The 115,343-nt window shown below is 44.2% G+C and carries 91 protein-coding genes and 2 pseudogenes (2 of these 93 cut by a window edge); 22 read left to right on the top strand and 71 right to left on the bottom strand.

Features of this window, described 5'->3' with window-relative positions; translation table 11 throughout:
- Together NST58_RS08370 and NST58_RS08365 are read right to left on the bottom strand one after the other, a co-directional pair.
- Window positions 1–264 carry the 5' portion of a serine hydrolase domain-containing protein gene (locus tag NST58_RS08370; protein ID WP_076193439.1) on the bottom strand. Its footprint begins 804 nt before the window's first position, so 264 of the gene's 1,068 nt are visible here — the first part of the coding sequence; the start codon lies at window positions 262–264; its stop codon lies beyond the left edge, outside the window.
- 180 nt (window positions 265–444) lie between these two features.
- Window positions 445–1,278, bottom strand: a complete 834-nt coding sequence (locus NST58_RS08365) for a metallophosphoesterase (RefSeq protein ID WP_076279580.1) — start codon at window positions 1,276–1,278, stop codon at window positions 445–447.
- Window positions 1,279–1,501: 223 nt separating this feature from the next.
- On the opposite strand from NST58_RS08365, the gene NST58_RS08360 reads away from it, so the two are divergent.
- The 4 genes from NST58_RS08360 (at window position 1,502) to NST58_RS08345 (ending at window position 6,289) form a co-directional block, all read left to right on the top strand.
- Window positions 1,502–3,154: an AraC family transcriptional regulator gene (locus NST58_RS08360; protein WP_339247266.1), complete on the top strand. Its 1,653-nt coding sequence runs from the start codon at window positions 1,502–1,504 to the stop codon at window positions 3,152–3,154.
- Window positions 3,155–3,324: 170 nt separating this feature from the next.
- Window positions 3,325–4,272: an iron-hydroxamate ABC transporter substrate-binding protein gene (locus NST58_RS08355; RefSeq protein ID WP_076279578.1), complete on the top strand. Its 948-nt coding sequence runs from the start codon at window positions 3,325–3,327 to the stop codon at window positions 4,270–4,272.
- A 5-nt stretch (window positions 4,273–4,277) separates the two neighbouring features.
- Window positions 4,278–5,285 (top strand): iron ABC transporter permease, encoded by a 1,008-nt coding sequence (locus tag NST58_RS08350; protein WP_076185325.1) that lies wholly within the window; start codon window positions 4,278–4,280, stop codon window positions 5,283–5,285.
- On the top strand, window positions 5,282–6,289 hold the full coding sequence (locus NST58_RS08345; protein ID WP_339247262.1) for an iron ABC transporter permease: 1,008 nt from the start codon (window positions 5,282–5,284) through the stop codon (window positions 6,287–6,289). Before NST58_RS08350 ends, NST58_RS08345 begins: the two co-directional genes overlap by 4 nt.
- Before the next feature lie 85 nt (window positions 6,290–6,374).
- Here the strand turns inward: NST58_RS08345 and NST58_RS08340 are convergent, their stop codons facing one another.
- From NST58_RS08340 to NST58_RS08330, 3 genes and pseudogenes are all read right to left on the bottom strand, one after another.
- On the bottom strand, window positions 6,375–7,073 hold the full coding sequence (locus tag NST58_RS08340; RefSeq protein ID WP_339247259.1) for an SDR family oxidoreductase: 699 nt from the start codon (window positions 7,071–7,073) through the stop codon (window positions 6,375–6,377).
- Window positions 7,073–7,549: pseudogene (locus NST58_RS08335) on the bottom strand (VOC family protein). Before NST58_RS08335 ends, NST58_RS08340 begins: the two are co-directional and overlap by 1 nt.
- A 57-nt stretch (window positions 7,550–7,606) precedes the next feature.
- A complete protein-coding gene (locus NST58_RS08330; protein WP_339247257.1) occupies window positions 7,607–7,942 on the bottom strand; it encodes a hypothetical protein in 336 nt (111 codons plus the stop codon).
- Between the two features lie 125 nt (window positions 7,943–8,067).
- Between NST58_RS08330 and NST58_RS08325 the strand changes: the two genes are divergently transcribed.
- Genes NST58_RS08325 through NST58_RS08315 form a run of 3 tightly spaced genes read left to right on the top strand, consistent with a single transcriptional unit; the run spans window position 8,068 to window position 11,092 of the window.
- Window positions 8,068–8,949, top strand: coding sequence for a sugar ABC transporter permease (locus NST58_RS08325; protein WP_076125253.1), 882 nt, complete (start codon window positions 8,068–8,070; stop codon window positions 8,947–8,949).
- Entirely contained in the window at window positions 8,949–9,788 is an 840-nt protein-coding gene (locus NST58_RS08320) for a carbohydrate ABC transporter permease (protein WP_076141188.1), read from the top strand. The genes NST58_RS08325 and NST58_RS08320 overlap by 1 nt, the downstream gene beginning before the upstream one ends.
- Window positions 9,789–9,826: 38 nt before the next feature.
- Window positions 9,827–11,092 carry an ABC transporter substrate-binding protein gene (locus tag NST58_RS08315; RefSeq protein WP_076193454.1) on the top strand — a complete coding sequence of 422 codons (1,266 nt, stop codon included), beginning with the start codon at window positions 9,827–9,829 and terminating at the stop codon, window positions 11,090–11,092.
- A 98-nt stretch (window positions 11,093–11,190) separates the two neighbouring features.
- Here the strand turns inward: NST58_RS08315 and NST58_RS08310 are convergent, their stop codons facing one another.
- Window positions 11,191–11,772: a TetR/AcrR family transcriptional regulator C-terminal domain-containing protein gene (locus NST58_RS08310; RefSeq protein WP_312148694.1), complete on the bottom strand. Its 582-nt coding sequence runs from the start codon at window positions 11,770–11,772 to the stop codon at window positions 11,191–11,193.
- Window positions 11,773–12,066: 294 nt separating this feature from the next.
- Between NST58_RS08310 and NST58_RS08305 the strand changes: the two genes are divergently transcribed.
- Complete coding sequence (locus NST58_RS08305; RefSeq protein WP_254847740.1) at window positions 12,067–13,509, top strand: DHA2 family efflux MFS transporter permease subunit; 1,443 nt, start codon at window positions 12,067–12,069, stop codon at window positions 13,507–13,509.
- A 91-nt stretch (window positions 13,510–13,600) separates the two neighbouring features.
- On the opposite strand, the gene NST58_RS08300 is transcribed toward NST58_RS08305, so the two are convergent.
- The 3 genes from NST58_RS08300 to NST58_RS08290 all read right to left on the bottom strand — a co-directional run bounded on the left by NST58_RS08300 (window position 13,601) and on the right by NST58_RS08290 (window position 20,917).
- Window positions 13,601–14,614: a stalk domain-containing protein gene (locus NST58_RS08300; RefSeq protein WP_339247250.1), complete on the bottom strand. Its 1,014-nt coding sequence runs from the start codon at window positions 14,612–14,614 to the stop codon at window positions 13,601–13,603.
- A gap of 434 nt (window positions 14,615–15,048) precedes the next feature.
- The gene (locus tag NST58_RS08295) at window positions 15,049–19,623 is read right to left on the bottom strand and encodes an endo-1,4-beta-xylanase (protein ID WP_339247247.1); all 4,575 of its coding nucleotides are present in this window, start codon (window positions 19,621–19,623) and stop codon (window positions 15,049–15,051) included.
- A 406-nt stretch (window positions 19,624–20,029) separates the two neighbouring features.
- A complete protein-coding gene (locus NST58_RS08290; RefSeq protein WP_248547733.1) occupies window positions 20,030–20,917 on the bottom strand; it encodes a LysR family transcriptional regulator in 888 nt (295 codons plus the stop codon).
- A 111-nt stretch (window positions 20,918–21,028) separates the two neighbouring features.
- On the opposite strand from NST58_RS08290, the gene NST58_RS08285 reads away from it, so the two are divergent.
- A complete protein-coding gene (locus NST58_RS08285) occupies window positions 21,029–22,435 on the top strand; it encodes an MFS transporter (protein WP_076185330.1) in 1,407 nt (468 codons plus the stop codon).
- A 344-nt stretch (window positions 22,436–22,779) separates the two neighbouring features.
- A complete protein-coding gene (locus NST58_RS08280) occupies window positions 22,780–25,452 on the top strand; it encodes a cation-translocating P-type ATPase (RefSeq protein ID WP_339247244.1) in 2,673 nt (890 codons plus the stop codon).
- 104 nt (window positions 25,453–25,556) lie between these two features.
- Here the strand turns inward: NST58_RS08280 and NST58_RS08275 are convergent, their stop codons facing one another.
- The 8 genes from NST58_RS08275 to NST58_RS08240 form a co-directional block, all read right to left on the bottom strand.
- Entirely contained in the window at window positions 25,557–25,766 is a 210-nt protein-coding gene (locus NST58_RS08275) for a helix-turn-helix transcriptional regulator (RefSeq protein ID WP_076125269.1), read from the bottom strand.
- 1 nt (window position 25,767) lies between these two features.
- A complete protein-coding gene (locus NST58_RS08270; protein ID WP_076185332.1) occupies window positions 25,768–26,094 on the bottom strand; it encodes a DUF6442 family protein in 327 nt (108 codons plus the stop codon).
- Between the two features lie 130 nt (window positions 26,095–26,224).
- Window positions 26,225–27,313, bottom strand: coding sequence for a nucleotidyltransferase domain-containing protein (locus tag NST58_RS08265; RefSeq protein ID WP_339247241.1), 1,089 nt, complete (start codon window positions 27,311–27,313; stop codon window positions 26,225–26,227).
- A 168-nt stretch (window positions 27,314–27,481) separates the two neighbouring features.
- Complete coding sequence (locus NST58_RS08260) at window positions 27,482–28,354, bottom strand: YitT family protein (protein WP_036675789.1); 873 nt, start codon at window positions 28,352–28,354, stop codon at window positions 27,482–27,484.
- Window positions 28,355–28,382: 28 nt separating this feature from the next.
- Window positions 28,383–29,687, bottom strand: coding sequence for an ectonucleotide pyrophosphatase/phosphodiesterase (locus NST58_RS08255; protein WP_076219425.1), 1,305 nt, complete (start codon window positions 29,685–29,687; stop codon window positions 28,383–28,385).
- Window positions 29,684–30,943, bottom strand: a complete 1,260-nt coding sequence (locus tag NST58_RS08250; RefSeq protein ID WP_076098890.1) for an MFS transporter — start codon at window positions 30,941–30,943, stop codon at window positions 29,684–29,686. The genes NST58_RS08255 and NST58_RS08250 overlap by 4 nt, the downstream gene beginning before the upstream one ends.
- A gap of 148 nt (window positions 30,944–31,091) precedes the next feature.
- A complete protein-coding gene (locus tag NST58_RS08245; protein ID WP_076185335.1) occupies window positions 31,092–31,538 on the bottom strand; it encodes a V4R domain-containing protein in 447 nt (148 codons plus the stop codon).
- 182 nt (window positions 31,539–31,720) lie between these two features.
- A complete protein-coding gene (locus NST58_RS08240; RefSeq protein ID WP_076125275.1) occupies window positions 31,721–32,902 on the bottom strand; it encodes an ATP-binding protein in 1,182 nt (393 codons plus the stop codon).
- A 291-nt stretch (window positions 32,903–33,193) separates the two neighbouring features.
- Between NST58_RS08240 and NST58_RS08235 the strand changes: the two genes are divergently transcribed.
- Complete coding sequence (locus NST58_RS08235) at window positions 33,194–35,125, top strand: ATP-dependent DNA helicase (RefSeq protein WP_339247237.1); 1,932 nt, start codon at window positions 33,194–33,196, stop codon at window positions 35,123–35,125.
- A gap of 65 nt (window positions 35,126–35,190) precedes the next feature.
- Here NST58_RS08235 and NST58_RS08230 read toward each other — a convergent pair whose 3' ends face one another.
- The 18 genes from NST58_RS08230 to NST58_RS08145 form a co-directional block, all read right to left on the bottom strand.
- Entirely contained in the window at window positions 35,191–35,961 is a 771-nt protein-coding gene (locus NST58_RS08230) for an ABC transporter permease (protein WP_076276575.1), read from the bottom strand.
- The gene (locus NST58_RS08225) at window positions 35,962–36,720 is read right to left on the bottom strand and encodes an ATP-binding cassette domain-containing protein (protein ID WP_076185338.1); all 759 of its coding nucleotides are present in this window, start codon (window positions 36,718–36,720) and stop codon (window positions 35,962–35,964) included.
- Window positions 36,721–36,796: 76 nt separating this feature from the next.
- Entirely contained in the window at window positions 36,797–37,663 is an 867-nt protein-coding gene (locus tag NST58_RS08220) for a pentapeptide repeat-containing protein (protein ID WP_076125280.1), read from the bottom strand.
- 14 nt (window positions 37,664–37,677) lie between these two features.
- Entirely contained in the window at window positions 37,678–38,007 is a 330-nt protein-coding gene (locus NST58_RS08215; protein ID WP_036675798.1) for a PadR family transcriptional regulator, read from the bottom strand.
- Between the two features lie 166 nt (window positions 38,008–38,173).
- Complete coding sequence (locus tag NST58_RS08210) at window positions 38,174–39,457, bottom strand: DUF1963 domain-containing protein (protein ID WP_076308016.1); 1,284 nt, start codon at window positions 39,455–39,457, stop codon at window positions 38,174–38,176.
- Between the two features lie 266 nt (window positions 39,458–39,723).
- Window positions 39,724–41,457 (bottom strand): family 10 glycosylhydrolase, encoded by a 1,734-nt coding sequence (locus NST58_RS08205; protein ID WP_076305021.1) that lies wholly within the window; start codon window positions 41,455–41,457, stop codon window positions 39,724–39,726.
- A 38-nt stretch (window positions 41,458–41,495) separates the two neighbouring features.
- Window positions 41,496–43,142: an extracellular solute-binding protein gene (locus NST58_RS08200; protein ID WP_339247232.1), complete on the bottom strand. Its 1,647-nt coding sequence runs from the start codon at window positions 43,140–43,142 to the stop codon at window positions 41,496–41,498.
- A 33-nt stretch (window positions 43,143–43,175) separates the two neighbouring features.
- Window positions 43,176–44,066 (bottom strand): carbohydrate ABC transporter permease, encoded by an 891-nt coding sequence (locus NST58_RS08195; protein ID WP_076185342.1) that lies wholly within the window; start codon window positions 44,064–44,066, stop codon window positions 43,176–43,178.
- A gap of 59 nt (window positions 44,067–44,125) precedes the next feature.
- The gene (locus tag NST58_RS08190) at window positions 44,126–45,052 is read right to left on the bottom strand and encodes an ABC transporter permease subunit (RefSeq protein ID WP_076307093.1); all 927 of its coding nucleotides are present in this window, start codon (window positions 45,050–45,052) and stop codon (window positions 44,126–44,128) included.
- Between the two features lie 24 nt (window positions 45,053–45,076).
- The gene (locus tag NST58_RS08185) at window positions 45,077–46,375 is read right to left on the bottom strand and encodes a 6-phospho-beta-glucosidase (protein ID WP_339247228.1); all 1,299 of its coding nucleotides are present in this window, start codon (window positions 46,373–46,375) and stop codon (window positions 45,077–45,079) included.
- A gap of 43 nt (window positions 46,376–46,418) precedes the next feature.
- On the bottom strand, window positions 46,419–47,399 hold the full coding sequence (locus tag NST58_RS08180) for a BadF/BadG/BcrA/BcrD ATPase family protein (protein WP_076125294.1): 981 nt from the start codon (window positions 47,397–47,399) through the stop codon (window positions 46,419–46,421).
- 21 nt (window positions 47,400–47,420) lie between these two features.
- Window positions 47,421–48,422 carry a LacI family DNA-binding transcriptional regulator gene (locus NST58_RS08175; RefSeq protein ID WP_339247226.1) on the bottom strand — a complete coding sequence of 334 codons (1,002 nt, stop codon included), beginning with the start codon at window positions 48,420–48,422 and terminating at the stop codon, window positions 47,421–47,423.
- 297 nt (window positions 48,423–48,719) lie between these two features.
- Window positions 48,720–52,523 (bottom strand): GH32 C-terminal domain-containing protein, encoded by a 3,804-nt coding sequence (locus tag NST58_RS08170; RefSeq protein WP_339247224.1) that lies wholly within the window; start codon window positions 52,521–52,523, stop codon window positions 48,720–48,722.
- A 94-nt stretch (window positions 52,524–52,617) separates the two neighbouring features.
- Window positions 52,618–53,511, bottom strand: coding sequence for an ROK family protein (locus tag NST58_RS08165; RefSeq protein WP_339247222.1), 894 nt, complete (start codon window positions 53,509–53,511; stop codon window positions 52,618–52,620).
- A gap of 21 nt (window positions 53,512–53,532) precedes the next feature.
- The gene (locus NST58_RS08160; RefSeq protein WP_339247220.1) at window positions 53,533–55,014 is read right to left on the bottom strand and encodes a glycoside hydrolase family 32 protein; all 1,482 of its coding nucleotides are present in this window, start codon (window positions 55,012–55,014) and stop codon (window positions 53,533–53,535) included.
- 57 nt (window positions 55,015–55,071) lie between these two features.
- A complete protein-coding gene (locus NST58_RS08155) occupies window positions 55,072–56,685 on the bottom strand; it encodes an ABC transporter substrate-binding protein (protein ID WP_339247217.1) in 1,614 nt (537 codons plus the stop codon).
- A 61-nt stretch (window positions 56,686–56,746) separates the two neighbouring features.
- Window positions 56,747–57,628 carry a carbohydrate ABC transporter permease gene (locus tag NST58_RS08150; RefSeq protein ID WP_036675818.1) on the bottom strand — a complete coding sequence of 294 codons (882 nt, stop codon included), beginning with the start codon at window positions 57,626–57,628 and terminating at the stop codon, window positions 56,747–56,749.
- A gap of 17 nt (window positions 57,629–57,645) precedes the next feature.
- Window positions 57,646–58,566: an ABC transporter permease subunit gene (locus NST58_RS08145; protein WP_076220051.1), complete on the bottom strand. Its 921-nt coding sequence runs from the start codon at window positions 58,564–58,566 to the stop codon at window positions 57,646–57,648.
- A 465-nt stretch (window positions 58,567–59,031) separates the two neighbouring features.
- On the opposite strand from NST58_RS08145, the gene NST58_RS08140 reads away from it, so the two are divergent.
- A complete protein-coding gene (locus tag NST58_RS08140; RefSeq protein ID WP_339247214.1) occupies window positions 59,032–60,069 on the top strand; it encodes a LacI family DNA-binding transcriptional regulator in 1,038 nt (345 codons plus the stop codon).
- Window positions 60,070–60,171: 102 nt separating this feature from the next.
- On the opposite strand, the gene NST58_RS08135 is transcribed toward NST58_RS08140, so the two are convergent.
- The 4 genes from NST58_RS08135 to NST58_RS08120 form a co-directional block, all read right to left on the bottom strand.
- Window positions 60,172–60,978 (bottom strand): ATP-binding protein, encoded by an 807-nt coding sequence (locus NST58_RS08135; protein ID WP_179088749.1) that lies wholly within the window; start codon window positions 60,976–60,978, stop codon window positions 60,172–60,174.
- 321 nt (window positions 60,979–61,299) lie between these two features.
- Window positions 61,300–62,697: an MATE family efflux transporter gene (locus NST58_RS08130; protein WP_076302143.1), complete on the bottom strand. Its 1,398-nt coding sequence runs from the start codon at window positions 62,695–62,697 to the stop codon at window positions 61,300–61,302.
- 396 nt (window positions 62,698–63,093) lie between these two features.
- The gene (locus NST58_RS08125; RefSeq protein ID WP_076307099.1) at window positions 63,094–64,245 is read right to left on the bottom strand and encodes a DUF4163 domain-containing protein; all 1,152 of its coding nucleotides are present in this window, start codon (window positions 64,243–64,245) and stop codon (window positions 63,094–63,096) included.
- A 115-nt stretch (window positions 64,246–64,360) separates the two neighbouring features.
- On the bottom strand, window positions 64,361–65,098 hold the full coding sequence (locus tag NST58_RS08120) for a CPBP family intramembrane glutamic endopeptidase (protein ID WP_076193517.1): 738 nt from the start codon (window positions 65,096–65,098) through the stop codon (window positions 64,361–64,363).
- Window positions 65,099–65,439: 341 nt separating this feature from the next.
- On the opposite strand from NST58_RS08120, the gene NST58_RS08115 reads away from it, so the two are divergent.
- Window positions 65,440–65,871: a hypothetical protein gene (locus NST58_RS08115; protein ID WP_076125314.1), complete on the top strand. Its 432-nt coding sequence runs from the start codon at window positions 65,440–65,442 to the stop codon at window positions 65,869–65,871.
- Window positions 65,872–66,196: 325 nt separating this feature from the next.
- Here NST58_RS08115 and NST58_RS08110 read toward each other — a convergent pair whose 3' ends face one another.
- Genes NST58_RS08110 through NST58_RS08045 form a run of 14 tightly spaced genes read right to left on the bottom strand, consistent with a single transcriptional unit; the run spans window position 66,197 to window position 82,520 of the window.
- Window positions 66,197–68,503: a thiamine pyrophosphate-dependent enzyme gene (locus NST58_RS08110; protein WP_076125316.1), complete on the bottom strand. Its 2,307-nt coding sequence runs from the start codon at window positions 68,501–68,503 to the stop codon at window positions 66,197–66,199.
- A gap of 26 nt (window positions 68,504–68,529) precedes the next feature.
- Window positions 68,530–69,540 carry a 2-oxoacid:acceptor oxidoreductase family protein gene (locus NST58_RS08105; protein WP_076125317.1) on the bottom strand — a complete coding sequence of 337 codons (1,011 nt, stop codon included), beginning with the start codon at window positions 69,538–69,540 and terminating at the stop codon, window positions 68,530–68,532.
- Window positions 69,541–69,585: 45 nt separating this feature from the next.
- A complete protein-coding gene (locus NST58_RS08100; protein WP_076125319.1) occupies window positions 69,586–70,551 on the bottom strand; it encodes a flavodoxin family protein in 966 nt (321 codons plus the stop codon).
- Between the two features lie 10 nt (window positions 70,552–70,561).
- Window positions 70,562–71,530: a 2-keto-3-deoxygluconate permease gene (locus tag NST58_RS08095; protein ID WP_076125321.1), complete on the bottom strand. Its 969-nt coding sequence runs from the start codon at window positions 71,528–71,530 to the stop codon at window positions 70,562–70,564.
- A 40-nt stretch (window positions 71,531–71,570) separates the two neighbouring features.
- Entirely contained in the window at window positions 71,571–72,014 is a 444-nt protein-coding gene (locus NST58_RS08090) for a hypothetical protein (RefSeq protein ID WP_076125323.1), read from the bottom strand.
- A gap of 50 nt (window positions 72,015–72,064) precedes the next feature.
- Window positions 72,065–73,426 carry an NADH-ubiquinone oxidoreductase-F iron-sulfur binding region domain-containing protein gene (locus NST58_RS08085; protein ID WP_076125325.1) on the bottom strand — a complete coding sequence of 454 codons (1,362 nt, stop codon included), beginning with the start codon at window positions 73,424–73,426 and terminating at the stop codon, window positions 72,065–72,067.
- 2 nt (window positions 73,427–73,428) lie between these two features.
- Window positions 73,429–75,567: an FAD-dependent oxidoreductase gene (locus NST58_RS08080; protein ID WP_081393540.1), complete on the bottom strand. Its 2,139-nt coding sequence runs from the start codon at window positions 75,565–75,567 to the stop codon at window positions 73,429–73,431.
- 3 nt (window positions 75,568–75,570) lie between these two features.
- Window positions 75,571–77,085 (bottom strand): FAD-dependent oxidoreductase, encoded by a 1,515-nt coding sequence (locus NST58_RS08075; protein WP_339247206.1) that lies wholly within the window; start codon window positions 77,083–77,085, stop codon window positions 75,571–75,573.
- Complete coding sequence (locus NST58_RS08070; protein WP_076125327.1) at window positions 77,049–77,972, bottom strand: alpha/beta hydrolase; 924 nt, start codon at window positions 77,970–77,972, stop codon at window positions 77,049–77,051. Before NST58_RS08070 ends, NST58_RS08075 begins: the two co-directional genes overlap by 37 nt.
- Window positions 77,965–79,098 (bottom strand): butyrate kinase, encoded by a 1,134-nt coding sequence (buk, locus tag NST58_RS08065; RefSeq protein ID WP_339247202.1) that lies wholly within the window; start codon window positions 79,096–79,098, stop codon window positions 77,965–77,967. The genes NST58_RS08070 and buk overlap by 8 nt, the downstream gene beginning before the upstream one ends.
- 4 nt (window positions 79,099–79,102) lie before the next feature.
- Window positions 79,103–80,107 carry a phosphate acyltransferase gene (locus NST58_RS08060; RefSeq protein ID WP_339247200.1) on the bottom strand — a complete coding sequence of 335 codons (1,005 nt, stop codon included), beginning with the start codon at window positions 80,105–80,107 and terminating at the stop codon, window positions 79,103–79,105.
- The gene (locus NST58_RS08055; protein ID WP_076125332.1) at window positions 80,108–80,491 is read right to left on the bottom strand and encodes a holo-ACP synthase; all 384 of its coding nucleotides are present in this window, start codon (window positions 80,489–80,491) and stop codon (window positions 80,108–80,110) included.
- A 17-nt stretch (window positions 80,492–80,508) separates the two neighbouring features.
- Entirely contained in the window at window positions 80,509–82,257 is a 1,749-nt protein-coding gene (locus NST58_RS08050; RefSeq protein WP_076193524.1) for a CocE/NonD family hydrolase, read from the bottom strand.
- Window positions 82,258–82,268: 11 nt separating this feature from the next.
- On the bottom strand, window positions 82,269–82,520 hold the full coding sequence (locus NST58_RS08045) for a hypothetical protein (RefSeq protein WP_081386479.1): 252 nt from the start codon (window positions 82,518–82,520) through the stop codon (window positions 82,269–82,271).
- A gap of 195 nt (window positions 82,521–82,715) precedes the next feature.
- Here NST58_RS08045 and NST58_RS08040 point away from each other — a divergent pair, with 195 nt between their 5' ends.
- Window positions 82,716–84,245, top strand: a complete 1,530-nt coding sequence (locus NST58_RS08040) for a helix-turn-helix domain-containing protein (protein WP_339247198.1) — start codon at window positions 82,716–82,718, stop codon at window positions 84,243–84,245.
- A gap of 214 nt (window positions 84,246–84,459) precedes the next feature.
- Here the strand turns inward: NST58_RS08040 and NST58_RS08035 are convergent, their stop codons facing one another.
- The 4 genes from NST58_RS08035 to NST58_RS08020 all read right to left on the bottom strand — a co-directional run bounded on the left by NST58_RS08035 (window position 84,460) and on the right by NST58_RS08020 (window position 89,348).
- A complete protein-coding gene (locus NST58_RS08035; RefSeq protein WP_076125340.1) occupies window positions 84,460–85,329 on the bottom strand; it encodes a carbohydrate ABC transporter permease in 870 nt (289 codons plus the stop codon).
- Window positions 85,326–86,243 (bottom strand): sugar ABC transporter permease, encoded by a 918-nt coding sequence (locus NST58_RS08030; protein WP_254847734.1) that lies wholly within the window; start codon window positions 86,241–86,243, stop codon window positions 85,326–85,328. The genes NST58_RS08035 and NST58_RS08030 overlap by 4 nt, the downstream gene beginning before the upstream one ends.
- Window positions 86,244–86,328: 85 nt before the next feature.
- Window positions 86,329–87,729, bottom strand: coding sequence for a sugar ABC transporter substrate-binding protein (locus tag NST58_RS08025; RefSeq protein ID WP_076282274.1), 1,401 nt, complete (start codon window positions 87,727–87,729; stop codon window positions 86,329–86,331).
- Window positions 87,730–88,298: 569 nt separating this feature from the next.
- Window positions 88,299–89,348 carry an NAD(P)-dependent alcohol dehydrogenase gene (locus NST58_RS08020; RefSeq protein ID WP_076125346.1) on the bottom strand — a complete coding sequence of 350 codons (1,050 nt, stop codon included), beginning with the start codon at window positions 89,346–89,348 and terminating at the stop codon, window positions 88,299–88,301.
- A 120-nt stretch (window positions 89,349–89,468) separates the two neighbouring features.
- On the opposite strand from NST58_RS08020, the gene NST58_RS08015 reads away from it, so the two are divergent.
- Complete coding sequence (locus NST58_RS08015; RefSeq protein WP_312148712.1) at window positions 89,469–89,885, top strand: MerR family transcriptional regulator; 417 nt, start codon at window positions 89,469–89,471, stop codon at window positions 89,883–89,885.
- A 55-nt stretch (window positions 89,886–89,940) separates the two neighbouring features.
- On the opposite strand, the gene NST58_RS08010 is transcribed toward NST58_RS08015, so the two are convergent.
- The 12 genes and pseudogenes from NST58_RS08010 to NST58_RS07955 form a co-directional block, all read right to left on the bottom strand.
- On the bottom strand, window positions 89,941–90,600 hold the full coding sequence (locus NST58_RS08010) for a hypothetical protein (RefSeq protein WP_248547753.1): 660 nt from the start codon (window positions 90,598–90,600) through the stop codon (window positions 89,941–89,943).
- Between the two features lie 279 nt (window positions 90,601–90,879).
- A complete protein-coding gene (locus NST58_RS08005; protein ID WP_076141168.1) occupies window positions 90,880–91,356 on the bottom strand; it encodes a hypothetical protein in 477 nt (158 codons plus the stop codon).
- Between the two features lie 438 nt (window positions 91,357–91,794).
- Window positions 91,795–92,445: an ATP-binding cassette domain-containing protein gene (locus tag NST58_RS08000; protein ID WP_339247194.1), complete on the bottom strand. Its 651-nt coding sequence runs from the start codon at window positions 92,443–92,445 to the stop codon at window positions 91,795–91,797.
- 11 nt (window positions 92,446–92,456) lie between these two features.
- Window positions 92,457–93,434: a hypothetical protein gene (locus NST58_RS07995; RefSeq protein ID WP_076137953.1), complete on the bottom strand. Its 978-nt coding sequence runs from the start codon at window positions 93,432–93,434 to the stop codon at window positions 92,457–92,459.
- The gene (locus NST58_RS07990) at window positions 93,409–94,002 is read right to left on the bottom strand and encodes an RNA polymerase sigma factor (protein WP_339247192.1); all 594 of its coding nucleotides are present in this window, start codon (window positions 94,000–94,002) and stop codon (window positions 93,409–93,411) included. The genes NST58_RS07995 and NST58_RS07990 overlap by 26 nt, the downstream gene beginning before the upstream one ends.
- A 26-nt stretch (window positions 94,003–94,028) precedes the next feature.
- The gene (locus NST58_RS07985; RefSeq protein WP_339247190.1) at window positions 94,029–94,721 is read right to left on the bottom strand and encodes a hypothetical protein; all 693 of its coding nucleotides are present in this window, start codon (window positions 94,719–94,721) and stop codon (window positions 94,029–94,031) included.
- Window positions 94,718–97,177 (bottom strand): hypothetical protein, encoded by a 2,460-nt coding sequence (locus NST58_RS07980; protein WP_339247188.1) that lies wholly within the window; start codon window positions 97,175–97,177, stop codon window positions 94,718–94,720. Before NST58_RS07980 ends, NST58_RS07985 begins: the two co-directional genes overlap by 4 nt.
- On the bottom strand, window positions 97,174–98,052 hold the full coding sequence (locus NST58_RS07975; protein WP_249267678.1) for an ABC transporter ATP-binding protein: 879 nt from the start codon (window positions 98,050–98,052) through the stop codon (window positions 97,174–97,176). Before NST58_RS07975 ends, NST58_RS07980 begins: the two co-directional genes overlap by 4 nt.
- Window positions 98,053–98,276: 224 nt before the next feature.
- A complete protein-coding gene (locus NST58_RS07970) occupies window positions 98,277–98,909 on the bottom strand; it encodes a carbohydrate-binding family 9-like protein (RefSeq protein ID WP_076098916.1) in 633 nt (210 codons plus the stop codon).
- A 491-nt stretch (window positions 98,910–99,400) separates the two neighbouring features.
- Window positions 99,401–100,015, bottom strand: coding sequence for a Gfo/Idh/MocA family oxidoreductase (locus NST58_RS07965; protein WP_339248755.1), 615 nt, complete (start codon window positions 100,013–100,015; stop codon window positions 99,401–99,403).
- Window positions 100,016–100,271: 256 nt separating this feature from the next.
- Window positions 100,272–100,430, bottom strand: coding sequence for a hypothetical protein (locus tag NST58_RS07960; RefSeq protein WP_248547758.1), 159 nt, complete (start codon window positions 100,428–100,430; stop codon window positions 100,272–100,274).
- A gap of 504 nt (window positions 100,431–100,934) precedes the next feature.
- Window positions 100,935–101,218 (bottom strand): annotated as a pseudogene (locus tag NST58_RS07955) (sigma factor); the annotation flags it as partial.
- Window positions 101,219–101,495: 277 nt separating this feature from the next.
- Here NST58_RS07955 and NST58_RS07950 point away from each other — a divergent pair.
- Window positions 101,496–102,461: a nitronate monooxygenase gene (locus tag NST58_RS07950; RefSeq protein WP_036675848.1), complete on the top strand. Its 966-nt coding sequence runs from the start codon at window positions 101,496–101,498 to the stop codon at window positions 102,459–102,461.
- A gap of 412 nt (window positions 102,462–102,873) precedes the next feature.
- On the opposite strand, the gene sigK is transcribed toward NST58_RS07950, so the two are convergent.
- Window positions 102,874–103,416, bottom strand: a complete 543-nt coding sequence (gene sigK, locus NST58_RS07945) for an RNA polymerase sporulation sigma factor SigK (RefSeq protein ID WP_339247184.1) — start codon at window positions 103,414–103,416, stop codon at window positions 102,874–102,876.
- Between the two features lie 853 nt (window positions 103,417–104,269).
- On the opposite strand from sigK, the gene NST58_RS07940 reads away from it, so the two are divergent.
- A complete protein-coding gene (locus NST58_RS07940; RefSeq protein WP_339247182.1) occupies window positions 104,270–107,428 on the top strand; it encodes an amidase family protein in 3,159 nt (1,052 codons plus the stop codon).
- A gap of 790 nt (window positions 107,429–108,218) precedes the next feature.
- On the opposite strand, the gene NST58_RS07935 is transcribed toward NST58_RS07940, so the two are convergent.
- Window positions 108,219–109,283 carry a GntR family transcriptional regulator gene (locus NST58_RS07935; protein ID WP_076219034.1) on the bottom strand — a complete coding sequence of 355 codons (1,065 nt, stop codon included), beginning with the start codon at window positions 109,281–109,283 and terminating at the stop codon, window positions 108,219–108,221.
- 263 nt (window positions 109,284–109,546) lie between these two features.
- On the opposite strand from NST58_RS07935, the gene NST58_RS07930 reads away from it, so the two are divergent.
- The 5 genes from NST58_RS07930 to NST58_RS07910 all read left to right on the top strand — a co-directional run.
- Entirely contained in the window at window positions 109,547–110,884 is a 1,338-nt protein-coding gene (locus NST58_RS07930) for an extracellular solute-binding protein (RefSeq protein WP_042185834.1), read from the top strand.
- Window positions 110,885–110,969: 85 nt separating this feature from the next.
- Complete coding sequence (locus NST58_RS07925; protein WP_042185833.1) at window positions 110,970–111,866, top strand: sugar ABC transporter permease; 897 nt, start codon at window positions 110,970–110,972, stop codon at window positions 111,864–111,866.
- A gap of 16 nt (window positions 111,867–111,882) precedes the next feature.
- On the top strand, window positions 111,883–112,716 hold the full coding sequence (locus NST58_RS07920; protein ID WP_076125501.1) for a carbohydrate ABC transporter permease: 834 nt from the start codon (window positions 111,883–111,885) through the stop codon (window positions 112,714–112,716).
- Window positions 112,717–112,745: 29 nt separating this feature from the next.
- Window positions 112,746–113,735 carry a family 43 glycosylhydrolase gene (locus tag NST58_RS07915; RefSeq protein WP_076276597.1) on the top strand — a complete coding sequence of 330 codons (990 nt, stop codon included), beginning with the start codon at window positions 112,746–112,748 and terminating at the stop codon, window positions 113,733–113,735.
- 409 nt (window positions 113,736–114,144) lie between these two features.
- Window positions 114,145–115,343: the 5' portion of a histidine kinase N-terminal 7TM domain-containing protein gene (locus tag NST58_RS07910; protein ID WP_076276598.1), read on the top strand. 367 nt of this gene lie beyond the right edge of the window; the window shows 1,199 of its 1,566 coding nt (coding positions 1–1,199); the start codon lies at window positions 114,145–114,147; its stop codon lies off the right edge, out of view.

Here is a 115,343-nt window from a genome sequence, read left to right as displayed (position 1 = left end):
CATCATAATAGCGGTTGCAGTAAATAGTTTTGTGATGGAACAGAGTGGAAATATAGCATCCGCTGTTAAATCTGCTGCGTCTGCTTCAGGTCCGAATTTTCCATTCGCTTGATGGACCAGCAGCGTCCCCTTTCTCGCAGCAACAATAACTTGCGCAGGTGTGATATTGTCTTCAACCATTTGTGCGGCGGCTGTACGAATACGCTCCACACCAAAAGCCGAGACACCCGCCTGTTCTAAAGAATTAAATACTAACCCTCTCATCGGTAGCCCCCCAATATGATTCATTTAATACATATATAAACTATTATACAAATATATTAAATAATCCTGCTAGCTTACTATTATCCTGTGACTGAATTGTTGAGTTTCTATTAACTATTTGCTAAAAAAACTAAAGCTGAACCCGGTTTTTCCCGAAAATCAGCTTCAGCTTAGTTTTTGCTAAGTTACCGCTACCTTAAAAGCATCTACATTAATTGTTGTCCCGTTGATGGATAATGTGGCATTGTAATAACCCCGATCACCATTTGTTTTACATTTATATTCCCCAGAACATCCGCATACGAAAAATTTAGTTTTGTTGTAACCGGGATATATATTACTAAGCTTTCGGTAAAACAGATGTCCATGATGCGTAAAAATAGCTAACACCTTATCTCTCACTTTTGTAGGAATGGATGAAAAAAACTTATTCGTCTCCGATGCGCTTAATACATGGGTTGGGTCCACCGTAATCCCACTTACTTTGAGGGGCCAATGAAAATCTATAATATAATAAAAACTATCATCTAAATTTCTCAACAAATTTATACTACCCGGAGTAAACCGTCCAAGCGCACAATTAAGCCATACATACTTGACCTTCCCCTGCGTACCCGGAAAATTCATTTGACCTTCAACAGCACCTAAATATTGTGTGAATAAGGACTGTGTGCTTGCCTCCCAATTTCCTATAGATGCTTTATAAGGAATACTCCCAAGCGTGCTTGTTACCGTATCCTTGAAGTCCTTGTAGTAAGCATTCGCATTATTTCCATGATTAGCTCCCGCTTGCGTATTATCTCCTCCAAAAATAACAAATCTCTTATTCCCGTTATTCACAGCTTTAGGCAAAAGATTACTAAAAATGCTTGAGCTGTTTCCATACCCCACATGACTATCACCAATAACCGCAAAGTTAATGATTTGCGCTTTTGCTTTAAGAATTAAACTACGTTTAGGCTGCAGTCTGGAGGCAGGTCTTCTTTTCCTACTAGGTTTCACCTGTCTTTTCATCTTAGATTCACCTCTTTTAAAATGGATGAAGGATCATAGTAGTATTTATATTCGCTTGACCTTAGGGACTCTTGGACCAATGGATTCATCTAGGAGATTAGTTTCTCTTCTACTTTGTGGTCATTTATGCGGCTTGTCCCAAACGAGAGATGTTATAATTAGTCCCATAGAAGTGAAGAATATAATACCATTCATAGAATTATAGGTAACGGAGGCTTAAGATTTGAATAACGTAGTCCCAGAATGGGCGGAGTCCCATTTCCCTTTATATACCGCTGATAGTATTCAGTCGATGTATGGAACCTCAAATCTGCCAAGACTTCAGATTCATGAGCATTCAACCGTCCTACTAGCTATTGCTGCTGGTAAGGGTATGCTTGAGGTCAATCATCAGACTTATGAGCTAATGGAAGGCATTGTCGTCCTTCTCCCCGAGAATACTTACGCCTCTCTAATTACAAATCGCCAGCAGCCGCTACATGCTTATAAGCTTTCAATCCGGATTCAAGAACAGACACGAGCACTGCCCTCCAGTGCTATGACGCGGACAAGCCAACTGACATCCAATTCAAATATGCTGTTGTTTCCTCATGAACCAGCCATTGTATCTAATATGAAGGAATTGTATCTTCACCGGTTGCCAGATCGTGAAATACGTCATGTGCAGAACCAGATCCTGTTCCATCAGATCCTTCTTCAATTGCTGGAGCAGCAGGAAACAAGATTTGAAGTGAGTGAGCAGCCCTCAATGGAACGCAGTATCACATACTTAGAGAATCACTTCAGTGAAAAAATATCACGTGAGCAATTAGCTGCAATTGCGGGTGTGAGCGGTTCACATTATTCAACGCTATTTAAACAATTTACGGGCTTTACCCCTAATGAATATCTGTCCAGGTTAAGAGTTCACAGAGCGAAGGAACTACTGCTTAATAGTTCAAGCACACTAAGAGAAATTGCTTTAAAGGTGGGCTACAAGGATGAGTTCTATCTTAGTCGGCGCTTTAAGCAGCAGACCGGCGCATCTCCTTCAGGCTATAATCTTATCCCTTTCCAACGTGTAGCGGTGATGCTCACTCCCTATGCCAGTCATTTGCTGCTGCTTGGCCTGGAACCTGCAGTTACCATTTCAGAGAGCAGCGAGTATTTAAATCTTTCTGACCAGGAACCACCACAGTCTATGAAATTCATCCATACGAACAGCTCGGCTGAGCAGATAAAAGCGTTATTACTGGAAGCAAACATTGAATTGCTTATTGCAGCCACACAACATCTGGAAGAATTCGGCTTGAACGCTGAGCAGCTGCGGGCGGTCGCTCCTATTGTTGAAATCTCTTGGCAGGAACTAGGATGGAAAGACCACTTGCGCTTGATCGGCCGTGCCATTCACCGTAGCGAACGTGCTGAGCAGTGGCTGGACGATTTTGAACAAGAGGAGCTGGAAGCTCGGGCCGTGGTGCAGCAAAGCGCGGTGGCTAACGAGATTGTAACCCTTCTGGTCATTAAACCAGATGGACTATTCGTATACGGGGCAAGAAATGTTGGGTATGTGATCTATCAATCGCTAGGTCTCAAGGCTCCTGCCTTGATTGAGGATCAAATAAATAAACTCGGCGACCAGTTTCATTCCCTTGTGATTGACGTCTCTGAGCTGGAGGCTTATGCCGGTGACCGATTGTTAGTCACTGTATTTCCAGACGCAAAAGGCTCCACTGCACACAGTGAAGAAATCTTCCACTCCTCTTATTGGAACCAGCTTTCTGCTGTACAGAACAAGAAGATCCATCTGCTTAATCTGGATGAATGGGTGCCTTATAATCCAGTTTCCATTCGTTTGCAGCTTGGACGTGCGGTTGCATTATTCGAAGGCCAATAATAGTCCAAGTCTTTTTTCCAACAAAAAGGCATGGTTAGGCACATAAGTGATCCCTATAATGATTACAAATGCGAATGATTCTCATAATCAATCTATGGCGCAGCCTGGGATTCATTAAATAATGGAATTATTCACGGAAACATAGTCATTAAAAGGGGAGAATTATTTAAATGAGAAAGATATTTATTCCGTTTGTACTTATTTTAGGGCTTACCCTTAGTGCTTGTGGGGGAAATCAGGCGAAGAATGAGGTTAGTCCTACAAACAGCCCATCCTCGGCTCCTGCTGCGGAGTCAGAAAGTGCGACTTTTACTTATGAATCGGAAAATGGACCTGTTGAAGTTCCGACACATCCTCAGCGTGTCGTTGTCCTCACTCGATTTTTAACAGGTAATGTTATGGCTCTAGGTGTACCTGTTGTAGGCGTAGATGAAATGTCCAAAACCAATCCTCGCTTTGAAGAGCAATTGAAAGATGTAGAAGCTGTAAGTGATGAAAGTCTGGAGAAGATCATTGAGCTGCAGCCGGATCTGATTATCGGTCTCTCCGATATTAAGAACATCGATAAATTCAAGCAAATCGCACCAACGGTTACTTATACTTATAATAAAGTTGATTACTTAACCCAACAGCTGGAAGTCGGCAAATTGGTGAACAAAGAAAAAGAAGCCCAAGCTTGGGTAGATGACTTTAGTGCCCGCACCAAAAAAGCGGGTGAGGAAATCAGAGCGAAGATCGGCGAGGATGCAACTGTCTCTGTCATTGAAACCTTCAATAAGCAATTGTATGTATACGGGTATAACTTTGGCCGCGGAACTGAACTCCTCTATGGGGACTTCAAGCTCGGTATGCCGGAGACAGTAAAGGAAGGCACCAAAACAGATGGTTACGTGGCCCTCTCAACAGAAGTGCTGAAGGATTATCTAGGCGATTACGTTATTTTTAGTAAAAATGCGGATGAAGATAATTCCTTCCAGGATACAGAAATCTACAAAAGCATCCCTGCTGTCAAAAATAATCATGTTTACGAAGCTGATGCCAAAGCATTCTATTTTAACGATCCGCTTAGCTTAGAATATCAACTGGAATTCTTTGAAAAAAGCTTTCTAGGAAAATAATAAAGATGACTACGAAGCAAACTTCCATTCCATTCTTTTATAAGCTGCTTGGTAGCGTGCTGGTAATGGTTATTTGCCTCGTGATCGCGATGTTATTCGGGGCTAAAGAAACCACCCTCCATGATCTGTGGCTTGCCATCACTTCAAGTTCAACGGCAGACAATGTCCTCATTCTTCGTGAGATCAGGCTGCCGCGTGAACTGGCCGCCATGCTGATCGGCGCCGCCTTTGCCGTATCCGGGGCTATTATGCAAGGCGTTACGCGCAATCCGTTAGCCGATCCCGGCCTGCTGGGGTTAACTTCAGGAGCTAATATGGCACTGGCGCTTACCTTCGTATTTATGCCGGGGCTGAACTATTTTGGCACCATGATTGCTTGCTTCTTCGGCGCTGCTCTGGGAGCCGTTCTGGTTCTTATTCTCGGCTCCGTGCGCCAAGGTGGCTTGTCTCCGATCCGTATCGTACTCGCTGGTGCTGCGGTATCTGCATTCCTATATGCTATCGCAAGTGGTGTCAGCATTGCCTTCAAGATATCCAAAGATGTATCCATGTGGACTGCCGGTGGGCTTATCGGCACAACTTGGGGCCAGCTTCAGGCCATTGCACCTGTGATCCTCATCGGGATCGTGGTGGCATTAATATTTTCTAACCAGCTGACTATTCTTAGTTTGAGTGACGAGGTAGCGATCGGATTAGGACAAAACCTTGTTTTGGTTAAAGGGATTCTGTTCACGCTCATTATTCTGCTGACTGGCGCATCAGTCGCTCTAATTGGGGACATGGCTTTTGTAGGGCTAATGATTCCGCATATTGTCCGCAAAATAGTCGGCACCGACTACCGCTATATTCTGCCGATTTCAGTATTCACTGGGGCATCCTTCATGCTACTTGCGGATACCATTGGACGTACAATCCATGCCCCTTATGAAACGCCGATAGTTGCTGTCGTGGCTATGCTAGGACTGCCTTTCTTTTTGTTCGTTGTTCGTAAAGGAGGACAAACACTCTCATGATTTCCTCTGCTCAAGTACGAAAACAACGTCTTATCCTGTGGGTATGCACCGGACTGATCCTGCTTACGGCTATTGCCAGTATGGGAATTGGCTACTCTTCCCTGTCTTTTGACAGGCTGCTTCCCGTTCTCTTCGGTCATGGAACCTTTAAAGAGGACTTTGTATTATTTTCTGTGAGACTGCCACGTATTCTAATTACGCTACTGGCAGGAATGGCCTTGGCCTTATCTGGGTCGATTCTGCAAAGTGTTACCCGAAACGATCTAGCAGACCCCGGTATTATTGGGATTAACTCCGGGGCAGGTGTAGCTGTCGCTGTATTTTTTCTCTATTTCCCGGTTAGCGTTGGAACCTTCATTTATGCGTTGCCGCTGGTTGCTTTTATAGGGGCTATAATTACGGCAGCATTAATTTATCTTTTTTCATATAGTCGGACTAGAGGGCTTGATCCTATTCGGCTAGTTTTGGTCGGGGTTGGATTTTCCCTAGCGCTGTCGGGAGTTATGATCGTAATCATTTCATCCGCAGATCGTGCCAAAGTTGATTTTATCGCAAAATGGATTGCCGGGAATATTTGGGGTACAGATTGGCCCTTCATCTGGGCTTTACTGCCTTGGTTATTGCTGCTAGTTCCCTTTACCCTGTACAAATCGCTGCGACTCAATCTGCTCAGTCTAAGTGAGGTATCAGCCATTGGTGTCGGTCTGAATCTGGAGCGCGAACGTATTGTCCTGATTCTTGTCGCCGTCGCAGCTGCCGCCTCCGCGGTATCCGTAACAGGTGGAATCGCTTTTATCGGATTGATGGCACCACATATTGCGAAATCGTTGGTCGGTCCGCGCAATCAGAAGTTTATTCCCGTCGCAGTATTGCTGGGTGGCTGGTTGCTTCTGATCGCGGACACCGTTGGCCGCAATCTAGTCTCCCCTGATGGCATCCCGGCTGGGATCATGGTAGCGTTGATCGGCGTACCTTATTTCGCTTATTTATTGATTAAGAAATAAATAAGCATATAGAAAAATCAAAAAGAGGTAACTCAGAAGCCATGAATGGCTATTGAGTTACCTCTTTTAGTTAGAACACTCATTATTAAATCTTCATATCCTTACCCGTATAGTCTACAAACATGAATTGACCTTCCGGTATAGTCCGCTTCTCGATCAAGTCCATGATGCCCTCAGCACTTTGGGTTGGATTCGTTGGCGCCTCTGCCCCGCCCATATCCGTATGCATCCAGCCGGGATGTACGCCGAGTACTTGTACCCCGCGTTCTTTTAAATATACATGCAGCTGCTGTGAGAACATATTAAGTGCCGTTTTGGAGATGGAATAAGGATAGTCTCCGGAATAAGCATTAGAAATGCTGCCTGCTTCCGACGATATGTTGATGATCGAAAGCTCGGGTTCAGTGAGTAGCGGCAAGAAATGCTTAACCACTCGCATCGGTCCATAAAGATTAATATCCATCGTGGTAAGCATATCTTGGAAATCCAGCTCTTCAATCTGTGTGTCCCTTGCAGTCAGTACTGCCGCATTATTGATAATGGCACCAAGCGTCCGGCCTTGTCCTTGCAGATTTGCAGCAAGTGCCGCGATTCCTTCTTCATCCGTCACGTCCAGCTGGGCCACAGTCAGCTTCTCCCCGTAGGTCGCAGCGAGCTGAGATAGTGCTGTTTGTTCCTGATCGGGACGGCGAACCCCGGCAATGACTCCATGCCCCCGCTTCAATGCCTCAGCCGCCAGCTCATAACCTAGTCCACGTCCGGCACCAGTAATTAGAATATTCACTATACATCCTCTCCTTTATCTTTATCTTTATCGTTCTCCAGCAGCTCCACAATCACCTTTAACTCCTTGAACGTGTCCATATAAGCATAACGCCCCCCGGTATACTCGCCCTTTTACTGGAGTGGGAACCCTTTGCCTTCGAGCAGCATAATCTTCTCCTTCATTCCTTCAACCACAAAAGCAATATGATGAGGTCCCTCACCATGTTCATTCAAATAATCACGCCATGTACTGGGCTGCTGGTCTGGCTCAATCAGTTCAAGCTGCAGGGAGCCCATATCAAAAAAAGCCAACTTCCCCCGCGCCACCGTCGCCTCGCCATTATACCGAGTCTGCGCCTGATCTTCTGTATCTGTAACGATAATTTCCGGCTTTTCCAGTCCAAAAAACTCCGCATAAGCCGTGCTTACCTTTTCAACATCATTCACCAAAATTCCAATCTGCGTAACAAAATGATTCCCCAGCCATCCTGACATGTACCCTACCTCCCATTTGTCTGACAAGTCCACCATACCGATTCTTTGAAAAGGCTGTCAAGCCCGAAAAGAAATCGCTCCGGGCCAATGAAAATTATCCAGAGAAAGCTCAGCCGACTTCCGCGCTATCAAAGGCATTTTTGCCTCTCTTTTCTCCAAACCGCACACTTTCGGCGCTATCAAAGGCATTTTTACCTCTCTTTTCTCCAAATCGCACACTTTCGGCGCTATCAAAGGCATTTTTATCTCTCTTTTCTCCAAATCGCACACTTTCGGCGCTATCAAAGGCATTTTTGCCTCTCTTTCCTCCAAATCGCACACTTTCGGCGCTATCAAGGGCATTTTTGCCTCTCTTTTCTCCAAACCGCACACTTTCGGCGCTATCAAAGGCATTTTTGCCTCTCCCGATGCCGCAACTGGTTAAGAATACTCGGTTAGTAATATTACTTTTTGTTTCGGTTAATCACCAATTCGGTTATAGAATGAAAAGTTTAAATTAACAAAAGGGGTGAGGAACGATGGACCATAGAAAAAGATCACGCCTGATGCAGCAGTTTATTTTTGTCGGGCCAACTTCCTTGTTTTTCTTTATTATTGTGCTGATTCCTTTCTTTTTGGGACTCTATTATTCATTTACCAGCTGGAACGGAATCTCGCGGCATGTCGAGTGGACCGGACTACGGAACTATCTACATATTTTCACCAAGGATCCTTCCTTTCTTAATTCATTCTGGTTCACGGCGAAGTTCACTTTCTTCGGTCTAGTGCTGACCAATCTGCTTGGCTTCGCACTCGCTTATGTGCTGACGCGCAAACTGTTCACACGTAATGTCCTGAGAACTGTATTTTTTGTACCGCATGTCATTGGCGGACTTTTGCTCGGGTTTATTTGGCAGTTTATTTTTGTCAGAGGATTCTCCTCTATCGGGCAGGCCACCGGCTGGTCCTTCTTTAATCTTCCCTGGCTAGGCACCGGAGGGACAGCATTCTGGGCGATTGTTATCGTATTTGTCTGGCAAAATGCGGGATATCTGATGGTGATTTACATCTCTGCTATCAACAATGTTCCCCAAAGCCTAATTGAAGCGTCCAAAGTGGATGGAGCCGGACGTTTTCAGGCCTTGCGCCATGTCACTCTTCCACTGGTCATGCCTGCTGTAACTGTCTGTCTATTTCTATCTATCTCCTGGTCCTTTAAGCTGTTTGACCTCAACCTGTCGCTGACCAAAGGTGGACCCTTTAAAGCTACCGAATCTGTAGCCTTGAATATTTACAATGAAGCCTATACCATCAGCAGGTTCGGAATGGGCTCGGCTAAAGCGATGGTTTTCTTCGTCATCGTGGCCGTGATCTCCCTACTACAGGTTAGAGCAACCAAGAAAAGAGAGGTGGAGCTGTAATGGAGACTACCGCCAAGAAATTTAATGTCCCCCTGCTTCTCATCGAAGTGATTGTAATCCTGCTGGGACTTCTATTTTTAGTGCCCTTTTACTTTTTACTGGCTAACTCAGTGAAAAGCTATAGTGAAATACTTTCTGACTCTGCTGCGCTGCCTTCAGCACTCCAGTGGAGCAACTACGCGGAAGCTTGGAAAGCTACCAATTTCCCTCGCGCCTTCCTGAACTCTTTTATCATCACGGTGATTAGTAATGTTCTGCTAGCGTTCCTCTGCTCTATGTGCGCTTACAAAATGGTCCGCAACAACAGCTTGTATAACCGTGTGCTCTATATTGCATTAGTAGCCGCCATGGTTATTCCATTTCAATCTATTATGATTCCGCTGGTACAGGTCGTCAGCGGTTTGGGCGTCATGGATTCAACCGCCGGTTTGATTTTAGCATATCTTGGGTTTGGGGCCCCGATGACTGTTTTTCTATTCCACGGCTTCGTCAAATCGGTACCTCTCGATATCGAGGAGGCTTCAAGAGTGGATGGCAGCAGTCCTTATGGTACCTTTTTCCGGATTGTTCTTCCGCTTATGCAGCCGATTATCGTCACCGTCATCATACTGAACACCCTGTGGATCTGGAATGATTACTTGATGCCATCGCTTATTCTGCAGGATCCGGTGCTTCGCACCATTCCTATCGCCACTTATAGCTTTTTCGGACAATATACGAAGCAGTGGGATTTGGCGCTTCCAGGACTTGTACTCGGGATTACGCCGGTGGTCATCTTTTTCCTAGTGATGCAAAAATATATTATTGAAGGCATTGCCCAGGGCTCCGTGAAGGGCTAATGATACACGTGACTTTCAGCCAGAGAGGATGAATGAATATGAGAACAAAACGTGGAATTCTCCTCGCATGCTCCCTGCTGCTGGCTGCCCTGACAGCCGGTTGCGGACGCAGCAGCGACAATGCAGATGGAGTCAAAACCGTACACATCTACCAGTTCAAGGTTGAAATATCTGAAGCGCTGGCTTCGCTCAAGACCGAATTCGAGAAAGAACATCCCGATATTAAGCTTGAGGTGCAAAGCGTGGGTGGCGGGACCGATTATGGCGCCTCGCTGCGTGCCAAATTCTCTTCCGGAGATGAACCGGATATCTTTACCATCGGCGGCAACAATGAACGTGATATGTGGCTGGAATATCTGGAGGATCTGAGCGGCGAAGCTTGGGCCAAGGATGTAAAGCCACTCGCAGCAGAACAAATGACTATAGATGGCAAGCTGTATGGGATGCCGATGAATCTGGAAGGATACGGCTTTATCTATAATAAGGATCTATTTAAAAAAGCCGGAATCACTGAGAAGCCATTGACGCTAACCGCTCTACGCGAAGCCTCCGAGAAGTTAAAAGCGGCAGGCATCACACCTTTTGCGAATGGATACCAAGAATGGTTCGTGCTTGGCAATCATAATGTAAACGTGCCTTTCGCCCAGCAGCCTGATCCAGAGGCATTCATCGCCGGACTTACAGACGGTTCCAAAACCTTCGCCGGAGACCCTATTTTCTCCAAGTGGATCGATCTACTTGACCTTACTGTTGAGTACGGCAATAAGAACCCGCTCTCAACCGACTATAATACACAAGTCACTATGCTAGCGAGCGGCGAAGCTGCGATGATGCAGCAGGGTAACTGGACACAAGGGCAGATCGACGGCATCGATCCCAATCTAAACCTTGGCATCCTGCCCATGCCCATTGACGACACTCCCGAAGACAACGACAAGCTTTATGTAGGCGTACCCAGCAATTGGGTTATCAATAAAAACTCTCCCGTTAAGGAGGAGGCCAAGGTCTTCCTGAATTGGCTCGTCACCTCCGAGACCGGAAAAAAATATATCACTAAGGAATTCCAATTCATCCCTGCGCTCGACAACATTAAGGGAACCGAACAAGATCTTGGAGCACTAGGTGCTGAGGTGCTGGCTTATACCGATAAAGATCAAGCGCTGACTTGGAACTGGACCCGCCTGCCGAACGGGATGCCACAGGAATTATCCAGCAGCATTCAAGGGTATCTCGGCGGCAAGCTGACCAAAGAAAGGATGTTGAAGGAATTCCAAATCAACTGGGATAATCTCAGTGTGCAGTGATTTACCTGCTCTAGATACGACAAACAGCCGCGCAACGATGCGTGGCTGTTTGCGCGTGTTCATTTAATTCCTCTCCGTTCATGAGTCGGAACCCGTTGCTAGTTCGCACGCAGCATGCTAATTTGTCTGGCAAGATACACAGGCGTATAGGGCATGTCATCTCGGAGCCAAGAAATAACCGTGCCAATTAGAGCTGCTGAACCGTACCAAACGGCAATGTCCTTTTGTATCGGTACCTTTGAATGATCAACGGCCCCCTCCTTTTTCTTCTGGTGTGCAGAAATGATTTCCGCCATCAAATTAAACAGGCGATCTGTAAAAATCGGGCTTCGTTTCGATGTGAGTATGACTTTGTAGAATTTTGCATTTTCCGCAATATGCTTAAGCAGACTCTCTAATATTCTCAGATTCTCTTCATCAACCGATTCATCATGGTTGCCATCGTTGTTCACCACTTGTAGAATGTCCTCCACCATCTCATCCGCCATCTTTTCTAACATATCCGGGAGATCCCGATAGTGCAGATAAAAAGTAACACGATTGATTTTAGCCCGCTCTGCAATACGGTTTACGGATATTTTCTCAATATCCATTTCCTCAAGCAATTCAATTACAGCATCTCTAAGCAATTGACGTGTCCGAAGTACCCGGGGATCTGTACGTTGCGTTGCGTTATTCATCTTCTACTCTCCAATCTTTTACTTTCATATTGTAAGCTACATATTTTAGATAATTGTTGTTTTTTAAAAAGAAAAAACTACATTTTCACAAAGAATGTAAACTACTTTACATTTTTTCGCAAATTGTTGCTTGATTACATGAAAATTTCATTTATAATCTAATTCATGCATTGTAAACTATACAACACACTGTAAATTTAGTCCATGATCGACGAGTTGAAAGGATGGAGTGGAGTGAGTACAAAGAGAGAAGTAACAAGCAGTTCCGTGAAAAAGGGCCCCATCTTATTCATTATGATTTTGGGCGCCTTTCTTGCAACACTGAATCAAACGGTAATGAGCGTTGCCGTTCCGGAGTTAATGCATGATTTTAATATCTCAGCGGCTACAGCTCAGTGGCTGACAACGGGGTATATGCTGGTTAATGGTGTTCTAATTCCGATTACAGCTTATCTAATGCAACGATTTACGACGCGAGAGCTTTTTCAAGCTTCTATGTTTATATTTTTGGCTGGAACGATCGTATCGGCCGTCGCGACAAACTTCCCTGTTCTGTTGACCGGGCGTATGATTCAGGCAGCTGGTGCCGGGATTATCATGCCACTGCTCACGAATGTCATCTTGACCCTGTTCCCTCCTGAAAAGAGAGGGGCTGCTATGGGGATGGTAGGGTTGGCCATTATTTTCGCACCTGCGATTGGACCTACTCTGGCTGGATATATTTTGGAACATTATTCTTGGGAGATTATGTTTTATGGCATGATTCCTTTGACCGTCATTGTAATCATATGCGGATTTATTTATTTAAAAAATGTATCGGAACGCATCTTTCCCAAGTTGGACATTGTTAGCGTAACTCTTTCTACCATCGGTTTTGGAACCTTGCTGTATGGCTTCAGCCGCGCTGCCAGTGCGGGTTGGTCGAGCGCAGAAGTGTTATTGTCTTTAGCAGCAGGTGTGCTTTCCCTTGGCTTGTTTACTTGGAGACAGTTGGCTTCCCAAAATCCACTGCTTGATCTCCGGGCCTTTAAATACAATATGTTCTCCTTAACAACTGTCATCAGTATCGCAGTTACAATCGTGATGTATGCGGATATGATGCTGCTACCTTTGTACCTGCAGAATGCCCGCGGTTTTACAGCGATGGAGTCCGGCTTGTTGCTACTTCCTGGTGCACTCGTAATGGGATTGTTGATGCCGGTAACCGGCAAGCTGTTCGACCGGTTCGGGGCAAAATGGCTCGCTATTATCGGTCTTCTGATTACAATTGCAACGACTCTAAGCTTTGTAAATTTAACAGACTCAACCAGCTACATGTATCTGGTATACATGTCAACAGGCCGCCGGATCGGTATGGCTTTGCTCCTCATGCCTATACAAACTCTGGGTCTAAATCAACTCCCCGCCAAGCTTAGTGCGCATGGTACAGCGATTTCGAATACCATTCGACAAGTAGCTGGCGCCGTTGGGACTTCCCTGCTCGTCACCGTAATGACAAGCCGTACTACAACGCATATGAAGGATATGCTGGCCTCTGGCAGTACACAGAACGGAACACAGGAACATATGATTATGGAAGCATCCATTCAAGGGATCAATGATTCCTATCTAGTGATTGTGGGAATTGGTATCCTCGGTCTGCTGCTATCTTTCTTTATTAAACGTGTTGGGCAAGCGCCTGACCCTGAGCAAGAACCCAAGGTGAAGCTCAAAAAAATCATTGCCAAAGAAGCTTGATATAAAAGTTATCAGCACTGTGTAAGCCTCATAAAAAAAGAGATCAACGATGAATAACATCGTTGATCTCTTTTTCTGCTAACTTGCATAACTATTTCAGTTTGAAATAGATGGACGTTTTGTCGGACTCAAGCTTACTATCGTTTCTACGAAGAACAAGGCTGTTCTCCTTGCCTTTGATTATTGGCAGAATAACTTTACCCGAAGCTTCAAAAGAACCCGGTTTACTTGGGGTGACTTCAGGAAAATCAGCCAACAGCTTTTCGATATTTTCTCCGAGAGATCCCTCAAAATAATCACTAGAGCCACCAATATAGTATTGTCCACTGGAAGTTTCTGCTCCCCAAATGGTAGGTGTAAAACTTGAAAGGAACTTCCACCCTTGGCCCTGACTACCTTTTACAAGACTGGCGTTCTTCACCTTAAGCGTTACATCAAGCAGGACATAATCTACAGCTACATCGGGATCAGTGACATGTTCTTCAAACCCAAGAGCTTTTAATTGTCCGAGAGTAGTCGACGTAACCTTATTGATAGTGAAAGTATATTGAGCAGATGTTGAATCACCCTTAGGGCTATAATAGTTATCAAGGTCCGTATAAGTAAAAGAAGTACCCAACTTCACTGCATCTGCAAACGAAGCGCCGCTGTTACTGGAAGTTGAAGCGGAAGATGATGCAGCAGGCTTTGGTGTTGCTTGCGGAGTGGACTCAGTTGCAGGTGGAGTAGATACGGTTGCAGGCTTCGCAGTAGCTTGTGCAACAGTATTGTCCTTATCCGGGACAACGGATGTTGATGTTCCGCCGTTCGCCGATGTGATCACAACAGCTTGACGACTGTTATCCCATTTCACGGTTGCCCCCAGTGCTTCAGATACAGCCTTGGCGGATACATAGCTATGTCCCTCATAGATAATTGGGTACATTGTTCCTTCACTACTTGACAGGTTCACTTTCTGATTATCCACTTCAATGCTGATGGCCGCGTTCTGATATGCGGAAATCTTCTTCAATGTCGTGTCTGCGTAAGCGACTGCACCCACAACCAACAGCATTGAACTAACTGTAATAATTGACATGACTTTTTTGCTTGTTACCTTTAGCATCTTACACTCTTCTTTCATGTTTATGTATATGAATCTCGAAAATTATATCACTTTATATCGAATTTTGTAAATATTGGTATGATAGGATATTCGTTCTTTATTTGTGAATACTTAAAAAAGACACATTTCCATTCTCCAACGCCAAATTCCCCCTCAAAATGGTCGATATTCTGGTAAGCCTTAATAACTATGACCTTGTTGCTAGAGTCTGATAATATTTGAAAAAAGATAGACTTTCTTTTCGTGACATTTTTTTTCCTTTTCAGCTCCAACTCAACGGAACATACACAAAAAAATCGCTGCCCCTCTCCGCAAGGAGGTGAGCAGCGATGCTTAATACAGAAGAATGCAAGGGATGGTTGCACACGTATTTCCACTCTTCAGACTAAATATGACCTTGAGACAATTCAGACTTTTTTTCTGTGATGCCGGGACTACAGCTTCCAGATACGATACAGAATGACTGCCGCTTCTGCACGGGTAAGGTTATCGTTCGGTGCAATTCTATTGTTCTTTCCGTTTACGACTCCGGATTGGATCAACAATGATGCACTGTCTTTTGCGTAGCTAGAAAGGCTTGCTTCATCTAGATAAGCAGCAGCTACAACGCCGCTCGCCTTAACTTGCTTACCGGCTGCCGCCAGCGCGCGTGCTGTCAGCACCATCATATCTTGTCTGGAGATATTGCTATTGGGTCTGAACGTATCATCTTTAAAACCTGTAGCAATTCCCAATTCCTTCGCGATGACCAGTTCATCATAATAGTAGTCTGTCTTTTGGACATCGTTGAACATTATTGCACTTTTGCCCGTTCCCTTCAGTTCAAGCGCTCTTACGATGAGAGTAATGAAATCCGCTCGTTTGATTGAATCTGCAGGTGAAAAGCTGTTCGTGGACGTTCCTTTGATGATATCGCGAGCCGCCATAACGTCTATAGCTAGTTTGGCCCAAGAAAGATTCTGCAGATCTCCGAAGTTTTTCTTTACGAAGGTTACTGCATAAGTGCTGAAGTGGGTTGTTTGAAAGACCACCGTTTGGGTTGCAGCATCATATCGACTGCTCGGAACCGGCAGTACGTTGCCTTTGCCATCGATGTACCAAACGACTATAAGCTCTGGATGGCTTAGCTCCTCCGCTGTCGGCACGTAAGGAATGGCTACCGTTACAGGTGCTTTAGGGTTATTCCAAGGAATAACTTTGTCACCTGCTACTACGCTTAGACCGATAATTGGACGGTTGCCAATCATATTGCGGGTAGCTGCTTCCAAGCTGTCCGTGGTGACTTTACTTATTCGTATAGATACTTGCTCAGCATTGTCTGTTACGTTAGACAGCATATTGCTTGGAATTTGAATTGTGGCATTTTCCGTCTTAAGCCATAGTTCAAAGTTTTCTTTCCCCGTTAGGCTTTGGGTCGGTAATTGTATATCATACCCTTTCGCGTCCGTTTGCTTTGGCACTTCAATGATAATTTGTTTCTTGCCGTTTGCCGCTACAGTAGCCTGCTCAAGCGCTTTTTTCATGTTGTCGCTGGAGATGGTACCTATAGCACGCCCGTTGTCGGACTTTACCTCCAGTTTAATCGTAACAACACCATCTTTGTTTGTAATGGCTCCAGGCTGTGGAGTTGATACTACATTACCCGAGTTACTGCTACCCGTTGGCGCATTTGTTGGTGCTGGCGTCGCTGTTGGAACAGGTGTCGGGGTTGCCGATGGTTCCGTTGGGTTTGTTGGATCGGTTGGATCGGTTGGATCGGTTGGATCGGTTGGGCTCGTTGGTGTCGGTGTCGGTGCTGTTGTCGGCGTTGGAGTGGGTTCCGGACCCGTAGATTTACCCTTTAGAGTAAGCACACCATAAACGGATGTGTCCATATACCCAGTTCCACTCGTATCATTCCAAGCCGCGACACTTTGACGTGAGCCCTCTTTAGCATCGTTGATCTGTACATCAAAACCAAGCTTTTTATCGTTGTCCGGAGTGATCCCTTGAAGTGGAATCTTCACTTCAACCGTATAGTTGGTTCCGGAAATCTGGGTTGCCGATTCAAAACCGGCTGCGATACTTAAAGGATTAAATGAAGTCTCGTTGTCAAAATTGATTCTGTACTGGCCGTCATCATCTTGATAGAACGTCGTTTTCCCATTATTTTGGTCCACGAAGATTTCGACCGAATCCTGTTCATGTGCATTCACACTGCTCTTATCAAGCTGTGTATCACTCACCTGGATCAGGACATATAAATTGTGATCATCCCAGAGTGCTGTTGCCACTCCACTCGCTCCTTGCCAAGCGGTTTGATACCGATTGACCGGAATCTCAGCGGTCTGGCTCCAGATCTCGTCAACTGTTCCGTCTATAACAGGTGCAGCAAATTTAGCAGTAGATTGATTAGCTTCTACTGATTCAGGCTCATGCTCTTCAATGAAGGTATCAGGATCGATAACGCCATAGTAAGCTGGCTTGGCTTGCAGATTTTTATCGAATAACAACGGATTGGATGAAGCTCTCCAGCTTGTGTTATCATCCATTCCCCAGAAGGTAACACGTTTGATAGAATCAGCGTGATCCCTGAAGATATTTAACAACTGCGCATATAGATAACCCTGCGCATTAGCAAGCTTTTCAGAGAGCTGATAGTTGGTTCCGGCCTGAATGTCCAGCTCAGTTATGCTTACTTCGACACCCAAGGAAATGAACTTTTCCAAGGAAAGCTTCACATTCTCTGGGTTCGTATTAATGCTGTAGTGCCCCTGCATGCCAACACCGTCGATAAGCAATTTGTCAGGGTGAGTCAGCGCGTACCTATCATTGATTTCTTTGACCATACTGTAGATGGCTTGCGCTTTATTCTGATTATCTTCGTTATAATCGTTGTAATAGAGCTTAATATCCCAATCTGGATGCGCGTCCAATACTTCTCTTGCCGCCAGGTAGGCTTGCTCTACGTAATCTGCTCCAATGGCACTTTTCCATGGGGCGGATCGCAGCGCTGTTTTCCAATCTGTTGGGTTGGATGGATTATCGCTCATCGCCTCGTTTACAACATCCCAAGAGATCACCTTGTCACCAAAATGCTCCATAACGGTTTGGATATGGGTCTGCAAATTCACAAGAGCTTCATCCCGTCCCAAGGGGATTGTGTTGTTAGCTGCGTCTGTTGTTGTATTCAGCCATGCAGGCGATTGTTGATGCCATACCAACACATGTCCATGCATCTGCATGCCCTCAGCCAGTACTTTATCTACAATTGTATCTGCCGCGGTAAACGTGAAGTTGTCCTTTGTAGGCTGCAACGCGTCCGGCTTCATGGCATTACCTGCCGTAGCAACATTATGATGCATTTTCAAAAGCTCAAGTCTGACACCTTCCAGATCCTCAGCGGTTATCGCATTTCCGATCAGAAAATCATTCTGATAAGCATCCTTAATCGGTATAAGATCTTTTTCGATATCTACCGGGCCAGAGCCTACCTTTTCAAAATTAATATCATCAATATAAAAGGAGGCCGTGCTATTACTGGAGCTTTCCACATAAATGGTCAAATACTCACTGCTTACATTGTTATAACGGTAGGATCCCTCAAACTGAATCCAGCCATCGCTTGCACTGATGGTTTTAGGTGCGAGCTGCACATAATTGGCGCTGCTGCCATTGCCAACCTGCGTGGACAGCTGGAGCTGCGAGCTTGCAGGCTGGATCAGCTTGACCCATAACGAAATTTTATATTCGTAGCCTTTGTCCACATACTTCTCCACACGTAATGTCGGCCCATGCCATGTACTGGTTCTTCCCTCAACCTTCAAAGCGTATGAACCATCATCCGTATGATTCGCTTCATTAGTAACCGTAAGCGTTTCTGTACCTGCCCTGCCTTCAAAACCACCTGCCGTTTGATCCTCAAAAGTAACAGTGGTAAAAGGTAAAGCTGGGTCTCTAGGTGTTTCTGGTGTTGGAGTTGGCTCTACTGTAGCCACCTTTTCTGTGACCAATACATCCCCAATGTAGAACGGAACCGTTTTCCCGTCATCATTGGATTGAACGCGCAGTGTCGTATCTTTGTCCGTATCCACGGTAAATTCTTTCGTCAATATGACCGCTTGGCCTGCTTCATAATTCGCATTTGCCAAAAGAGCATAGCTGCCTATCGCTTGAAGATAAGCTTGGGCACCGCTGGGTACAATCACATCAGTGTCTACATACACGGATGCAGTTACCGTGTAGGTTTTGCCGTTCTCTAGGCCCATGTCGCTGAATTTAAAATCAGCCGCGTCCCAGTTATTCGCTCTATTGCTTACATATAAAGCTGCCCCGTCAGCATTGCCCGCAAAAACCTTTCCGGTGACAGGGGTTAGGTTAGCGCTGCCTGATTGTGAGGCTAAACCTTTGCCACTCACAAAAGTTTCGTGATAGATTTCTTTATCCGTTTCCGTCACTGCTTTTTTTGCTGTAATGAGAAGCTCCCCAATGTAGAACGGAACCGTTTTCCCGTCATCGTTGGATTGAACGCGCAGTGTCGTATCTTTGTCCGTATCCACGGTAAATTCTTTCGTCAAGGTGATTGCTTTGCCTGCTTCATAATTCACATTTGCCAAAAGGGCGTAGCTGCCTATCGCTTGAAGATAAGCTTGGGCACCGCTAGGTATAGCCACATTAGCATCCACATAAACGGTTGTAGTCACCGTGTAGGTTTTGCCGTTCTCTAGGCCCATATCGCTGAATTTAAAATCAGCCGCGTCCCAGTTATTCGCTCTGTTGCTTACATATAAAGCTGCGCCGTCAGTATTGCCGGTAAAAACTTTATCATTCACAGGTGTAAGGCTAGCACTGCCTGCTTGAGCTGCAATCCCCTTGCCACTCGCAAAAGTTTCATGATATACCGTTACCCTATCTGATGATACTGTCGTATCCTGCGCCGCAGCTTCAGTAACCGGAGCGATCCAGCTTGTCGGAATAAGCAAGGCAGCTGCGAGTAAGATCGAGATTACTTGTTTAAGCATTCTACTCATTTAATGCAATCCTCCTCTAGTGATTTTCATAAAAATCAGTTAATGACCTACCTTATTAGCACCAGCCCTATATTCCCACGCTAATTTCCTTACCTGCTAAATCCTTAATTTCAACAGTGGTACAATCATCCCGAAGAGCAGTAGAACATCATCACAAATGAATCTTTTTACTTACAGATCCCCTCCTTTTATGTAAACGCTTTCATGTCTACTCACACTATTTTACAGCCTCGCTACTACGCACTACTACGCTAATATTAAAGGTGTTACCCCCCATAATTATAGGAAAACATAGGTATGATTAAAGATTCTACAAATTTAACCCAAAAAGAAAACCCCACTTACGGACCATTGAACGTAACGGAAGGTAACGGGGAATTGGTTTGTTAGTTGTTCTGCCGCATAATTAAATGGTCTGTTTGGATAACGCTCCAAAATATTCTACAACTACCTCCCGAAATTCCAAAGCGGCCTGCGAAATGTACCGGCTCCTGTGCCACAATAAAGCTATCTCCCTTTCCAATTCGTGATTCTCTACTTGGAGGTATTGGATATCTTCCCGTGAATTCCGTGCCGTGCTTGGTATGAAAGCTAAGCCAATTTCAGCTTCCACAAGAGTGCTAAGCCTTGCAGGTTCATCCCCCTCATACACATATTTAGGTACAAATCCAACTGATTTGCATACAGAGTCTATTAAATCGCGAGTACCATAGCCACTCTTTACACCAACAAACCACTCATCCCTTAGCTCTATCAAGGATACGCTGCTTCGATTGGCCAGCCGATGCCCCTTTGGAACAGCCACAAGAATTGGATCGATAAAGACGATTTGACATTCGATGTCATCCCCTTTTATTGGAGGTGAGGATAAGCAATAATCAACCTCTCCTCTATTAAGAAGTGTAACCATTTCCTGCGTGGTCAGCATTTGCACATGGTATTGAATATCAGGCCGCTTTTTCCGAAACTCTCGCAGGATATTGGGTAATGTGCTTGCGGTCGTCACCGCTAATTCGAGTGTGCCATGTTCAGGACTGGATAAATCGCTAAGCTCCTGTTTTCCCTGCTCCAATTCAAACAATGCCCTTTCAGCTCGGCGAAGGAACCGGCTTCCGGACTCATTCAGTCGCAGCTTTCTTCCTACCCGATCGAATAAAGGTACCCCCAGATCCTCCTCCAAACGCTGAATCGTTTTGCTTAGTGAAGATTGAGTAACGTGTAGATTTCGTGCAGCTTCAGTCATATGTTCCAATCGAGCTACCGCGAGAAAATATTGCAGTTGCAAAAGTTCCAATTCGCACCTCCGTTCATTCCCTCAAGTCAATGAGATCATAACATAAAATGCGTTGGAATGAATAATCGATTTCAAGTACGATGACATTAATAAGCTTTAGGGGGATTTAAAATGAGTGTTCGCAACAGGTGGTTAATGATTTCAGTAGGTCTGGGGATTTTATTGAACCCTTTAAATTCTTCGATGGTATCTGTGGCTATTCCAAGGCTGCAAAATGTATTCCAGCTTGACTATACAGGTGTTTCCTGGATTATTTTTTCTTTTTACATTGCAAGTAGCATCGCTCAACCTGTCATGGGAAAGGCCAGCGATTTATTCGGCCGGAGGAAAATATTTCTTACCGGGCTTGTCGTATCCTTCATTGCAGGTTTATTAGCTCCTTTCTCCCCAAACTTTGGCTGTCTCATCGTGTTCCGTATTGTGCAAGCCATTGGAACTAGCATGATGGTTGCCGTTGGAATGGCCATTGTGCGGATTCATATTACGGAGAAACAAGCGACCGCACTATCTGTTTTATCCATCTTCCTATCCGGCGCGGCAGCAATTGGTCCCTTTATTGGAGGGGTTATTATTCACTGGTGGGACTGGCCAGCTATCTTTTTCGTCAATATTCCATTCGTGGTCGCTAGCTTTTTATTATCTTGGAAGCATATCCCCAAGGACGAACCGTCAACAACCGTTACCCGGGGAATGTCCCTGCGCAAATGGTTTGATTTGATTGATGCGTCAGGAATCCTGCTCTTCACTGTGGGGCTGATTGCCGTGCTCCTTGGATTGCTTTCAGCAAAATCATCCGGACATATCTCATTAATACATGTCATTACCTTGCTAACAGGACTCGTTCTGCTAGGAGTATTCGTCAGGCATGAGCTAACAGCGGCATCACCCTTTATTCCTTTACGTACATTTGCCAAATACCCGGCAATGACTTGGGTTAATGTTGAATTCATGCTCGTTAATGTACTTTTTTACTCACTCTTTTTCGGGATCCCATCCTACTTGCAAATGGTACGTCATGTCAGTGAATTCCAAACAGGAATTCTCATGCTAACGCTGGGATTATGCTCACTGATTACTGCTCCAATAGCAGGACGCTGGATCGATAGATCAGGACCCCGGCCAGCATTGCTAGTGTCCGGGGTCCTGATGACATTGGGATCAGTGTGGCTTGTGACCTTAAATCAGACTTCACCAGTTATCAGTGTATGTGTGGCTTTAGCTGCATTCGGTATTAGCAACGGATTGAACAATGTCGGCCTGCAAGCAGCCTTGTTCCAAAGTTCTCCAAAAGAAATAATCGGTGTAGCCTCCGGATTATTTAATACATCGAGATACCTGGGAACCATTCTCTCTTCATTGTTAATAGGTATCATAATGGGAGGTAAGTTTAGCTTCGAGGGATTTCAAGTCCTTGGGGTTATCCTCACGGTAATTGCATTGTCTTTGGTATTCATGAGTCGGAAGCACCGTGAGTCAGGGCAATTGCAGAAATCGGCTAATTCGGGCGCTAAAAAATAGGAAAGTGCAGACAAATAAGACCTGTCATCAGACGGGTCTTGTTTTGTTATTTTAATGCGTAGCCTCAGCTCTTTATGAGTTTTATTTAACTCTTCAAGGTGGGGATAAACTCGATTCATAAATAGGATAATAAATAAAGCGCCCATAGTAAACTTGTGCTCGGTGAGCCAAAAACATAATGAAGAAACCAGATTTACATATATTTTTCCGTCCAATTTCAAGCTCAAAAGACACATTTATAATGTAAAAACAGTTTCGGCAGCTCGATATTTTGAAACTTGTCCCGGCTTGAACCGTAATTTTTAAGAACAAAGACACAGCACAGCAGAGAGGAGCTATCATTAGTGGAATATTACCGCAACAATGTAGCCGACAGTTTACAGGATGTTCAGAGTTCAGCTAACGGGCTTACTTCGGCAGAAGTCGACAAACGTCTGAAAGATTATGGTTTTAACGAATTAAAAGGAAAGAAAAAAGATCCTGTTTGGAAGCTTTTTCTTGAAAACTTCAAAGACCCTATGGTAGTCGTACTGCTTATAGCCGCCATTGTCCAGATTGTTATGGGACAAGTTATGGAGTCGCTTATTATTTTCCTCGTGTTGATTCTCAATGCAGTTATAAGTGTCATCCAGACCCGTAAAGCGGAGAGTTCACTTGATGCCTTGCAGCAGATGTCAGCACCCGAGGCCAAAGTGCTGCGTGATGGAGAATTAAAAACCGTCCCGGCAAGGGAACTTGTTCGCGGTGATATCGTATGGCTGGAAGCCGGCGATTTCGTACCCGCCGATGGCCGGATTATAGAATCGGAAAGCTTAAAAATAAATGAGGGTATGCTAACCGGAGAATCCGAAGCTGTGGAAAAGCATACGAATATCATCGCGAAAGAATCTCCGCTTGGAGACCGGCGTAATATGGCGTTCAGCGGCTCACTAGTTGTATATGGCCGCGGAAGTCTGGTAGTAACGGGAACTGCACTCACTACCGAAATCGGTAAAATTGCTGAACTCATTGAAAGCGCCGAAGCCAAGCAAACGCCGCTGCAGCGCAAGCTCGAAACATTCAGCAAGCAGCTGGGGGTAGCAATTATACTCCTGTCCATTGTAATCTTTGCCATCCAGGCCGGACGTGTTTGGTTGTCGAATGATACTGTGGATACAACAGAAGCTATCCTGAATGCGTTAATGTTTGCAGTCGCTGTGGCAGTTGCTGCGATTCCCGAAGCTCTTTCCTCAATAGTAACCATTGTCCTATCCGTAGGTACTAATAAGATGGCTAAGCAACATGCGATTATTCGTAAGCTGCCCGCTGTCGAAGCCCTTGGGTCAACCAGTGTCATCTGTACAGATAAAACCGGTACCCTCACCCAGAATAAAATGACTGTTGTAGATTACTTTTTGCCAGAAGGGGACCGTGATCAATTCAATCAAGCGCCTGAAGAATGGTCTGAAGAAGCCCGGCGGCTCCTGCATATTGCTGTGCTCTGCAACGACTCTAACATTAATGAGGATGGTAAAGAGCTGGGTGATCCTACAGAGGTAGCGCTTATTGCCTTCAGCAACAGCAAGAATAAAGATTATAAGGAAATACGCGATAATTTCCCGCGCGAAGCCGAGCTACCTTTTGACTCGGATCGCAAGCTAATGACGACCTTGCATACTTTTAACGGGCAAAAAGCAATGATTACTAAAGGCGGGCCCGATGTGCTCTTTGGTCTATGCTCGCATGTACTGTTAAGTGGAAAAGAAGTGCCGATGACACCAGAAGTTCTTGAACGCTTCTTCGAAGCCAATGAGGAGTTCTCCAGCAGAGCACTACGTGTACTTGCCTATGCCTACAAAACCGTACCAAATACGGTTACTGAAGTCGGATTAGAGGATGAACAAAATCTGGTGCTCGTAGGTTTGACAGCTATGATTGATCCACCTCGGGAAGCTGTCTACGGCGCGATCGCAGAGTCTCAGAAGGCTGGCATCCGAACCATCATGATTACCGGTGATCATAAGACAACCGCACAAGCGATCGGCCGCGATATCGGTCTGATGACTGAGAATGAAATTGCCGTAACCGGCCAAGAACTCGATGCCATGTCTGACAAGGAACTTGATCAAAAACTCGAACAGATCGGTGTGTACGCCCGTGTCTCCCCGGAGAACAAGATCAGAATTGTCCGCGCGTGGCAGCGGAAAGGCAAAATAACAGCCATGACCGGTGATGGTGTAAATGACGCGCCTGCTTTGAAACAAGCAGATATCGGAGTTGCCATGGGCAGTGGAACCGATGTTGCCAAAGATGCGGCTGCCATGATTTTGACCGATGATAATTTTGTATCTATTGTCAATGCTGTATCTGTGGGCAGAACGGTATTTGACAATATCAAAAAAGCGATCGCCTATTTGTTCTCAGGTAACCTGGGTGCAATTATCGCCATCCTCTTTGCCCTTATTTTCAACTGGATTAATCCTTTCACAGCGATTCAGCTTCTATTCATCAATCTGGCGAATGATTCTCTGCCCGCCATTGCTCTTGGGATGGAAAAACCTGAACCTAATGTGATGAACAGAAAACCAAGAGAGCTCAAGGAAGGAATATTCGCAGGAGGAATGATGCAGGCCATTGTCACTCGTGGTCTACTCATAGGTATAGCTGTAATCATATCCCTGTATATCGGACTTCAGGATTCGCCTGATATGGGCGTAGCTATGGCATTCACAACCCTGATCTTGTCTCGTACGTTGCAGACCTTTGCCGCCCGTTCGAACAGTCAAACTGCTATTGAAGCTGGGCTTTTCAGCAACAAATACGTCATCGGAGCCGTTCTGGTCTGCTTTGCCTTTTACGGCATTGCAGTTCTGCCAGGGGTTAGAGAAATCTTCTCGATTCCGGCTTCATTTGGAATGTCAGAGTGGCTGGTTGCAGCAGGCTTAGCCCTCGGCTCCCTCATCCTAATGGAAATAACGAAGGTTGTTCGAAGAGCTTTTACACCCAAGTCTGTTGAACAGAATCCTGTAAATTCCTGAGTAAGCTATAATCGACCGAAAAGACAAAACAGCGATTCTCCAATGATGGAGTATCGCTGTTTTTCTGACATCTAGAGTTAAACCTAGAAAAGCTTCTATTGATTTTAATCAAAATAAAATAATTCTTCGAATTTTTTATCCAACGCAATACATAAAATCAAAGCCAATTTTGCAGTAGGGTTAAACTGTCCGGTTTCAATCGAGCTTATAGTATTTCTTGAGACACCCACCATTTCTGCCAATTGTGCTTGCGATAATTTTTGTTCTGTTCTTGCTTCGCGCAGTTTATTTTTTAAAACCAAATGTTCACTCATACTAATCACTCATTCCATAAAAGTAAATAAACAAAAAATAAACACTTATAATTAATCCTAAAATGAATTTGAGTAAATCCATCTTCTTCTTAGTTACAGAATACATTCCAAGTCCTTCAAAGCCCAAATATCCAAAAAACATAGCTATCATAGCTTTTAATGCAAAATTTGTTTCCTGACTATGATTATATAAATTGAAGACACTCAGAATGCAAAATACAATCAACATTCCAATGAATCCGCTTTTTCTGCCTTTAGCAAAAACAAATTCTTTTCCTTCGTCTCCTTTTTCATTTCGGCTTTTTTCTAATATTTCTTCCTTTTTCATAAAAATTTCTCCTTTCAGATTGAAAAGATGATGACAAGAAAACTTGTCATCATTATTATAATACGCCAAGTTTTCTTGTCAAACAAAAAAATAGCCCACTCCAATCCAAAGATTGGTAGTGAGCTATTTTCTATACCTTCATATATTCGTTATATAATTGCTCGAAAGTATTATATCGTTCGACTTTCCTGCCTACCTTGTTGTATTCCTCCAGATATTCATCCATGACCTTCAGAAACTCATTCTTAAAGACTTGAAGATGGTCAGAATCAAAATACTGCATGATATCAAACTTTTTGGTTCCCTTCCATTCTGTCATTTCATCAAGAAAACCTTGTATGCCCATTGCTGCTAGATACGCATACGATCTATCACCCGATTCTACACTTGCTATAATCTTATTGCGGTAGTTGCACCATAATTCCTCATAAGTTCCGCCAAGATTATCATAGCTTGGGACTGGCTGCACTACAAAATCCTTATACATTTTATTATATAGATCGTTGATGTTTCTAAGGGACTTATATGCTGCACTTCTGATTTCATCGATAGTCTTCGCCTCTATCACAGCCATATATGTCTTTTCAAAATCATCAGGAACATAACGGTACGTAGCTATTTCCTCCAAATATCTTTTCATTCCCCGTTTGAAATAAGTATTGTTCAAATGAGTTAGCGCATTTAACAAATTGTATAAAACTTCGCTTGAAGCATATCTTACTGCTCCTATATCTTCAGAAAGTAATGTATTCGCATATTCCTGTTTTGCTATGTCTATACACTTTTTCGCTCTACTGATACATTCTCTCCCTATAGGCATTGCCAGAGCATCGAGTGCTCTCTGTTTATATAAATTTAGCTTTTCCAAATATTCGGGTTTTGCACAGTATAACACCTGTAAATCAACCAGACATGAAATCATTGGACTCTCGAGTTTGGCTTGATCTTCTATCCTTGTTTCCCATGGCGTACAATATAGATCGTATCCAATATCATCCAAAATAAAACATGAAGATATTCCCCAGCCTTGCTCTGTGTTATTAATTATGATTAGATCAAGATCGCTTTTTTCATGAAAATCCCCAGTACTAAAAGAACCTGTAAGCCCAATAATTGCAATATCATCAGAAAAATCTCTCTTAGCCCGTTCAATGACCATGCTAATAAGCTTTTCATTTTTGATTAAGATCTTTTCTTTAAGAACAGCATCCATATCCATGTCCCCTCTCCAACCTTATTAATTCTATTGTATAAGCATGTTGTTAGAGTAGGTATTCCAACTTTAATTATATTAAATCTATACCAAGCCTTTCCTCTCCTTCAAAGAAAACAAAAAAACGCGCTGGCAAGAGCATAATTAGCTTCTCTCCAACACGTTTTATAGTCGTTAGTGAATATTTTTCTTTTTGAAACTGCCACCTTTAACTTCTGCAACATCGTAGACTACTACAAAGGCATTCGGGTCAATTTCACGAATAATATCTTTTATTTTACTTTCTTCCAGACGGTTAATGACACAAGTGATTTCTTTGAATTGTTCATTGGAGTAGCCGCCATAAGCATCTGTATAAGTTGCTCCACGACCCAATCGGTCACGAATAGTCTCGACCATGATTTCCGGTTGAATGGTGATGATTTTAAACGTTTTAGAGCCACTCAAACCTTCTTCAATAATATGAATGACCTTAGAAGCAATAAAATAAGCAAGCGCTGATAGAATAGCCCCTTGTAGGCCAAATACTGTTGAAACAACAATAAAGACAAACATGTTTAGAAATAAGATTAAATCACTGGTCCCAAAAGGTAATTTTCGTGAAAGTAAGACAGCTAACATATCTATCCCATCTAATGCTCCACCATTACGTAAGGCTAAACCCATACCAAAACCGATAATAATCCCGCCAACAACGGTAATTAATAAGGTATCACCTTCTATAATCGTCGGTACATGATGCATAAGACTAGTGCCAATAGCCAGTGAAGCAATACCGATAACGGAGTAAAGAGCAAAGCTTTTACCAATTTGCTTATATCCTAGCCATACAAAAGGGATATTAATTATGCCAATTAGCAGCCCTAGCGGTAAGCCAAACAGTTCAGAGCCAACGATGCTTAGACCTGTGACACCTCCATCTGAGACGTTGTTGGGTATCAATACGGATTCTAGACCATAGGCAGCTATTAGCGCCCCAATAATAATCATGAATACTTTTGAGAATATCTTGAGTTTATTTGATTTCTGTTTTCGCGTTTCAATCATTGAATTTCTCCGTTTCACATTGCTTAATTTAGTCCATAAAAATTTCCTCTAAAGGTCTTCCGTCACCTGGATTAAAATCAATCCCTAAAATCTTTGCCATCGTGGGGGCTATATCTACCATTTCGATGTCCCCTATATGATGCCCATTTCTAATCTTTTCCCCGGAGACAACCAAGTTGCATCTATAGCCGTCTTTATCAGGAGAATAGCCATGCGTGGCAAATTTAACGCCTTGTTTGTCCAAATCAACAATCGTTGGTTCATCCATACTTTCGTCGAAACAATAACCTCTCTTAGCCTCAAGCATATACTTTGTGGTTTGGCCCACATGAAAATAATCCAGTTCATCTCTAGCATACAATTTCTCTATACCTGAGGATTCATCTCTCATATTATCTCCAATAACAGCTAATGCTATTTGCTCAGCTTCTTCATCGCCCTGCCGGATATGCAAGTAAGCCGCTCCACCCCCACACTGAAAGTAAGCTCTCCACTTCATTTCGCCGTTCTCTTCATAGATCAGGCCCTTTTCCTGCAAAAGGTTGTTTAAATGCACCTTGTACCTAACATTAAACTGGCCATGGTCCCCCAAAATTAAAAAAATCGTATCATCCTTTATCCCCGCTTCATCCACTGCCTGCATAATATCGCCTACCCTTTTATCCATACGTGTGATTACCTGCTTCACTTCGTCACTGTCAGTTCCATAAGCATGTTTGGCATCATCCAGATCGATCAGATGCATCATTAGAAGATTAGGTTTTTTGCGCTTAATCGTGTCTATAGCACATTTGGTCGTGAAGTCATCCAGATAGGGCTGCTCAATCCCTTTGCGGATCCGGCCATATTTCAGCTCCATATCCACGCAGTATAAGGGGCTTCCGCTTTTTAATATCTTCAGTGCCTGATTTTCGTTTTTGATGGCTCTGATTTCAGGTATATTGTATTGGATGGAGGATTTACCCGATACTGGCCATAGGATTCCGGCGGTGCTCATCTTATGCTCGCGCGCAACATCGTAAATCGTTGGCACCTTGATCGCATTTCTAAACCAGAACCAATTCTGCTCCTCTTCCTTAATAAAGGGCTGAAACGGATTGTTGTGATGGATGCCATGCTTATCCGGATATACACCGGTTGCTATGGTGGTGTGCACTACATATGTGAGCGTGGGATACACACTTTTCAATTTATGGCTATGGGCTCCGTTTTTAATTAATTCCGCTAAGTTTGGAAGCCGGCTGGCCAATGCCCAGTGGTCTTCTGAAAAGGCATCGTAAGAGATGACGATCAAATGCTTGGCCATAGCCGTTTGTGCTTTAATTGACTTCATAGAATAAGCCCCTTAGGTTCGTCATGTTCAGGCTGCTCTTTAGGTAAAGTTATAAATACGAATAATCCAATAATAAAAAGGGGGATAATCGCTAAAATACTAAATTTAGCATTACCTGTTAAGGTTGTTGTTAAAGACATTACAGCAGGACCAACAATGGCCGCGAACTTGCCAAAAATATTGTAAAAACCAAAGAATTCATTGGAATTCTCCTTTGGAATGATCTTCGCATAATAAGACCTGCTGAGCGCCTGAATGCCTCCCTGAGCGGAACCAATTAGCGCACCTAGAATAAATATATGCCACACTGAAGTGATAAAAAAAGCTGCGATGCAGGAAATGATATATGTAACAATCCCCACGATGATCAAAGTCCTGGCGGAGTATTTTTTGGCGAGATTACCATACAGGATTGCACAAGGAAAAGCGATGATCTGGATAACTAATAATATCCCCAGTAAGGTAAAGGTGTCAAAAGCATCCGCACCCAGAACCGATGTGGCATAGGGCACCACCATTTTAATAATCGTATCTACCCCATCAATATAAAGAAAGTACGCAATTAAGAAAACAAATACAACTTTATGCTGTCTAACATTCCTAAAGGTGTCTCCCAGTCTTTTAAAACTGTTGATTACAGGTCTTGGTTCAGGCTCAATATAATATCTCTGCTTCACATCTCTGATCATGGGTATGGTCAACAGCCCCCACCAAAGGGCAGTAATGATAAACCCAATCTGATAACCGATCGACTTATCCATCCCCATAAACAGAATCAATAGCAGGCTGATGCCAAATGGAATGACGCTGGCTATATATCCATAAGCAAAACCTTTTGTGGATACCTTATCCATCCTTTCATCAGTGGTTATATCCACAAGAAAAGAGTCATAAAAAATATTGGCTCCGGCAAAACCTATGACGGACAGGATGTAAAACACAATCAATAACTGCCACTGCCCGCTCGCAGGTGCAACGAATGCCAAGGAAGCCGTAGCCAGCACACCGATCAAAGAGAAAAATAAGAAAAAGCGCTTTTTCTTATCTTTGTAATCTGCGATCGTGCCTAAAATCGGACTAAGGATAGCCACAAGAATACTAGCAATGGAGTTAAAGTACCCTAAATCCATGCTGCTGTTAACATTTGAAAACATGCCAAATACAATAGGCAATAATGCAGTTGTAACCGCCATCGAATAGGCTGAATTCCCGCAGTCATATAAAATCCATGATTTTTCCTCTTTGCTAAGTTTCATCTAACAGCCACCTTTTCACCTATTTGTAACTGTTATATCATTTCAGCATAAGGACCATGTTAAATGAATGTTAATTCCATCACAACTTATTCATAAAAAAACGACCTTTTAAAATCGAAAGGCCGCTTACTCGCTTTTATATATGAATTTAATATTTGACGATATATTCGCAATATTCATCCCCATTAACATTACATTTTATTTCCCGGACGGAAACCCGCTTTCCACGAATTTTAGTAAGTGCTCCTTCGATAATGGCTCCCTCCAGGTCACAAACCATTTTCCCTTCCATAATAGGTAACCCTTCGCAGAAACAATCGTGTACTGCTATCGTCATCCCCTTGTCATCTTCATGGGTTATTATAGGAATCCCTATCTTCAATTGTTCGAATAACTCGAATAGTTCATTAACCGAGGTAACACCAAACTCTTCCCCAATTTTTCTTCCTATAGTCAACGTTGTACCCTTACCATTCATGGGTAACGCTTGATATAAACCAATAAGTCTAATCGTTCTGAAAAGCTCTAAAGGTACGACATTACCTAAATTTTTTCTCTTTATTTTTTTCATATCTGTAAAAGTAAATTGATCCATGCCAGTAGCCTCCAATTGCTTATGTAATATATATTTCAAATTTAATTGATATATTGAGTATAAACGTATCCAATAATTGCTTTGTGATCTTACGCACATCCTGATTTTTTGTAGAACCATAACAAAAAAAGCAACTTCCCTGTTGGCAAGTCGCTCCTTCATTCATTAGCTGCAGCTGCATCTCAAATATGATAATCATAAACCCAAGGCAAAATAACCCTCACGCTAGTTCCAACCTGAACCTCTGAATCTACCTTAATATGCCCCCCATACATTTCAATTAATTGTTTACAAATCGATAATCCAATCCCTGTCCCTTTTTGCTTGGTAGTAAAGAAAGGGTCAAATATCCGTTTTAATTTATCCTGTGGAATTCCTTCTCCGTTGTCTTTAAAGAGTAGAATAATTTCGTTTGTCTCAGCAGCTGTGGTAACAGAAATATCTATTCTGCCTCTAAAAGCTGTGAAGGAATCGATACTATTTTTCAAAATATTAAGAATTACCTGCTCTAGCTGAGAGGCGCTTCCAAACGTTAGTACTTTTTCTAAAGAGCACTCTACTGAAAGTATAATATCATCACTAAGTATGAGTTGATTCACAATGTTATTAACTCTATGTATAACCTCCATAACGTTAAATACTACGCCGTTATTTTTCGTACTGTCACCTTTTCGAGCCAGTATTAGAAAGTCCGTTACTAATCCATTCAGAGCATCAATCTCTTTGATGGTGATATCCAGATATGCACGCAATTCATCCGCTTTGATCTCCGGCTCATTTAGCCTGATATTTACAAGCTGAGCAAAACCTTTAATCGAAGCTAGCGGATTTCTTATTTCATGCGCCATTCCTGCTGCCATTTGTCCCATAACAGCAATTTTTTGTTCATGTAAATTGTCAATCTGTTGATTTTTATTAGACAAATAACCTTGTGCAAAGCCAGTAAAACGGGTCCAGTTGCATTCCATTAAACGATTATAAAAAAACAATCGGATCGCGGAATCATCTACAAACTCTTCAATGATCTTAAACATAATATTCTGAGCGGTTAAATTTAAATCCTTGCTCATATCAAGTAAAATATCAAAATGATCACCGAATATTTCTGCAGTATAAACCCCTTGCTCAGCCCCCTCTTTTTCTAGCAGGTTTAAGTATTGATCGTAACCAAAAGAATCAAAAAACAAGGCTTCTACCATACTCATTAATATCGTACTGAATGATGAATCTAACAATTCCTTATGCGTCTCTACAAACCAGGAGAATTCGATGTTTTTCATAGTCATGGAATGATAATGCCTGTTTAAAATGATTGGAACTGCTAAGATTAATGACGAACGCAATTCATTTTCTTTGTATGACATTGTCATCCTCCTTCTTTGTAGTTTGTATTCAAGATATGTGTATATTTTCCTGCTTCAAAAACACAGTAATTCACTTTGTTTTAATCATCATATTATATTCTGGACTTGACTGTTAGAGTGGCATCGAAGATAATTACAACCTCACCAAAAAACCAAAAAAACTATAATTAGGAAGATCATTGATTTTGAAAAGGGGCGGTCGTCATTAGCTGGTTAAGTGATCTCTACAAATTACAGAAGCAGGAGCTAAAGAAGGACATCGAGCCCTCTTTAGTCAATGCTATCTTTCGCATGTATGATAAATTTCCCAGGATTGGACTTAAAGAGCGGATCGGCCAGCAGGATATGTCTCTAGATATCGCTGATGCCTATATTAATGGTCGTAACGCGATGATTGAAGCTGGAGTCGGCATCGGCAAGTCCTTTGCCTACCTCATTCCCAGCCTGCTTATTAACCAAATCTCAAGGCAACCGGTTATTATTGCGACATCCTCCATACAACTTTCAGAACAAATACATAAAGATCTGAGATTCATCGGAAGTCGGCTCGGATTTACAAGGGTACGTTCGGTAGTTGGAAAAGGCATGGGGCAGTATGCTTGCCGGTATAGGGCAGCAGATCTGTTCCAAGCGGATGATTCAAACACCCCTCTGTCTGCGCTTGCTCAACAGATTGTGAATTATGAAATTGATGAGCGGGCGGATATTAAGGGCGGGGTTAGTGATGCAGTATGGTCTAACGTTTGTGTGAATGATTGCAAATTTGAACGTTGCCATTATAAAAGTACATGTACGTTTTATGAGATGAGAGCTAAAATTAATGCCAACGCGAGCGACATGGATTTTATTATCGTAAACCAGGATCTGCTCATCCGTGATTTAATTAAGAAAAAGGAAGGAACGAAGGGGTTAATCACTGAACGGCCGGCTCTGATCGTAATTGATGAAGCTCATAATCTGGAAGCGAAGGTTAGAGATGCAAGAACGCTCGAATTTACAAACCGGGGAACCTGCCGTATTCTGGATGACGCCTTACAGATTCTCTTCAAACAATCTGCCGATACGGAGCTTATGCCGCAATTTAAATTTATAAAAAGATGCGTTGGCCATATTTTCAAACAAGTTGAGGCAGACTTACTGCAAACAGCCAAGCAGGACAATGACCGTATAAAAATATCGCAGATCACAGGAATCCCCTTAAAACGAGCAGCACAGGTTTTAAAAGATTTTAATCTCAGCCTTTCCGTCTTAACTTCACGGCATGAGCGGGAGATTGACAATATTTTCGAAGCCATGAACGGACTTATCGACCTCTTTGATGTACTCGACGGAGTAGAGGATAACTATCTGATCTGGGCAAGCAATACCCAGCGGGAGAGTACCCTTAGTATCTGCCCTAAAGGGATAAGCCAGTTTCTGAAATATACCTTATTTAACGGGAAAACCTCTGTTATTTTAACGTCAGCAACGATGTGTCAAAGCGGAGAAACGCTGGAGGAACAATACGCTTATCTCACTGAGTCCCTCGGTTACAGGGGAGATTATATGGAGCGCCAAGCTTCACCGTTTGATTATGACAACCACACCATGCTGTATATTGCCAAGGACATCCCCTACTATAACCATCAGCGGCGGGAAGATTATCTTGAAGCGGCATACAAGGAAATGATGAGGCTCTGTAATTTAACAGACGGGCGGACATTGGTTCTTTTTTCAGCTAAAGAGGATATGAAGTATATTCATAAGAAATTAAACTCTGAGAAGCTGGCATGGGCATTACATGTTCAAAGGGAAGGTTCGTCCCAGGACGGGGTGATCGCTGACTTTCGGGGCAGTAAAGGCGTTCTACTTAGTACCGGTGTATTCTGGGAAGGTGTGAATATCGAAGGTTCCGATTTGTCGCAGTTAATCATTTTCCGTCTGCCTTTCCCTGTTCCTGCCGATCCTGTCTATGAATATAAGACTTCGATGGCAAAGAATCCCTTGAAAGAGGTTTTTGTACCGGACATGCTGCTTCGGTTAAGACAAGGAACCGGGCGCCTGATCCGCAGTGAAACTGATCTGGGTGTACTCAGCATACTCGATTCCCGCCTGTCCATTGCCGCCAAAAAGGATTACCGGGATCAGGTACTGGAAGCCTTACCTTTTAAAAAGGTTACTGAGGATTTCAAGGTTCTGGAGAAGTTTGTGAAAGAAAAAGGGATACAGCTTAGTGATACGTAAAGAGATGAAAAAAAGCAACCCATCCGCAGACAAGTCGCTTCTAAACCCTATAACGTTATCTGCAATTAAACTACTTTATGTTTGTATACCCGCATCGCTATTAAATAAGCAACTACTAGAATGGCTATGCACCATATGATGGCTCCCCAAATATCATTGCCGACAGGCTGCCCCATCAGGAGGGAGCGAACCGCCTCTACTATAGATGTAACGGGTTGATTTTCAGCAAAGGCGCGAACGACTGGCGGCATCGATTCGGTAGGCACAAAGGCCGAGCTGATGAAAGGAAGGAAAATAATCGGGTAGGAAAAAGCAGTCGCGCCGTCCACCGATTTTGCGGATAGTCCAGCAATTGCTGCGACCCAAGTTAGAGCCAGCGTAAACAATATCAGGATGCCGGCAACCGCCAGCCATGATAGCACTCCTGCCGATGAACGAAACCCCATAATCAATGCAACAAGAATGATGACGCTAACTGAAATCGCATTGGAAATCAGGGAGGTCAGCACATGTCCCCACAGCAGGGTAGAACGTGCAATCGGCATAGAATGGAATCTCTGAAAAATCCCTTTTTGCACATCATTAAACAGGCGGTAAGCCGTATAAGTTACACCACTTGCAATAGCGATCAGTATGATCCCGGGCAATAAATAATTCACATAGTTATCCGTACCCGCCTGGATGGCCCCACCGAACACGTAAACAAACAACAGCATAAATGCAATTGGCATGATAGTTACCGTGATGATGGTATCCATACTGCGGAGAATATGGCGCATAGAGCGTCCGAGCATTACACTCATGTCACTGAAAAAGTGCTTCTTAATCATTTCCATTTACTTTCCCTCCTTTTTGCCGATGATTGCGAGGAATATTTCCTCCAGCGTCGGCTGCTTTTCAATGTACTCAACTTTTGCGGGCGGAAAACGCTTTTTTAGTTCTTCGAGTGTACCGCTCGCAATAATTTTACCTTCATGCAGAATGGCGATTTGATCAGCAAGCTGCTCTGCCTCTTCCAAATACTGCGTCGTCAAAAAGACAGTCGTACCGCCGTCGGCAAGCTCCTTAACCATCTTCCATACATCCATCCTTGCCTCAGGATCAAGTCCAGTGGTTGGTTCGTCGAGGAAAATAATCTGCGGTTTTCCAACAAGACTCATCGCGAGATCTAATCTCCGGCGCATCCCGCCTGAATAAGTGGATACCTTGCGATCCGCGGCAGCGGTCAAAGTGAAGCGTTCCAGCAGATCGTCCGCAACTTGACGCGGATGCTTCTCATGGCGGAGCCTCGCAATCATGATCAGATTTTCCCGGCCGGTCAGAATCTCATCCACGGCAGCAAATTGACCCGTCAGGCTGATGGACTGGCGTACATAATCAGGCTTTGTGGCGACATCAAATCCGTTCACTGCAGCAGTCCCGCCATCTTGATTCAGCAAAGTGGTGAGGATTTTGACAATGGTGGTCTTGCCTGCACCATTGGAGCCCAGCAGAGCAAAAACGCTGCCCTGCTCCACTTCAAAATCCACCCCCTTTAAAACTTGAAGCTGTCTGTAGGACTTTTCCAACCCAACCACTTTAATGGACTTGTTCATTGCATTCCCTCCTCAAGGTTTTGTTAGCATATCTTTATGGAATTCTCCCCGCAAAACTCACTTCGGAAGCTCAGGCTTATAGAACTGTAACCTTTGTCAAATCAGCTTCCATGCCTTTGAGCGCAGCAAAGGTCAACTTATCCATCATTGCACCATCAAAGTTGATCGTTTTGATTGCACGATAAAACTTCTTGGATAACGAAAACCCGGAGAGGAATGACACATTTTTTAACGTCGCACCTCTAAACGAAATATCGTTCAGCGCCGACTTTTCAAACTTAACCCCGATAAAGGTCTGGCCGTCAAAACATAATCCCCGCAGATCAGAGGTTTTAAATTCCACACCGTCAAAGATACAGTTCTCAAAGATTGTTTTCGTGAGATCAGTCGTACACAGCTTGACGTCGGTCAGTCTTGCACTGATAAATTTCGCCCCTGTAAGTCCTGATGAGCTAAAGTTGGTGCGAACAAGAATAGATTTGTGAAAGCTCGCATTTGCGAGTTCAATGCCGGACAGATTGCAGTCGGTCAGATTAGCGCTGTCGAACTTGGCCTCGCCTACGTCACTGCCCGCGAAAGAACTGCCAGTCAAGTCAGCGCCTGTAAAATCTGAGCCCCGCAACGCGCTCACTTTAAAATCCCCTTTATGGGCGGTAACGCCTGCAAAATCGCTCTTCGATAAGTTGCTCGCCCTAAAGCTCGTCACCACCTGCCGCTCAAGTGAACGGGAGAGATTGGCAACCTCCTGCACCGTCTGTTCAATGTCGCCGATGCTGTCTATCGTCATCTTAAACGCCGTTTCATCATCCTTGCCTTCAGCCTTGAGTTCACTGAACCGCTCCTGCAAATCGGAAAGGAGGTCACTCTTTAATTCAGCAACGCTTTTTATCCCGTCATAGGGTGCGAATACGCCATTTAAATACATGTTTAATTTCTCATTCATATTATCAAGTCTCCTTATAATAAGTTTTCAAGCACACGCTTTGCGTACTCCCAATTAGTCTTGTTATTGGCGTAAACAGCTTTCCCCTTCTCGGTAATCCGAAAATACTTCCGTCGTCCCCCCTGAGACTCATCCCCCCAATACCATTCAATGTCACCGTCTGCCTCAAGCCGCCGGACGCTGGAGTACATCGTAGCTTCTTTTAATTCATACTCGCCTCCGGAACGCTCAGCAATCAATTTGACGATTTCATATCCATAACGATCGGCTTCGGACAAGAGCCGTAATACCATCGTATCGGTATGCCCTCGCAGCAGATCGGATGTGATTTTGTTCTCACTCATTTCATCACCTCATAATCGCATTGTATATCATACTACTGTGACAGTCAAGGTACTTTGATCATCATGTTTATACAAAATAAAAAAATGCCGTCCTTAGTTGTCTAAGACAGCATTTTTCTCTTTTAAGTCTGAAGTTCCAATTTACGCTAACCAGAAATAAGTTAATTTATGTCTGCTGGTAATTCACAGCTACCTGCCGGCAACCCTCACACAAAAATGCATAATAAATCCCCTCGCTGTCCTCGGCCTGTTCCATGTCCATTTGGGCAATAAACTTCATCGTCGTCGAACAGCAAGGGCACACAGGATATTCCGCATCCTGAATCCAAGCCGGATGTCCTCCAATCTGCGACGCAGGCGCCTCAAGCATCCAATACGAATTTTCATAGGTTCCCATCTGCCGTTCCGATAGCTGCATGGCATGCCATGCTATTTCTTCCCTGTCTTCATTTGCAGGCAAAAAATCAGGAACGGTATTATATTCACTCCACGAATATTGGCCATCCAGCTCCGCTTTCATAAACACGGTGCCATAACAATTACAATGCATGCAAGCTGCAACCCTTAACCGCTGGCCGGAAAGCTTCATAAATTGAACCAGTGGATTCTGCAAATCGTAATCAAACAGCACTGTCAATTTACCGCCACACCAAGGGCAGGAATGCTCACCCTCCTGCAGCGCCGCTACCGCCGTATGATCCCGATCCAGCTCATTTTTTCCGTCCCTGTTTACTTCAAAATGATAACTCTCGGGGTAAAAGAGCAGCCTTTTCCCACCGTCGGGATCTAATTCCCATCCTGCTTCGTGAGCATAGGTTTCCGGAGCCACATTTAACTCCGATGTCCATCGAGGCGGATGCTGCCGCCATGTCTCGAACTGCCGTACAACCTCTTTATCGCCAATCCAGGCCAATGCAAGCAGCAAATGATTACGGTTTTCCGAGTCATGCTCTAACTGATGAATGATCATATCGCGGATCTCCTGACCCGCTTCTTTATAGAGAATACCGGGATAATACTTCCCTTTGTGAAAAAAAACCTCCAGCCCCCGTTCAATGAACGCACTTGAAAAACATATAAGCGACAGTAAAATAGCCTCAGCCTGGTCAAAATCATCTTCTTCCATCAATTCAATGGCGTAGGATTCCAATCGCTCCCTTTCGCTTTCAGTCAGTTGACGATACAACTCTTGCGCGGTTTTGTGATAGGAGATTTCGTGTTCAAGCGGGCTCCATCTCCGCGGTTTGTGCATGATTTTAAGAATTTCAACCGGATCATTCACACCTGCGTACAAATCAATGTCTTTTCGATTTTGTTCAATATAAGCCTTTTGCTCCAGCGCAAGCTTCCTTTGATGACAGGGCATGCAGATTCCCCCCGTCTTTAAAGCAGTTGCAGGAAGTATGCTTCCCTTGCAGCCTGAGGTTTGGCAGGGTATACGCTCGCTCATCGTATCTCTCCTATTCTGTATAAGTTATTCTCAAAGACTATTATTAATAAGCTAAACTGCATTATAGAATTAGCTATATTATAGAATTAGCTGCATTAAATATATCACCGGATTTAGCAGCTTTAAATTCATTTCAGATTTCAATTGGATATATCCCCCACCATCACCTTAAACGGAAACAAAAAAAGGTCAACCAAATATTTCTGGTTAACCTGATAAACGAAAACTCCCCCGGATAAAGAAGAACCGGTGCCCTTGTATTAGGCTTAATCCGTAATCTTCACATTTCCAAACACAGCCTTATTCCTCGAGTCATCCCCGGGATTGCTAAGTGCTATGCCAATATACACCTTGCGGTTCATCGGAATCTGAACAGTTCCGACCGTTTGCCAGTTATTCCCGTTCGTCGAAATAGCCCCTTTGAAGGTATTTCCACTTCGGGTCAGCTTTAGCCATCTTGGAGCCGAGGCAGCCGCAGTCTGATCAACCATATTGCCCGCAGTCTCTGCACGATACTGGAAGGTGGCCCCATTCTCGGGGGTAAGCATCATATCTGCGTGCTTCGAATTATGACCCAGCGACTCCCGAATCATAATGCCGGCCTTGGCCCAGCCGTCCAATCGGCTAGTGGACTGCACTTTAACAATAATCTCCGCATCGCCCCGCACGGATTGGTATATATAATTCAGTTGATCTCCATTTCCCCAGATATCCGTAGAGCTGCTGCTGAGTGTAAATTGCTCATTGGAAGAATTGTAGGTAACATTCCCCGGCATGGAACCAATATTTCGCGCCTTCCACCCTGCTGGTAATTGAGCCGGATAATCTTGTTCTACCGGAGGCGTCCAGCCTGGCGTAGGCCAGGTTTCACGTTCTTTGATATTGGCTAGCTCATCTTCTGGCCAGGCCCCGTAAGCAAAGAACGACAGACGCTTCACACCTGGATAATTCTCGCGGATTCCCTTGTAAATCTCCTGATATTGATCATCTGTCCAGTCATTATCCAGCGTCGCAACAATTTCCACGTCACTGCCGCTAATCCGGTCGCTCGTATCCTTCAGGATTCCGTAGGAAGTGCTGTATACCCAATCACTGTTGAACTCCCAGTCATCAAAGTACGCCATTGGTGCAACAAAGTCGATATCATCCTTGAATTTGGCTACATTCTGCCCAACTTCAATGAATTCTGGCGGCAAAATATACACGCCGAGCTGCACATCCGGCTTCGAGGACTGGGTGATATCCTGACGGATATCGCCCACATACTGTCCGATTTGTTCGGTTCTCCATTCATTCCACTGCTCACGCTGAGGCGAATCTGTCTCGAAGTCAATGCTGAGCGGTGAATACCCGAACTGCGCCTGATACTTCAGGGCCGTGTAATCACTGACGTCCATGTTGTAATTGTCGAAGCGGATCCAATCCAGCACAACGCCATCCACATCATAATTCTCGATTACTTCCTGAATAATGGAACGCTCATACTCCTGCACTTCATGGTGAATCGGATTGACGAAGTATTCGTTGCCGTTAGAACCTGTAAACGGTGTCTGAACCCCGTCAACCAGCGCCTGCATCTGCCATTCATCGTGCTCCAGGAAAGCCTGCTGATCATGGAACTGCGGAATCCAGGCATGAACCTTGATTCCTGCAGCATGGGCTGCCGTTATGACAGCCTGCAGGGCATCGAAATTCTGGTAGCCTTGGGCAATTGGTGCGATATCACTCTGATAAAATACACTTCCAGACGGAACCTCATCATCTTCATCCTGCTTCACGTTCATGCTAATAACATCGACGCCATAGCTTGTAGACAGCGCGATGAAATTCTGGACATCCGTCATGTTCTTAAACTGGTTTACGGTCCGTACAATAACTTCCGTTTCGAAAGGGGGGTTACTCTCCTCTTCGGCCATAACAGGAACGGAACCACCGGCTATCGAAGAAACCAACACGATGCTTAACAGTGCTATGAACCTCGATCTCAACGCAAATGCCATAATCTCGCCTCCACAATTATAAGATTTTATAAATAGTCTTATTTCGTCGCGTTGATTTTCTTAACATTTTCCTGCCATTTTTCGGTTCTGAATTCAAGCAGCTTAGCAAGCCCCGCTTTTTCGGTGTTCTTTTTAGCTGTCTTTAGCGCCGACAACACCGCTTCATCCGACTTCGCCTGAACCATCTGGGCGTAAGCAAGGGTATAAATATCCCCGATATTCTGTGCGATGATGCCGATCTCCGTATCCGGAATAGGATCGGTATTTACAAACTCCGTGATATCCAACGCGGTTTTCCAGGTCACCGTGGACTGCGCCACGGTCTCCCAGGATTTCTGGTTCGCGGAAAGCAGCGCCTCGAGGCTCATTTTCGCCGTATCAATAAAGGTCGTATTTCCCGCCCAGTTAAAGTCCTCGAATTTCCGCATCGTTTCCGTACGCTCGTTAGCAGGAGTCGTCTTGTATTTCTCGTTCGGGATTGGAGCTCCGTCCGCATCCTCTTTATCCCAGTACAAGCCTTTAGGACCGAAGAAAAGCACCTTCTGCCCCTCCGGACCCGTAATCCAGTCAAAATAAGCGAAGATGGCCTCCGGATCCTTGGCCTTTTTCGTAATGACATTAACGTTCCAACCCAGCGTCTCAAAGCCGCTTACAAACACTCGTGTTTTGTCTAGTCCGGATTTATGAATCGGCCATATAATCTCATAACCGCTGTCCGGATTATTCGCTGTCAGTGCCCGGTGTCCCTCTGCTCCATACGTAGTGATATTGGATTCGACCATGACTGCTACCCGGTTGGTATTGACCTTTTCTTTGACCGCATCCTGGGTTTGCTGCAGTGCATCCTGCGTAATCAGCCGTTCACGATACAGCTTATTAATATACAGCACCATCTCTTCGTAAGCAGGATCATCCAAGATAGATGACAGCTTGTCGCCATCCGGATATCCCATGAGTGAAATAAACTTACTGGTGGAGTTCTCCTTAAAACCACCATACATAATTTCCAGACCTGCCCCCTTCTCCCCAACCTCCAGAGGTACTACATCCGGATACTTTTCTTGCACCTTAAGCAAATATTGATACAAATCATCAAAGGTCTCCAGCGCCGGTCTGCCGAGTTCGTTATAAATATCTTTATTCACCATCCATCCGCCGTTGCCGAATTGCCCGGATGTATACCAGTTCGGGATTTGATAGATTTTCCCGTCTTCTGAACGGAGCAAATTCAGGGTGGATTCCTTCACATATTTCTTGAAGTTCGGATACTTCTCATAGTAATCATCCAGCGCAACGAGTTGTCCTGCCTGCACCAGCCGCTCCACTGAGGATCCCCGGTCAGTAAAAATGACATCCGGTAAATCACCGCCGACGATCATCGTGTTGAGCTTTTCTCCGGCCGCTCCTCCGGATTGTATGGGTTCAACAGTAACCTTACGGTTCTCCTGAATCCATTTTGTCGCCTCATTATCCCCCCAGGGTGATGTCGTAAGCCAGTCATAGTTTCCATAGAAGCTGAAGGTGACGGGCTTGATCCCGCTGCCGTCATCTGTGGCGGCCTCAGTATTCAGATTTTTCTCGCTTGTGTTTGGTGAAGTGTTAGAATTTCCTCCTCCGCTACAGGCAGCGAGAAGAAGCACCAGTGAAGTCAGCAAAAGAGATACCCATTTCATACGATTGCGCATCTTTTCCCTTCTTTCTACATAATATGGAGACTGCTATTCTTTCATCGAACCAATCATTACGCCCTTAACAAAGTACTTTTGGAGAAAAGGATACGTCAGGATAATTGGAATGGTAGCGATCATCATCGTAGCCATAGTCAGTGACTTCGTGGTAATCGTCCGATTCCGGTTCATATGATCCAGCGCGATAGCATTCGATGAGCCAATTTGGGTCATGATGTTGGAGTTCATAATCTGGCGCAGCAGGGTCTGTATAGGGAGCAAGTGATCCTTTGTAATATAGATCGCTCCCGTAAACCAGTCATTCCAATAACCTACTGCGGTGAATAAGGCAATCGTGGCCAGCACCGGGCCGGAGACGGGAATGACGATTCGGAAAAAAATGCCGTAGTTGCTGCTTCCGTCGATTTTGGCAGATTCCTCCAAACCCTCCGGCAGAGCATGGAAGAAGGTGCGGATGACAATCATGTTCCAGACACTGATGATGCCGGGGATAATCAGCACCCAAAAGGTGTCCAGCATACCCAAAGAGCGAACTAGTAAATAACTAGGGATGAGCCCTCCACTGAAGAACATCGTAATCATGAAGAACACCATATATTGTTTTCGAAAAAGCAATGTCTTCTTGGACATTCCGTAGGCTAACAGTGCCGTGAAAAAGACAGACAATGCCGTGCCGCTTAACGTTCTAAGAATGGTGATCAGAAAAGAATTCAGCAGGCGTTGATCCTGAAACACAATATAATAATTTTCCAGGGTAAAAGCTCTCGGTAACAAGGTTACACCGCCGAGCGCCGTATCGCTCCCTAGATTAAAGGAAATGACCAACGCATTCCAAAACGGGTATAGCATGAGTAACGCCAGCAGCGTCAAAAGGGTATAAATACTCCGCTGCATGATTTTGTCGCCTAGGCTTAGTCTCATTGTTCACTCCTCCTAAAAGGTTTATGGAGCATCGGAAGCATTCGCTATGAGTAGTAGTACTACCAGAGACTAACATCTGCCCGGCGAGCGATTTTGTTGGCCGTCACTAGCAGAATGACACTGATCACCGCCTTGAATAGCCCTACAGCTGTCGCATAAGAGAATCTGGCATTTAAAATCCCAACACGGTACACATAGGTGTCGATAACATCGGAGTAGGGTCGCAGAATTGGATTGGTTGCCAGCAGCAAAATGTCCTCGAAGCCCGCACTGAGCAGACTGCCGATGGCAAGAATCATAAAGATAATGATAATGGGGGTAATGCTGGGGAGTGTAATCAAGTGAATTTGCTTAAACCGGCTTGCTCCATCTATAGAAGCGGCCTCATATAGGGTTGGATCAATGCCTGCAATCGCGGCCAGGTAGACAATGCTCCCGAATCCGACCTCTTTCCACACATTTACGCTTACTAGAATCGACCAAAAGTATTTGGGTAACGCCAGGAAGTTAACTGGCTCCCCTACCAAATTGAATCGCTCCAGCAAATAGTTCACCGTTCCGTTATCAACGGATAACAGCGAAAATACAAAACCGGATACAATAACCCAGGACAGGAAATAAGGTAAATAGCTGACGGTCTGGATAATCCGTTTAAAGCCCATATTCCCGATTTCATTCAGCATCAGTGCAAGAAGAATCGGGGCAGGAAAAGAGATAATCAATTTAAGCAAGCTAATCACAAGGGTATTTCGCATCACATTCCAGAACTCCGGCGCCTCGAAGAACATTCTGAAATGCATAAATCCAACCCAGGGGCTCTTCATAATGCCGCCAAAAATATCGTATTGCTGGAATGCCATAACCACGCCATACATCGGAATGTAGCTAAAAATGAATACAAAGATAATTCCCGGCCAAACCATGGACTGCAAATCCAATTGACTGACAAATTTCTTCCATCTACGCGGTTTCCCGGCCGTGTTCATCCGCTTTTCCTCCTCTGGACGATTCTAGTGAAACAACGGCAACAACGATTTGTTCTTCTCCAGCATTTCATCCAGCAGTTGTTCAGCTACGGTGACCGAAGGCACGAGCGGATGATGAACCATAGCCTGTAGGGCTATATCCCGGTCTCCGTGCACAGCCGCCTCGATGGTGAGGCTCTCGTATTGCTTGACCGCGGCCAGCAAGCCTTTGATGGGCTGAGGAATTATACGCAGCGGAATCGGCAGCGGGCCTTGCTTGGTTACCATACAGTTCACCTCAATAGAGGCATCGTCCGGCAAGAAGTCAATCATTCCGTTATTCCTTACATTCAACGTCTGGATATCGCGGGAATCATTATAAATGGAGCGCATCAGCAGCACTGCTGCCTCCGAGTAGTAGGCTCCGCCGCGCTGTTCCAACTGCTTGGGCTTTTCCTTCAGCTCTACGTTCCGGTACAGTTCAAACAGCTCTTCCTCCACCTTCTTCACTACCTCAGCGCGCGATCCAGTCGTTGCTGCTGCTTCCTTCTGTTCCGCAAGCATCGCGCCCGTCATATAGTAATAGCTCAGGTAATAAGAGGGAATCGCTTTCAAAGCATTCAGAAACCGGTAGTCCCAGGAATCAAACGGCACATTGCTCGCCTTGTAACTCTGCGGGTAATCAATGAGCTCCTGCAGCTTGCTTTTACCGTCAATCACGATATCGGATACCCAGTGCAGATGGTTGATGCCGACAAACTCCGCGTAGATCTTCTCCATAGGAAGTCCGAAGAATTCGGAGAGCCACTTTTGAAAACCAATCGGCGAGTTGCACAAGCCTACGCTTTTTACCGATGAGTATTTGTGAACAGCTTCAGTCACCATACCGGCCGGATTCGTAAAATTCAGCAACCAGGCATCCGGAGCCAGCTCCTCAATGTCTTTGCAAATATCCAGAATGACCGGGATGGTCCGTAGACCTTTCATCATCCCTCCGGGACCTGTCGTCTCCTGGCCGATGACATTGTATTGAAGCGGAATTAATTCATCCCATTTGCGCGCTTCCAGCATGCCTACCCGGATTTGCGTACATACAAAGTCCGCTCCGGCAATGGCTTCCCTGCGCTCAAGCGTCTGGACCACGGTAATCGGCAGTCCGGACTCAGCAATCATGCGTTTGCTCAGTTCTGCAATCGTATGCAGCTTCTCCCTTCCCTCCTCAATATCCACCAGCCATACTTCGCGAATGGGAAGCTCTTGGTGATGCAGGATGATGCCTTCAATAAGCTCAGGCGTATACGATGATCCCGCTCCGATGACAACCAGCTTCAATGTTTCCTCCATGATAGACCCTTCCTTCATCTTTTTCATTTTGGTCTTATAAAAACTAGCCTATTGTGTTCAGTACTTTCCCCTGTGATAGATTATCTAGAACCTTCTGATCTACACGCATACCGCTGCTTTCCATAGCCAGAACGACCGATCCTACAACCGGCTCCCGGGTCAAAATCCTTAAAGTGCCATTCGGAGCCGACAACTTCACTCTTCTCTCAATGGCCCGCCGGATGATGCCTGAGCGGTCTCCCTTTGTCAGCAGGCTGCCTGCAAGTACGATGTCGAAGAAGTCCTCCTCCATGCCCAAGCGATGGATGGCCGATGCCGCGGCCAAACCCAGCTCATCCCCTTGCTTGACCAGCAGCTCGGTGGCAACCTGGTCCCCTTCCTCTGCCGCTTGAAACAATAGTTCAGCAATATGGGGAGGCAGGTCTCTGAAATGATCCAGGTAATCCTCTCTTAGCTCCGAAACATTGGAATAGCCCAACAATTCCGTTAAGCGTTCGGTTAGGACCGTCTCCTTCTCTCTTCCCTCATCCGCCCGAAGGACGCTACGGAATACCTCAATACTTAAATCATAGCCACCGCCATAATCCCCGAACCGGTAGCCGAATCCACCACATTGGTATGTAGCACCCAACGGATTTTTACCACTACAGTTCACGCCTGATCCGCAAATCAGCACGATCCCATAGTTCTTCTCTGTACCTGACCGCAAGGCAATCCAGGTGTCGCAGGAAATCTCAGTTTGGGGAAGATCAAAGCTGCTGATGATCGGTCGCAAAATCCGGAAATCAGCCTCTCTGTCCGCTCCCGCTAAGCCGAACCAGGAGTAATCCAGCTGATCCTTGGTCAGCCCTGACGCCATAATTGCTTCCGATATGGCCTGCTGCAAACTGTTCACCGCCTGCTCACGGTTTATTTGATGATTTCCGATCCCACCCTTGCCAACTCCGATGACCTTCCCTTGTTCATCTGCAATCATTGCGTGGGTTTTACTGCCTCCTGCATCAACTCCCAAAAAATACTTCACGGATGATTTCACTCCTAAAATTCAAGGTAATCTAACAGATGCGGTGGATTCACGAATGAGTAGCTGCGGAGCAAGCTTCGTTACAGCGGGCGGCATCACCTCCCCGTTGATCATTTTTAGTAGTAAATCAACGCCTATATTGCCCATTTGTGCCTCAGGTTGTCTGACCGTCGTTAACCGCGGGTAAAATTCACCTACGAACTGCTGATCATCAAATCCAACAATTGAGATATCGTGGGGTACTCGAATTCCCTCTTCCCGGAGAGCCTGAACCATTCCAAGAGCAATAAAATCGTCCCCGGAAAAAAAAGCTGTCGGCAGCTTATCTTCGCGGATCCATCTCTTGGCCACCTCATAGCCGCCGCTTACTGTAAAACTGCAGTATTCCGTTCCGAATGGCGTTAACCCGGCATCCTCGAGCGCTTGGACATAACCGCGCTTACGCTCCGCTACACTTAGAAATATCGAAGGGCCGCCAATATAGGCGATTTGAGTGTGCCCAAGATCGAGCAAGTGCTTTGTAGCCTCATACCCGCCTTGATAGTTATCGACCACGACGCTAGGCACATCCTCATGCTGAAACTGGTTATCCAGCAATACAAACGGAATATTTTTTCTTTTCAGTTCCTCTACATATGCCTTTTCTTCAAGTGGGGACAACAGGATAATTCCATCAACGCGATCCTTCTGAAACAGGAAATTATCGCCCTCATCCTCATTCTCGGCGATCGATAGGGCTAAAAAATACCCTTGCGCCGCCAGCTTCCGGTTTACCACGCGAATAACCCGGTCATAGAAAGAGTCGTTAAAGTTGGTAATCGACATCCCGATGACTCCCGTTTTGCCTCTCACAAGACTCCGCGCTGCTGAATTGGGCTGATAATTTAATTCCTCCATAGCTTTCAGTACTTTCTGTCTATTAGCTTCCCGTACAGAGGGTAAATTGTTAAGCACCCTGGATACGGTCACTACAGAGAGTCCCGACTTTTTGGCTACATCATGTATATTCATCTTAGCTTCCATACCTCCGTCACCCAAAAGTTTAAACGATTAAACTTTTTAGGTAAATAAAAAAACCTTACCTTTCGTGATATTTCTATGTTCTGATTGAAAATTGCACACTGAATGTCAGCTTTGCCTTTATCAAGAACACCAAAATTCTTTACAAAAGTTTTAAGGTTTTAACTAATTTACATTCTACTTACATTTCCAATATCCGTCAATACATAAAATGCAGCCAAAACAAAAAGCAACTCATCCGCAGACAAGTTGCTTTTTAGACACGCTATTCCCCCTTCCATTGCTTCTATCATCCTCAGGTTAATTGGTAATTACCCATTGTTGTCGATCAAGAGTAGGATCAAGCTCGCTAAGGGACAGTGTCGACCCATCCGCTGATACTTCCAGCGCTTTCTTATGATGAGCAGAAATAATACTTACGGTACCATCATCATTTTTGTGAAAAATCCAACGCTGATTGTTATATCCGAGATAAGGGTATAACTGGATTTTATTTTGCCCTGTGTCTAGATCAAGCGCCTGACCGGCTGTTGTACGAATAGAATAGGAACCTGCATCGTCCCCCGTCGGCACGAATACCCACTTCTGATCCGTAAAATCATTTGCAACCTTCAGTGTAACAGCTTCACCATTTGCGAGATTTGCTGTATAAAGGGATTTCTGTAGTTCTGCATTTACTAGACTGGAAGTGGTCAAATTAGCCGGTGTTGCTCCGCTCACGTTAACGTTTTGATATGAAACATTTCCGCCAAATACATTTAGTCCAAAGCGGCCTTCTGCAAATGTGCCGTCCTGCAGGTCGATCACTTTCTGCCCATCCACATAAACCACGATATGCGGGCCCTTCGCTTCGATTTTCACTTTGTAGGTTTGACCCGGCTGAATGAACGTCGGAACTTTTGCTAGAATCTGACGCTCTTCAAAACGGCCGTCGATTTTATAAAACAGACGGATGGACTTCATATTCGGATCCAGATTTAAGTAGTATCCGCTGCGTCCATCTTCGCTGGCACGGAACAACATAGAGCCTGCTCCTCCGGATTTCCCTAACATCATCTCTGCTTCATAAGTAAAATCTCCTGCCTGCTTCTCTGCGATATAATTCGCGTCACTCCAGTAATTTCCACGAATCCCATTTTCACCAATGACCCAGGAGGCTGCAGATAGATCTTTAGTCCACCCACTTAAGTTCGTATGAAATTCACCCCCAGATACCTTAACTAATAAGCTAGCGGATGTCTTCCCATTTGGAGTAGAGACGGTAATGATAGACTCGCCTTCTTTTTTAGCTACAAGGGTTGCCTGGGATTTATCCACCACGTTTAGTTCAACAACATCCTTGTTACTGGAATTCCATTTAAGCGGCTGTGCCCCATTACCGGTACCATTCTCTACCATCGCCAAAAGTATGTCGCTTTGCCCCTTGCTCAGTTCGCGATCACTTGTATCCATCATTATCTTGGTAGCTGAGCCCGTCTCCTGATTCCATACAGAGCCTAACTGATTCACCTTCAGAGATACGACTTTTACGTTGCCTCCTTTGGTGTAAAAACTCAAAGCTCTGCTGGCTGGATCCGGAAAAATGACGTCAGAGAAAACAACTTTACCGTTGTTGCCAAAAACCTCAATAAAAGACTCATCTACAAGGATACGCATCTTAACTCGCTTGTTCTCCGTTTGCATTGCCGCTTCATGTCTTGTACTAAATAGACTCGAAAAATCCGTCAAACCAGATGCAGACCGATCCACGAAAATCCGACCCTCACCAGGTTTATATCCAACAACCGTTTTTTGACTTCCCCCTACACGAACGTTAAAGCCAAATTCACTAACCTGACTACCTGCTGGAATTTCTACTTCAGCTTCAATCTCGTATGCACCAGAGGTAACCCCTTTCAATAGATTCTGAGAAGAAGGACTCACCTCTTTGTTAGCAGTAGAATACAGCTGACTACGCAGCGATTCCAACTCCTTAATCGGACTTTGAGCGAGCTGAATCCCATTTTTTGTCGTTACTAATGAGACTTCTCTTGGGATTGACAGTACGCCTTTCCAATGGCTTGTTGGAAAAGCAAACGGATAGTCCCAGTTTGTCATCCATGCCATCATTACGCTGCGATGATCTGGCATGTTCGAAAAAGACATTGAAGCGTAGAATTCTTTTCCAAAATCTGTTCGCAAAACTTTCCCTGCCGGATTATCATTAACGAATTTACCTTCCGCTGTTAAATGACCCACAAAATATTCAGCATCTGATCCGCCTGTTTTTGAATTCGCTCCTGTACTAATCATCAGAACCCATTTCTTCTGTGATGTTCCGTCTACCGAAAGCTGAAGCAGATCCGGACATTCCCATACACCGCCGCGAACATAGTCCCCGTATCCCCAACTATCTGTCAGGTTCCAATCAAGTAGATTCGTTGAAGCAAAGAAACGAATATGGTCTCCACCGGATACAACCATTACCCACCTGTTATTGTCATTATCACGAATCACTTTCGGATCACGGAAATCCCAGCCTCCCGGCTCCCCTCCATTATCGCCTGGATTTCCGATAACCATTGGACGCGTCTTGGAATATTCCCAAGTACGACCTTGGTCCTTGCTGTATGCAAGACCGATACGCTGATTCCCATTCGGGCCATCGGGATTATAGGAAGTGTAGTAGGCAATTAGACCTTTACCTCCTGAATCCCCGAACAAACCTGATGCATTCGTCAAATCTGCCACAGCTGATCCAGACCAGACATGCCCATGATCATTCCACGGCAGCGCAATCGGAAGCCGCTTCCAGTTCAGCATATCTTTACTGACAGAATGTGCCCAAGTGCCTCCGTCCTGATGGAATAGATGATATTCACCTTCGAAGTAGACAAGTCCGTTCGGATCACTGGCAGAACCACGAATTGGCGTATAGTGGTATTGAGGACGATATTTTTCACTATAATAATTGCTGGCATCCGTCACATAGGTATCCTGGAAGTAAGCTGTTCCCTGTTTAACAACGATTCCTGCATATCCATCGGTATAGGTTTTATCTGTTAGATCGATTGCGGCCGGGGTGTATCCGTCTAGAAAGACCTGAATTCTGTTTCCCTTCGCCTTTATCTCTACATGATGTTTTGCTCCGGCCTGACTTGGATAGGTATGCTGTGAACTTGCAATCGTTGTTCCGTTAGCTTTCGTCAGACTTACACGAACCTGATTTCCTTCCTTTGTCAGGGCTGCTTCATATCCCTTTGTTCCATCAGCCGATGAACGAAAGGCGAGCGCTGCAACAGAATCAGGACGAAGAGATAGATTTCCTTCATATACAAAATCAGCAGCTTGTTTATTATAAATTTGCTGTGACTTCATCTGGTTTACTGCCATTCCTTTTTTGCCGTTGATATTAGGCTGCCATTGTCCTTTATTTGTAACCACAGCACCCAAATTCCCTTTCAGGTCGCTTACGATAATATTTTGGAACAAAACAGAACCATTCCATACATTGAGTCCCAGCTTACCAGTACGATACGCATCATCCTGAACCTCAATCACAGGTTTATATTCATTGTCCCAATATACTTTCAGTGATGAACCCTCTGCTTTCACCTTGAGATGATAGATCTCTCCTGCCTTAACAGTAACCTTCCGCTCCTCTTTTAATTTCCCTTCACCATCACTTGCGTCTCGTAAGCGGATCATACCTGCATTCGGAACAATTTGGAGCATGTAGGAACCCCAGCCATCTTCATTAGAACGGAACAATAAGGTCGCGTCCGCTTGCATATCCTTGATCATGACATCAGCTTCATAGATAAAATCCTCTGACACCGTTTCGGAGATTGCCATTACATTTTCTTGTGGATCAGAAGTCAGTAAAATCCCTTCCACAGTATCCGCCAACTTACCTTTTCCTTTTATTTGCCAACCTGTCAAGTTTGTGTTTGTTTTGGTTACGCTTTCAAAAATAGAAAGCCCCTCCTTAGCTTGTTTACTTACCTCCTGATCAGCGGGCGCAGCCCAACCCGTACCGGGATTGGCTACATAAATGCCTGCTGAAGTCATAACAAATCCTGTTGCCATGAGAAAGCATAAAACTACTTTTCCCTTATTAACCATCCTCTTCACCCTCTTTTTCTATCATCAATCATTTCTTTTATAGTAAAATAAGAAGGAGGCCAATTCATTGCACTGACCTCCTCTCTATATTCTTTTACAATTGAGCAGAACTCTGACTTTCCAGTGCTGTGAGTCCAAGAGCGAGAGCACCACATAATCCCGCCTGTTGGCCTAGTCCTGGTGGAACGATATACTCATCTATGTGTTCCAAAATAGTACTTGAGCTGACATAACCGTTCAGGTTCTGTAGCACGGCCTGCCGAATAAGTGGAAACAATTGTGACTGCTGCATAACACCACCACCCAGAATGATTTTCTGAGGAGAGTTAAGCAATATAGCACCCGTAATCGACTGCGCAATATAAAATGCTTCCATTTCCCATGCAAGGTGATCTATAGGAAGTTCATATCCCTTCTTCCCCCACCTTGCTTCAATAGCAGGACCTGCCGCCATCCCTTCTAGGCAGTCCCCATGATAGGGACATCCCCCTGGGAATTCATCTTCAGGATGGCGTCTTGTAAGAACATGACCCCCTTCAGGATGCACAAGACCATGAATAAGTTTGCCTTCTGAATACACTCCCACACCAACACCCGTGCCAACTGTATAGTACAAACAGCTGGATAACCCTTGGGCTGCGCCCCATTTGGCTTCACCAAATGCCGCTGCATTGACGTCCGTGTCCCAGCCAAAGGGAACCGAAAAGTTTCTTTTCAAAGTGCCCAGCATATCGTAATTTCCCCAACCTGGTTTTGGTGTTGTTGTAACGTAACCATACGTCGGACTATCTGGGCTTATATCGATTGGACCAAACGATCCAATTCCGATAGCTTCTACTGGTTTGTCTTGAAAATATTGAATAACTTTGGGCAACGTCAACTCAGGATGTTCTGTCGGGAAACTGATCTGATCTTCAATGATCCCATTTTCATTCCCGATGCCACATATAAACTTCGTTCCGCCAGCTTCAATCGCTCCTATACGCATATACAAGACTCCTCTCGGTGACTAATTCTTGTCTTGCTCAGCAGAGAGAGTAAGCTCATAGATATCCAGGGAAATCAGCAAGTCATTCTCATTTTCTGCAAACACAGCAATACCTTTAGATTCTAGTCCAGGGAATATAAGATCCGTAATCACTGCCTGACCTCCATTACTAAACGCCTCAACGGAAGAGCGATCCACATAAATACGGAGATCATTTGACTCATCAAGCGCTGCGAGTTTGGCTGAATGATGTCCTACGAAATGTTCATGGAAATCATGCTGGCCCGAAGCCTTCCGGTCTACATAAAGTTCCTCTGTCTCACCGTTGATACCGATCACTGTTTGTTCATCCGCACCAATTCTTACCTTGAAACCTACAGATTTATCCCGAGCGAACTCAGCTATAATCTCATAAGATTCCAAGTGAATCTCTTTAAGAAGAGTATTGATTTCTTGCACCGTTGCATTTTTTATAGAAAGGACTTGTACACGAGCTGATTCCAACTCTTGGACCGGCTTCTGCACAAGAAAGGTTCCCCCTTGTCTTGATTCGAGCTGAAGTTCTCTTGCAATTGTCATCGCGCCACGGAATTCTTCTGCTGGCGTCTTGTTAGCATACATCCAGTTGCTCATCCAGCCGATAAATAGCCTTCTTCCATCTTCCGCCGGTATATCGGACCAACTTACACCTGCATAGTTATCTCTTCCATAATCAAGCCAGCGAACTTTTATCGAATCTTCATCTGGCGTGAACACTTCTCCATCAAAATCCCCTGTAAAATACTGTGTTCTTGATCCTTCCACAAAAGCGGGATCCGCACCGATGCTCACTAGCATCACCCATTTCGTGTTCGAAGGATCGCCATCAATGGCCAGCGGGAACAAGTCCGGGCATTCCCATACCCCGTCATGAGAACCGATTCCTTCTCCGAATTCACTGGCAAATGTCCAGTTCATCAGATCAGGAGAATGATATAGACACACCGTTTGACCACAAGCTACAATCATCACCCATTGATTAGTATCTTTATTCCAAAATACTTTCGGGTCACGGAAATCAATGAATGTATCATGTTCAAGCACCGGGTTTCCATCATATTTCGTCCAGGTTCTTCCGTTATCCTTACTATAAGCCAAGCTTTGACGCTGAATGGCTGGCTTGCCTTCCGGCATATCCAAATGGTGTGTAAAAATCGCTACTAGACCTGGTTTATCTTCAAAAAATCCAGTCGTATTATTCCAGTCAACTACGGCACTGCCGGAAAAAATCATACCTAATTCATCTGGAGCAAGAGCGATAGGCAGCTCCTCCCATGTAACCAGATCCTTGCTGACCGCATGGCCCCAGTGCATAGCGCCCATAGTCATTCCACCTGGATGGTGCTGAAAAAACAAATGATATTCATCCTCAAAATAAACCATTCCGTTTGGATCATTCATCCACTTTTCCTTAGGGGAAAAATGATACACTCCGCGGTAATTTTGTTTCGCAATCGTAGACATTATTGTTTTCTCCTTTACTCCCGAACACGGTCTTTACCGTATATTATTTATAGTTTATTATTTGCTTGCTCTGTCATAGCCGCCTTGTTTAATTTCAAGCCATTCTTGCAAGCCCAGACGGTCCAATTCTTTCAAATATTCATCCCACTGCGCTTCGACTTTACCATTTTGGTACCATTCAGTACGCATTCTAAGCACGTAGGCAAAAAGATCCGTCTCAATTGTCGTAAGGCGATCAAGCTCTTGAATGGAATGGAATACACTCGGCATTACGTTTTCTGCTTTCATTTTTGGCGCCATGATGTTCTTGATAATATCCATTCTGCCTTTGGCATCATCCGGCATGGTTGTGTATTTGCCATAATAGGAATCAAGGATAGCTAAGGGTCCACCGACACTTGTTTTCTCACGTAGTTCTACAGGAGCTGCACCCTCCAGCGGCAAATGCTTCAGCATTTCTTTTTCTTTATCAAATTCGAAGATATTTTGCTGTTTATCGTCTCCATACGTTCCCCAGTTGTTCTGTACAGATTGAATCGGATCGTAGAGTTGATCAACCCATTTCGCTGTCGTTTCTAAGTTCTTATTGGCGCTAGTAACAACCATCTTACCTCTGCCCAAACCAAGCGCGTTCGTTCTTGTTACGTTAACTTCACCATCTGGTCCAGCAAGTGGAGGCATAACCTCGTAAATGTCATTTGCTCCAGTGATGTTAGCTTTATCCCATGAGAAGTAAAGTCCGTATCTCTGATCCTTTCCTTTTGCAAGGTAAGTACTCCAGTCCTGAGTATAGGCTTCAATATCAATGAGTCCTTCTTTATACAGCTCGTTAATAAAAGAAACGGCTTCTTTGTAGTCATCTTGTGACGCCGTAAATATTACCTTTCCATCATTGCTTACAACCGCGTGGTCGGGGTTCTCCCCCAATCCGAATGAAGCAAATAGGAAAACCAGATCTTCTGCTCCAGGCTTGTTAATAAAGGACAAAGGAATTTCGTCAGCCTTACCATTGCCATTTGGATCTTTTGTCTTGAAGGCAATTAATACTTCTTTTAATTCTTCTGTTGTTGTAGGCATATCAAGGCCCAGCTTCTCAAGCCATTCCACATTGATCCAAGGCATACTGTCTACCGCCTGGATTCTTTCTTTGCCATTGCCCAGCTCTTCGATCCACGGAAAGGCATAAATATTACCGTCTGGTGCCGTAATCATACTCTTGTATTCCGGTGCTTCTTCCAGCACCTTTTTGAAGTTGGGCATATTGTTCTCGATAAGCTCATTCAGCGGAATAATGGCACCATCTTTAGCAAGCTTGAGCAGCTCATAGTCGCTATAGTCCGCATTAAAAATTGCATCAGGAAGATCGCCGCTTGCCACAGCCAAGTTTCTTTTTTCAACAAATACGTCTTTCGTGAAATTCTTCCAATTAATATGAACATTCGTCTTTTCTTCAAGACGCTTATTAATCAGTTTTTCATTTGGATCAACGGGTGCAAGTGGAGAGCTTTGCGTAATAAAGTTCAAAGTTACTTTACCGCTGGCGTCCTGTTCTTTACTAGCTGCACTTCCCCCTCCTCCTCCGCCACCGCATGCAGTAAGGAACATAAACGAAGCAAGTACAGATGCAGAAGCTACTTTCGTTGATACTCTTGATTTCTTAATTCTTTTCATAGGGTATGACCTCCAAATTAGATATGAATGAATTAATCTTTATCTATGTGCAGCCTGTTTCCTACTTAAGGGAACCGACCATAACACCTTTTTCAAAGTACTTCTGGAAGAACGGATACATAACAATAAGTGGCAAACTGGAAACAACAATGGCAGCGTACTTGATGATTTCAGACAATCGTTTCATTTCCGCCATGGCGAGTTGATCGCTGATCATGCCCGGATCTACCTGATTCTGGATCAAGATGGACCGCAACACGAGCTGCAGTGGATGAAGATTCGGATTATCTAAATAGATCATGGCGTCAAAGTAGGAATTCCACTGGCCCACAAAAGCATAAAGAGCGAGCACGAAAACAATCGGTTTGGAGAGCGGTAATACGACACTGAAGAAAATCCGCATCTCCGAAGCTCCGTCGACATTAGCGGCTTCCTTCATTTCATTCGGTACTCCTTTGAAGAAAGTTCTAGAGAGAATGATGTTCCATACATTGACTGCTCCTGGAATGATCACCGCCCATACTGTATCAAGCAGACCAAGATTCTTAACGAGCAGGTATGTAGGTATAAGCCCACCCCCAAAGAACATGGTGATAATAAACAAGGTCATGAAGAATCCTTTTCCTTTGAGCCTGTCATCAGACAGTGCGTACCCTGCACAGATTGAGACGAGAACGGTAAGCATAGCAAATGAAACAGAGTATAAAACAGAGTTTCCAAAACCTCGGATCATGGCCGGATTAGAAAGAATTTTTATATACCCTTCTAATGACCAGTCCGAAAGGTTGAATGATAATCCTTTACTGAGCAGAACTGATGGATCCATAAAAGATGCAATCACTACATAAATCAAAGGAAGTACAATGATAAGTACGGCCAGTGTCAGGAAGATCGCGTTCAGCACGACGATAAAGCGATCTAATCCGGAATGTTTAATGGGCATAGCTTGTTGCTCCTTTCTTAGTAAAGACCTTCGCCCTCATTCAGTTTCTTCACGGTGAAGTTAACGGTGACGAGCAAGACGATGTTGATGATAGAGTTAAACAACCCTACTGCGGCTGAATAAGCATAATCGCCCGACTGCAAACCAATTTTATAAACGTAAGTCGGAATGATTTCTGAGGTTGGCAAGTTCATCGCCGTTTGCATGAGATAGGCTTTTTCGAAACCAATGGACATAATCCCACCAGCTGCAAGGATAAATACGATAGCCATAATTGGACGAATGGTTGGCAAATCGATATGGCGTATTCTTTGTAGAAGATTAGCGCCGTCAAGATTGGCTGCATTATGTAACTCAGGATCGACATTAGCAAGTGCTGCTACATAAATAATGGATGCCCAACCGGCTCCGGTCCAAATATCGGACAGAATGTAGATCGAACGGAAGTACTCCGGACGAGACATGAACATGATTGGTTCACCTGTAAGCCACGTGAAAAACTGGTTAATCGGTCCCGTTGGGGACAAGAAGATAAACAACATCCCGACCACAACGACAACAGAAATAAAGTTAGGTGCATACAAGAACAACTGAATGTTCTTTTTGACGCCTGCACGGCGAATTTGATTTAACATCAACGCAAGCAGGATTGGAATTGGAAAACTCAGAATTAATCCGAAAAAACTTAATTTAAGCGTATTCATAAAGATAACTTCGAAGTTGGGGGATGACAGGAATTTCTCGAAGTTGTACAAGCCTACCCATTCACTCCCCATAATCCCTTTGATTGGGCTGAAATCTTTAAAGGCGATAATCGCACCATACATAGGACCGTATTTAAAAATCAGGGTCAGGATCACAGCTGGTGCGAGCAAAATATAAAGAAAGTAGTATTTCTTTAGATAGTCTAGTAAGGAGCTCTTATGTTTGGACACCATTGTTCTGTGTTCAGCTTCTATTAGGTTTTGCAATGCCTTTACCTCCGTTCTTATCAATGTTTATATCTTGATGCAGTAAGGGCTTTCAATTGGCTTATGTCCTGCTGCTTTTACAATTTACCAAACACTTAATCGTTCGTCAATACATTTTGTAAAAATATTTATGTGCATATGACAAAATATTTTGTTCATAAATGACGCTTTAAATTTTACAAAATTACAAATACAGCCAATTTAAATAGGATTGTATACTTTAAAGTCAACATATTCTCATTAAAACGAAAACAAAACTACCTTTTTTGCACACTTACCCACTGGTAAAATGTAAACTAAATTGTGCATTTGTAAATATTATATTGCTATTTTGAGTAAACTAATATACATTAAAGAGAGTTGGAATCATGACAAATAGTACACTATTTGTGGCGAAGGTTAAGAACAAGAATATAGAGGTGAATTACATAGATGGCCAGGGAAAAAGTAACCATACAAGACATCGCGGATGCTTTAGGAATCTCCAGAAATACAGCTTCCAAAGCCTTAAATGGAACGAATGGTATACCTGATGAAACCAGAAACAAGGTTATAAAGAAAGCGATAGAGTTAAAATATAAACAATTTGCTTTTATGGACACCGAGAGTGTTCAACCAAGAAACTCTGGAAACATCGCTTTATTAACAGAAAACTTACCTAACACTTCCCACTTTGGATCGAAACTGATCAGTGGCATGGAGAAACGAATCAGTGCAGAAGGATATAATTTATCCATGCACATTATAAGAGACATTGATCAAGAGTCCCTGTCTCTTCCAAATAATTTTGATGTCGCCAATGTAGACGGAATTATTTGTATTGAGTTGTTCAATTCGGAATATAGTAAGCTGATTACAAGTCTAGGCATTCCAACTATTTTCATCGACTGCTCTGCCGATATCTGCTACCCTGAATTCCAAGCAGATGTACTTCTCATGGAAAATGAACACAGCACATATCAACTTACAAAAAAGTTAATTGATGGCGGTTACACATCACTGGGATTCATCGGAGACTATAATCACTGTAGGAGTTTTAATGAAAGATGGGTGGGCTTTAATCGCGCATTGATAGAATCTGGGATTCAGCTTGATCTCTCACAATGTATTCTCGATGACGATCGACTATTTTTTTCGAGTCCGGAGTGGGCAGATGCTAAGCTAAGCCAAATCAATCAGCTTCCTTCTGCTTTCGTGTGTGCTAACGATTATATTGCGGTTACCTTTATGAAGTCACTCAAAAATATGCTTTCCATTCCTAATGACCTCGTGATTTGTGGTTTTGATAATGGTCCTGAATCAAGCATTGTAGAACCCCATCTCACTACTGTTCATATTTATAGTAATCAGATGGGTGTCAAAGCAGCTGAAATGCTACTTTCCCGAATTCATGATCCGAAGCAACCCTATCAGGTTTCTCATATTTATACCAAACTCATCCTAAGAGACTCTACACCTAATATCAGTTGATGAATTTAAAAGAACCCAAGCGATTAAAAATTCCGTCGCTGGGGTTCTTTTTTTCGTTGAATTGCTCCAATTACAATATCCTGTATTTATACTCGCCCACAATTAGTTTATGGAAGGATTGTATTCTTCATAGGATAGAACAATATGCTCTCGTTTTAGCAGACAATGCTCTATGATCGCCTTACGTTTCGCTTTCAGGACAATTTGTTCAATATCAGCAAAACTGCAACCGGAAAGACGTTCACATGCCTCGTCCATCAACCCAGCTTCACTTTCAAAGTCATTAATTAACAGTTCGACATATTGACGCCTACTTGATTCATCCGGGTTAGCATAAATCATTTTTGTATCAAACCTTCGCCAAATAGCTCTATCCAGTTCATTTTCTAGATTCGTCGCTGCTACAAAAATGCTATTGTCACCAAAATCATCGAGACATTGCAGCAGTGTATTCACCGCACGAGCCATTTCTTTAACCTCGTCATTACTCTCCCGTGTTCTTGCAATGGCATCAAACTCATCCAGGAAAAGAACACAAGGAGATGCTTTGGCATACTCAAATATTTTACGGATATTACTTCCAGTCTCGCCCAAATGACTGTGAATAATTGCATCAAGTCGAACCAGGATAAGTGGAAGCTCCAGCATTTGAGCCATATAAAATGCCGTCAGTGTTTTCCCTGTGCCCGGTGGACCATACATAACCACTTTATTGGGAATGGGAACTCGATGCTCTTCAAATCTTTCCCTCATACCTAAGATTGTGATGAATTCTTCGACAATCTTTCGATTCATATCGGGTAGGATCAGATGTCTAACCTTTTTGGCACATTCTTTGGGTGTATAATAGGTACCCATATCAATCCCTTTTGCTCTGGGTAGACGTTGATTGGTGCTGCTTTTATTCATTATTTATTGAAGCTCCTTTAAAATGGTTATTTTCAAGAAATCCAAAAGATCCTTTCTGAATCCAGTTCAACCTGCTCTAATTGCCGCTCGAAGTTCTCGTGAGGAACGATAGAGTCCGCTTGTGACCATTCATTATCCACAAATCAATTCAAATACACATTTTTTTATTCGTAATTATTACGATTTAAAATATCATACTTTCTTTTTGTTTATAATGTCAACCAGTAGCACAAAAAAGAGCCTTTATAATTCCAAGGCTCTTTTAGGGTATATCTATTAAATCGGCCATCCAGGCAAAGCAGAAGTTCCAGCATCTTGCCTTCACATATTGTAAGTCCTGGCTAGCTTGGACTTAGCTCTGAGCCGGGTGAATTCCTTAGTTACCAGGATTACCGTCCACACTACAACCACAGAATCAATTACAAGCGAACCCCAATATACTCCGGAGACGCCTAACCATCTTGGCAAAACAAGCATCACTGGCACATAAAAAACAAGTTGTCTGGTGATGCCGATAACGGCTGCCGGCTTCCCTTTATTAATCGCAGGGAAAAAGGTCATGGCCATAAAAATGAGCGACAATAACGGCAGAACCGCCATGTTCAACCGGAAATATAACATTTCGCTGGTCTTAAAGATTTGATCCGGCAGCATTAGCCCCAGAATGGAAGCCGGCGAGATCATGGAAATTATCCAGAAAGGCAAAGTCAGCAGCATGGAAACGAGTGTGAATATTTTATAGGCTTTGATGGCGCGCTCATACTGTTCTGCTCCAAAATTTATGCCGATGACTGGCTGCAAGGCGCGCATTAATCCGAATATCGGCGTCAACAGGAAGGTGAAAACACGAAAAACCACTCCATAAAATGCAATATCTGCTGTAGTCCCGTATCTCGAGAGTGCATTAAATACTACAACAGCCTGTACCAGATTCATAAAGTTCATAATGAAAGAGGACATTCCCAGACCAATTATGGATTTGATTGTGGCAGCATCCCGATAGATTGCGAAGACATTCGTTCGGAATGAGGCAAATCCTTTGCCAAAATAAATCCATCCCAGCAAGGTGTAGACCAGCATCCCGATATTTGTAGCCCAGGCAGCACCCTCTACTCCAAAATTCAGCCAGGCTACCAGAATATAATTGGACAATACATCAACTGCCAGTCCAATGCCCATTACCACGGCTGCCGATTTCATTTTCCCTTCGGCACGTACAATCATGTTGGCAGCCAGTCCATAAATCCAGAAAAATGAACCAATCACCGTAATTCTAAAATAGCTGTCTCCAAGAGCCAGAGTTTCCCCTTCTCCTCCCATGATTCGCACCAGCTGTGTAGAGAAAAGCAAACCCAATACCATATAGACAAGCGTTACAAGGATGGACAGATAATTAACATTCCCCATCAAACGCTTCTGCATTTCTTTGTCCTGCCTGCCGAGGGCTAAACTTAAAGCAGAACCGGCACCCACCCCAATCAAGGAGCCCAGTCCCAAGCTGATCTGGGTTAAAGGATAAGCTACCGATACCCCAGCCAGTGCTTCCTCTCCGACAAATCTTCCCACAAATACAGCGGCAATAACCGCATTTAAGCCATAGAGGACCATTGCGATGATAGCGGGCCATGATAACTGGACCATAATATTCCAAAGATTACCGTTGAGAATAAAATGCGTCTGCTTGTCTTTGCTGTTGTTTATCTGTGTTACTGTGTTCATAATATGAATTTTCTCTCCTTCTTTTGACTGAATATGCAAAGTCGTCGTTCAAAAATTATACGGGACTCCTTGCATTAACTAGTCTATAAGACATGTTGGCTAGCAACTACCGCAAAAAGGATTGTTTCTATCTCATATAGGATTTTATCTTTGAATTTATATAAATCTCCCCGGAATAGCCCCCTCTCATTTCCATTCTATTAAAAAACTGCAGCAGGAGTGGTCGCGGCTCCGCAAGTTTCCGGTACATGGTCAATTTTGAATGCTAGGCAATCATTTAGTCCCCCCTACTTAACTCAACAAAAAAAGCAACTTCCCAGTTGGCAAGTTGCTTTAAAAAAAACTCTTTTGTGATAAAGTAACGATGAAAAAAAACGATTGAAGTCAAAAACCGACCTAATAAGCAGCGAACGGATCCGCATTATTCGAAAGGAACTGAGCCCATGTGAATTTGAATTCAGGACTGCCTACAACACTTTCTGCTATATCACCTGGAACAAAAAACACAGTGAATCCTGCATTAGTCAAGTAGAAGTTATCCAGGTATGCATTAGAATCTTTAGTTAACTTATTGAACAGGTCAATAGAGTAGATAGAAGACTCAGTACCTTTTTGGACTTGTTCTTGAAGTGATTTCTTAATAACCTGACTGTAATTGCTGTTGGATTTCAGCAAATCTCCCAGCTTCATTGTCGTACCATCCTGCAGAGAGTAAGTAAGACCTGTTTGTGAGCCGCCTCCATGAGCTCCGCCGAGGTATTGATAATTGGTAAGCAGGAAGCTAATCACTCCATTTTGATTGTAAGTCACCTTGTAGGCCAGTTCGAAATCGTATGTCGCTCCTTCCGCTGGAGCACCAGACTTAGCCAGTTGTTTTTCCGAGGCATCTAGAAACTTCTGTGCCTGAGCTTTCACCGCTTTATTAATTGCCGCTTCGGCATTTTGATTCGCAAGCTGCGATACAACTGGATATACGATATTGATGGTTACATCCTTATGGGAATTAGAAGACTGGAGTTTACCGGCAGTTATAGTCAGTTCATTCATTCCTGCATTCGTGATATTGACAGTACGGGTTTGTCCGTTCCATTGGGCCAAATATCCGAAAGGTTCAACCAAGGCTTGCACTGCAACAAAAGAAGTTCCTCCGATTACCTGAGCTTCATATCTTTGTCCCAGACCGCTTCCATTTAACTTTACAAGTGCACTGTCGATATCCAATGAATAATTTACAGTATTCTCTCCCAGGGTAAGCTCTACACTATGATTTTTGTTATCGTATTTAACAGCTGCGCCTAATGCTTGCGCTGCGTCTTTAAGCGGAATGAGTGTATTACCTAATGGGCTTAGGAAAGCCTGAGTCCCGATTGCTTTACCTTTAACCTGGACATTCACCCTGGAGGTTATTGTTGCAGTAATGGCTGCAGCATGAACTGATCCGACAGACACGGGTAAAGCCGCCGCTGTGCCAACTGCAGCCAGTGCTGCTGACAATAGAAGTACGGACATCCGCTTTTTAGTTGTGAATTTTTTAACTTGAGTTTCCATTTTTGAAGATCTCCTTTTAGTCATTTTCTTACTATCACACTATAATCCCGTCATTTCCCGGATGGTTTACAGTATTTTCAGAAAAAGATTACAATTTTTACATGGAATTCTCTAATCAATGATGCATTGAAACCATAAAGGCAAATCCAAAAAGTGTCCAGTCATTTAGCACATGCACTATAAACGATGTCCAAATGTTTTTAGTCTTAATGTATGGATAGAGCAGAACAATCCGTACAATGCCGATACCGAGAATGGCTTGTGCAATATTCCAATTATAAGTTGGTAAATGGTATGCGCCAAAAATAATGGATACTACAATCCACGCTAAGATAATCGCAGACTTTCTGTTCAGTTTAAGTTTTTTTACTCCTAAGTACAAAATGACTAAGAATGGAAGGATCGTTATTAATTCTTCTCCAAAAAGCATCGGGAGCATTGTCAGGAACGTCGTAATTGTATCGGAAAAATTACCATTGAATCCTTCACTCACTGGATTTGCACTAAAATTAAATAATTTCGTAATAATAAAACCAACACCATAGGTCACAATAAGATTTACAATGTACGTCCCAAGAATTAATATAATATCTTTAGCAACTAATTTTCTGAAAAGTAATGTCCACTGACTCCGTGCAACAAAGATAACTGCTGCTAATGGGAAAATCACATTTATAAAAGGATGTCCATAAGTACCTCCAAACCCAATAAGAAACAATGCAAAACCTGCAGCAACAGCTATCAGAAATATTAGGCTGGTTTTCAAATTTAGAGTAGGGGATTGCAGTTCACTGTAGAACGGAAAATCATCATTTTTACGCTCAAATCTAAAAAAATTACTTTTACTCATCATTAATCAAATCCTTCCTGAAAATAATGAAAAGCTATACTCTCTGAATACTAAAACCAATGATGCGGAGAATAGAAATACAGTCAGCTGTTTTTTGTACTATCACACTATACTCCCATTTTTTTCTGAAACATTTACAATTTTTTCAGAAAATAATTACAATATTTACACAAGTTTTGAATAAACTGAAATTAATTCATCACTTAATTTTGCAAATTCATGAAAATGTTTAAAAAAATGAATCTATTTCAGAAATAATTATGTTGTTTTGATAAAATAGACAGGTAATAATAGAATAAACAATTGCCTTGTTAAAAAACTAAAAAGCGAGGTTTACCAATGTTATGGACCTGAAGCTGTTAAAAAAAATTAAAACGATAAATTTCTTCACATTCTTCTTTTTTTGGACTGTCATCTTTTTTGCTCTTGCGGATAAGCCACCACCTGCTGGTTTCTATGGGCTTATTGCCCTATTATTAGTTTATGGTATTTTACTTATTATCTATTTAAATGATTTTATTGAAAGCTTGATTAAGAAGCGAAGAGGAGTTTTTCTACTCAATTTGTTATATTTCTCCTTGGGAGGTTTTGCTTTCAGTCTAATTCTTTCAATTATTGTCATTAATCTTGTTTCAAATGTAGAAAATGAAGGATATCTAATCTCGGCATTCAGTTCAACCGTAATAGGATTGCTTAACGGGTTATGTTTTTATTTTTTCAACAAGCTGCTTGTGAAGAGGTACAATCTAATGATTGAGCAGAACCGCTCTGAATAATAAAAGAGCCGAACTAGCTAAAGAATGACGTATCGCCAAAAAGCAACTTATCCGCAGATAAGTTGCTTCTTTATCATGATTTTTAACTTCTACACTATATAAATAAAGTAACGTAAACCGACGAATCCTCTGTCCTTACAGGTATTAATCTATTCCCAGACTTTGTTTCTTAAATTCACTCTCGAAACATTACTCCGTGAGATCCCCAGCTCCTTCGCTATCTCCCACTGTATCCGCTCTTCTCGATCTTCAGATATACTCCCTTGAGCAAATCATCCACTTCAGAATCAAAATATCGATAAGTGTAATGTTTAAAAAACTATATTCACAATTCAGAATGCTCGTGTTTCGCTTTGAGACGACTCCAGCGGCGCTGAACTTCGCTCTCAAAGCTGCGCAGAGCCGGTTCGTTCTCAGGCTTGAGCAGATGGCGGGTCTTACCCATCGTCTTCAGCCAGGCAGAGACTTCAATACGTTTGTCCTTGTTCTCCGGATTGTACGTAATGGTCGTTGTGCCTTGTTCCACTTCATACAGCGGGAAGAAGCAGGATTCCACCGCCAAGGATACAATATCCGTCCCATCCTTGTCTTCGGTCATCCAATTCAACGGGCAGGCAATCAGAATCTTGCCGTAGACCAGACCTTCATTCTGCGCGTACCATTGGGCCTTAGCTGCTTTTTTGAGCAGATCCTGCGGGTAGGCTTCACAGCCGGTGAATACATAAGGAATATTAGTGGCTGCCATGATCTGGGCAGTATCTTTATGCTGGGTAACTTTACCCTGCTGGGTCTTGCCGATGCTTGAAGTAGAAGTCCGGTGACCGAGCGGTGTTGAATAAGACTGCTGTGCACCAGTGTTCATATAACCTTCATTATCATACTCGATGATAATCATTTTATGTCCGCGCAGTGCAGCACCAATGGCTGGTCCCATCCCGATATCCATACCTCCGTCGCCTGTTACCATAACGAAAGTAAAGTCATTCCTCAGGCCCAGTCCATCCAGCTCTCCGCGGCGTTTGCGTTCCCAGAACATTTCTACCACCCCGGACAACGTAGCCGCACCGTTCTGGAAAAGGTTATGGATGAACGTTGACTTGTGCGACGAATAAGGATAGCCGGTTGTTGTAACCATTGCGCATCCTGTATGGTACAGCGCAACGATATCTCCTTCAATTCCCCTGAAGAACAGCTCAAGACCCGAGAAAATCCCGCAGCCCGGGCATGTGCCGTGACCCGGAGCCAGGCGTCTTGGTTTCTTCATCAAACTGCGGATCGGGGGAATCTTCACGGCCAGCTTTCCGGTTTCTTCATTTTTAGTAACAGTAATGAGGCCCGTCTTCAACAAATCGAAATTCATCGGCTTAAGCAGGCGCTGCGGTGCCTTTTCCGGTTCACCAGGATTGTGGCCGTAGTAATCAAACGGTACTTCAACACGGTCAGCAACAACAGCATCCAACGCCAGCTGGAAGAAATGATGGCCATCTTCAGCATAGAAGTCCTTTCCGCCTAATCCGTAAATCCGGCTGATGACTTTAGTCGTTGTATTCCCGTAAGTGAACAGCGCTGCTTTGATTTCGTTAACCATGTTGCCGCCGTGTCCGCCGAAGGAATCCGCACGGTCACCAACAGTAATGGCTTTGACATTCTTCAGTGCTTCCGCGATCTGCTTCTGCGGGAACGGACGGATCATGTTCGGTGAAATCGCTCCGGCTTTGACTCCCTGCAGTCGCAACTGATCCACAACATCCTTAATGATCTCGGACGCGGAATTCATCAGGAAGACAGCCACATCGGCATCCCCCATCCGGTACTGCTCAATCACCTCATAATGGCGTCCGGTCAGATCAGCAAATTCCTGAGCGATCTCTTCGAACACTTCACCGGCATTGTACATGGCCACAGACTGCTGATAGCGATTATTGATATAATCCGGTTCATTCATGTAAGGACCAACAGTAACCGGATTGTTGCGGTCAAGGGTATCGGTTGAGCCGGCTGGCGGCTGTTCGCCTACGAATTTATGCACATCTGCGCGGTGCGCAAAAGCCTGTACGCGGCGCTTCTGGTGAGAAGTGAAATATCCGTCCGAAGCTACCATAACCGGCAGGCGGACTTTGACATGCTCAGCCAGCTTCAGTGCCATCAGATTCATGTCGTAGACCGACTGCGGGTCACGGCACATCAGAATCGGCCAGCCGGTATTGAGTGCAAAATACAAATCGGAGTGGTCCCCGTGAATGTTCAGCGGTCCGGAGATGGAGCGGCAAATCAGGTTCATAACCATGGGCATCCGCGTACCGGCTTGTACAGGCAGCTGCTCAAGCATGTACATGTAGCCTTGCGCACTGGTGGCGTTAAATACGCGTCCGCCGGCTGTAGAAGCGCCATAACAGATACCTGCCGAGCTGTGCTCACCATCTGAGGGCACGAGCATAATGTCATGCTGGCCGCTGGCTTTCATCGTATCGAGGAATTGGGCAACCTCTGTCGATGGCGAGATCGGGAAATACCCCATGACATGATAGTTGATCTGATGCGCAGCATAGGCCGCCATCTCATTGCCTGATTCATATAGGAATTTCTGTTCTACTTTGGCAGAACCTATTTCTTTTTCATAATCAATAGCCATTGTTCATTCCGCCTTTCTAACCAGATTTACGCTTGCGTGATGAGATCGAATGGATGATGCACTGTATGGCTGTCGGCATAGCCTTCCTTCTCGCGCATGCTTGAGAGTGCCGAGGTCGGGCAGGCGCCTACGCATTTCAGGCAACCCTTGCAATATTGATAATCGATGCCCCGCAGGAACATCTGTGAGCGCCCCTTGCGGTCAAGCCGTTCTTCCCACACAAAACACTGGTCAGGGCAGACGGTGTCACACTGTGCACAGTTAATGCAGGACTCATTTTCATAAGCCGGAATCATTCCGGAACGGGAAATGCTCAGGTTCTTGAGGAAGCTACTTCCCGGATTGATGATCGTACCGCCTATAGGCTGAGTTTCATAGCCAAACGGCGAAATGTCGGAACGCACATATTCAGGCATGCTGTCCCCTGCCTCCAGCTCGAAGTGCATAAACTTCACTTCATTGTAGCCGCGCTCAAAAGTCGTAATAGCCGATTGTACAGCCTGCGGATATTTTTTGCCGAGCGATTTCTCAATAACGCCCTTCATCGTTTCAGCAACCAGGAATGGGCAGAGCCGGAACAGGGCACCCAGCATCGCCATGTTTACACGGTTTTTCTCTTTCAGTGCGATGCTTGTCGCGTCGATCACAGCAATGGTTCCGGCTTTCATCTTCAGCAGCTCTTTGAGTTCTTCCGGCGTCTTGGCCGAGTTCACAAGAACAGTGCTGTCTTCATTAATCCCGCTGGTGACATTAACGGTCTTGACAAGCGCTTCGTGGAACACCCCAACCACATGGGGACGCTCTACCGGCGAAGTATCACGGATATGCGTGTTTAAATCACAGAAGCGGATGTGGGCCTTTACAGCAGAGCCCTTTTTCTCTGATCCATAAGACGAGAAGCTTACGCCGTTCAGCCCCGCTCCGACGACTCCCGCTTCTGCGAGCATTTTACCCGCCAGGTTAGCTCCCAAGCCTCCAATAGACTCCAGTCGAATTTCAAAAAATCCGAGATCGTTAATTCGTGGTAATTCAATCATAAATGAACTCCTTTCACTAGAAGACTAGTAATACTCTTGCGAGCATTAATCCCGTTCAGGTCTGGAATAAGCTAAATAATTTTTGTACTTCTTCAACCGTTCAGGCAATTCGTCAGCCTTTGGATTACGTTTTAAAGAAACTTGATATAATTCATCTGCGTGGCCAAGCTTTCCGGAGATTAGAACATGGGAATGTGCTCTATCTTCCTCGGCGATATCAAATCTTACTTTACCGTCTTCCACCTCCAGAGTCCCCCTGACCCCGCAAATTCCACATATTGCTGGGTAATTATCATCATGATTTCTGATTTCTATGAGTTTGGAATGACAGATTGGACATAAACCAGGTTCGCCAATATACTTCGCTTCCGTATCTGGATTCATGAGTGTTTCAGCCACATGACGACCGGATTGTCTTGCTCTCTTAAGTTCTTCCTCCCTGAACACAACTGCTCCAGGTAAGCCAACCCAATTGACCAGCATTTTATCTATTACATTAATTTGCATCGGCAACGTAAAAAGGTGGAGCATCGGCAATGCGAGTGTGTCCCACTCACTTCCTCCTACAGCAATAAGAGAAGCTACTCTTGTTTTAAAGCTTCTTTCATCCGGGCCTTTGCCGGTAGTAATCCCTCTTTCCTCGCGTTGCTTCTTGGCAATCATCCGGAAAGCAATGTCATGAGAAGGCCCCATCCGGTCATTCAGAATCTTCAATAATCCGTTAGGACTCTTTTCATAAATGGCTGAGCTCAAGATTAATCCGTCGCATTCCATTAATTTTTCATCAATAAATCCATAGTCATCATTCTTTATCACACAGTCTCCTGAGCCACACTTTTCAAGCAGACTCACTACACAAGCATTACAACCGGTGCAAGGTTTAATATGTAAATCATTAAGACGCACAAGTTCTACTTCGGCACCAAGCTCCTCAGCACCCATTAAAGCTTCTTTAACAAGGATTTCTGAATTGCTCATTCTTCTTCCGCAACTGATCCCTAAAATTTTCATTAGTAGCCTCCTACAATTCGAATTTGTTAAGCATATTTTCAGAAACTGATCCACGAGATCGTTTCAGCTTTTTCACAAGAACTGGAGTGACAATTGCACTGGCAACAACTGCGAATGCAATTTGTGCGCGGGCACTCTCAACATAAGGCAGATATGCCTGATCGACCTCTGCCATAAGTTGAGGTACCGTTATGGATAACCCGGCTACACAACAAATCGCCGCAGAAGCATGCCCGTCTTGTTTCAGACAGAATCGGTCAACTAACAACATGGGGATGTTATTAATCAAGGTAAAGATCAAGAACAAAATCAGCCCCAGCCCACATGAGCTGAGTGCGCTCTTGAGATCGATATTCGCCCCAAGGCAAAACCCCAGAAAAGGCACCATAAGTGAGGTCCCTGATTTGGAAAAATTACGAACAGCAGGATCAAACATACCCAGAAGAAATCCGACTACAAACGGAATTAAAGTAGCCATGATGCTTCGAGCGTCAATCCCATTTCCGGAAGAGAAACCAAGAATACAGACGGGTATGAACGGTAGCCCGATAAGGTTCAGCAGAGCAAACGCAGAAATGTCAGTGTCATCACCATAATTCTCCATCAGCGCAAGGTACATGCCGGGATTGCAACTAGTGATGCAAGCCACAAGTGCCAGGGTAGAGATTCCTCCAAAACCCGCCAAACCGAAAAGCTTCATAACAACGATCCCAAAAACAACACTAAGAACAAGTTTTACCGCAACTAGTATGCCGCCCCGCCGCAGAGTTGTCACAAGCTGTTGAGGTTTGAACTGAATACCACAGAATACTAGCAGAATTCCCACGATCGTCATCGTTCCCGCATTCGAAAATACAGCAGTGGACGGATTGCCAACCATCAAGGTTCTCGGATAAAAAGTATGCATTATTGCAGCGATTCCCATAGGAAGCAGCATCATTCCGCCTGATATTCCCTGTATTCTCTCTAATATTTTCATGTACGGCGATTCCCTTCTTCCAAGTAATCGTGTCCTTCCTCTATCTGACTGTTACTCTTGCGCATGCTTTATTCCCGGCAGCTTTGGCTAGAGGTGTCATGATCATGGTCATTAGATAGGAAACCAAATAAAGCACCGGATAATTCCCAGTAAATGAGGTGAGAAAGCCTGACAGGTTTGATGTGCCAAGCAGAGCCATCACTCCGCTGATTACAGTTACAGGAATGAAGTTTATTAGCAGACAGCCGACACATTGACCCGCCAGTAAATCCTTCTTTAGAGCAAAAAGCCCCGTAAACCAGTCGCTAATCCTCATCAAGGGAATAAAATCGTTAATAAGACAAGCCAGCGAGAAACCAACCAGGGTGAACACCCATGTTCGTCCATTAATCCCCTCATTCATCAGGGAAGCTGCAAGCGACATCGCCGCCGCAGAGGGAAGATTCAACACAAGCTTAAAATACAAAGAATATGTCTTACTCATTTTCCTGCACCCGCAGCCGATATGGCATGCTCTTTCCATTTTTCTGTTACTTACTTGAATCTGCCCACCCTGGTCAGCTGTTTGGGGACACGGATGCGACCAGATGCAGTGACAATCGCATTCTCTTCACAGACTTCCGTACACCTTCCGCATTTTTCACAAATCGCCGGATCGATCATATGGATATAGCCTGATTTCCCTTGGATTGCATTTTCCGGGCAGACATCAAGACATTCCCCGCAGCCGCTGCATAATTTCGGATCAATGACATAGGCAAGAAAATGGGTACACACCGAAGCCGGACAGGTCTTGCGTACAATATGGGCTTCAAGATCAAGACGGGAGCAGGCAACAGCAGATAACGCCGGCCCCACCATATTTCTTCCAAATGCGCAAAAAGATCCTGCTCCGATTAATTCGCCAATATCTGTTACTAAATCAAGATCCTCTTTTTTTGCGCGCCCTTCGGTAACATCAGTGAAGACTGCTTTGAGTTGCCAGCTCCCCTCACGGCAAATCACACATTTTCCACAGGATGTCTCCGCTGCAGCGCTAAGTAACCCTTTGGCGATAGTTGCCATACAGTGCTTGTCGGTAAAGATTCGGATACTGTCATAAACAGAATCATAGCTTATGAATTCCGAAGTTAAGGCCGGAGCCGATGCGAAGTGCCCGAGCATGCCACCCAGCAGCAGGGGCTTGGCTGGCGCAAGTTCAAGCTCCTCTAACAGAGCAGACACAGGGGTGCCAAGTGCAACTGCCACAACCCTGGTTCTCTCATCTGTTGTAATCATTATTAATTTCTCCTGACGGCGGGAACTGCTTACACCTTCGTAAATCCAGTACGCAGTCTCCACATCCAGCAGGAAGGTAGGTCTCCCTTGCCAGCCTTCGGCACTGAAGCTTTTCACCCATAAGTCACAACGTATTACACCATTGTCTATGGCATTGTATAATGCTGTTTCTTCCCGCAGGACAGGAGAAGCCGGTCCGTACTTCACTGATATAAGCGAGGCCGGAGCTATCTCACGCAGCGGTGCCGCCAACATCTCAGCTTGCGCCTCTGTCTCGGCATAGATCAGAATCTCACAATCCATGCAAATCTTTGCAGCCATTGCCAGCCCTGCTGCTATTCGACTCGCGACATGCGCAAGAATAAAGTCCGTGAATCCATCTAACTCCTGTGCGAGAGAGCAGATTAATACGGGTCTCCCGTCATCTGGATTGATTGCGGATAAACGTTCATCGAGAAGCACTCCTTGTTTATCCGTCAATGCAAGTGCTCTAATTCTTACTGCCGCGTCCGAAGCTGAAATTGCTAGCCTATTCTCCAAAAGCTCCTGAATAGCAGGCTCTTCAGCATTCGGGAAAGGCGACAGAAAATGGGGAGTTCGGCTGACTTCATGTGGCATCTTTATTCACCTCTGGCAACACTCGAATAATCATTCCAAAATTTTTGCGCAGCTATTTCTAGTCGCAGATCACACTGCAGACAACGTTGCGCCTCATCCGGTACTTGCGCTTCAGAATAACCCAGATCCATCGGATCAAAGCATTGGCAACGCTCCTCTGGTGCAACAATCTGTGTTTTCTTTCGCTTTCTATCACTCATGCCTTTAATTGCACCAATTCTCGGGCAAACCGCCTGCTCCGGTGAAAGATTTTCCTCAATATTGCCGTCCCCGCCGAGAAACCGGTCCATCTCTGAAGCAGCCAGGCGCGCACCTGCTATGGCACGAATAACTGAATCTGTGCCTGTTACACAGTCTCCGGCTGCGAAAATACCGGGAATGCTTGAAGCACAGCTATTCGCTTCGACAACAATGCGGCTGCCACGACCAAGGGCTAACCCACAGCCCTCTGCCAAATCAGGTCCTTGACCTACTGCAAAAATCACTGTATCAACCGGGAGTATCGTTTCGCTGCCAGGTATAAGATCAATGACACTCCTGCCATTCTCATCAAACTGGAAGCCTTTCACTTCTGCCATCCGCAGCCCGTTCACTTTACCGTCGCCGCTGCCGTTAATGGCGAGAAACGTTCGGCTGTTATGCACCAGCACTCCCTCTTCTTCAGCCCAGCGAAGCTCTTCAGGAGATGCGGTCATCTTATTTCGGCTTTCAAGGCAAGCCAGATGAACGGTTTCCGCGCCAAACCGTTTTGCGATTCCTGCACAGTCCAAGGCAACGTTTCCCCCACCCAGAATAATTACGTTCTTACCGACAGTCGGAGCCTCCCCCTCTGCCGTCTGGCGCAGAAATTCAATATTCGTATATACGCCTTCCAGCCCGGCGCCCTTCAGTGGCAGACGCGCTCCCTTATGAGCCCCTACGGCTACCAAAACAGCGTCAAATCCTTCTGAGATCAGGGAGGCAGGAAATTCAATCCGAACACCGGTCTGTAATTTCACACCCAACTCCAGGATCATGCCGATTTCTCGGTCAACGATCTCCCGGGGAAGACGATACTGTGGAATCCCGTATTGCATCATACCGCCAGCCTTTTGGCGTTCTTCATAAATAGTTACCTCATGACCTAGCTTTGCAAGGTACATGGCTGCCGTCAGACCAGCAGGACCTGCACCAATAATAGCGACCTTTTTGCCAGTGGCCGATTTTTGGAAAGAACGAGTTTTCCAACTACCGTCATCATGCTCGCAGGCATGGCGTTTCAGGTCACGTATGGCCACCGGTTCATTGAGAAAATTACGTTTACACTCCAATTCGCAGCGATGGGTGCATATGTACCCGAGCGCGTGGGGAAACGGTACTTTTTCGCGCATGACGGCAGCCGCAGCCGGATAATTTTTTTCCCGTATGAACCGCAGATATTTGGGTATATCAATATGGGCAGGACAAGCCGCCCGGCATGGAACCAGGGCATCTGTACGGGACTTTCCAGTCATCTTCTGCGTAATGGCCTCGTGTTCACGAATAGCTCCTGTGGGGCATACCTCTACACAAGCACTGCAAAAGCGGCAATCTGCATCCTGCAGGGAATTACCATCTACTACAACCTGCAACCGGCCCTGAACCTTCTCAAAGCGGATAGCTCCCACACCCCGCATCTCTTCACATGCACGCACACATCTTCCACATAGAATACAGCGGGTCATTTCATGAAGAATAATCGGGTTCCTGACATCCTCAGCAATACGGATCGGGTTGGCCCGGAGGCGGCGCCCCGTATCTCCGACAAATTGGGAAATGGATTGGAACTGGCAGTGTCCGAATTTTGGACAGCCTGTACACTCACTTGGATGTGTTTTGAACATTAAATCAACAGAAAGCTTTCGTACGTTTTCAGCGAGAGCATCCTTACTGTCAATGACCATTCCTTCTTCCGCCTTTACAGCACAGGCAGCCACGACACCCTTTTTCCCTTCCTGACGCACCATGCAGAGTCGGCAGGAGGCAGTGTGACGAAGATTCTCATGGTAACAGAGGTTCGGGATATAGATACCGTTTGATAGTGCAGCTTCTAGAATCGTTCCACCTGTACGCACAGATACGGTCTTTCCGTCAATCACCAGTGTCACTTGTTCGTCCTTCATCGTTTATTCCTCTGCTCTCACATATTCAGCGGCACTTTCACCAGCAAAACGTCCCGTATTCAAGCAATAACCCATCGTGTTTCCGGGTAAAAGAAACATATAGCTGTCCCCGTAAATGGTACAGGTATCTGTACCGGCAGCGTACAGACCGGGTACAGGCAACCATTCCTTATCCAGCACTTCTGCTCTATCGTTTATTTTTATACCGCCAAGTGTGCCATACGCGCTGGGACGAAAGCATCCGGCATAGAAGGGTGCCTTCACAACAGGCTTCATATAAGTCTTGTTTTTGAAGAAGAGCTCATCACTTCTATCACACATATCGTTGTATTCATCAACTGTATCGAGCAAAGCCTCTGGAACGATCCCAAGTTTTTCAGCTAGCTCCTCAATGCTGTCTGCTTTGATAATGTCCGGATTGCCCTGAAGGATGTAATCCTCTACGACCTCATCAAAATCACTGACATCATCCGGGTCATGCACAAAGTTTATGACATCAAGACCATTGCGCTTATACCCCTTTAGAATAGTGGAATCAATAATGGAATAACCTACACGCCCTTTTTGAATAGCGATGGCGTTGCCGGTGAAGGTATTGTTCTGCATTTCTTCCTCATTAATAAAACGTTTGCCGAGTTGATTCACCATCAGGTTAGGTTGCATCAGTACGGCAGGCACACTATCCGGACCGGTATCCGAATGTGGCAGAATGTAGATCATTTCAACAGTCATATCGGTTGTCGCAGCCCCTGCCTCGCAGGCCATACGAATTCCGTCACCCTTGAGTCCGGGTATTGCAAAATTGAACATATCCTCCTTGTAGCTATAGCCGGTGCGCTCCTTAATCATCTCTGGATTATCACCTGCACCTCCCGTAGCTACAACAACAGCCTTGCATCGGAACTCAGTTTCTTCACCATCAGGCCCTCTGCCAATAACTGCGCAGACCTTGCCCTGTCCATCTGTAAGAATACGCTGAGCAGGGGTTTCAAGATAAAACTCAACCCCATGCTCACGTGCGTATTCCATGATTGCTTTATTCATGATGGCACCGCCATTGCGGCCAATGCCACCGTTCACTGCTACGATATGCCAGGTCTGCTCAGATTTCGGAAAATATTTGTATGCGCCAGCAAACTGGACGCCCATCTCTTCTAGCCAGGTAATGGTATTGGCGGAATTTTCAAAATACCTTTTCACAAGAGTGGCATCTACGCGCCAATGCGTATATTCCATAAACATTTTGAAGGCCCGTTCTACACTGATATCTACCATCATGGATTTTTGCTGCCGCGTACCTATCCCCAGAGGTCCCATCCCCATATTTGCTGCGCCACCTACCGTACTGTTTTTCTCCAGCACTACTACCCTCGCTCCGTTCTCAGCAGCTTGCGCAGCGGCTGCCAATCCGGAAGGTCCTGCGGCAATTACAACTATTTCTGTCTCGATCCGTCTCATATAAAGTTCCTTTCCTAGAAACATTAATTTAAATACATCCTTAACCATTGCGCACTCCATTCCACCGCCTCATTTGCCAGCTCACGGAAGTTGATTGCATGGGTTTCTTTTGTATCTATGGGAAGTTCGTTATAACAGGCACTATTAAAAGCATCTTCTATATAGCCATGGTGCGCAGCTTGCATCTGCCGTATAAAGACTGGAACGCCTGCCCTGGACAAACGAATTGCATATTGTTCGCCTTCATAGCACAACGCATCACACTCGGCAAGTACTATAATGACCGGCGGCATATTAGTAATGAACCGTTCAGGCGCATGGAGCGGTGATACATAGGGTTCCTTCCGTTGCTCCTCACTTGAATATAGAAAAGTAAACGCTTTCATCAACTCTGGGGCCATATCGGACAAACAGCGCTCCTTCGCTGCCGGATCAGTTACGGCATCAAGATAGGGGTAATGCAAAATCTGGCAGCAAATAGAGTAGCGATCCTGTTCCCTTGCCTTCATTGATGCGGCTGTAGCAAGAGTCGCCCCTCCACTGAATCCCATAACTGCAAACCGTGAAGGGTCCATACTGAAGCTTTCAGCATTTTCGGCAAACCACTTCATTACTCCACAGACGTCATCTAGCGCTGCAGGGTAAGGATTCTCAGGAGCTTTGCGGTAATTTATCCCTACTACGTGACAGCCAATAAGAGTTCTGACTTCCTCGCACAGGTTATCATCCTTGGCAGCATCGCCAAGCACTAGCCCCCCGCCATGCAGCTCAAAAAGTACTGGCGAGTTTTGCCGCTGGGCACGATGCAACCAAACTTCAACACTGTGGCTTTCACCGCAAGGTATTTCCAGCCGCTCTCCATGAATATGCTGTGACAACAGGACCATTCTTTCAGATGCACGAATGGAGGGTATGATTTTAATGAAGCTTTGCAAGAAATCATCCATTTGATTTTCCTGTTTCTGTTCTGTTGAAACCTTCCCATACGGGATAACCCGTATACACTTTGGTTTCTTCTTCACCGTTCAGAGCACGCACAGTGCCTGCCGCAAGTGCCTCCATTTCAAAATCACCCCCGTACACCTTAACAGGTGCGATCCAGCCACAGTATAGCTCCACAAAACCTGTAAAATAGAGGTCATTGCTGACGCCGCCTGTGAGAATGATCCCGTCCACTTGGCCTTGAAGAACTGCTGCGCAAGCACCGACAGCTTTGCATAACTGATAAGCCATAGCATCATAAACAAGCTTCGCATAAGTATTTCCGCTAGCAATTATTTTTTTGATCTCCATGGTGTTATCTGTACCGAGATGACTGACTAGTCCTCCTGTCTTGCTGATCTTCTGGATCATTTCCTGATGGGTGTATTCACCGGAGAAGCACATATCAATAATGGGGACGGCAGGGACTGAGCCAGAACGATTCGGCGCCATAGGACCTTCTCCATTTAGTACATCATTGCCGTCTACCATTCTTCCCTTCTTATGGGCAGTAACAGATAGTCCCCCGCCCACATGCGCCACAATAAAGTTGCATTCCTCATACGGTCTCCGTAGTTCTTTGGCATACCGCATGGCGACTTCTTTCTGATTGAGCACATGTACTCTACTCTCTCGATAAATGCCCCTTATCCCTGTAAAACGGGCCAGCTCCTCATATTCGTCAACATCAGGCGGGTTGACCAAATATGCAGGTGCTCCGCCAAATTCATCCGAGAATGCTTGAATAAGCTGTGCGCCGAGAATTGCCGGATGCTTGACCGTTCTTCCCTCCCGGGAATGCTTAAGAATGGCTTCATTAATCGGATAAATGCCACCAACCATGCTTTCCAAACCTCCACTGTACGCAGCGTAAGCATCCATAGCAGTAAGGCTGATTTTAGCCTTATATAACTCCGATAGAATCGTCTCGCGCCGGTAAGGAAGTTGGTCGCCAATAGTTTCAAAGGTCTTTAGAACTGCCGGGTCATGGGCAACATTCGCTTTGAATACTTGTGTGTTGTTCTCAAAAACCGCCAATTTTGTTGAAGTAGAGCCTGGGCTGAGCGTAAAAATTTTATATATCCTTTCCATGTCTTCACAGTTCCTTTCCATGCTGTGCGCGTACAATTAGCATAATAATATTGCCCATCATTTCGGAAAGCGGAGCACTGCGGGAAAAATCGCAGATCGGCTGTGCAAAGCCTTGAAGTACAGGCCCATATGCATCGGCTTTACCAAAAAGCTGTATCAGCTTGACACCTATATTCCCGGCATGCAGATTTGGAAATATAAGCACATTTGCCTTGCCAGCGACATCACTTTCACGCTTCACTTTGTTTGCAGCCACCCCTGGGGATATAGCTGCATCAAGTTGAAATTCACCATCGATCTTCAAGTCCGGCACTCTGCCATGTACAATATCGATTGCCTTGCGGATAACATCAATACTCTCATGCTCCGTGCTGCCACATGTAGAAAAGGAAAGCATAGCAATACGAGGCTCCCAGCCGAGCAGCGTTTTGACAGTATATCCAGAGGATATGGCGATGTCAGCAAGTTCGTCAGCATCGGGAGCGGCATTCACCGCACAATCAGCTATAGCAAGCAGCTGACCTTCAGGACCCTCAAAGCCCGGCACATTCACAATACCAAGACTTGAAATGCTGCTAAAGCTTTCCTGCATCCCGATAATGCTTTGAGCCGCCACTATAACCTCAGCCGTAGTATACTCGCGTCCAGCAGCTGCACAATCAGCCCTGCCGGTCTTAACCAGCAGCATCGCACAGTTTACTGGATCTTTTGCCTTGCGCAGGACCGCTTTTCTGCTCAACTCATCAAAACGTGCTGTATATTCGTCAGCGAGTTCTTCTAACTGCTGCTCATTCGAATTATTGAAGAAACTGAATGCCTCAGTCGAAATTCCAAGTTCCGCCGCACGCGCACTGATACTCTCTGAATTGCCAATTAGCACAGGTTGGCCTATCTTGCGTGCGACCACCTCCGCGGCGGCTTTCAAAATCATTTCATTATCACATTCCGGGAAAACCACCCTTTTGGGATGAAGACGTGCTTTTTGCTCGAGCGTTTCCAGCAGGCTCATTTATATACTCCTTCCATCTGCAGCTATGGCAAAGGCCACCGCGTAGTCTGTATCATAAGAAAGGGAAATTTTCACTTGCGCACATGAGCTTTGCAGCGCCCGTTTGGCGATTTCCCCATGCAGTATCACATTAGGCCGCCCTTCGGCATCATTAAGGATTTCAATCTCTTTGAGACTAACTCCCTCGCCACTGATAGCTAGAGACTTGAACACCGCTTCCTTGCCGGCAAACCGCGTTACATAGTAATAAAAAGGCTCCGGACGGCTTATAGCTTGCGCGATCTCATTCGGAGTATATGTTTTTTGTATAAATGGATCTTCCTGCACCAGCGTAATGGCTCGCAGATGAGAAAAATTCACGATATCTGTCCCCACACCGATCATCGGACTTTCCTCCATATCTAACGGTAGATATATTCACCAGATTGATAACGTGGCGGAATTACCGGTACCTGAAGGAAGGATTGATATTCCCCGCCAGTGCGAATGATGTGTCTGCCCTTATTGTCTGTGTCCCACGCTAGAGGCTCGAACCAACCCTCCCGGATATAGCGGCCTGCCACCTGCACCCGCAGTTTCTCACCTTTATGCCAGATCCGGCTGGAAGGTACAATTTCGATATCCACCGGAACTACCTCTCCCCCAGTGAGCTTCAGCTCACGTTCGTGAGAAAGCACAGGCTGATAGTGGGTACTAAGCTTTGAATCAAGCTCTCTGTGCGAAACACGAATCTTACCCCATGCTCCGGGATGCGGCTCATCCAGTACATGCCAGGGAATCCAATTGCCCTCTCCATCAGCCTTCTGAATATTAATGAAAAGATCCATGTCGTCATGCCCGGCTGCTTCAACATAAAGCCGTAAAAACATATAACCGGTCAGCTCAGTATCCTCTTTAATTTCCATATCAAAGATTGCTTCTCCACTGTCCGAGTCGTAAGTTGCTTCGGATGCGGCAGAAACAGGACCTTCTTGCATGCTCATGCTGGCCGCATCCAGGTAGTAACGTGTATATTGAGTTCGCTCCAGAGGAAATCCTTTTTCCTTGCGCTGTACCTGGTAATCACAATCGAAAGCATCCATAACATCAAGCCGGACACGGGGGGTTAATTCCCAGCCATTATGAATGTCTTTCAGGTAGCGGTCATAGAAGCGCTTCAGGTCCTCAAGATTGTAAGGATCATAAGCATCTGCCCATTCAAAATCGCGATGTACGCGCAGCCATTTCTGCTTCGTCTTAATTTTACGATAGCCCTGAATTGAACCACGCAGATGAAAATGACTCCAGCCGGCGGTACAGTAACACGGAATCGTAATCTTGCTGAAATCAGGAATTTTGTCACGCCAGTAACCGTTCATTAAAGGATATTTCCGTGCCATAGCCACTTGATCATCGACACCGCCATTCCCCGTAACCGAAGCTGCGATGAATTCATTGAAGCTAAGTGCTGGGATGCCCCCTTCATAAATTGCTTCCCGGTACACATCAGTCGTGCCTTCCCACGGGGCTATACAGGCGAGATGGGGAGGTTGATAAGCTGCTACACGATACTGGGTCATGGCTACACCAGAGTTTCCTCCCATACCCACTCGACCGTTACACCAGTATTGAACACCCAGCCATTCGATAAAATCATAGCCATCCTCACAATCCTGACGACTGAACATGCTTACATCACCTTCGGAATGACCTGCACCGCGAGTATCAACGTTGGCAACGGCGTAACCCATTCGGCACCAATACATAGGGTCCGGAGACTCGAACTTTGCGAGTTTGGATACGGTCTGCGGAGGAACGCCCATAATCTGCCACTCACTCATTCCTTCTCCTGGCCTTTTCCCGAAAAAACTCCAGGAAACTAGTGCAGGAATCTTGTCTATTCGGTTTTCCGGCATATATATATCACAGTAGATAGTCACCCCGTCACGCATTTTAACGGGTACGTCTTGCTGACAGATCACGCCTTCACCCGCAATGTATGTTCGTTGGTTGAAGGGAGGACAGAAACCTTGTCCCATTGCATCCATTGGATTTTCACTTGCAGAAAGATCAATATCCTGCTCTTTATTAACAGGCCGACGGGCCACACGGTAAATACTCTCAAGCTCTTCGCCCTGAAACATTTCTTTCTTTGTAAAAAATTTGTTCATTGTCCTTCTCCTTATCCGTTCTCGCAAATTTCCAGCACATAATCAACAGCCTCAGCGATGGTTTGTTTCCGGCGAAATTTCATATATGGAATTTCAACATTAAAAGCGTCCTCCAAGAAAGTAGTGATCTGCGAAAAATGCACAGATTTTGCCTGTAAATCACTCGTAAATGAAAGACTTTCCGACAAATCCTCCGGCTTCTTCCCGAATAAAGGCGAAGCTCTTTCCACCAGCTTCGCATAAATTTCTTCACGTAATTCCAATACAATCCCTCCTTGTTGAATACAGCTCATCACACATTTTCAAGCTAAAGTGTCATTTATTGCTGCATGTGATAATTTCAGTATATATAATGAGAGCGTTATCTCCCATGTACTGCAACTTAATCGTGATCGGTTATTTCAACAAAGTTTTGTAAAATTGCACAAAGGTTCCTAGTGCTATTGGAGGCTGTTCTCGTGAATCTTCAAAAGATCATCAGAAAACTTAGCGACTGTTGTCTTGCCTGGCCGGAAGAGGCATTACAAACCAAAGAGATTAACGAATTTGCTATCCTGCGACCCTGCTCCGTATTCAAGACTGACACTGCCTATTTAGGCAAGCTTTCAGATATACCAAGGGACTTTCCAACAGACACCCCACTTTTCTGTATTCAGGATTGTGACGCATCTGTTGATTCTTATACTTGCCTTACCCTTCTGCCAAATGAACTGGATTTGCTTGATCTTTCAGAGAAAATCTCTACTATCCTTGCTCATGAGAATCGGCTTATTGAGCATATGCACACGCTTATCTCCGCACTTAACTCCAACAAAGGATTGCAGCACATGACGAATGAAGCCACCCGCATCTTTGGTAATCCGGTTATCATTGTTGATGCTGGCTATAAATTACTCGCTATGTGTCAAGCACCTATTCCCAGCCGACCTGATATTGAACAACAGAGACACTTAGGTTATGTCCTTGACCGAAATATTCAAAGCATGAAGAAATCCAATTTATACGAGCGGACCCGGATGGCTCTTTTTCCTTATTACTCTCGTGATCCCGAGACCAAGAACGGTTGGATTACAGCTTTTGTGTACGTCCACGGTATAGAATTTGCACAGGTTAGTGTTATGGAGCTTGATCGTGAATTTACTGATATTGATTTTGAACTAGTAAAATTTCTTTGCGAGCTGGTTTCGGTAGAATTGCAGAAGAGTGATTTCTATAAATCCAATCAAGGAATGGTTCATAGCTTTCTGCTTACCGAACTCCTTACTGGTGATCTCTATGATGCTAATGTCATTGCAATGCGCTTGGCTCATATGGAGTGGCCGCTGTCCTCTAACTTGCGTGTGTTGACCTTAATTGACCAAAACAACGGTTTTTTTGAGGGAAAAGTTCAACTGGTCGCGCAGCATCTAAGTCAATTCCTGCCAAACAACCGTTGGATCGTTTTTCAAGGGCGCATTGTATTTCTAATCTCTCTCACCGATTCATCCCACGAAATAATTACTAAAGAAGAACGGATTCTGGAGTTTCTGCAAGTAAATAGTCTGACTGCTTCAATGAGTGACTCCTTCAGTCAATTAAATTTTTTGCGAAAATATTACAAACAATGTCTGGCTGCCATCGACTTAGGACTCCAACTTGACTTTAACAAGTCAATCTATGTGTATGAGGAATATCTCTGTGAGCATATTGGAAAAATCATATCTGAACATCATGATCTTGCTGATTTCTGTCATCCGGTTATTCAGAAGCTTATTGCTTATGACCATACCCACAAAACAAGTTTGCTGCCTACCCTTGAAGCCTATCTTCAGTATGTGGATACTCCAGCTCTTGCGGCAAAAGCTCTTTTTATCCATAGAAACACTTTGTTCTATCGTATCAACAGGATCCGGGAGCTTTTCCAATTAGACTTAAGCAACGGTGATATTCGTCTCAAACTGCAATTGACATTTCATTTTCTGAACTTAAAATACGAAGTACATAAATAAAACTAATCTTCGAGGAGCTTGTATGGACGTTCCATTTCAAAGAGAGGACTCACCCCAGCAAACCTATATAACTTCATTCATAATCTGTAGAAGCTTTTACAGCACAAATAAAGGGCACCTTATACCGCTGGGCTCGGAACTTAAGCCTTAGCAGAAAGGTGCCCCCATTAATACTTCAGAGCAGATTACAGTGCGCTATCTTTAGCCATTGGAGCTAATTTTTCAGTCCTGTCAACGTGATTCCTTCTACGAAATATTTTTGACCAATCAGATAAAAAATGACACCCGGCGCAAAGGACATACACGTAGCCGCCATCGTCAGCGACCAGTCCTGCTTTAGTTGGCCTCTAAAGGCGGTTAGTCCCAAGGCTATCGTATACTTATCGCTTGAGTTTATGTAAATCATCTGTTGAAGTAGATCATTCCATAAACCGATAAAGATAAATAATGCGACGACGATCATCGCAGATTTAATGGCCGGCATAATAATGCTGAACAAAATGCGGTAATATCCAGCGCCATCGATCGTTGCTGCTTGATCAAGCTCTCTCGGTATAGACATGATAAACTGCCTGATCAAAAAGATATTAAAAGCCCCGCCACCACAGAAATAAGGCAAAATCAACGGCAGATAGCTGTCATGAATTCCTAAGCCTCTCGTCCACCCAATATATAGCGGAATAAGTGTAACCATGGCAGGTAGAAGCATCGAACCGACACAAAGAGCCCAAATCAATTTTTTGCCCCGAAAACGCAGTCTTGCAAAGGCATAACCGCATAAAGTCGCTGTAAAGGTTCCTGCCAGACAGGCGGGTACAATAATAATCATAGTGTTCCATAAATATTTCCAAAACTTAAAGATCTCTAGCGTTTCTGCATAGTTTGAAAACAACCAATTTCCTGGCAGCAGTGAAGGCGGATATTGGTATATCTCGGCATTCGACATGAGCGACGTGCGAAATATCCACCAGATTGGAAAGAGCACGAGTATAGTAAAAAAAATAACAACGACAAACGAGATCAGGTTCATCCATTGATTATTACGTTTTTTGCTCTTTAATCTTCCGTATGAGGCTACACTCATTTGTCATCGCCTCCTTCATTAAAGATCCATAGGTTGGAGGTTTTGAATAATACACCAGTAAAGCCTGCAAGAATAACAAAAATAACGGCTGTTGTCGCACAAGCATACCCCAATTTATAATTTACAAAAGCTTGATCATACATCAGATAAGTTAAAAAGCGTGAAGAATTACCCGGGCCGCCATTCGTTAATGAAAGAGCCGGCGTAACAATTTGGAGATTGGCAATCAAGCTCATTAGCAAATTGTAAAAGATAATGGGCGACATGCACGGTAAAGTGATATGCAAGAATCGTTTCCATCCATTCGCACCATCCATTTCAGCCGCTTCATGGTAGACGACCGGAACATTTTGCAGCCCAGCTAAGAAAATAACAATTAAGTTACCTGACAGCCAAACCGAAATCAAGGATAGGGATGGAATGACATAGCTGGAATCCGCGATAAAAGAAACTTTGTTCAAACCCATCTCAGAGAGAATAAAGTTAAAAAATCCAAAATTAGCTTCGTATAACCAGGACCATCCTACATATATTGCGGCTGCCGGCAAAACGTACGGTACATAGAACACAGCCCGGAAAAACCCTCTAGCCGGAATTTTACGATTCAGTAGCATCGCAATAAAAAGTGAATAAATCATGCCTCCAACTACCGATAAGACGGCAAAGTAGACCGTAGCGATAATAGAATCTTTAATATAAGGATCAGTGGTAAATAGATTAATATAATTCTCGAAGCCAACAAATTTGGGGTCTGAAAGTCCCGTCCAATTCGTTAAGCTGATCCCGAGCACCCCAATAAGAGGTAGATACGTTAGAAAGATCAGCCCAAGGAAGGCAGGGATCAATAATATATACGCGGCTCGTGCCTCACCTGCATGAATACGTGAACGACGTTTCGGAGATTTATTAATCATTTCCATCTCTATCTCCCCACCTGAAGATCATAATATGGCCGCCGCGTGTGTGAGCTTGGCAGCGGCCAGTCTTTTACGAACTTTACTAATTGCCTGAATGGGCTGCTTTCAACGCATCGAGATTTTTAGAAATAGCATCCTTAGCGGTCGTCTTTCCAGTCCATACATCCCCTAGAACCGACCCTAGCAAGGTGTTAAACTCCGTCGTATGATTCGTATAGAACCACGCTGCAGGCTTCACAGCAGGTGATTGCGCATAATCGACTACTGCAGATTTATATTCGTCATAAACAGGGAAGTTAGGATTTTCGACCCATTTACGGGTAAGGGTCTCATCCGTGTACCACTTCTCCAGTGTTGGCATCCAGATCCCCGAGCTAATGAGGCCCCAGTTATTTTCTTCTGAGTTGTACCATTTCAGCCATTCCATCGCTTCTTTTGGATGCTTAGTCTGGGAGAAGACGACATTGGCGCCACCCGTGTTGAGAGTAACCTTATCCTTCATGTAAGGCAATACTGCGACGCCATAGTTCAAGCCTTCATTCTTGGCCGTATTCAGACTAGTTCCCACGTTCCACGCACCGTTAGTAGCCATGGCAACAGTTCCCGCGATGATGGTTCGTTGAATGCCATCATCAGTCTGTCCGACAGACAACGGAGCAACATGATCCTTCAAGTAAAGATCTGCAACCTTCTGAATTCCCTCTATACTGGCGTCTTCTCCAATTCTCACCTCAGTCCCATCACCCGAATAGAACCCTCCACCATTACCAAGCGCCCAGGTCTCAAGCTGCCATGGTAAGTTTTCAACGGATGCGCCAAACTGTACGATACTCTGCTCATTAAAGCCACTCTCATCAGGATGTTTACCATTTTTATCAAGGGTCAGCTTCTTTGCTGTTGTTACAAATTCGTCCCATGTCCACGCTTGGTCTAAAGCGGCTGGGGGATAGGGTACATTGGCTTTGTCAAACATATCTTTGTTGTAATAGAGGAGTAAGATTTCATTGGCAGCCGCGTAGGCTACGGTTTTCCCTTGATATTTGTAGGCTAAGCTATCGAGTGGTTTGCTGTCGCTTCCTTCGTACATTGTATTTACATCATTCAGCATGCCTTGGGTAGACCACTGAACGACCCCATCTTCTCTGAGCATCCCTGTGTCAGGCAATTGCTCTGCCGTAGCCATTGTATTCAGCTTAGTCATGTAGTTTTCCCAAGGAATTGCTTGTACTTCTACTTCAATTCTGTCTTGAGAAGCATTAAACTTATCCGCCACTCCCTGGGTTACATTTCCCTCTTCCGCACTTCCCCACATCGAATAGATAATTTTGACCTTCTCCTCAGGCTTGGAGGTTGCGTTCTCAGATGCTTTGGGTGCATCAGATGCCTTGGTTACTGTGTTTGTCTCGTCTTTCGCGCAGCCAATGACACTTAACGCTATTGCAGTTGAAAGAATACCTGCCCCGAATGCTTTACCTACTTTCATTTCCCTCTCCCCCTTCATAATTACATAGATATGTCTAACCGTTTGACCCCTTAAGTTATTGAGTTAAACGTTTAGTACCAACTTTTTTAATAATTTCAACCTTTGCTTGGAATCCGAAATTTCGGCCAGCAGATACGACTTTTAATATCGTGAATATTTTCAAAAAGTGGTATAGAGTCTTCATGAACTTGGGATGTTTTAATGAAGTAAGCGCTTTATTGTTATTGTGTCATGATTTTCTATTAGGGAAAATAGCATTTTTCAACCTGATTTTTAAAAATTCCAACCTTTAAAGAATCAGCTTTTTCATAAAAACGGCAGAATCAGCTGAACCAAAATATTCAATTGCAGTAACGACAATAAGCAGAGCCGTCCTCCTACCCCAATGGTAGAAGCACTGCTCTGCCTATTTAGCATTTATACACATATGCTGCTGTATGCAACAACGCCTTTTTTCTCTTCTCGAAACATAACTGCGTGAGATTTCCAGCTCCTTAGCAAATTCCCGCTATGTTATCGAATTTCTTGAGGTTGTGGCCACGAACCGAGGTCAAGAATGAAGGCGTCTCTTATTCGTTCCCCATCGTGCTGATGTCGATGACAAACCGGTAACGGACATCTGAAGCAAGCACACGCTCCCAAGCTTCATCAATCCGGTCAGCAGAAATGACCTCGATTTCAGAAGCAATATTATGTTCAGCGCAGAAATTAAGCATTTCCTGCGTTTCACGGATTCCGCCAATCATCGATCCGGCAAACGAACGGCGGTGGCCGATCAGCGAGAATACGTTAACTGCCAATGGATCAGCGGGCGCACCGACATTGACTAATGTACCATCCAATGCCAGAAGTGAAAGATAGGCATCAATATTAATTTGTGCGCTTACTGTATTCACAATAAGATCGAATGAACCGGCAAGCTGCTTAAATGTCTCCGAATCGCTGGTCGCATAATAATGATCCGCTCCTAATTGCAATCCGTCTTCCTTCTTCTTCAGTGACTGTGATAACACAGTAACCTCAGCTCCCATGGCATGAGCAATCTTCACAGCCATGTGCCCAAGCCCGCCAAGACCCACTACAGCTACTTTTTTGCCGGGAGCGGCTCCCCAATGGCGCAGCGGTGAATAGGTGGTGATTCCTGCGCATAAAAGCGGTGCAGCCGCATCAAGCGGAATAGTGTCAGGAATCCGGACCACGAAGTCTTCTGTTACAACGATGTGCGTGGAATACCCGCCCTGTGTATAGTGACCGTGCCGGTCGATAGCTCCATAAGTGCCCGTATTTCCACTCAGGCAATACTGCTCCTCACCTTTTTGGCAATTACTGCACTCTCCACAGGAGTCAACCATACAACCTACCCCTACACGATCGCCGACTGTGTACTTTGTAACTTTGGAACCGACCTGGCTGACAATACCGGCGATCTCATGCCCTGGAACAAGTGGATACTTAACCGGTCCCCACTCCCCGCGGGCTGTATGAATATCCGAGTGGCAAATGCCAGCGTATTTAATCTCAATAAGAACATCGTGCGGCTGCAGATTCCGGCGTTCAATTGTAGTTAGCTTGAACGGGCCTTCCTGACTGAATGTAGCACGTGCATTTACTTTTATCATAGTGAAACCTCTCTTCTAGTTAATATAAAAAGCTGTAACGTCGACTTTACAAAACCTATGTTATTACTTAAAGTTAACTCTAAGTCAAGCATAAAATATAATTAAGACTGGAGATAGATGATGAAAACATACTCCATAAGTGAAGTTGCAGAATATTTTAATATGACATCACATACCCTGCGTTACTATGACAAGGAGGGACTTTTGCCTTTTATAGAAAGAACCCCCAGCGGGAAACGCGTTTTCAAAGAAACGGATATGGATGCTTTAAAAGTAATTGAATGCCTGAAGTCATCCGGGATGCCAATTAAGGAAATAAAACATTTCATTGAGTGGTGCTCTGAGGGGGACTCCACCTTGCAGCAGAGATATGATATGTTCCTGGAGCGGAAAGCTTCTGTAGAAGCACAGATGGAAGAATTGAGAAAAACGATGGAAGTCATAGACCATAAATGCTTCTACTACAAGACCGCCTTGGATAGCGGCACGGAAGATGTTCATAAAAAAAATAACATTAAGAGTGCATTTACTCATTAAAAATGGACCTTCAAATTACAGTAAAGGCGGGGCAGATTGGTCTGCCCCGCCTTTCTTAATTTGGACGCTTTTTTGCCAGCAGCTTCTCCGTAAAATTCACATCAAAAAAATGAATAATGGGTCCCAAACCAAGTGCGGACACTAGAGTACCTAAGCCTATAACGCCTCCTGCCAGGAAGCAAATCAAAGCACAAAGAGCATCCGTAAACATCCGGTGCCAAAAATAAGATATTTTCGGGACGTTATCCCTCATAATCAGGGACAGGCTGTCGTAAGGAGCGACTCCCACAGCCGATGTCTGATACAGGGATACCCCAAAACTGCATACCACCACGCCAATCGCTACGACGACCACCCGCTGCCATAACAGCTGAGGTTCGCCTAACAGAGATAGCCAAGTACTATGAAAGAACGTAGCGATATACCCCAAAAAGATTGCGTTTACAAAAGTCCCGGCTCCAATATACCTTCGTCCGGTGATGAATTCGATTACAAACAATACCAGGTTCAGCAAGATCAGAAAATTTGCATATGTTATACCCACGCACTCTGCAAGTGCCATTACCATGCCGCTAAAGGGATCATTCCCCATGCCGGACAGCTTAAAAATACTAATTCCCATGCCCAGAAATACATTGCCGATAACCATAATAATCAATCGTTTTTTATCCACGTTATAAAGATAACCCTTCATATTGCCCATCCTATTTTTCATATTAAAATTGCACCTTACAACAACCACGTCATTATATCATATATTCTATTGTTTGACGGTTATCTTTATTGATAGTATTCAATGATTTGGATAAGCAGATCGGTCAGGACTATATTGTTTTGATGGGAACTGAAAAAAACAAAAGCAACCCGTCCGCAGATAAGTCGCCTTTGTAAAACTTTAGTGTTAACGGATCTAACTTATGACTTTAAGCTCAGCGCTTAGCCTTTTAAAAATGATGATAAAGCTTCATAAGAGTATATTTCATTCCACCGGGTTCTATAAGTTAATTTCAGACTTCTCTACTTCATGCCATTGAAAAAGCATTAACACAGGAGGAATATAAATTGGCTGGCCCCAGCAATAAATCAAATCAGGTGTCAAATTCGCAAGCCATAGCTCCCCATTCTCATCTAGTTGCATTCTCCACTTTCCGCTGGCAACAACTTTTTCCTGCTCCATAAGGAAACGAGCCTCATCATATGAAACTTCAATTCCTTTATTGCGCTCTATGAAATCAAGGGCAGCTTGGTAATTACGTTCTTGCTCTTCTTCTTTTTCTGCAGTAAAAGCTGAATCGTATACCTCTGAGAAATCTAAGCCCTTAAGGTCATGGAGTTCCACTAGTTGTTTAAATGCGTCCGTTACAAAAAATTGAACGATAGCTGTTTCCTTTATTTTGAACAGTCTATAATCAACACTATCAATTACATTTGTGGTGTTAAGCAAAAACAACATCAAATCAGGATGAGCCAAGGGAAGTGTTTCGTCTTCTTCCGCAACAATTGGCTATCCAGGTAAATATCTCGAAAAATCATTGTACTTCCCCTTATTCTTGGTGTGCATGATTCTGGGTTCTCCTCCTTTTTTTCTCTGTATGATTGTACTGACAATAAGGTACCAAAAAATCTCCATTCAAAGAGAAAATCACGCCATTGATTCCATCGGCTGGTTCGCCAATTATTGATATTATCCCAACACTACCCAAGCAATCTGTCACTTCTCATTATTTTATTTGTGTTCAAAACTCCCCGTTCTTTGCCAATGATAAGAGTAGAAGAGTCTCCATTGCCAGCCAGCTAGAGGCCGACTCTATCCACCCCTTCAGCAAATGGTTCAAACAAATGTCTGGCTATCCGCCAGGCAAGTTTCGCAGCCGCAGCAGGATGATTTAATATAGAAAACGGCGCTGCATCAGTGCAGCGCCGCTGTACCATTTTCAAGTTTGATCACAGCATCCAACCAACCTCCCTGTAGGCCCTCCAAAGCGCCTGAAAAGATTGCGACTGTGCCAGGTGTCATTTCGTACAACGTGTCTAGCAGCAGGAAACGAATCTCGATATCCATGCCATAGAGAGGCTCATCCAGCAGCAGAAACCATGGATCAGCAAGCATCGCCTGAGCAATCATAAGCCGTTGCTTGTTGCCGCCTGACAACCGCTGAATGGGCGTCTTCCACTCGGCAGTAAGCCCGAGCCGTTCACATAGCTCACGAGATCGTTCTTCAATGGTCGCCCGTGGCATCAGCTTCATCTCACCCACATAACGCAAGTATGCCTCGACATTCATATTGTCATAGTACGCTGCCTGCTGTGGCTTGTAGCCCAGATAAGACTTGAAAGCATTCCCTGACAACGTCACGCCATGAAGCTGATAGGTAATCAGGCCGCGTACAGGCTGGTATAGACCAGCTATCGCTTTGAGCAATGCTGTTTTCCCACTGCCATTGGCGCCCTCCAGACCATACCAGCCTGGCGGCAAAGCCAGATTCACATCCCCTAGCAGCAGGTGACCATTATCTGCAAGAAGTTCAACCGCGGTAAGTTTTAGCTCAGCTCCTCGCACCACTCTCCCTCCTATCCATATTGCTTGTAATAATGCCGATGGCGCAGCAAAATACTTGTTATAACACCCAGCGCTATTGCCAGACTAACAGCAACAAGCTTGCTTGCAAGCCAGTGTTCGGACCCGTATTCGCTGAACAATTGAAATACGCCAAGCCTCTCGCCAGCGGAAAACTGGATGACGCCCACTGCGAGGACAACCGCGGTACCAGGCCATGTCCCGAAACGAAGCATTGCAGCCAGCGCTGCAAAAGCGCTCAGGCAGATCGGCAGTAATAGATCTGTGATCAGTAAAGTAGTGTTAGATCCGAATTCACCGCTGGTACCCGTCATAACGAGTATTCCATAAAACAACAGCGCTAGAAGGAGGTCATATAGCAGTATGGTTCCTATTCTGGCTACCATAAGCTGTACGGGTGTAACAGGAAAGGTCGCCTCAAGCTCACTCATTGGCGTATGCATGGATCGGAGTGAATAGGCCACACTGGCTACAGGAAGCAACAGAATCGTAAATAAAAATACATCCGGCTTGGCAGAGCTACTGAACCATTCACTTGCTACCAGCCCCTCAACGACTGCTCCTATGCCAATCATAAGCGCTGATGTAAGCCAAAACAGCCAATGCATCGTCCTTACCTGAGCTGCCATGCGTTGCATAAGCCTTACTGGTAAAGATATAGCGACAGTTGCTTGCCGCCCAGGCCTGTCATGTCTTGCCACTCGCTTGGAAGAGGGTACAGCAACCGCCCACTCAGGCTGTGTGGCATATGTGGCGGCAAGCGCCAGCAGAGATTCCGTCTGCTGGCCGCTGGGACCATCGACGGTATAGCGATCCAGTTGGCTGAATACGGCTCCGATCTGGTCATGCTCCCATCGATCCGCTGCTGCTTCACCCTTTTCCTCTAGTTGCCGCTGCTCTTGCAATTCCCTGTGCAGTTGACTGTCGCGACTAGCCTTATCGGCGCTACCGGCTCCGGATATGTAACTCATCCTGATCCTCCCCTTTCTGCAATGTATGGGCCAGTCGCCTGAACGCCCGATACAGCTTGGACTTGACCGTTCCAAGCGGCAGTTCCAGCAACTCGGCTATTTCATCCAGCTTGAGCTCCTCATAAAAACGCAAAATAACAATTTGCCGCTCCTCCTCAGGCAAAGCGCCAAGGGCAGCAACGACTGCTTCACGCTCATATTGCTTGTCTAAAAAAGACGCTACCGTATCCTTACCTCCATCTGCCGCATCATACACTCCGGTATCCTTAGCCGCTACTTCATAACGATAAGCTCCGGACTTCCATACATCACGGCACAGGTTCGTCGCAATTCGATAAATCCATGGTCGAAACCGTTCAGGCAACCGACCAGCTTGCAAAGCCGTGAATACTCTGACAAAACACTCTTGCACCAAATCTTCTGCGAGCTGACGTTTGCTGGTCAGTCGGTATAAATACGCATAGATGGTCTGATGATACCGATAGACGAACAACTCCAGCACGGCTGTATTCCCTTGCTTGTATTGCTCGAGCAGTTGCTCATCCGTAACAACAGCCCTGCTGTTCACTTGACTCTCTCCTTTCTCGCTCAGCACTATTGCCTGCACACGAGCCAACCTCTGCCTTTCCCCAATAGAAGCATACAGCAGAAAAGCAGTATTCCAGCTGCTGCAAATAATGCGATAGCGTTATGCGATTTATCTGCGAACCGGCTCACCGGCCAGACGGCTTGAAATAAATAGTACCGATTGAGCGGCATACTGGACATAAAATACTCCAGCAGCCACACCGTTGCCCCCACTCCTAGCCCGACAGCCATATTGCGCCCTAGCAGACTGCCCAATGCCGCCAGACCGCCAAGGAACATATTCACACTGAGGCTATGTTTAATTATGTAAGCTAGTTGTGCCGTACTTAAAACGATCGCCCAGCGGTCAATTGCCCAGAGCAACGCTGCTTCATAGATAACTAGCAATAGCGCAGCGACCGCTCCTCGCTCGGCGAACACGAGTAATTGTGCATATGGATAGCTGAAATGATGGGCAAAAGTACCCTCACTGAAATCATCGGCGAACAAGGCAGCACTCAAGGCAATCGCAAGTAAAGGCAGCACAAATATAAAAGCCACTTTGACATGATAAAAACCAGGAGAGGGCATCATCATTGGCAGCAGGAGGCAACCAGCTGCTATCAGCGCCGCAATAATAGCTATAGCTAGCAAGTAGCCGCCCCATAGGATGCGCCAAGCATATTTTGCACGGGACAAAAGAATGAGGGCAACCTTCATTGTCCTCCCTCCATTTTCCTTTGCAAATAGCCTCGCAGAAGCGCTTCCATTTGTTCATCACTGTCCTCGATTAGCTGCTCTGTGCCAATACTGTCATAGACAAGCTTGATGACATCGTAGACACTTTCAATACCGTACTGGCTGTATATGGTATTCATAAGGTCATAAACCTGATTCGGTATACCGTTCAAAAAATAGCTGCTAACAGGTACGAACAGTCGATCTGGCAGTTTCCCTCCGACCAGCTTGAGCTCGTTATAAGCCTGAAAAAAGTTATTCAGTGTATATTGGGCGTTTAAATTTAACATTCTCGCATTTCTAATCTCTCTACGTTTGGCACTGTAATCAAGCCAGTACTGCCCCGTTCTCAGTTGGATATTCCCATTTTTCCCTCGATCAATTTCCGCCCCAAAATAACTTGACACAGACACCTTAGACAAAAAGTGGACATCGCGAGCTTCCGGACCTCCAACTGATGCATCTACCATGCCAAGGGTGCTCATACTCACCATATTCAAACTATAATACGGATAATCGGCAAGTGCCATAGTAACCGTCTGGGGAAAACTCGTTGCAGCTTCTCCATCCAACTTTTTCAAAGTACGCGCCGCTTGGGCGTAATGCCTGGCTGCGAACTGTGCTGCTTCTTCGACAGAACGGGCAGGCAATTGACCAGATGCCAACAGACGAAACATCTTGCCGTCTGCCGTCGCTTCTGCAAGTTGCAGATCGCCCCCAAATAATGTAAGTCCGCTTGCTTCATCCAGCTCCAGGCGCGTGATGGTCGCTCCCTTCTCTCCAGCCATCTTACTAGTAATGACAGAGGCGTTGGAGAACAGTTTCAAGCCACTTGGCCCTGTGATAGCAACTTCAAAGTCCGCCATAGGGCGCGGCAGTTGTGTGTCCAGAATATCTGTAGCGTGACGCCCCCATTCATAGTGATCGGTAAGCAATTCCGATAGCCGGCTATTGCCGATAACAGGGTACCAGCCATAGAAAGCTGGCAGGAAAATCCTGTTATCGTCGATAACAGCGATCTGCTCCCATCTATCCCTGCTAGGAGCGACGGAATAATAATGCCGCCAATCATTTAGGGTACCTCTATATGTCATCTCGATCTCCAGATGCTCCCCTGGCATAACATCCGTTGCAGGCTTGATCCAAAGTACATCTGTAGCCTCTTCCCACTCATAGGCAGCAGCAGCACCGTTCACCTTCAGTTCCTGTACATCAAAGATATGTCGCAGCATGATTGGGAATCGCTCTAGTGTTGCCGCTTGTCCATTGCTTGCTTGCATCGTCGCCTGTATTTCTAACCCATGCCGCGGCAGTAATTCCAACTTCAGCTTGTAGCTGTTAATGTGTAGATCCTGGAACTTCATTCCGACAAGCAGATCTTTAATATGCGATACCGAGAGCGGATTGCTGGTATTCCCGTTTGTGTTAAGGGTGATCCGAGACATTTCCTCAATATCCGCCTCCGAATATTTATCCGCTGCAATTCCAGCAACGAGCAGTTGCTCCAATTCACGCTGTTGCGTGATATCATTGGCTGAAGTAAGACGTTCGCGATAGAAACGTTCATTGGCATCCGCAATATCTGCCCGTTCCTGCAGGTATCCGTACATCGCACTACCTGCCCATAACAATGCTGCACCTAGAATCAGCATCGTGGGATAGACAAGCCATGCCTTGACCCGTTCCCGCCTGCGTCTACATACTACAAGTAGAACGGTCATGACCATTCCTGCTGCTAAAGCTGCAACGATGCCGCGATGCAGCCAAAATGCCGGATCATATATAAATCCCCACATACGTGAGTAAGACTTACCAATATATTTAACTAGTGAATAATCGAACCAAATCTGCGTATGAGGGGGTAATGAAAAAGAAGGGCGATCGGTCTTAAAAAATTCCGGTAAAATAATTGCCAAGCTAAGCAACAGGACGAAGCTGATCAAGTAACTGTATCGCTTGCGGATAAGGATACCTACTAAGTAGGCAATTACAGTTGCAAATAACATCGGGATGGCAAAGGAAGCCAATACAGCAGAGGTATACCATTCACGCATTCCCCATGAGATGCCATCATTTACGACCAACCATACATAAGCCCCCATCGGCACGAGCGCAGCTGCTAACGGAAGGGTTACAGCACAGAGCAAGCGTGCAGCCTCCATTTCCCATGTTCGATACGGAAAGGTAGCCATCATGGTTGCTGTCTTCCATTCTTCATCCCGCCGTGCTATCGCTGTTGCCAGCAAAGGCAAAATAATGAGGGCTACAAGGCAATACACCTCAGAAATATCCATCACGTATACTGCACGATCCAATTTGGCATCGGCGGTCTGAAACATCAAATACAGGATGCCGACCACAGTTGCCAGCATTAGATACAAGCCTGGGCCACGCAGCAGTAGCTTGCACTCTGTTTTGTAATAGCGAATCAGGCTCATTGGCTATTCCCCGCTCTCATGACCGCGATATATCCGTCCTCAAGTCCTGCCTTTGCCTGGACTGCTCCAGGTAATGGGACAGAACTGGCAAGAACACGCGCCTCATAGCCGGCTCCTGAACGCTTTGCAGTCACGATGGCTGCAGTTTCTTTGAGCTCTGCAAGCTTCTCATCACCCACTTGGACCGTCCACACTTGTCCCTGCACACGCTGGAGCAATTGTTCTTGCGTACCGTGAAATACGATGCGCCCTCCGCTCATAATCGCCATACTCTTACAGTTATTATCAATATCGGCGACGACATGTGTAGACAGTAGCACAGTACGATCTTTACCCAGCTCAGTCAGCATATCACGAAATCGCATGCGTTCTTCGGGATCAAGCCCTGCCGTAGGCTCGTCCACAATAATGAACTGCGGATCACCTAGCAGCGCCTGGGCAATACCGATGCGCTGCCGCATCCCGCCAGAATATTTGCCTATACGCACATGGCGCTTCTCCTCCAGATTGACTCGGCGCAACATTTCGGCTACTGCTTTCCTCCGGGCTTTTCCATTTGTAATGCCCTTCATGGACGCGACATAATCGAGATATTCTGCGCCTGTCAACTTGCGATATACGCCAAACTCTTGTGGCAGGTAGCCAAGCAAGCCACGAATTTCACGTTCATCCCGCCCAAGCTTGCAATGTCCAATTTGTACATCCCCTGATGTTTTCGGTATTACTGTTGCCAATATTTGCATCAATGTCGATTTTCCCGCCCCATTGGGACCGAGTAAGCCGAACATACCCGTACCCAATGTCAGGTTAATTCCGTTCAGTACTTGTTTACTGCCATATTTTTTGCACAATTGCTGGATAACTACATGCATCATTACCTGCCTCCATTCGTACTTGGCCAACTACCGTGCGCACGAGTAGATTGTCGAACAGTATAACGACACTCCCTTCTAAAAGTTTAAAAAACAGGTGATTTTTTAAAATAATAGTATCCTTGCGCTGCCAATATGACATTTGTTCGATGTGTCTACTACGACAAAAAAACCTCCAACCCCGTATATGCGGCTTTGGAAGTTATTCATTAACCTGCATTTCGCAGTTACTCTAAGTACAGAATCCCAAAATCACAGCTTCTATGAAATTCTGGTTTGTTCGAATGAACTTTGCTCCATGTTCCAAAGTGCGGATAAACCGTTTCATCGCCGCACTTGTAAAAGTTTCCTCTTATCCTTTTTCCCGGCACTGCCCGAAAATCCGAAAAATAAGATTGTACCCATGCCCATGAGATCGAAAAGCTTAATTCCCAATACGCTTCCCCTTTATCATTAATCTGATCCGTGGTGGATAGGACTTGGAAAAGTGCTGGATTGATAGTGATTGGGAAGCGATCATACCGATCCGCTCCTATCTGCAAGAGAATTGCGCCATTCGCATTAAATTCGAAATTCATATAGCGCTGGTCCGAATCCGGAGTAGGCTGAAAAAAGAACTCGATGCAGCTATCCTTATACACAGGATCATTCATGTTTCTATATGTTCGTATTGGATTCTGTTCGTAAACCTTAAACTGAAGCTTCAGATCCTCCTGACTGTAATTTAATCTTGCTGTAACGACCGGGTTATATCCTTTAAGCCATTGATACTGTTTAATGATCTGGAAATCTTCTGTAACTGAAACATCCGTCTGATTTATCAGGCGGGAAATCACTAAGGTTTCTAATTTTCTTTCCATGGTTCATTCCCTTCGGTTGGAAATCCCACTAGGCTAACACAGCAAAACAACCCTATTAATTAACTTGATTATTTAGACCCGCGACTTACCGGTTTTCCAATACGCAGTCTCGATCCCCGAAATTTCGCACGGCCGTCTGCCGTTACCTGTATTGGCGGATGATGGAACTGCACACTCTATATCCCCTCGGGCGCATCCCCCACTTCCCGATCGATGGTCAGATCCCCCCGTATCCGTGTTCTCCTGCAATGCGTCGAAATCTACCTTCACCTCGCCGAATGGAACCTCCCGGAATATGGCTCCGGAGCTTACTAGCCCTGCAATCCGTTGATGATCCAGCGGGTGGTACCCGACGGCACCGTATACATCCCTCAGTTCGACTGACTGATGTCGGCTGCCGTACTTTGCATGGGTGTGGACAATTTATTCCTCAGCAGGTGTACACCATGCACCGGTTCATCCCCTGTTACCATCACCATGTTGGTCAACCCTTATTTCGCGCAAGGTAACGTAATTCCTTCATGGATCGCCCGGTCGGCTAAGAGAGCGATCTCCATCGCCCGGCAGGCTTCCTCCATTGCCGGTATAGGGGGCAAGTTGTTCTCCAGCATGGACAGGAAATAGTCCAGCTGGGCACCCGTAGGCTTTACGGAGAAGTCCATATTGATCTGCCGGACCGCTCCTTTCTGGTAGTCTTCGACCTCGATCAGATTCCCCAGATGCTGATCCTCTCGCGGTCGTTCGTTCTTGTATATGATGCGAATCCGGCCTGCCGGTCCGATAAATTCCTTCCGGTTATCAGTCGGAAGCCCCTTGCCCCACCCTGTCTCAAAGTAGCCGATGGAGCCGTCCGACAGACGGAGGGTCATGAGTCCGTAATTGTAAGTATACGGCGGGACTTCTTCGTAGAGACGCTGCCCGATCCCATTGACGCTTACTACGTCCGCCCCTGTAGCCCAACGCATCACATCGATATAATGGACGCCGCAATCCACGATCGGCGAGACGTCCCGGAGCAGGGATAAGTGGGAAACCCAATTTTTGGAGGGCTTCAATTGGGATAGCCGGATGACCAAAGGGAAGCCGATGGCGCCCTCCCGGATCATCTTCATAACCGCCTGGTACGTAGTGTTATGGCGAAGGATGTGACCGATCAGCACCTTGGTTTTAGCTCCACGGGCCAGCTTCATGAATTCCTGTGTTTCCCGTGCATTGCCCGCCATCGGCTTCTCGCATAGGATATGCTTCCCTGCAGCGAGACAATCTTTTGCGATCCCCAGATGGGAGGACGGGTACGTGGCGATAATGACCAGATCCACATCATCACGCTCTATCAAGACCCGGTAATCCGTGCTCCAACACTCAGCTCCGTATTGGCTTGCCACTAAGGAGGCCCTGTCCCGGTTCCAATCCGCCACGCCGATCAACCGGACCCGCACCTGTCGTGATATCGCGTCCAAGTGGAGAGAGCCCATATAACCGCAGCCTATCACGACCGCCCCGTACCTTTTCATGATGCATCCATCCTATCCTTCTCACTCGCGGAGGTTATTTTATGTTGATCCAAGCTCCTTGTTGGGAGAAACCGAAGTCTCCTTACAACGTCTAGTCTTCTTGGGCATTGATGATTTACCATTCTTCATGCATATACTTCTCTTACATTTGTACAATACCGGACTACTACAGAATAACCTGCATCTTGTTATGATACCTTGTCACCTTTATTATATAAGAATGATGGATATTTTTATTTAGCAAAGAAAGTTACTTTTTGCACGATTCCGTTATTCCTTCTAATTCTATGTAGGGGAAGGGCTCGGTTCATAGGTTCTTTCTTCTATCGCTTGCCGCAAGGTCTGCCATTTTTGTACGATGTATGCGGAACTTCAACCCTATAGATCGCCAATGCTGGGCGCACATAAAAAAGCAACTCCCTTTTTGCAAGTCGCTTTTAAAACACTCTATAGTGAATCTTAAGTTATTATCTAATATCCTCACCGCTTCGCCTTATAAAACTCATGATACAGCTTCAGAGCCAAGGATATCGATAAGTGTAATTTCATTACCTTCCCTGTCCCAATCGGATCGTGCAGAGATACGTCTTTACGTGTTTTCTTGAGCGAACGCAGGTGCAACAGGATTTCGTTTTCAATACAACGAGCAGCAAATGTGGCTAGTTTGGTTCCTTTGTTCGGACGATAGCTCTCAATAGCTTTTATCAGGCCGATGGTGCCGATGGAGATCAGATCCTCCATGTCTTCCCCAGTGTTATCGAATTTCTTGAGGTTGTGGACACGATACGATGTCATAATCCACTTTCTTGATAGAAAAGCGTTGATAGAAGTATGAAGGTTTTACCGGATGGATGGCTCTTTTTTTGTTATTCATTGTCCTTTTTTTAATAGTCACTTCGTTTTCTTAAATTTTCACTTGATATCAACAACTTAACAGTTGAAAGACATGATATTTAACATAGTTTGAGCATGTTTACAGTCACATCCGGGAAAGAATTAGCTGTGTTACGATATATCTTATTACTCTAGAGGAGTATTAATAATGTCAACAACTTGCAAAAGAGGTGTGTAATTGAAACTTCCAACAATCCAATTCGGACATATTAAATCGAGAGTTCCTGTTATTCAAGGTGGAATGGGTGTAGGCATATCCTTAAGTGGACTAGCCGCTGCTGTAGCCAATGCAGGCGGGATCGGCACCATCTCTGGTACAGGGATTACTCCTGATGAGCTGAGAATGCATATTCGCAAAACAAGAGAACTCTCTAAAGGGAATGGCTACATCGGTGTGAATGTACTATTCGCAGTGAAGGACTTTGCCGAAAAAATGAAGATTGCTTTGGAGGAAAAGGTTGACTTTATTATTTCCGGAGCCGGAATCTCTAGAGATATTTATGCTTGGGGTAAAGAATATGGTACTCCTGTCGTAACTATTGTTTCATCCGCCAAATTAGCCCGAATTTCCGAAAGACTTGGTGCCTCCGCAGTCGTTGTAGAAGGGTTCGAAGCTGGAGGCCATTTAGGTACAGACAGATCCATGTTTGATATCCTTCCTGAAGTCTTAGAGGCCGTTTCGATTCCTGTTATTGCTGCGGGTGGAATTCTAACAGGGGATGATATCGCAAAAGCCCTTCGGATCGGCGCATCTGGTGTTCAAATGGGTACCCGTTTTGTGGCTAGCCTTGAGTGTGATGCTCCCTTAGCCTTCAAGCAAAAGTATGTAGATGCTCAGCAAGGAGATACTGTCCTAATCAAGTCTACTGTGGGTCTAGAAGGTAGAGCGATTCGGAATGAATTTACGGACCGGATCAGTGATGATGCCAAATTAAAGATAGTCAAATGCTATAATTGTCTAAAGGTTTGTTCACATCGCTTCTGTACAATGGAATCCCTGCTCACTTCCCTTAGAGGAGATGTTAAGAACGGATTGGTTTTTGCTGGGTCCAGAGTTCATGAGATTAAAGAGATTTTGTCCGTACAGCAGATTATCGACAATTTAATGGATGAGTATCAAGGGGCATTGAACCCGACAACTTAAGGTTGTTATAAGATTCAAAAGCACGATTAACCACTTAAGCAAGCTTGGGATTTCCGAGCATAAGTGGTTTTTTTATTTCGCTTGATACTCAAATCTAGTTATATTTAATAAGCTTTTGTGTTGTATTTAACTAAAGATTTCCGTACCTTTCTTTTTAATTGCAACAACAGCTAAATATCTTCACAGCCAAAATGCAATATGCCCAATCCCCAGGATAATCGCAAAAGATGACTGGATATATGTACTCTTCAGAGCACCACTTAACAATTTTCCCTCTCCCTTTCTCATGTATTTTTATGAGTTGGTTTAATACAAAAATTCGCTGAACTATATCTTCTCTAAAAAATTTAAATATGGTCCTTGAAGCTTTCTATGTATGCCGGTTAACGGATACTACCTTGTGATTATGAGTTTACCGCTCAGCCTTATAAAACTCATGATAAAGCTTCATGGGCGCCCTCTTCTCTATCCTCGAAACATAACTCCGCGAGATCCCCAACTCCTTAGCAATCTCCCGCTGTGTCCTCTCTTCTCCACCTGTATCCAGCCCAAACCTACCCACCACAACTTCTTTCTCCCGGTCATCCAGAATATCTAGGTTGCGATATATTTTACTCTTCTCGATCTTCAGATCGACTTCTTTAATGGCATCATCAGCTTCGGAGCCAAGAATATGGATAAGTGTAATTTCATTACCTTCTTTGTCCGTCCCAATTGGATCGTGCAGGGATACGTCTTTACGTGTTTTCTTGAGCGAACACAGGTGCATCAGGATTTCGTTTTCAATACAACGTGCTGCAAATGTGGCTAGCTTTGTTCCTTTGTTTGGACGATAGCTCTCAATAGCTTTAATCATTCCGATGGTGCCAATGGAGATCAGATCCTCCATGTCCTCCCCAGTGTTATCGAATTTCTTGAGGTTATGGGCACGATGTGATGTCAAAAAATAAACCAATTACGATCGATTCTGATTCGAATTGGTTTCCTTTTGCACATTATATTTAATTTGTAGTTTCCGATTGATTTCTTGTGTACATCCTGGTAATCCACTTAAATAACACTTTACTTGATCAATTAACTCTAAGTGAGATGTCAGAGTATTACACTTGTTAAATTGAGTCTAACAATATCCTCGGTTTCAATATGATAGCTAACGTTTTTCACACGTAGAGCAATACATTCAATATTTAGCCGAACATCTGCTAGTCCCATATAAAACACAATAATTTCAAAGCCTTGTTCCTTTGCATCCTCATCTGCCTTATAACGTTATCACCCGCTAAAATGGTTTCCACAATGAAATCCCACTTATTCCAGATACACTACCTGGCTATTCTTATGGCTTCTTTCCCAGCAGAAACTTTACTCTTTTCAGGATGCCCATTGGTGATCTTGCGGCTATGCATCTGGAATCATCAGTGATTCTGCTTTATGCCATGCTCCGATATAGAATCTTCCACTTTCATGAAATGAAAAAAATAATATTCTCCGTTAATTTTTAGCTGTTCCTTTTCTTTTTGATTTCGTCAAATTCACATAGAGATAAGTGAAATTCAAGGTTTTTGGTGATGCAGCCGGATGATGATACTCAATATCCTATAGACACTCCAAAACCTATCATAAATTGTAATATATTTAACACAATAGTTTACATATACGTTACACATAATAATTAAAAGAGCCGTTTTTTCCTTTTCACAAACTCAAAATATATTAAATTTATAATATTCATTGACTGAAACAAATACTAGTGTTATATTTCCTAACATTAAATAATAAAATACATACAGGAAAAGGAGATTACGCACATGAATAAGTTCAAACGTCTACGTGAAACTAAAAGAGAGCATTCTGGTTCCACCCGATCTGAATATTCACCAGCAAAAAAAAATTGGAGTAAAAAGCAATTTATAGCTACTTCAATTGTGTTATCTGTTATTGCTACGAGTGTAATTCCGTTCCAAACAGCTGACGCTTTAACTAGAGTTACTTCAGAAAGTGGCACAGTATGGGAGATTCAAGATGTTTTTGCTCCTAGCTTAGACACAGGAAGTTTACGTACAGTTGGTGCTACACAAGTACAAGGTTTCGGCAATATCTTTGTTAAAGTGTCCTCGCCTTCAGCTCCGCTGATGAATGGTCAAATGATGCGTGGGTTTGACTTGAAATATGACGGCGTTAATAAGTTTACTTCGGCTCAATCTGTAAATCTAGGAAATGTAACTGTAACACGTGAGGTGTATGTGGATACTATTCATAATCGAACGAGATTCTTTGATACTTTCACTAATAAAAATGATGTGGCAATAAAAGTTGATGTATCATTCGGTGGCTCTTTAGGATATGGTACAACAACAAATGCTTCAGTAGTTAAGGCAACCTATTCAGGCGATCTAAAGGTAACTACAGATGATTCATGGATTGTTGTAGATAGTAGCGCCAAAAACAATAAGCCGCTAGGCGTTGCAGTGGGATCTCCAAAGCCGTTTGATAATGGATTAACCGGTCTAGGTAATCAGCAACAGGATCCATTCACAATACCCTTAGCTGAGTATGGAAATGAAGCGAATTTCTATGGGTTCATTAATTCACTAAATATTGGGCCGGGCGAATCGAAATCCCTAGTAAATTATGTACAAGTTGGAGAAGCTGGTGAAGAAGGGTTGAAAAATCTGGTTGCTATGCTAGATGGACTTAATAGTCTGCTGGATGTAACAGGATTAACAAACGCACAAATTCGGTCAATTAGCAACTGGGATATATCTGCTATAGAGGGACTTGATACTGGAGATCATCTGGTTATACCAAATGCTCCTGCGCCTAAAGAATTAGTAACTTCATCGCCGTATGATGTTAAGAATAAATCAATTGCAGAAATGCAACAGGATATGATTACTGGCAAAACTACCTCTGTACAAATTACTCAAGCCTATTTAGATAGAATCAAGGTATACGATGAGGGACAATTGGGATTCCATGCATTCCTGCATGTATCTGAAACTGCGCTTAACCAAGCAAAAGCTGCTGACGATGCCCGTGCACAAGGTGTAAAAGGTGATTTATTGGGTATTCCAATTGCGATAAAAGATATTTATGATACAAAGGATATGCCTACTACCGGTGGCAGTAAAGCTCTTGAAGGCTGGCAGCCTGATTCTGATGCATTCCAAGTGAAAAAACTGCGGGAAGCTGGAGCTGTAATTATTGGTAAAGTAAATACTTCTGAGTTTGCTAACAGCGGAAGCTTTAGTGAAAGCGGCTGGCAGCAAACATGGAATGCACTCTATCCATCGAAAACATCTTTTGGCTCAAGCGGCGGGTCTGCAGTATCTGTTGCAGCTGATTTTGCAGCAGCAGCAATGGGATCGCAAACAGGGGTATCTCTATATGCACCAACTACAGGCGCTAGCTTAAAAAGCTTCCGGGGTACAGACGGTATGGCAAGTACTACAGGTGTACTGCCACTCACTTGGGGACAAGATTATGCAGGTCCCATTGCTAAAACAGTAACTGACCTAGCCATTATATTGAATGCTACAACGGGTACGGACCCACAGGATATTTTCACAGTCACTGCTGATGCAGATCATAAGCGTCCAGTGGATTGGAAGGACTCTCTGGATGTTAATGCATTGAAAGGAAAGAAAATTGGATACATTCCTGCATCCTTTGTATCTGCATATGCTGATGATGATACTGGACAGGCAGTGATGGATAAGTTCTCAGAGCTTCAAGCAGCGGGTGCGACTATGGTTGAAATGTCAGCTGTACCATCAGGCCCTAGTCGTCCTTCAGGTATTAATGGATCTACTGAAGGTTGGGCACGTTATATTGAGTTGCATAAGGACTTCCCATATATTGATGGAGCAAGTGTACTAGCTTCAGATAAAGTGCTTATCTATAATCAAAGAGGATACAGTACCCCAACTCGTATGACTGAACAGGCTGTACAAGATTACATTAAGTATAGAACTGACTATAAGGAAGTTATCAAAGGCTGGATGGACGCGAATGGTGTTGATGCTGTTGTTTATGCAGGTTTTATTAGCGACGTATATAACAATGACGCAGCAGCTTCTCAATTAAGTTCAGACCGTAACACAGGCGTATTAACCTCTACTATGGGTCTACCTACGGTAGTTGTTCCTGTAGGAACGAATGACAGCGGATATTCTATCTCTATGCAACTGGTTGGTAGAGCATGGGACGATGCAAAAGTTTTAGGCATGAGCTACGCTCTTGAGCAACAAAGTCAAGCTAGACTACTTACAACATTTGCTCCAGCACTTCAATACGTTTCAAACTCTACTAATCCTGATCCAAACACAGATAATGGACCAACCCATCCAAATACTGGAGGAGGTACAGTGACACCTCCAGCAATAACAACGCCTATAGAAACACCGGCACCTGCAGAAACAATAACACCAGCAGATAAGCCAAAAGTTGTTAGTTTTGTAGATACAATGAATCATTGGGCAAAAACAAGCATTGACGCACTAATTGCTAAGGGATTATTGACGGGGTATTCCGATGGAACATTCCGTCCAAATTCAGGTTTGACTCGTGCGGAAGCCATCAAGGTAATTGCAACGCACATGAAACTTGAAGGACAAGAAAGTAACTTTATAGATGTATCTCCAACTCATTGGGCGAATAAGTTTATTGGTGCAGCTGCTAGATCAGGCTTGATGAACGGATATAGTGACGGAAGCTTCCGTCCAGATGAGAAGATTAGTCGTGGTGAATTAGCGGCACTAATCACTCGAGCTTTTAAGCTAACAGGTACTGGAAACACATCATTCAAAGATGTTACAAGAAATGCATGGTATTATGATTCCATTGATGCACTCGCATCCAATAATATTATTACAGGATACGCAGACAGTACATTTAAGCCTGAAAAAGATATTACTAGAGCAGAGTTTGCAACAATTGTTTCCAGATTACTAGAGACTACTAATTAAAAGAAATTCAATTAAAAATGACAGAGTACTCGAGTAACCACGTTTACAGGAAAGGCCATCCCGAAAGGGATGGCCTTATAACTTGCCGTTACAGATAGTGCGATGAACCGTACCACAAGTAGAACGAAAAGACTTTTTTTCGGATTATGGAAAGACGGTCTCGTTTATAGCAGAAGTTCCCTCTGTAAGTCGTTTGTTCCTAGCGGGACTATCACTTTTTATGGCGGAAAAGTAGAGTTAGGGACTGTATGCTAGGGGACTAGCGGTCTATGAGGTGTCAGATCTTACGGTTGGTAATCACACTATTCCTGCAAGCTACAGCGGCGATAATCACTATAAAGATTCTACAAATAGTTGGCTACAAAACGTGAATAAAATATGGTCTCAAATCAGTATGAATATCTTACAATCTACTATGGTGGGGGCTCGGTCGATGTACAAGTCGGTACACTCGGCATGTCATCCCTACTCGATCTTACTCCATCCAGCGCCTAGAAAATTATTTGCTCATATAAACATTTTCATATTTATTTCCTCATTGAGTTCCTGGAGACATTTGAATATTCCTTCATGATTATCATGCTCTGAGATTCCTTGACACTCACTCCCCGACCCGAAGATCGGTTTCATCCGTATGAATCAGCGGTTTTCGTAACAAAGTGGAGCGAATCTCCCGTTTTGGCCGCTAGCACCTTTATGATATATTGTTATACTCTATGCGCTGGAACGCAAAAGAAGACAACTTCTACTGAAGGTGCTCCTAGAGTGTCGATAAAGTCCAATGAAATAGTTAGGGGAAGATGAGCTGCACGGGAATGACGGCATTCTTAGGTGAATATATATTCTCTATTTGTTCAAGTAACAGCTTTACGGCTGTACGTGCCATTTCCTGTTCATCCTGTTGTACATAAGCTACGAATGAAAGATGTGGATTATCGAAAGATAGCAAATCGATATTTGAGTGATTGTTGAGACGGCTGATAGCGGCCGATGTAAGGCGTGCGGTTTCTTCGGTTAAGGAGAAAGCTGCCGAAATTCCACTATGCCCCTGCAAGAAGTCGCTTACATAGTCCAATGCTTGCTTACCGCGTAGAATGTCGAGAGGGATGTGACACCACAAGCTCTTGTCGATTGATATACCTCGATCTGTGTACGCCTTCTCGAAGCCGAGCGTGCGATCCTCGATGGCTGTATTGGCATTCTCAGGTGAGATGAGCGCAATCTGATGATGACCCTTGGATAGCAAATGAGAGACAGCCTTATACGCACCGCCGTAATTGTCTGATGTAATCGTGTATGTCTCAATGTTGCGCAGGTAGCGGTCGATGAACACACATGGGAATTTATCGAGCGACAGACGCAGTAGTGATTCGTTGTACTTCTCATCTTCTGTTGGAAAAACGATCAGTCCCTTCACACCGAGCCCCGTTAGTGTACGAATGGCGTTCGATTCGATAGAGGAGGACTCTCGCGTGATGCTTAGTACCATGCTGAGGCCAGCTTCAGACAGGAATTGTTCCGTGTAGTCGACGAGCTTCTGAATGACACGGGTTACCATCGTCGGAATAATGAAGCCGATGAGCGGCAAGGACGACGCGCTGTGTGGAGATAATGGAGAATCAATGCTAGAAATATCAAGACTAGAAGAGACGAATGTGCCTTTGCCTTGTACGCGTATAATTAATCCTTCGTCAGCTAGCTGGGTTAAGGCGTTTTTGACGGTTATTTTACTTACTTTGAATTCGTCCATTAATTCTTGTTCAGAAGGGACGCGGTCCGTTGGCCGAAGCTGCCCAGATTTAATTTTCTGTACAATATCTTCTTGAATTTGCTTGTAGAGCACCAGCTTTTTCAAATAAGTACATCTCCCTTAAAATTTAATGATTTTTATAATCAATTGGTTATATAAAATATATTACGTATATATTATAATGCAATTTATAAAGCGCTTACAATACAGAATTAGGAAATTTATTACGAAGGTGTCTTTTCATTAAAAGGTTAGAATCATGTTAAGAAGGTTGGTAACGAGACGTATTGAAACCGCTTAAATTAACAGAAGTGACCAGTCACCCAGCATCTCAAATGAGTAACAAAAAAAGAGAGGATGACGAACAAATGAAAAAACGCATTACATTAATCTCCATCGTTACAATCCTTATGATGTCACTAGTTTTGTCGGCATGTAGTAAGTCTTCCAGTTCATCAACGGAAACACAGCAGTTAGGCGCTGATGCCGGTGAGAATGCAACAGAAATGTCATTTTGGACATTCGTAGATTTGCATGGCAAGCATTTGGATAAAATGCTGGGGTTATGGAACCAACAGAATCCAGACAAACAGATTAAGTTGAATGTAACGGTTATGCCTTATGATGATATGCACAACAAGCTCTTATTGGCAGTTACAAGTGGAAAAGGTGCTCCTGATATTGCGGATATCGAGCTTGGTCAGTTCCCTAAATTCTTGGAAGGGGACAACGTTCCACTGGAATCTTTGAATGATGTATTTGCACCATACAAAGACGTTGTCGTTCCCTCACGTGTCGATATTTACTCCAAAGCTGACCAGGTTTATGGCTTTGATTATCACGTAGGTGCTACGCTTGCTTTCTACAACACGGAAATTCTCGAACAAGCAGGTGTTGACTACAAGATGATCAAAACTTGGGAAGATTACAATCAAGCAGGTATCAAGGTTTATGAAAAGACTGGTAAGTACTTAGGTACTGCTGATACATCCGCTACGTGGCAAGCCTCGCTGTTACTTGCTCAGCAAAACGCTGATTTTACAGATGAAAATGGCAATCCAAAAGTTAACTCCCCTGAGATGATTAAAGCATTTGAAATGTTAGTTGACCTGCAGAAGAATAATGTTATTCATACGATCCCAGGCGGACAACCCGACACAGAAGAAGCAAAAGGCGAATACAACAAAGGCAACTACGCAAGCGCATTGATGCCTGAGTGGTACATGTCCCGCTTTGTAAACGAAATGAAGGACCTTAAAGGTAAGTATGCAATTGCTCCATTGCCTGTATTCGAAGAAGGTAATCCTCGTTCCGTTGGCTTAGGCGGTACTGGCACAGTTGTTACTAAGACTGGTAAAGACGTTCAGTTGGCAAAAGAGTTTGTAGCTTTTGCTAAGCTTTCGAAAGAAGCTACTACTGAAATCTGGAATACACTTGGATTTGACCCAATCAATATGGAAGTATGGAAAGATGAGGCTGTAACGAAAAACCCTGATAACGAATACGTCCAGTATTTTAAAACAAATGCATTTGATACTTTGAATGAAATCAAAGACGAAATTAGAGCTATCAAATCCGTAAAAGCTTCACCGACGATCGGCAATGTGCTCAATACGGTTACTCTGAATGCGATCTTTGAAGATGGCCAAGACGTGAAGGAAGCTCTCGATGAAGCACAGGCAGCAATTGAACAAGAATTGAAATAAAAATAATAAGTAAATGGTTATGATTAAGCCTGTCGGCAAGAATGGTGCTCGACAGGTTTAGTCATAGTCAAGGGAGAGTGGGATTATGATAAAGAAATTTGTATACTCTCAAAAGGTTGCACCTTATGTATTTGTGTTGCCATTCATAATCATATTCTTGATATTCTGGTCTTATCCACTTGTAAATTCATTCGTAATGAGTTTTCAAGATAGGATGTTGGGACAGGATCCAAAATGGGTTGGTGAAGCGAATTATTCGAAGTTATTCACAGATAAAGTGTTTTTGACGGCTATTAAAAATAGCGTTGTATACATGCTAGGAACCTTAGTGCTGTTAATCCCTTTCCCAATGTTATTTGCAGTTATGATAAACAGTAAGTTAATGCTGGGGAGGGAGTTTTTTAAATCTTCGTTCTTTCTTCCTGCATTGACATCTGTCGCAGTGGCGGGTACTATTTTTCGCCTAACATTCGGCGAAATGGATGGTTCATTAATGAACAGTTTTCTAGGTCTATTTGGTGTAGAGCCTACTAAATTCTTGAAAGATGCAGAATGGAGTATGGCTGCACTATTAATTCTTGCATGTTGGCGATGGACAGGTGTTAATATGCTGTACTATCTATCTGGTTTGAAAAACATTGACAATGATTATTATGAGGCTGCTTCAATTGACGGGGCATCTGCTTGGCAGAAGTTCAGATCGATTACAATGCCATTATTGAAGCCGACCACGATATATGTTACGACAATTAGTGTTTATGCAGGTTTGGCAATGTTTACCGAGAGCTTAATGATGTTTAACGGTAACAATTCACCGAAAAATATTGGCCTAACTATAGTCGGATATTTGTATAGACAAGGAATTGAGAAGAATAAGCTCGGTTACGCTGCAGCAGTTGGTATCGTTCTATTAGTCATTGCTATGATTATCAATTTAACGCAGTTGAAATTTAGTGGAATGTTCAAAAAGGAGGAGGATTAAAATGGGCACTAGTCAGATGAAGAACAACGTAATTGCTAGAATAGTCATAATTAGTACCTTTATTATACTATTCGTTATAATTATGGTTCCATTCTATGCAGTGGCCCTCTCTTCCTTTAAACCAGGTGAAGCTTTAATAAGATATGGTCTTAACTTAAGTTTGAATTTTGAAATAATGAGTTTTGATAATTTTATCTATTTATTCACTGGACAACATGATTATTTTGTATGGTTTTGGAACAGTATGACGTTAACAATCATTCAGGTTGCTTTAACACTGTTTGTAAGCGCTTTTGTTGCATATGGTTTTGCAGCGTATGATTTCAAAGGTAAGAACTTCCTCTTTATATGTGTGTTGCTCATTATGATGGTGCCATTTGAAATATTGCTGGTTCCTTTGTACAGCTTAATAAATGATTTGCAAATGGTGAATAGCTATTCGGCAATCATTCTGCCGGGTATAGCTAATGCCGGGACGATATTCTTCTTTAGGCAATATCTCAGAAGCATACCAAAAGAAATTATTCAATCTGGGCGAGTTGATGGAGCAAACGAATATGCGATATATTTCAGAGTGATTATGCCGATTATGAAGCCTTCCTTTGCGGCAATGGCCATTCTGAATGGTATGAATAGCTGGAATAATCTATTGTGGCCATTCATGGTGTTGGGAGATCAAAATAAATATACACTGCCAATCGGTTTAAAAACATTGTTAACTCCTTATGGGAATAACTATGACCTTCTGATCGTGGGCTCCTTCTTCTCCATCATTCCAATCTTCATATTGTTTATCGCTTTCCAGAAATATTTCATTGATGGTATGACTGCGGGTGCTGTTAAAGGTTAGTATCTATTACTTATGAAATAGGTGATAAGATGGGAGTCCAACAAGAGGAGTTACGCGTCATTAAACCATTGATCGAGCAACGAGCTGATCCTTTTATATGCCGACATTCAGATGGTTATTATTATTTCGTGGCCTCGGTTCCAGAGTATAATCGGATTGAAATCCGTAGGGCACAGGACCTTGTAGGGCTTATTACATCAGCTCCTGTAGTGATCTGGAGAAAGAGAGAGACTGGCATTCTTAGTGCCAATATTTGGGCGCCAGAGCTGCATTTTATTGATGGAAAATGGTACGTATATTTCGCTGCCGCGCATACGTCGGAAACTACAGAAGGCTTGTTCGACCATCGGATGTATGTACTGGAGAATGAAAATGCAAATCCGCTCGAAGGCAGCTGGACGGAAAGAGGACAGGTTCGTACCGCTTGGGAAAGCTTCTCCCTCGATGCCACTACCTTTGAGCACAATGGTAGCCTCTATTACGTATGGGCACAAAAGGATCCGGAAATCGAAGGCAACTCTAATCTCTACATATCTAAAATGAGCAATCCGTGGACGTTGATTGGGGCGCAAACGATGATTACGATGCCCGAATATGACTGGGAGATCATCGGGTATAAAGTGAACGAAGGCGCGGCATTTGTTCGCAAAGATAATCGGGTATTCCTCACTTACTCTGCTAGCGCTACTGATTTCAATTATTGCATGGGCTTGCTTGAAGCCGATGCGGACTCGGATTTGCTCGATGCTGCCTCATGGCGCAAGTCGAAAGTACCGGTTCTCACGACTGATGAGAGCATCTCGATGTATGGTCCTGGTCATAATAGTTTCACGGTGTCAGAGACTGGCGAGAAGACGCTGTTTGTGTTCCACGCAAGAACGTATAAGCATATTGCAGGAGATCCGCTATACGATCCGAATCGCCATACATTTGTAGCGGAGCTGTTGTGGACGGATGACGGCAGACCTGATTTTCGCGGCTCTGTTGCGGCACTTGCACGTTCTGTACAATACGAATAGATCTGCAAGCGCTTCACAAAATTCTAAATGGATTTAGTTGACTTATGTCGTACATGGGGAAGCCTTTATAATTAGAAATAAAAACAAGTACCCATCCAATCGATGGGTACTTGTTTGCAATGCAATAGAAGTGATGAATTACGTAATGTTGTACTAACTATTTGGTGATCGGTATAGACGAAATAGTAATCATAGCATTACTGATTGGCTAAATGTGTTGCTACTGTCATGAGTGTCATGCTAAGTTAAAAACAATCTATTTCATGAAGCAATAATCAATACGATGTGGGTAGTACAGACATAATAGTGATGTGGACGGAATCCTGTAAATGGTTCAAGGAACAAATCAACATCTTATATTAATCGTGTTAACGTAAATATATGTATTGTATGAAAGTGGGTATACCTATTGGATTCGAAGCTAGCAGCATATATAACATTAGTTTGTACTTCGGCTGTTCTGAATTTGTCTATACTTGTCTTTACTTATTGGAGGAGACATTATTATACAAATATCGCTAATTTGTTCATGTGGAATACATTAACTTCAATGATTTATTGCTTTGGTTATGCCTTTAGCTTAACATCGACTTCGTTAGAACAGCTTAGATTTTGGAATATTGTACAGTATGCAGGGATGCCATTTTTCCCTCCGTTAGGATTAATGTTTGTCATGCAATATTTGGGTTATAAAATAACGAGAAAAAGAATAATCGCACTACTTACAATCCCTTGTATTACTTTTCTCATCAATGTAACTAATGAATCCCATCATTTTTACTATAGAATATATGATATCCATTCGGTGCTTGGGGCTCCATATAGTGAGATTGAGTATGGGGCATGGTTTGCCGTACATAATATTTACATTTTCTGTTGTATGTTAGCTGCGCTCTTATTGCTGCTTTCACGCTGGAAGGAAACCGTTAGTGTATATCGATCTCAATTATTTGCCCTCATCTGCGGTCAACTGCTTCCAATAATGACTGCATTTTTATTATTCATAGGAGTGACACCCGATGGTATCGATCCTGTACCCATGGTTATTTGGTTTTCTTCTGTTTTGTACCTTTGGTCTATTACCTCCTCTCGAATGTTATCAATAATGCCAATTGCAAAGGAAACGATCTTTAATAGTATGAACGATGGTGTCATTGTGCTTAATGATACCTATCAATTAATCGAATATAATCAAGCTTGTAAAAGTATGTTTAGTGAATTGGATCGATCAACGTTAGGGCAGCCATTTGATCAAGTTTGGTATATGCTAACGGATCAATCATTCCCTGTTCAATTAGATACGATCTCAGATAAATTGAATGTTACGATTCATCAAGGTAATTATATATATCAGCTACGTATTTCTATGCTTCAACAATCTAATAATAACTCTGGCTTACTAATTATATTTACGGATATAACAGAGCTACATACATTACAACAAAAGTTAGAGCATCAAGCCTATTATGATGATCTTACACAAATATACAATCGTCGTGCCTTTTTCCAGAAAAGTGAGCAAAGCTTAATGAAAGCAAAGGGTGAATTATCATCCTTTGTGATTATTCTATTTGATATTGATTTTTTCAAAAAAGTGAACGACACTTA

Source organism: Paenibacillus sp. FSL R10-2796, from assembly GCF_037965315.1.
Classification (GTDB): domain Bacteria; phylum Bacillota; class Bacilli; order Paenibacillales; family Paenibacillaceae; genus Paenibacillus_AQ; species Paenibacillus_AQ odorifer.
The sequence above is the reverse complement of the archived record's forward strand: the minus strand, read 5'-3'. Positions and strand labels throughout refer to the sequence as shown.

Excerpts from the sequence above, each read along its gene's own strand:
- NST58_RS08265 (WP_339247241.1), bottom strand. The coding sequence starts at position 27,313 with ATGGATATGGATGCTGTTCTTAAAGAAAAGATCTTAATCAAAAATGAA.
- NST58_RS08195 (WP_076185342.1), bottom strand. The coding sequence starts at position 44,066 with ATGAGACTAAGCCTAGGCGACAAAATCATGCAGCGGAGTATTTATACC.
- NST58_RS08020 (WP_076125346.1), bottom strand. The coding sequence starts at position 89,348 with ATGATAAAAGTAAATGCACGTGCTACATTCAGTCAGGAAGGCCCGTTC.
- NST58_RS08055 (WP_076125332.1), bottom strand. The coding sequence starts at position 80,491 with ATGATCGGTGTGGGGACAGATATCGTGAATTTTTCTCATCTGCGAGCC.
- NST58_RS08240 (WP_076125275.1), bottom strand. The coding sequence starts at position 32,902 with ATGTCATACAAAGAAAATGAATTGCGTTCGTCATTAATCTTAGCAGTT.
- NST58_RS08035 (WP_076125340.1), bottom strand. The coding sequence starts at position 85,329 with ATGAGTGTAGCCTCATACGGAAGATTAAAGAGCAAAAAACGTAATAAT.
- NST58_RS08140 (WP_339247214.1), top strand. The coding sequence starts at position 59,032 with ATGGCCAGGGAAAAAGTAACCATACAAGACATCGCGGATGCTTTAGGA.
- NST58_RS08200 (WP_339247232.1), bottom strand. The coding sequence starts at position 43,142 with ATGCGCAATCGTATGAAATGGGTATCTCTTTTGCTGACTTCACTGGTG.
- NST58_RS07915 (WP_076276597.1), top strand. The coding sequence starts at position 112,746 with ATGGGAGTCCAACAAGAGGAGTTACGCGTCATTAAACCATTGATCGAG.
- NST58_RS08260 (WP_036675789.1), bottom strand. The coding sequence starts at position 28,354 with ATGATTGAAACGCGAAAACAGAAATCAAATAAACTCAAGATATTCTCA.
- NST58_RS08285 (WP_076185330.1), top strand. The coding sequence starts at position 21,029 with ATGAGTGTTCGCAACAGGTGGTTAATGATTTCAGTAGGTCTGGGGATT.
- NST58_RS08255 (WP_076219425.1), bottom strand. The coding sequence starts at position 29,687 with ATGAAGTCAATTAAAGCACAAACGGCTATGGCCAAGCATTTGATCGTC.
- NST58_RS07960 (WP_248547758.1), bottom strand. The coding sequence starts at position 100,430 with ATGCATCATGAAAAGGTACGGGGCGGTCGTGATAGGCTGCGGTTATAT.
- NST58_RS08010 (WP_248547753.1), bottom strand. The coding sequence starts at position 90,600 with ATGAAAAATAGGATGGGCAATATGAAGGGTTATCTTTATAACGTGGAT.
- NST58_RS08145 (WP_076220051.1), bottom strand. The coding sequence starts at position 58,566 with ATGGTGTCCAAACATAAGAGCTCCTTACTAGACTATCTAAAGAAATAC.
- NST58_RS08250 (WP_076098890.1), bottom strand. The coding sequence starts at position 30,943 with ATGAAACTTAGCAAAGAGGAAAAATCATGGATTTTATATGACTGCGGG.
- NST58_RS08175 (WP_339247226.1), bottom strand. The coding sequence starts at position 48,422 with ATGGAAGCTAAGATGAATATACATGATGTAGCCAAAAAGTCGGGACTC.
- NST58_RS08160 (WP_339247220.1), bottom strand. The coding sequence starts at position 55,014 with ATGTCTACGATTGCGAAACAAAATTACCGCGGAGTGTATCATTTTTCC.
- NST58_RS07980 (WP_339247188.1), bottom strand. The coding sequence starts at position 97,177 with ATGAGCCTGATTCGCTATTACAAAACAGAGTGCAAGCTACTGCTGCGT.
- NST58_RS08315 (WP_076193454.1), top strand. The coding sequence starts at position 9,827 with ATGAGAACAAAACGTGGAATTCTCCTCGCATGCTCCCTGCTGCTGGCT.
- NST58_RS08075 (WP_339247206.1), bottom strand. The coding sequence starts at position 77,085 with ATGGAGTGCGCAATGGTTAAGGATGTATTTAAATTAATGTTTCTAGGA.
- NST58_RS08245 (WP_076185335.1), bottom strand. The coding sequence starts at position 31,538 with ATGGATCAATTTACTTTTACAGATATGAAAAAAATAAAGAGAAAAAAT.
- NST58_RS07965 (WP_339248755.1), bottom strand. The coding sequence starts at position 100,015 with ATGATCCGGGAGGGCGCCATCGGCTTCCCTTTGGTCATCCGGCTATCC.
- NST58_RS08125 (WP_076307099.1), bottom strand. The coding sequence starts at position 64,245 with ATGGAAACTCAAGTTAAAAAATTCACAACTAAAAAGCGGATGTCCGTA.
- NST58_RS08220 (WP_076125280.1), bottom strand. The coding sequence starts at position 37,663 with ATGAATGAGAAATTAAACATGTATTTAAATGGCGTATTCGCACCCTAT.
- NST58_RS08215 (WP_036675798.1), bottom strand. The coding sequence starts at position 38,007 with ATGAGTGAGAACAAAATCACATCCGATCTGCTGCGAGGGCATACCGAT.
- NST58_RS08365 (WP_076279580.1), bottom strand. The coding sequence starts at position 1,278 with ATGAAAAGACAGGTGAAACCTAGTAGGAAAAGAAGACCTGCCTCCAGA.
- NST58_RS08050 (WP_076193524.1), bottom strand. The coding sequence starts at position 82,257 with ATGAACAAATTTTTTACAAAGAAAGAAATGTTTCAGGGCGAAGAGCTT.
- NST58_RS08230 (WP_076276575.1), bottom strand. The coding sequence starts at position 35,961 with ATGGAAATGATTAAGAAGCACTTTTTCAGTGACATGAGTGTAATGCTC.
- NST58_RS07920 (WP_076125501.1), top strand. The coding sequence starts at position 111,883 with ATGAAGAACAACGTAATTGCTAGAATAGTCATAATTAGTACCTTTATT.
- NST58_RS08165 (WP_339247222.1), bottom strand. The coding sequence starts at position 53,511 with ATGCGTATAGGAGCGATTGAAGCTGGCGGAACGAAGTTTATATGTGGC.
- NST58_RS08070 (WP_076125327.1), bottom strand. The coding sequence starts at position 77,972 with ATGGATGATTTCTTGCAAAGCTTCATTAAAATCATACCCTCCATTCGT.
- NST58_RS08345 (WP_339247262.1), top strand. The coding sequence starts at position 5,282 with ATGATTTCCTCTGCTCAAGTACGAAAACAACGTCTTATCCTGTGGGTA.
- NST58_RS08110 (WP_076125316.1), bottom strand. The coding sequence starts at position 68,503 with ATGGCTATTGATTATGAAAAAGAAATAGGTTCTGCCAAAGTAGAACAG.
- NST58_RS07930 (WP_042185834.1), top strand. The coding sequence starts at position 109,547 with ATGAAAAAACGCATTACATTAATCTCCATCGTTACAATCCTTATGATG.
- NST58_RS08190 (WP_076307093.1), bottom strand. The coding sequence starts at position 45,052 with ATGAACACGGCCGGGAAACCGCGTAGATGGAAGAAATTTGTCAGTCAA.
- NST58_RS08350 (WP_076185325.1), top strand. The coding sequence starts at position 4,278 with ATGACTACGAAGCAAACTTCCATTCCATTCTTTTATAAGCTGCTTGGT.
- NST58_RS08090 (WP_076125323.1), bottom strand. The coding sequence starts at position 72,014 with ATGAGTAAGACATATTCTTTGTATTTTAAGCTTGTGTTGAATCTTCCC.
- NST58_RS08355 (WP_076279578.1), top strand. The coding sequence starts at position 3,325 with ATGAGAAAGATATTTATTCCGTTTGTACTTATTTTAGGGCTTACCCTT.
- NST58_RS07940 (WP_339247182.1), top strand. The coding sequence starts at position 104,270 with ATGAATAAGTTCAAACGTCTACGTGAAACTAAAAGAGAGCATTCTGGT.
- NST58_RS08270 (WP_076185332.1), bottom strand. The coding sequence starts at position 26,094 with ATGAAAAAGGAAGAAATATTAGAAAAAAGCCGAAATGAAAAAGGAGAC.
- NST58_RS08105 (WP_076125317.1), bottom strand. The coding sequence starts at position 69,540 with ATGATTGAATTACCACGAATTAACGATCTCGGATTTTTTGAAATTCGA.
- NST58_RS08210 (WP_076308016.1), bottom strand. The coding sequence starts at position 39,457 with ATGAGCGAGCGTATACCCTGCCAAACCTCAGGCTGCAAGGGAAGCATA.
- NST58_RS08080 (WP_081393540.1), bottom strand. The coding sequence starts at position 75,567 with ATGAAGGACGAACAAGTGACACTGGTGATTGACGGAAAGACCGTATCT.
- NST58_RS08300 (WP_339247250.1), bottom strand. The coding sequence starts at position 14,614 with ATGCTAAAGGTAACAAGCAAAAAAGTCATGTCAATTATTACAGTTAGT.
- NST58_RS08025 (WP_076282274.1), bottom strand. The coding sequence starts at position 87,729 with ATGAAAGTAGGTAAAGCATTCGGGGCAGGTATTCTTTCAACTGCAATA.
- NST58_RS08330 (WP_339247257.1), bottom strand. The coding sequence starts at position 7,942 with ATGCCTTTGATAGCGCCGAAAGTGTGCGGTTTGGAGAAAAGAGAGGCA.
- NST58_RS07975 (WP_249267678.1), bottom strand. The coding sequence starts at position 98,052 with ATGATGCATGTAGTTATCCAGCAATTGTGCAAAAAATATGGCAGTAAA.
- NST58_RS08030 (WP_254847734.1), bottom strand. The coding sequence starts at position 86,243 with ATGATTAATAAATCTCCGAAACGTCGTTCACGTATTCATGCAGGTGAG.
- NST58_RS08155 (WP_339247217.1), bottom strand. The coding sequence starts at position 56,685 with ATGAAAAGAATTAAGAAATCAAGAGTATCAACGAAAGTAGCTTCTGCA.
- NST58_RS08095 (WP_076125321.1), bottom strand. The coding sequence starts at position 71,530 with ATGAAAATATTAGAGAGAATACAGGGAATATCAGGCGGAATGATGCTG.
- buk (WP_339247202.1), bottom strand. The coding sequence starts at position 79,098 with ATGGAAAGGATATATAAAATTTTTACGCTCAGCCCAGGCTCTACTTCA.
- NST58_RS08275 (WP_076125269.1), bottom strand. The coding sequence starts at position 25,766 with ATGAGTGAACATTTGGTTTTAAAAAATAAACTGCGCGAAGCAAGAACA.
- NST58_RS08295 (WP_339247247.1), bottom strand. The coding sequence starts at position 19,623 with ATGAGTAGAATGCTTAAACAAGTAATCTCGATCTTACTCGCAGCTGCC.
- NST58_RS08130 (WP_076302143.1), bottom strand. The coding sequence starts at position 62,697 with ATGAACACAGTAACACAGATAAACAACAGCAAAGACAAGCAGACGCAT.
- NST58_RS08325 (WP_076125253.1), top strand. The coding sequence starts at position 8,068 with ATGGACCATAGAAAAAGATCACGCCTGATGCAGCAGTTTATTTTTGTC.
- NST58_RS08205 (WP_076305021.1), bottom strand. The coding sequence starts at position 41,457 with ATGGCATTTGCGTTGAGATCGAGGTTCATAGCACTGTTAAGCATCGTG.
- NST58_RS08085 (WP_076125325.1), bottom strand. The coding sequence starts at position 73,426 with ATGCCACATGAAGTCAGCCGAACTCCCCATTTTCTGTCGCCTTTCCCG.
- NST58_RS08305 (WP_254847740.1), top strand. The coding sequence starts at position 12,067 with ATGATTTTGGGCGCCTTTCTTGCAACACTGAATCAAACGGTAATGAGC.
- NST58_RS08135 (WP_179088749.1), bottom strand. The coding sequence starts at position 60,978 with ATGAATAAAAGCAGCACCAATCAACGTCTACCCAGAGCAAAAGGGATT.
- NST58_RS07985 (WP_339247190.1), bottom strand. The coding sequence starts at position 94,721 with ATGAAGGTTGCCCTCATTCTTTTGTCCCGTGCAAAATATGCTTGGCGC.
- NST58_RS08310 (WP_312148694.1), bottom strand. The coding sequence starts at position 11,772 with ATGAATAACGCAACGCAACGTACAGATCCCCGGGTACTTCGGACACGT.
- NST58_RS08115 (WP_076125314.1), top strand. The coding sequence starts at position 65,440 with ATGGACCTGAAGCTGTTAAAAAAAATTAAAACGATAAATTTCTTCACA.
- NST58_RS08150 (WP_036675818.1), bottom strand. The coding sequence starts at position 57,628 with ATGCCCATTAAACATTCCGGATTAGATCGCTTTATCGTCGTGCTGAAC.
- NST58_RS08235 (WP_339247237.1), top strand. The coding sequence starts at position 33,194 with ATGTATGATAAATTTCCCAGGATTGGACTTAAAGAGCGGATCGGCCAG.
- NST58_RS07970 (WP_076098916.1), bottom strand. The coding sequence starts at position 98,909 with ATGGAAAGAAAATTAGAAACCTTAGTGATTTCCCGCCTGATAAATCAG.
- NST58_RS08120 (WP_076193517.1), bottom strand. The coding sequence starts at position 65,098 with ATGATGAGTAAAAGTAATTTTTTTAGATTTGAGCGTAAAAATGATGAT.
- NST58_RS08185 (WP_339247228.1), bottom strand. The coding sequence starts at position 46,375 with ATGGAGGAAACATTGAAGCTGGTTGTCATCGGAGCGGGATCATCGTAT.
- NST58_RS08225 (WP_076185338.1), bottom strand. The coding sequence starts at position 36,720 with ATGAACAAGTCCATTAAAGTGGTTGGGTTGGAAAAGTCCTACAGACAG.
- NST58_RS08100 (WP_076125319.1), bottom strand. The coding sequence starts at position 70,551 with ATGAAAATTTTAGGGATCAGTTGCGGAAGAAGAATGAGCAATTCAGAA.
- NST58_RS08320 (WP_076141188.1), top strand. The coding sequence starts at position 8,949 with ATGGAGACTACCGCCAAGAAATTTAATGTCCCCCTGCTTCTCATCGAA.
- NST58_RS08060 (WP_339247200.1), bottom strand. The coding sequence starts at position 80,107 with ATGAGCCTGCTGGAAACGCTCGAGCAAAAAGCACGTCTTCATCCCAAA.
- NST58_RS08015 (WP_312148712.1), top strand. The coding sequence starts at position 89,469 with ATGAAAACATACTCCATAAGTGAAGTTGCAGAATATTTTAATATGACA.
- NST58_RS07925 (WP_042185833.1), top strand. The coding sequence starts at position 110,970 with ATGATAAAGAAATTTGTATACTCTCAAAAGGTTGCACCTTATGTATTT.
- NST58_RS08170 (WP_339247224.1), bottom strand. The coding sequence starts at position 52,523 with ATGGTTAATAAGGGAAAAGTAGTTTTATGCTTTCTCATGGCAACAGGA.
- NST58_RS07995 (WP_076137953.1), bottom strand. The coding sequence starts at position 93,434 with ATGAGTTACATATCCGGAGCCGGTAGCGCCGATAAGGCTAGTCGCGAC.